The organism is Flavobacterium panici, assembly GCF_024499525.1.
GTDB lineage: Bacteria > Bacteroidota > Bacteroidia > Flavobacteriales > Flavobacteriaceae > Flavobacterium > Flavobacterium panici.
This window is the reverse complement of sequence record NZ_CP100437.1, coordinates 4,267,687-4,383,029: the sequence shown is the minus strand read 5'-3', so window position 1 is coordinate 4,383,029 and position 115,343 is coordinate 4,267,687. Positions and strand designations below refer to the sequence as shown.

The window sequence follows — 115,343 nt, the reverse complement described above, 5'->3', positions numbered from 1 at the left end:
ACATTATACACAATCTTGTCATTCGAGGAACGAGAAATCGCACTCGTAATTCTACAAAGATTGGCGATATGCATTGTCGAGTTTCTTGTGCGATTTCTCGTTCCTCGAAATGACAAACTACATGTTGAAACAATGCGATTGTCAGGCTGAGCGAAGTCGAAGCCCTCGCAAAGTGATTCTGCATGACGGGCTTCGACTTCGCTCAGCCTGACATCTATTATGAATATTTTTTTAAACAAAAACACATAAAAAAATGCCTCTTAAAATTTAAGAGGCATTTTTTATTATAAATACAATTCTAGAATTAAGAAATTCTAGAATTAAAAATCTCGTCTACAATTTCAGGATTTAATAATGTTGAAGTATCTCCAAAATTAGAATTATCACCTTCGGCTATTTTACGTAAAATTCTACGCATGATTTTTCCTGAACGTGTTTTTGGTAAACCAGAAACGAATTGAATTTTATCTAATTTAGCGATTGGTCCAATATGATCAGAAATATATTGGTTGATCTCTTTTGACAAATTCGTTCTATCTCTAACTTCTCCAGTTTCTTTCAGGATTACATAACCGTATAAAGCGTTTCCTTTAATATCATGTGGGAATCCAACAATAGCAGATTCTGCAACTGCTGGGTGTTCGTTGATGGCATCTTCGATTGGCGCTGTTCCTAAGTTATGTCCAGAAACAATTACAACATCATCTACTCTACCCGTAATTCTGTAGTAACCCACTTCGTCTCTTAAAGCTCCGTCTCCTGTAAAGTATTTTCCAGGGAAAGCAGAGAAATAAGTGTCTTTATAACGTTGGTGATCTCCCCAGATAGTTCTGGCGATTCCAGGCCAAGGAAATTTAATACATAAACTTCCAACTACTTGATTTCCTTCAATTTCATTACGTTTTTCATCCATTAATACTGGTTGAATTCCCGGCAATGGCAACGTTGCATAAGTTGGTTTTGTTGGTGTAACGAAAGCAATTGGCGAAATCATGATTCCTCCTGTTTCTGTTTGCCACCAAGTATCTACAACCGGACATCTCTTATCACCAACGTGGTCGTTGAACCAGTGCCAAGCTTCTTCGTTGATTGGTTCTCCAACAGATCCAATAACTTTTAGCGATTTTAGAGGATATTTTTGAATATAATCTAAGCTTTCTTTTGCTAATGAACGAATTGCTGTTGGCGCTGTATAAAATTGTGTGATTTTATGTTTTTCGATAATATCCCAAAAACGGCTAAAATCCGGATAAGAAGGAACTCCTTCAAAAATTACGGTTGTTCCACCATTTAGTAATGGTCCGTATAAAATGTATGAGTGTCCTGTAATCCATCCAATATCTGCCGTACACCAGAAGATATCGTTTTCTTCATGGCTGAATACGTTTTTGAATGTATAAGCCGTATAAACCATGTATCCGGCTGTTGTGTGCACCATTCCTTTTGGTTTCCCTGTTGATCCAGAAGTATACAGAATAAACAAAGGATCTTCGGCATCCATAATTTCAGCAACACTATTGTCAAGAGCGGCATCTAATAAAGGCTGTAACCAAATGTCACGTCCTTCTTTCATTGCCACTTCTGTTTTTGTTCTTTTTACCACTAAAACTTTAGAAACCGACGGACAAGTGTCTAAGGCTTCGTCAACAATAGATTTTAAATCGATTGTTTTGTTTCCTCTGTAACCTCCATCAGATGTGATTACCATTTTACATTCGCTGTCAATAATTCTGGCAGAAACTGCAGAAGCAGAAAATCCGGCAAAAACTACAGAGTGAATGGCTCCAATTCTGGCGCAGGCCAAAACAGAAACTGCAAGTTCAGGAATCATTGGTAAATAAATACAAACGCGGTCTCCTTTACGAACCCCTTGCTCACGCAAAACGTTCGCCATTTTTGAAACTCGTTCGTATAATTCGTTGTAAGTTATATGTAAAGCGCTTTCAGACGGATCATTCGGTTCAAAAATAATAGCCGTTTTTTCTCCTCTTTTGCTTAAATGTCTGTCGATACAGTTTTTGGTAATGTTAACCTTAGCGTCAGTAAACCATTTCACTTCGGCATCGGCCATATTAAAATCAACAACTTTTTCCCACTGTTGATACCAAGTAAAATTTTCTTCGGCAATTTTCCCCCAAAATTTTCTTGGCTCTCTTATTGACTTATTGTAATGTTTAAAATATTGTTCTAAATTTTCAATTTTATAATAACTCATAGTTTTGTGGAATTTTTTTTATAAATGTATTAAATCTGCTTCTATTCTTAAAATTATTTAATTCATAAATTTTATATAAAAAAAACATATAATAAATAAAATATACGTTTTTTTTAAAGTTATTCTAAAAAAAGACGATTTAAGAAAAAATCTAAATCGCAAAAAAGGTATGACAAAGAAATTATCATACCTTTTTATTTAACAAATTTCAATAACAATTAATTTTGTAATATCTGCATTACAAATGCTTTCCCTACTTTGAAAATAGCAGCAGCTTTATTAATTATAATAGAAATTTCAACAAGTATATTTTTTGATTAAAAAATATACCCCAATTTTAGGGATCCGCTTCACTTAACTTGCTTAAATAACAGAAGTTAAGTGAATGCAAAATGCATCTATATCTATTTTCTTAATAAGTGCTTACTAATTCAAAATATTAATTTAAAACATTGATACAGAGCAAATTCCACTACATTCGGAATGCGTGGAAATTCCCAATTTTATTATACAATTTTTTTCATTGCTGTCATTGATTCTCTCAACCATGCTCCTACTTCTTCGATAGGATGCTGACGAATTTCTTTATTTACAGCAATTAAAACATTATTATCTACTCCATTTGAAGTTGAAAATGGTTTTCCAATAATATTTGTTTCTACTTTTTTCATAAATTCAGTCAACAATGGCTTACAAGCGTGATCAAATAAATAACAGCCATATTCTGCAGTATCAGAAATTACACGGTTCATTTCAAACAATTTCTTTCTTGCGATTGTGTTTGCAATTAATGGTAATTCGTGTAATGACTCATAATAAGCAGATTCTTCAATGATTCCAGCCTCTGTCATAGTTTCAAAAGCTAATTCAACACCAGCTTTTACCATAGCAATCATTAAAACTCCATTATCAAAATATTCCTGCTCAGAAATTGGAGCATCTTGTGGCGCTGTTTTTTCGAAGTTAGTTTCTCCTGTTGCAGCTCTCCATTTCAATAAATTAACATCGTCATTAGCCCAGTCAATCATCATAGTTCTTGAGAATTCTCCAGAAATAATATCGTCCTGGTGTTTTTGGAATAACGGACGCATAATGTCTTTTAATTCTTCTGCTAATTCGTAAGCTTCAATTTTAGAAGGATTATTTAAACGATCCATCATATTTGTGATTCCACCATGTTTCAAAGCCTCAGTGATAGTTTCCCATCCGTATTGAATTAATTTTGAAGCATATGCTTTATCGATTCCTTTTTCAACCATTTTATCAAAACATAAAATAGATCCAGTTTGAAGCAATCCACAAAGAATTGTCTGCTCACCCATTAAATCTGATTTTACTTCGGCAACGAAAGATGATCTTAAAACTCCTGCTTTGTGTCCTCCAGTTGCTACAGCGTAAGCTTTTGCCTGATCTAAACCAAATCCGTTTGGATCATTTTCCGGGTGAACTGCAATAAGTGTTGGTACACCAAAACCTCTTTTATATTCTTCACGAACCTCTGATCCCGGACATTTAGGCGCACACATAATAACCGTGATATCTTCACGAATCTGCATTCCTTCTTCAACAATATTAAAACCGTGAGAATAAGCTAAAGTTGATCCTTGTTTCATTAATGGCATAATCGCAGTAACAACAGATGTATGCTGTTTATCCGGAGTAAGATTACAAACTAAATCAGCAGTTGGAATCAACTCTTCATAAGTACCTACTTTAAACCCATTTTCAGTTGCATTTTTATATGAAGCTCTCTTTTCAGCAATTGCATCTGCACGCAATGCGTAAGAAATATCTAAACCTGAATCTCTCATGTTTAAACCTTGATTCAAACCTTGTGCACCACATCCAACAATAACAACTTTTTTCCCTGCTAATGCTGAAATTCCGTCTGCAAATTCTGACTGCTCCATAAATTCGCAAACTCCAAGTTGCTCTAATTGTAATCTAAGTGGTAATGTGTTGAAATAATTTGCCATTTTGTTTTAAAATATTTAATGAAATGAAATTTAGTAATTAATTTATTTATAATTGGTTGTGATCGTGTAATATCACATATTAATTCTTTATTTGAAGGTTTCTAACAATGATGAAATCTCCATTTTTTCTTTTGAAACCGAAATTCTTCCCGAACGTACAAATTGCATAATTCCGTAAGGTTTGAATTTTTGGTATAAATCTTCAATTTCTGAACGTCTTCCTGATTTTGAAATCACAAAGAAATCTCTTGAAACTGTTACAATCGTCGATTGGCTGTCTTTGATAATATTTTGAATTTGTTTTTCATCAAACAACAAACTTGAAGCGATTTTAAAAAGTGCATTTTCTAGATAAATGGTTTCTTCATCTGTATGATAAAATGCTTTTATAACTTCAATTTGTTTTTCAATCTGTCCCACAATATTCTGAACCCATTTCTCCGTTGTATTTACTACAATGATAAATCTTGAAACATTCTCTATTTCTGATTCTGAAACATTTAGACTTAATATATTAATGTGACGCTTTAAGAATATTCCAGATATTCTATTTAATAAACCCACGTTATTTTCTGAGTATACCGATATGGTAAATGTTTTATCTTCCATTTTTTTGTTAGTTTATTTTGTTTCAGGTTTCAAGTTTCAAGTTCTGCTGAGAACGTGAAACCTGAAACTTAAAACTTGAAACCTTTTTTTAGCTTAATCTAATTTCTGATACACATGCTCCTGTTGGAATCATTGGGAAAACGTTGTTTTCCTTTTCGACCATGACTTCTAAGAAATAAGAATCTTTTGAAGCAAGCATTTCGGCAACTGCAGCATCTAAATCTTCACGATTGGTAACTTTCTTAGATTTAATATGATACCCTTCGGCAATTGCAGTGAAATTTGGATTAATCATTTTTGTTGATGCATATCTGTTGTCAAAGAATAATTCCTGCCATTGACGCACCATTCCTAAAAATTCATTGTTTAGAATTACAATTTTTACCGGAACCTGGGTCTGGAAAATTGTTCCTAATTCCTGAATCGTCATCTGGAATCCTCCATCACCAATAATAGCTACAACTTCACGATCTGGTCTTCCCATTTTAGCTCCAATTGCAGCCGGAAGCGCAAATCCCATTGTACCTAATCCGCCAGAAGTAATATTACTTTTAGTTGAATTGAATTTAGCATAACGACACGCAAACATTTGGTGCTGACCTACATCTGAAACGATAATCGCATCACCTTTTGAGTGTTTGTTGATCATTTCGATAGTTTCACCCATCGAAAGTCCCGGAGTTTCTGGGTTTAATTCGTCTTTAATAACTGTATCATATTCTATTTTAGCCAATTCTTTAAACTCATTATGCCATAAATCGTGAGATTTTGCATCCAGTAATGGTAATAAAGCAGCTAAAGATTCTTTTACATCACCTAAAACAGCAACTTCTGTTTTAACGTTTTTATCAACCTCTGCAGGATCAATTTCGAAGTGAATCACTTTTGCCTGTTTTGCGTAAGTAGCCAATTTACCTGTAACACGATCGTCAAAACGCATTCCGAAGGCAATTAAAACATCACATTCGTTCGTTAGTAAATTTGGCGCATAATTTCCGTGCATTCCAAGCATTCCTACATTTAAAGGATGATCTGTTGGCAAAGCCGAAAGTCCTAAAATAGTCCAAGCTGCCGGAATTCCTGATTTTTCAAGAACTGCTTTAAACTCGGCTTCAGCCTGACCTAAAATAATTCCCTGACCGAAAACTATAAAAGGCTTTTTAGCACTGTTGATTAAGGCTGCAGCTTCGGCAACTTTATCTAATTTTAATTTTGGAACCGGAACATAACTTCTGATTGCCGTACATTTTTCATAACTAAAATCTAACTCATCAAACTGAGCGTTTTTAGTAATATCAATTAATACAGGTCCTGGACGTCCAGAACGAGCAATATAAAATGCTTTTGCAATGATTTCAGGAATTTGAGAAGCCTCTGTTACCTGAAAATTCCATTTTGTAACCGGAGTAGAAATTCCAATAATATCTGTTTCCTGAAAAGCATCAGATCCTAATAAATGTCTTCCAACTTGTCCGGTAATACAAACCATTGGAGTTGAATCGATTTGAGCATCAGCAATTCCGGTAACTAAATTTGTTGCTCCCGGTCCAGAAGTAGCAATTGCCACCCCTACTTTTCCTGTCGCTCTTGCATAACCCTGAGCAGCATGCGTTGCACCTTGTTCGTGGCGTACTAAAACATGGTGTAACTGATCCTGAAATTTATATAATTCGTCGTAAACCGGCATGATTGCTCCTCCCGGATAACCATAAATTAAGTCTACTCCTTCTGCTAATAAACATCTAATAACGGCTTCGGCGCCTGATATCCTAATTGTTCCCATTTGGTATATTTTTTTCTCTCTTATTTCTATTTTTTTTTAAGAAATAGAGATTTACACTTTTATAGTTTATTCCAAAATCTTTTTCATTTTATTGAAATTGATTTTTGAAATTGTAATTGAATGCTAGTTATCGGTAACACATCCTGTTGATGCGCTTGAAACCGACCTTGCGTATTTAAGTAAAACTCCCCTGTCAACTTTTAGCGCTGGTTGAACCCAAGCCGCTTTACGAGCTGCATATTCTTCGTCAGATATCTTCAGGTCGATTGTATTTTTCACAGCGTCGATAGCGATTATATCTCCATCTTTTACTAGTGCAATACCACCACCATCATATGCTTCTGGTGTAACGTGTCCTACCACGAATCCGTGTGAACCTCCGGAGAATCTACCATCTGTAATAAGTGCACAGCTGCTTCCTAATCCAGCTCCAATAATAGCTGATGTTGGTTTTAGCATTTCAGGCATTCCCGGACCACCTTTTGGTCCACAACCCCTGATGACGACTACATTACCCGGTTTAATTTTTCCGGCCTGAAGACCTGGAATTACTTCAAATTCACCTTCAAAAACTACAGCCGGACCTTCAAAATATTCTCCTTCTTTACCGCTGATTTTTGCTACAGCACCTTCAGAAGCAAGGTTTCCGTATAAAACCTGAATATTTCCAGTTGGTTTTAACGCTTTTTGAATTTCGTGAATTACTTCTTGTCCGTCTTGTAAATCCGGAGTTGAAGCTAAATTTTCAGCAACTGTTTTTCCCGTTACGGTTAAACAATCTCCGTGAATCAATCCCACTTTTAACAGATATTTCATTACTCCCGGAATACCTCCTACTTCATGAATATCTTCCATCATATATTTACCACTTGGTTTCATGTCAGCAAGAACCGGAGTTCTGTCGTTAATAGCCTGAAAATCATCCAAAGTAATTGTGATACCAACAGAATGTGCCATAGCAATTAAATGCATAACAGCATTTGTAGAACCTCCTAAAACCGCTACAATTGTAATAGCATTTTCGAAAGCTTTACGAGTCATAATATCTCTTGGCTTAATATCTTTTTCTAATAAAATTTTAATTGCAGCTCCGGCAGCAAGACATTCGTCTCTTTTTTCCTGACTTAAAGCAGGATTAGAAGAACTGTATGGCATACTCATTCCTAATGCTTCAATTGCAGAAGACATTGTGTTTGCCGTATACATTCCGCCACAAGCACCAGCTCCAGGGCATGCATTTTGAATAACACCTTTAAAATCTTCCGGAGTAATTTCTCCTTTTACTTTTTTCCCTAAAGCTTCAAAAGCAGAAACAATATTTAAAGATTCTCCTTTCCATTTTCCAGAGTGAATAGATCCTCCGTAAACCATCATTGACGGACGGTTTAATCTTCCCATTGCGATTAATGCACCGGGCATATTTTTGTCACAGCCGGGAATTGCAATAATACTATCGTACCATTGTGCTCCTGCAACTGTTTCTATAGAATCTGCAATAACGTCACGTGATACTAATGAATAACGCATTCCTTCAGTACCGTTTGAAATTCCGTCACTTACACCAATGGTATTAAAAATAAGTCCGACCAGATCTGCATCCCAAACACCTTTTTTAACATCTTTTGCTAAATCATTCAGGTGCATGTTACACGTGTTACCATCGTAACCCATGCTCACAATCCCTACTTGTGCTTTTTTTAAATCTTCTTCAGTTAAACCAATACCGTATAACATCGCTTGCGCCGCTGGCTGTGTTTGATCTTGAGTGATGGTTTTGCTGTACTTATTTAATTCCATTATTGTATTATTTATTTTAATTTTTATTCAAAAAAAAACCTTCCAGTATTTGGAAGGTTTGTAATATAGTTTTTCAATTATATTTATACCATTCCCGATGCAGATGTGCGAAACACATTGACAACAACGACAGAAGTAATAATAATTGAGATTTGCATCTTTATTTTTTTAGTGTTACAAAAGTACGGAAACTTTAAGAACTAAAAAAATAAAATCTCAACATTTTCAATACTTCTTGTTACTTAATTCATAATTTTAATAAAAACTTTAAACTATTGTCGACTGTCCGATATGAACATTGTCATTTCTGAAATATAACAGGTCATCTTTGCTGAAAATAACATTTGAAACAAACTCCCCTACTTCATTTGTACCGAATTTTGAATCTGGTTTTAAATCAACTGTAACGACTTTATATTCAATTGCTTTTTCAATAGCTTTATAAATCACATTTGCTTCTGTAAACAATCCGAAATGTTCTAACAACATTGCTGCTGATAAAATCGAAGCAATTGGATTGGCAATATTTTTTCCTTTTGCCTGAGGATAAGATCCGTGGATTGGTTCGAAAAGCGCATTTTTTTCTCCTAAAGATGCCGAAGCTAATAAACCAATTGAACCTGTAATTACACTTGCTTCATCTGATAAAATATCTCCAAATAGATTTTCTGTCAAAATCACATCAAATTGTTTCGGATTTAAGATGATTTGCATTGCCGCGTTATCAACAAATAAAAAGTCTAAAAGAACATCAGGATAACTTTCGCCCACTTTTTGAACTACTTTTCTCCATAATCTTGAAGTTTCCAAAACATTTGCTTTGTCAACCATTGTCAGCTTTTTACGTCGGTTTTGTGCCGATTTAAAAGCTAAATGTGCAATTCTTGTAATTTCTTCTTCTGAATATTCACATAAATCTGAAGCGTGTGTTCCTTCTTCATTTAGTGTTTTAGCTCCAAAATAAGCGCCGCCTGTTAATTCTCTGAAAATTGTAAAATCTGCACCTTCAATAATTTCTCTTTTTAAAGGAGATGCGTCAACTAATGCTTTGTAAGGTTTTATTGGGCGAATGTTGGCAAACAAACCTAATTCTTTACGAAGTTTCAATAATCCCTGCTCCGGACGAACTTTTGCATTTGGATTATTATCGTATTTAGGATCTCCAATGGCACCAAATAAAACAGCATCAGTATTTAAACAAAGATTTAAAGTTTGTTCCGGCAGCGGGTTTCCAGTTTTGTCAATGGCGATAGCACCCATGAGCGCTTCTTCAAAAACAAATTCATGATTGTACACTTCGCCAATAGCGTATAATGCTTTTTTGGCCTGCGCAATAACCTCTGGTCCAATTCCGTCTCCTGGTAAAACTGCTATTTTCAAATTCATAACGTCTCGTTCTTTATGATTTAAATCTTTATTATTTTTTCTTTTTTCTTTACTCTTTCTTCTATTTTCTTTTTTGACTAGCTTCTGATTAAATCACCTTCAATTTTAGAAGCTTCAATAATTTGGTGAATATCTGCATCTACAACTTCTTTTTTGATATCTGCAAATTTCAGGAACTCAATATATACAATGTCTAATTGCACTTTAGTCAATTCGTAACCTACTTTTTTAGCACGGTAAGCTAATGCAGCTCTTCCGCTTCTTGCAGTCAAAATAATTGAAGATTCGTTTACACCAACATCAAGCGGATCCATGATTTCATAAGTCGCTCTGTTTTTAATCACACCATCCTGATGAATTCCAGAACTGTGTGCAAAAGCATTTGCTCCTACGATCGCTTTATTTGGCTGTACAATCATTCCCATACTTTCAGAAACCAAACGACTCATTTCGTTTAATTCTCTTGTATTAATGTTTGTATCTAAATTTAAGTAAGGATGTTGTTTGAAAATCATAACCACTTCTTCAAGTGCAGTATTTCCGGCTCTTTCTCCAATACCATTAATAGTACATTCAATTTGTCTAGCACCATTTATAGCTCCTGCAATTGAGTTTGCAGTTGCCATTCCTAAATCATTATGACAGTGACATGAAAGGATTACGTTTTCGATTCCTTTTACGTTTTCTTTTAAATATTTAATTTTTGCTCCGTATTCTTCTGGAAGACAATATCCTGTAGTATCAGGAATATTTAATACCGTTGCACCAGATTTAATTACTTCTTCGCAAACTTTTGCAAGGAAAGCATTATCTGTTCTACCAGCATCTTCTGCATAGAATTCAACATCTTCTACATATGTTTTTGCGTGAGCTACTGCAAATTTTGCTCTTGCAATAATATCTTCTGGGGTAGTTTGTAATTTATGGAGTATATGAGATTGTGAGGTTCCGATTCCGGTGTGGATTCTAGGTCTTTTAGCGTGCTTTAAAGCAGCTGCCGCAACATCAATGTCGTTTTTTACGGCTCTTGTCAATCCGCAGACGGTTGCATTTTCTACAATTTTACAAATCTCAGAGACCGATAAAAAATCGCCCGGACTTGACACAGGGAAACCGGCTTCGATAATATCAACTCCCATTTTGTCTAGTCGTTCTGCGATAACTAATTTTTGCTTAGTATCTAACTTACATCCTGGAACTTGTTCACCGTCGCGTAATGTGGTGTCAAAAATTTGAACTTTCTCTCTATTCATATTCATTTATTTAATGTAATTTCACATCTTGATAACAAATATATATTGTACAATCGCAGTACGAAATTCATTTTAATGAAATTATACTGTTCATAACACAATTTATAACGACTTAAATATTTAATAATCAATAAGTTATATTATTATTTTTTACAATGGCTAACCATCAAAAAGATTTCTTATTTGTTCTGATAAAATCACTTTCCAAATCTGAAAAAAGGCAGTTTAAAATTTTTGCAAGCCGATTAGAAACAAGTTCGAATACTAAATTCATTGAATTATTCAATATTTTAGATAAGTCTGAAACCTATGATGAAAAGCTGATTTTGAAGAGCGGAATCATCAAAAAAGTCCAGTTATCTAACTTAAAATCATACTTATACAAACAAATTTTAGTTAGTATTCGTTTGAATATTCCGAGCCAGAACATTCGTTATCAATTGCGTGAACAAATTGATTTTGCTGTGATTCTATATAATAAAGGTTTGTATAAACAGAGTTTAAAAATTCTGGACAAAACAAAACAGCAGGCTTTAGAAAATGACGAAAAATACATGGCGTATGAAATTGTTGAGTTCGAAAAACTGATAGAATCGCAATATATTACCCGAAGTATTCAGGGCCGCGCCGACGAACTTGTTATTCAGGCCAAAGAATTAAATTACCGAAATACGATTTCCAGTAAATTATCGAACTTATCGCTTCAATTATACGGAATAATGCTGAAAACCGGTTACGTAAAAAGCGATGAAGAGTATAAATATATTGACGATTATTTCAACAAACATATTGCTAAGCTTGACGAAACTAAATTTGGTTTCCGTGAAAAGTATTGGTTTTACAACGCTAATTTATGGCGCAGTTTCCTGGTTCAGGACTTTTTAGCAAGTTATAAGTTTGCTTATAAATGGGTTCAGCTTTTTTATGATAATCCGAATATGATTTACCTGAATCCGGTGTTTTTCTTAAAAGGAAATCACTATTTCTTGGAATCGCTTTATATGCTGAAATATACGTCTAATTTTAAAAGATATCTTTCACTTTTAGAAGAAACTATTCAGGATCCAAAATTTCCGGTAAACGATAACATTGCATCACTATCATTTCTATATGTTTACAACAATAAGTTGAATTTACACATTCTGGAAGGTACTTTTGCCGAAAGCGAATATTTGATTCCGGAGATTTTAGAAAAAATAAAACTGCACAGCGAACATCTTGATGAACATCACGAAATGTTGTTTTTCTATAAAATTGCTTCTATTTATTTTGGAAATGAAAAATACAATGAATGTATTCTTTATTTAGATAAAATCATCAACAACAAGAACTTAACCATGCGTGAGGATTTAATGTGCTTCGCAAGACTTTTGTCTTTAATTGCGCATTATGAATTAGGTAAGGATTATTATTTAGAAAATCACCTGAAAAGCACGTATAAGTTCTTATTGAAAATGAATGACTTACACGAAGTTCAAAAGGAAATCATCAAGTTTTTAAGAAACCTGAACAACTTCTACCCTGCGGATATTAAAAAGGAATTCAAAAAAATGCACGCTCGTTTTGTAGAGCTTGAAAAGAATACTTACGAAAAAAGAGCATTCCTGTATCTTGATATTATTTCATGGCTTGAAAGCAAAATTGAGAATCGAAAAATTGCGGATATTATTAAGGAAAAAGCGAAGCTTAACAGCCGTTGATTTTAAATTCCAATTTTTTAAAATTCCAAATTCCAAATAGTTTACGTTACGACCTTTGTCAAAGTTTTAAACTTTGACAAAGGTTTCTGCGCACAATTACGACGTACTATTTGTCATTTCGACCGAAGGGAGAAATCGCAATCGAAACTCTACAAAGATTGGCGAATTTCTTTGCGGAAATACTAGTGCGATTTCTCCCTTCGGTCGAAATGACAAAACTTTACGAAAAAATCCCAAACTCCAACAATTGGAATTTGGGATTTAAATTTTGGAATTTAAAAATTTACTCTATAATATTCGAAGTCGTAACATAAAAATCTTTATCAACTTCTACTTTTCTATCTTCATTAGTTGTTTTTTCAGACTGCCATTCTGTTGTTGGTTTTAACCAGGTTTCAACACCATTTATTTTAACTCTAACCGGCATATCAAATTTAGCCACACAATTTGTCCAGTGATATCCAAAAGTTCCATTTTTAAACATGTATTCAAAAACCGGAATTTGTGTTGTAGTTAAATATTGTGCAAAAACTCTGTTGAAGTTAATTCCAGATTGCTCATTGATATAATCCTGAATTTGTTTACCAGTAACTGTTTGGTGATAGAACGTTTTATTCATACCTCTTAAAATCGATTTCCATTTTGCATCATCATTAATTACCTGACGAATCATGTGCAGCATTGAAGCTCCTTTTGGATACATATCTCCAGAACCTTCATTATTAACATCATAATGTCCGATAATTGGCGTATCGTTTTTAATGTTTTTTCTACATCCAATAATGTATTCAGCTGCAGCGTCTTTTCCGTAATAATATTCAATGAAAAGGCTTTCAGAGTAATTTGTAAAACTCTCGTGAACCCACATATCAGCAATATCTTTGTACGTAATATTGTTGGCAAACCATTCGTGGCCAGATTCGTGAATAATGATAAAATCAAATTTTAATCCCCAGCCGGTTCCGCTTAAATCACGTCCTAAATAACCATTTTTATATTGGTTTCCGTATGTTACAGAACTTTGGTGTTCCATCCCTAAATACGGAACTTCTACTAATTTATAACTGTCTTCATACCAAGGATAAGGCCCAAACCAGTTTTCGAAAGCTTTCAGCATTTTTGGAGCATCTTTAAACTGCTCTTTTGCCAAAGTTAGATTATCTCTTAAAACATAATAATTACAATCTAAATCGCCTTTTTCTCCTTTATAAACTTCAGAGAAATTAACGTAATCACCAATATTAATGTTTACACCGTAATTATTAATTGGGTTTGAAACATACCAATTAAAAGTTTTTGTTCCGTCTTTTTCTTTTTTAACACTTTGTAATCTTCCGTTAGAAACATCCGTTAAATCACCCGGAACATTCACGCTGATTAACATATTTTCTACTTCATCATACATGTGATCTTTGTTTGGCCACCAAACGCTGGCACCTAAACCCTGACAAGATGTTGCAATAAAATCTTTTCCGTTTTTATCTTTTTTCCAGGAAAATCCACCATCCCACGGCGCTCTTACCGCTTCTTTTGGTTTTCCTTCAAAATAAACTACGATTTCTTTGGTATCGCCAACCTTTTGCTTTTCATTCAAAGTAATGAAAAACGCATTTCCATCTCTTTCAAATTTTAATTCTTTCTTGTCCTGCGTTACTTTCGTAATTTTCATAGGTTCCTGCAAATCAATCTGCATTCTGTTATTCTCTGTTAAAACAGTATAACGAACTGTGTTAGAACCCGAAATAGCTTTTTCTTTAGGATTAACTTTTACATCAAGATGATAGTATTTTAAATCCCACCACGCTCTTTCTTTTGTTATGCTTCCGCGTAAAGTATCCTGATGTGTAAAAACTGTTTCTCCTTTATTAAGAAGTCCCTGGGCATTGGCAGTAAAACCAATTAAAAAAGCAGTAAAAATGCTTCCGAAGTAATTTTTCATTAGTAAAATGGTATTATTTTGAAATCAATCTGCAACAAATGTAAACATTCGGATTAAGATTTCTAAAATTTTATGATTTCTTCCTCAAAAAACAAACCCAATAAATAAGAAATTTATTGGGTTTCAAATTTTAATTATTTCCGAAGTTTAATTGGTGATATTAAACTCTGTCACGTAAAAGTTTTTATCAACAACCAAAGTTGATTTATCGTCCTTTACATTTTCTGCTTTCCAGTCTGTTGTTGGTTTTAACCATGTTTCAACACCGTTTAAAGTAACTTTTAAAGGAAGATCAAAATTCTCTACACAATTGATCCAGTGATAAACCAATTTTTGATTTTTAATATAATATTCAAAAGTTGGAACCTGAGCCGTTCTTAAATACTGATCAAAAACCGGACTAAAATTGATTCCTGACTCTTTACTTATATAATCTTCAATTTGTTTTGTAGTAACTGTTTGATGGTAAAAAGTTTTATTCATTCCTCTCAAAATCGATTTGAATTTGGCATCATCATTTATAACCTGACGAATGGTGTGAATTATATTTGCTCCTTTTGGATACATGTCGCCAGATCCTTCAACATTTACATCATAATAACCAATAATTGGCTTTTTATTGGTAATCACTTTTCTAATTCCTCTTATATATTCATTTGCAGCGTCTTTTCCGTAATAATACTCAATAAAAAGCGATTCAGAATAAGTTGTAAAACTCTCATGAATCCACATATCTGCAATGTCTTTATACGTAATATTGTTTGCAAACCACTCATGTCCAGACTCATGAATAATAATATAATCAAATTTTAATCCCCAGCCTGTTCCGCTCATATCGTTTCCTTTGTAACCATTTTGAAAGTCATTTCCGTAAGTCACAGAACTTTGGTGTTCCATTCCTAAATACGGAACTTCGACTAATTTATAGCTGTCTTCGTAAAACGGATAAGGTCCAAACCAGCTTTCAAAAGCTTTTAGCATTTTTGGAGCATCCTGAAAGTGTTTTTTAGCAATTTCAAGATTATCTCTCAAAACATAATAATTACAGTCTAAATCGCCTTTTTCTCCTTTAAATTTCTCAGAAAAATTAACGTAGTCTGCAATATTGATATTGACACCGTAATTATTAATTGGGTTCGAAACATACCAATTAAAGGTTTTAGTTCCGTCTTTTTGTTTTTTTACGCTTTGTAATCTTCCATTTGAAACATCGATTAAATGTCCCGGAACATTCACGCTGATTAACATATTTTCAACTTCATCATACATATGATCTTTACACGGCCACCAAACGCTAGCGCCTAAACCCTGACAAGATGAAGCGATAAAATCTTTTCCATTTTTATCTTTCTGCCAAGTAATTCCTCCATCCCAAGGCGGTCTTACGGCTTCTTTAGGCACTCCACCAAAAGAAATTATAATTTCTTTAGTTTCGCCAATTTTTTGACTTTCAGTTAAAGTGATGAAAAATGCATTTCCGTCTCTTTCAAATTTTAATTCTTTTCCGTTCTGCATTACTTTCGTAATCTTCATTGGTTCCTGCAAATCGATCTGCATTCTGCTATTTTCCGTTAAAACAGTATAACGTACGGTATTTGAACCTGTTATTGTTTTATCTGCAGGATTTACTTTTATATCCAGATGATAATATTTCAAATCCCACCAGGCTCTTTCTTTTGTAATGCTTCCGCGTAAAGTATCCTGATGTGTAAAAACGGTTTCAGACTTATTCATAAGTCCTTGAGCATTGGCAGAAAAACCAATTAGAAAAGCTGCTATAACACTTCCAACGTATTTTTTCATTATAAATTAAGTTTTTGAATTAGTTATAATATTAGTATATTTTTTTAATTTATGTTACAGATTTGTATTCATAAACAGTATTGTTTTTTTATTTTAGCTAAAATTACCCGTTTTATGAAATTTAGCTCGTTTTTATACCTTTTGACATTCCTGTATTCAATACATAATTATTCCCAGACATTTCCTGTTCATAAAACAAACGATAAAATAACGATTGACGGAGATTTAACCGATTGGAAAACACCTTTTTTAGGTCCGTTTGTAATTCATAATTCCGGTGAAAAAGCTACTCAAAACACAATGGTTTCACTTTCGTGGAATGATGAAAACCTATATATCGCCTATCATTCCGTAGATTCTAAAATAGTTGGAAAGTCTCAAAAAAAAGATTCTAAAATCTATGAAGCTGATGATTTAGTAGAAGTTTTTATTGATCCGGATGGCGATGGAAAAAACTATCTTGAAATTGGTATAAATGCTTTTTCTTCCAATTATGATATGCTTATAAAGTGTATTTCTCCTGAATGCGGAGGCTGGAAAACGGCAATGAAATTTGATATTGAAGGATTGGAAGCTGTCAGCAAAATAACTCCTGAAGGATTTGATACCGAAATTAAAATCCCTTTTTCAAGCTTAGAAAAAATCGAAAATGGAAATTTCTCTAAACCAAAAATGGGTACAAAATGGAAAGCCAATACTTTTAGAATTGATTACGGTAATACAACCGAATATCTTGCTTTACAGGATTATAAAAGTTTAAAGTTTGGGTTTCATCACCCAGAAGAATTTGCAGTTTTTGAGTTTGTGGAGTAAGTATTGCGAGATGGCACGCGGATGATACGGATTCGCTATGCGAAAGCGCGGATATATACGGATTTTTTTCTCTTTTTGTTAACCGTAATTTTTGTCAGACTGAGCGAAGTCGAAGTCCCGTTTGCTGAATCACTTTGCGGGACTTCGACTTCGCTCAGTCTGACATTCTTCTATTAAAGAATATTAATTTATTTCTGACGTTTTTTCAAAACATCAACAACATCATTCAACTGAAAACCTTTTGCCTGCAATAAAATCAAATAATGAAAAAGTAAATCAGCGCTTTCGCTAAGGAATAAATCATCGTTATCATCTTTTGCTTCGATAACAACTTCTACAGCTTCTTCGCCTACTTTTTGGGCAATTTTATTGATTCCTTTTTCGAATAAAGAAGCTACATAACTTTTCTCAGAATCGGCATTTTCTCTGCGGATTTTGATTGTGTTTTCCAGTTGAGAAATGAAACCGTAATTTTCTTTGTTTTCTTCCTGCCAGCATGTATCTGCGCCCGTGTGACATGTTGGCCCGACAGGTTTTGCCTGAATTAAAAGCGTATCGCCGTCGCAGTCATTTTTAATACTTACCAGATTTAAAAAGTTACCACTCTCCTCGCCTTTTGTCCAAAGTCTTTGTTTGGATCGGCTGAAGAATGTTACTTTTTGTGTTTCTATTGTTTTTTGAAGCGATTCTTCGTTCATATAACCCAGCATCAAAACATTTTTTGTTTCAGAATCCTGAATTATCGCCGGAATTAATCCGTGTGCGCTTTTTATATCTATGTTCATTATTATTTTAGATTTTAGAGTTCAGATTTTAGATTAATTTCTAAACTCATAATTATTTGTTTTAATTTTTAACTGATTGAATTTCTTCAAATTTTTGTGTTAATATGTCCTTCAACTCATTAAAAGATATTTTTAGTCCATTAACTGAAATACTAACAGGAGAGCCTGATTGCTTTAAATTCATTTTTATCATATTCCTTTTAATCACATTAGTTTCTTTACTTATATAATCTTCAGGATTTTTAAGATAAATTTTAATGAATTTTTGATTTACAACTGTAATTTCTTTAATTGCATCAATGTCTTCCCATAAAATTCTCCCAAGCGATACTGCTGATGAATTATCTATAATTCCAATAGCATCAATAACAACGACTGGTTTTTTATCAAATAACTTTTTTGTACTGAAATAGATTCCAAACAATCCCATGAATAGACCTAAAATTGAAGCAACATTTTTTATTATAAAATTATTAACGACTGCATTACGAACAGTAGGCTGATATACTAATATCCAAAGGCTGACAATTAAAAATAAGATTGAAAAAAACAATAGTTTTATCAATTTACCCGTACTTCCAAAAACTTCTATACTTTCTTTATCTTCCATAAACAATTATTATCTATCTCTCTAAAGTCTAACTTCAATACCGTTATTTCTAAGCTCTTCTTTTAAAGCTTTTATTTCAATTTCTTTAAAGTGAAAAACACTCGCTGCCAAAGCGGCATCTGCTTTTCCTTCTTTAAATGAATCTACGAAATGCTGAATATTTCCAGCTCCGCCCGAAGCAATTATCGGAATATTGATTAAGGTTGATAATTTAGCTAAAGCTTCGTTTGCAAAACCATTTTTAGTTCCGTCGTTATCCATTGATGTGAATAATATTTCGCCCGCACCGCGTTCTGCAACTTCTACAGCCCAATCGAATAAATTTAGTTCTGTTGGTACTTTTCCGCCCACTAAATGTACAATCCATTGTCCGTCAATTTGTTTGGCATCGATTGCGACTACAACACATTGACTTCCGAATTTCTGAGCCAAATCATTAATTAACTGCGGATTTTTTACTGCCGATGAATTTATCGAAACTTTATCTGCTCCGTTATTCAGCAGAATTTCAACATCTTCAACAGACGAAATCCCACCGCCAACCGTAAACGGAATATTGATTTTTTCCGCTACACTTCGCACCATATTAACCAGCGTCTTGCGACGTTCTTCTGTTGCCGAAATATCGAGAAATACCAATTCATCTGCACCTTCTGCCGAGTAAATTTCTGCTAATTCTACAGGATCTCCCGCATCGCGCAAGTCAACAAAGTTAACGCCTTTTACAGTTCTTCCATTTTTTATATCTAAGCAGGGTATGATTCTTTTTGCTAACATTTTTTTGTTGTTTCACAGAGATTCACAAAGATTTTCAGAGCTACGCAAAATTTTGTGAATCTTTGCGTTTTGCTTTGCGCATCTTTGCGAAATAATCTTATTTATTTAAAATATAATTTTCAAGTTGCTTTAATGTAATTCTTCCTTCGTAAATCGCTTTTCCTATAATTGTTCCTTCGCACCCTAATTCAGCCAGTTTTGGTAATTCATCAAAAGTTGAAATTCCGCCCGAAGCAATTAGTTTTACACCTTTTGCTTCTTCTAAAATTTTACCGTACAAATCAAAACTTGGACCTTCAAGCATTCCGTCTTTTGCAATATCAGTACAAATAACATACTGAATTCCTTTAGTTTGATAATCCTGAATAAACGGAATCAAATCTTCATTTGAATCTTCTAACCAGCCCGAAACAGCGATTTTCTCCTCTTTTGCGTCAGCGCCTAAAATAATTTTATCCGAACCGTATTCTGAAATCCATTTTTCGAAAATTGCTCTGTTTTTTACAGCAATACTTCCGCCAGTAATTTGATTTGCACCGCTTTCAAAAGCAATTCTCAAATCATCATCCGATTTTAATCCACCGCCAAAATCAATTTTTAAACTGGTTTGTGACGCAATTTGTTCCAAAATCTTATAATTGACAATTTTGCTTGATTTTGCGCCGTCTAAATCTACTAAATGCAGATATTCAATTCCGTGTGCTTCAAATGATTTCGCTACTTCAAGCGGATTTTCGTTGTAAATTATTTTGGTATCATAATCACCTTTGGACAAACGAACACATTTTCCGTCAATGATATCTATGGCTGGTATTATTCTCATGTTTTGATATTTTAGATTTAAGAGTTTAGATTTTAGATTATTTTCTAAACTGACATTTTGATTGAAATTGATTTTTGATATTGCAATTTGGAATTTGGGATTTAAGAAATTGGAATTTTAAAATTTACATTTTTAAAAAGTTTTCCAAAATCTTTTCCCCAACAGCACCGCTTTTTTCGGGGTGAAACTGAGTTCCGTAAAAATTGTCTTTTTGTAAAGCCGATGCATATTCTAAATCGTAATTTGTTGTTGCAATGGCTTCTGTGCAGTTTGGTGCATAAAAACTATGAACCAAATACATAAATTCATTTTCCGGAATAGTTGCAAACAAATCCGATTTTAAGTTATAAATCTGATTCCAGCCCATTTGCGGCACTTTTACCTGATTTGAAAATTTCACAACATCAACATCAAAAATCCCTAAACCTTTTGTATTTCCTTCTTCAGATGAATTGCACATCAACTGCATTCCAAGGCAAATTCCCAAAACAGGCTGTTTCAAATTCGAAATCAAACTGTCTAAACCACTTTCGCGAAGCTTTGCCATTGCCGAACTTGCCTCGCCAACGCCAGGGAAAATCACTTTATCTGCCGCCTGAATTTCTTCTGGATTATTACTCAAAACAGCTTTAAAACCCAGTCTTTCAATAGCAAACATAATGCTCTGAATATTTCCTGCTCCGTAATTTATAATTACTATTTTCAATTTATTTTAGATTTAGATTTAGATTTTAGATTTCTCTTCAATCTTAAAATCATTTAACACTTTTTACTTTATAGATCCGTATAATGAGCTATCATTTTGTTTACCAATCCGTTTTCATTAAAAAACATGACTTCAATTGCCATTTTGTTCATAACTGATTTGTAATAAAGTGCAACAGAATCAACTCCTGAAGTTACTTCGATCAATTCAAAATGCAAGTCTGGAATTTTATGTAAAGCTTTCTCCCAATACGCTCTGACTTGCTCTTTTCCGTGCAGCGAACCGCTTTCGATTCCCGCAGCGAGTTTTATCATTGGTGTCGTAATTTCAATATCTTCAGAATAATGTTTCATGATATCGTCTAAATCATGAGAATTCCAGGATTCTATCCAGGCTTTTGCAAATTTATCAGCGTTCATATTTTTTTGGTTTGTTTTGTTTCAGGTTTCAGGTTTCAAGTTCTCTACTTAACGTGAAACCTCAAACTTGAAACTTGAAACAATTACACTTACAACATCCCCTTCGTTGAAGGCAAAATCATCTTTTCGGTATCTCTTTTTACGGCTACTTTTATGGCTTTTGCGAAAGCTTTAAAAATAGCTTCAATTTTATGATGCTCGTTTATGCCTTCTGCTTTAATGTTAAGATTCGCTTTTGCGCCGTCTGTAAATGATTTGAAAAAGTGGTAGAACATTTCTGTTGGCATTTTTCCGACCATTTCACGTTTAAATTCGGTTTCCCAGATCAGCCAGTTTCTTCCGCCGAAATCAATCGCAGCCTGTGCTAAACAATCGTCCATTGGTAAGCAGAATCCGTAACGCTCAATTCCTAGTTTATTTCCTAAGGCTTTTGCGAAAACTTCACCTAAAGCAATTGCCGTGTCTTCGATTGTATGGTGTTCATCAACTTCTAAATCGCCTTTTACAAGGATTTCCAAGTCCATTTGACCATGACGCGAAATTTGATCTAACATATGGTCAAAAAAAGCAATTCCGGTATCGATTTTACTTTTTCCAGTTCCGTCAAGGTTTAAGTTGATGTAAATATCTGTTTCGTTTGTTTTACGCGTAATTGATGCAGAACGCGCTTCTAGTTTCAAAAACTCATAAATCCTTTTCCAATCTGTTGTTTGCAGAATAATTGTATCGTTTAATTCCTCACGTTTTGATGAAATTTCATTACTTCCAATTCCATCTGTCATATTCATGAAAATTGCTTTTGCACCAAGATTTTTAGCCAATTCAACATCTGTCAAACGATCTCCTAAAACAAAAGAATTTTCTAAATCATATTCTGGATTATTTAAATATTTAGTCAATAATCCAGTTCTTGGTTTGCGTGTTGGTGCATTTTCTTCTGGAAAAGTTCTGTCAACAAAAATCTCATCAAATACAACGCCCTCGTTTTCAAAGGCTTTTAAGATGAAATTCTGCGTTGGCCAAAACGTATTTTCAGGAAAGCTATCCGTTCCTAATCCATCCTGATTGGTTACCATTGCTAGTTCGTAATCTAATTCATTGGCAATTTTAGCCAGATATTGAAAGGCTTTTGGATAAAATTCCAGTTTATCTAAACTGTCTAATTGGTAATTTTCAGGTTCTAAAACAATCGTTCCGTCACGATCGATAAAAAGTACTTTTTTCATGGTTTATATTTTTTTTTGCCACAGATTTCATAGATTAAATGGATTTTTCTTTTGCCACGAATTACACTAATTTTCACTAATTCAATTCGTGTTAATTCGTGCAATTCGTGGCGAAAATTTAAACACAAACAGAATAAAAAATAATCCGTTTAATCTGTGTAATCTGTGGCCTATATCTTTACTTCAATAACTTTAATTCTTTAATTACAGCAGCATTTTCTTCTTTTGTCCCAATTGTAAAACGAAGACAGTTTTCACATAAAGGCTGTGTTGTTCTGTTACGAATTACGATTCCTTTTTCAATTAATTGATTGTACCTTTTGTTTGCGTCATCCACTTTTGCCAGAATAAAATTGGCTTCTGTTGGATAAACTTTCTCTACAAAATCAATTTCAAGTAATACTTTAAGTAATTCTTCTCTTTGTTCAATAATTGAAGCTATTTCTTGTTTTATTTTTTCAGAATCTTTTAAACGTTCTTTTGCTCTTTGCTGTGTTAATTCGTTTACATTATATGGCGGTTTTATTTTATTTAAAACCGAAATAACTGCTTCTGATGCATAGCAGATTCCTAAACGAATTCCAGCCATACCATACGCTTTTGAAAGTGTTTGTGTAATGATCAAATTTGGATATTCGTCAATTTCGATTAACCAGCTTTCTTTGTCCGAAAAGTCAATATAAGCTTCGTCAATCACAACCAAACCATTAAAATTTTGAAGCAGTTTTACCACGCTTTCATCAGAAAAAGAATTTCCCGTTGGGTTATTTGGAGAACATAAAAAGATGATTTTTGTGTTTTCATCAACGGCTTCCAGAATCTTTTCAACTTGTGGCTGAAAATCATTTGTCAGCAGAATTTCTCTGTTTTCGATTGCGTTTATATTCGCCAAAACGCTGTACATTCCGTATGTTGGCGGAAGCGTGATGATATTGTCAATTTTTGGTTCGCAGAAAGCTCTGAAAATCAAATCCAGAACTTCGTCACTCCCGTTTCCTAATAAAATCTGACTTTGCTTTGTGTTATTGTTTTTAGCTAAAATTGCTTTAACCGAATTCTGCTGCGGATCCGGATAACGGTTTACACCATTTTGAAACGGATTTTCATTGGCATCCAAAAAAATCATTTCGGCGGTATCAAAATCTTCAAACTCATCTCTTGCAGACGAATAAGGTTTTAAAGATTTTACGTTTTCACGTGTAATTGTATTTATATCGAAAGTATTCATTTTCTAAGTTTTGCTCCTGCAAGGTTTTCAAAACCTTGTAGGTATTATTCATTAAGGTTATAAATCGAAAATTTATTTAAACCTACGAGGTTTTGGAAACCTCGCAGGACTTCAGACGAAGTGTTACTGCGTTTTTGTGCGCCTGTAATCCTTCGGCTTCAGCCATAATTTCAATTGCCTTTCCGATGTTTTGGATTCCTTTTTCAGATATTTTTTGAAATGTCATTGATTTCATAAAACTATCCAGATTTACACCACTGTAATTTTTAGCATAACCATTTGTTGGCAAAGTATGATTTGTTCCCGAAGCGTAATCTCCGGCACTTTCAGGAGTATAATTTCCAATAAAAACCGAACCTGCATTTACAATTCCGTTACAGTAGAAATCATCGTATTGTGAGCAGATAATAAAGTGTTCCGGACCATATTCGTTGATTAAATCTAATGCGATTTGATCATTTTCGACATAAATTAATTTCGAATTTTCGATTGCTTTTATGGCGATTGCTTTTCTTGGAAGTACTTCTATCTGTGATTGAATTTCTTTTTCAACTTGGTCAATTAATTTTCTTGAAGTCGAAACTAAAATTACCTGACTGTCTGTTCCGTGTTCTGCCTGCGACAATAAATCAGATGCTACAAAGGCTGGAACTGCAGTGTCATCGGCAACAATTAATAATTCTGATGGACCGGCCGGCATATCGATTGCAACTCCAAATTGTGTCGCCAATTGTTTTGCCACAGTTACAAACTGATTTCCGGGACCGAAAATTTTATAAACTTTTGGAATTGATTTTGTCCCAAAGGTCATTCCTGCAATTGCCTGGATTCCGCCTACTTTTAATATTTTAGTTACACCGCACAAATTGGCAGCATACAAAATCGCCGGATTTATTTTTCCTGTTTTATCTGGAGGCGAACACAACACAATTTCTTTGCAGCCTGCAATTTCAGCCGGAACTGCCAGCATTAAAACGGTTGAAAATAACGGTGCTGTTCCACCCGGAATATATAATCCTATTTTTTGAATTGGTCTTTTTTCCTGCCAGCAATTTACACCTTCAATAGTTTCAACTTCTATCCTTTCTGTTTTTTGAGCACTGTGAAACTTGTAGATATTGTCTTTTGCTAACTGAATTGCTTCTTTTAATTCATTTGGAATCAATGCAATTGCTTCATTTACTTCTGCAGCAGAAACTTCATAATTTTCTAAAGTGATTCCGTCAAAAATTGAAGTGTATTTTGCTACGGCTTCATCTCCTTTTTTCTGTACTTCTCTGAAGATTTCTTTTACCGTAACTTCAATATCATCAATCGTTTGGGTTGGTCTTTTTAATATTTCAGACCAGGTATCTGGTTTTGGATTGTCTATCTTATTCATGCTTGTATTTTTTTTAACCGCTAAACTTTGTGTTTTTTTTTACCGCAAAGTTCGCAAGGTTTTTTTTCTATTCTTTTGTTTTAGAAAACGCTAAGTTCGCAAAGCTGTTGTCGAGAATTGGAATTTGGAATTTAAAAATTGAAATTTTGTTTTTACAATACCATTTTCTCAATTGGGCAAACTAAAATTCCTTCGGCTCCAACTTCTTTTAATTGATCGATTACGTCCCAAAAAGTGTCTTTGTCAATTACAGAGTGAACACTGCTCCAGCCTTCCTGCGCTAATGGCAGAACGGTTAAACTTCTTAAAACCGGAAGGATTTTTCCAACTGCGTCGATTTTCTCGTTTGGAATGTTCATCAAGATGTATTTTGAATTTCTCGCTCTTAAAACTGATTGTATTCTGAATTTTAAGGTGTCGATGTGTTTTTGAATTTCTGGAGAAACTTTTGGTGAAACGGCTAAAACTGCTTCACTTTTCAGTATCACTTCAACTTCTTTTAAGTTATTTTTGAATAAAGTGCTTCCGCTTGAAACGATATCGACAATGGCATCGGCAAGTCCAATGTTTGGTGCGATTTCTACAGAACCTGAAATTTGGTGGATATCTACTGTTAACCCAAAAGAATTGAAATATTCGTTAACTGTATTTGGGTAAGAAGTTGCGACTCTTAAACCTGCTAAATCCTGAATTGAATTGTATTCGAAGGTTTTAGGAACGGCAACAGAAACTTTGCATTTTGAAAATCCTAATCGCTGTACGACTTCAATTTCTTTTCCTTTTTCTACTAAAAGGTTGTCGCCAACGATCGCTAAATCTACTACTCCGTCAATTAAATACTGCGGAATATCTGAATTTCTTAGGTATAAAACTTCAAGAGGAAAGTTTGAAGCTTCGGCTTTTAACTGATCGATTCCGTTGTTGATTGAAATACCGCAATCTTTTAGGATTTGAATGCTGTCTTCGTTTAAACGACCCGATTTTTGAATTGCAATTTTTAAAGTACTCATTTTTCTTTTTTTGTTAGATTAATAGTTTGAGTACAAAGAATTGGTATAAAAAAACCCGTTTGATGTACTCAAACGGGTTTTAAAATATGATGATTTACATGCATACCATTAACACATCGCTTGAGAGCAATAATGAAAATGATGATGATGTAATTGATTTGAAATCATTGTTTGGTTTGTTTTATAATTCTTTGATTCGGTTGCAAATATAATAGTTAATTTCATAAAAAAGCAATTTTTAATATAACTTAACGATAGTTTATTGTTAAAAAAAATCTGAAGTACTGTTTTTATTGAAAAATTTTAATTTACGAAAACGTTTTCCAAATCTTTATTAAAAGCCAAAATTACTGTTGTTCCTACTCCTATCTCGCTTTCAATTTTAAATTTAACATGAAGCAGTTCTGTAATTCTTTTTACTATAGAAAGCCCCAGACCAACTCCTTTAATTTCTGGATGTTCTGTATAATTGGACCTGAAAAATGGGTTAAAAATCATTTCTAAATCTTCTTTGGCAATACCAATTCCGTTATCAGAAATTTTACAAACTATTTTATTGTTTTCTTTAAATAGCAAAATCGAAATTTCTCCATCTGGATTTGTATATTTTACTGCATTAGAAATAATATTTCTAAGAATGGTAATGATTAAAAAATTATCAGACTGAATATAAAAATCTGTTCCGGCATCAAATTTTACATCTAGTTTTTTACTTTTTATTTTCTCTGAATTCAGCGTTAAAACATCTAAAATTATCGCATTTAAATAGACTTTTTCTGTATTAATCTGCTGCTTTTGATTATCGAACCTGGCCATTGTTAAAAGCTGATCTACGAGCATATTCAAATGATCAACTTCATTTATACAATAGTTTATTTTATCTTCGTATTCCTTATTGTTTCTGGGTTTACGTATAAGCACTTCAAGTGTTCCTTTAATAACGGTTAAAGGCGTTCTTAACTCGTGTGAAGCATCAGAAGTGAACTGTTTTTCACGTTCAATAGCATCTTCAATTCGGTTTAATAAATTGTTTATGGTTTTGGAAAGTGTATACAATTCATCTCGCGTTTTAGGCAGCGGAATCCGCGCTTTCAAATTATCTTTTGTAATAATTTTTGAAGTATTAATTATGGCATTTATAGGCTTAATACTTCTGCCTGCAAAAAATCTGGCCAGAAAAAACAACACTATTAAAATCGCTAAAAACGATAAAAACATGATATCAAATAAGTTGTTTAATACCAATTTTGAATCTGAGAGCGACATTGCTACAATAATATAGCCTATCGGTTTGTTCTGAACATTTAATTTAACCTGAATTTGCCGAATGGCATTATTCCCCATTTTGGTATCAAACAATTCATAATCTTCTACAGAATCATGAAATTCAAGTGCTTGTGTTTTTAAATTTGGTGCTTTTTCAATAATTTTTTTATTCAAATCTAAAAACTCCACAAAAACAGGATTTACATCAACAGTATTGTGTTCACGCTCTTCCCATTCTTCTTCATCAATAAGAATTACTTTGCCATTTTGTACTTTGATTTCTTCTAAATGGTTTTTAATTTCAACTTTGATATTTTCGTCTATGTGACTGTAAACGGTATGTTTTACGATAGAATATATAACCGAAAAAACCACTAAAATTAATAGACCCGTGGTTATGATATAGTTTAAGGCAATTCTGTTTTTAAAGGAAAGCTGGTTCATTTATAAGTCATTAGCGATATAACCTACGCTGCGGATGGTTTTAATATAGTCTTCTTCAATTTTTAAATTGAGTTTTTTACGAATAGCGTTCATAAAAACATCAATTACGCCGGTATCGTATTCAAAATTAATATCCCAAACGTCTTTTAAAATCTGATTTCGTGTGCAGACTTTGCCTTTATTTTGAATTAAATAGGTCAAAAGTTCAAATTCTCTTTGTGTTAAAGCGATTTCTTCATCATTTTTTAAAACGATATGTTTGGAAAGATCAATTTTAATCGTTCCTAATGAAAGGGTTTCGCTTCCGCCCCTATTTCTAAAATGAATTTTAACCCTTTCTACTAATTCTTCAAAACTAAAAGGCTTTTTGATATAATCATTTGCACCCGCTTTCAGACCTTCTATGGTTTCCTGAACGGTATCTTTTGCGGTTAAAAAAATTATGGGTGTTTTTTGGTCTTTAATTCTGATTGCTTTGCATAAATCTAAACCATTGATTTTAGGGATCATCCAATCGAGTAAAATTAAATCAAATTTATGGTTCTGAGTTAATTCAAATGCTTTTGATCCATCATTTGCGGTTGTAATTTTATATCCTTCTTCGCGCAGTCCTTGTTCTAAAAACTGAACAATTCCTAACTCATCTTCAACAATTAAAATGTGCATATCGTATTATTTTGATCCAGGATTAATATCTCTTTTACTCTTCAAAGATATAGCTTTTAAGACTTTTAACCTCTTAAAATCATAACAATAGGTTAAAATACATAATCTTAAGCAAAAATTAAGGATAGAATAAGTAAGGTAAAAGGGGAACTTCATCTGTTGTTAATTAATCGAAATTAATTTTGCAGAAAATAAAATACCATGAGTTCTTTCAAAAAATTATCTCCATTTTATAATCTGGCAATTTTCTATTTTTCTATAAGTTTTATCTTGAGAATTGTTTTGATTTTTCATCCAATAACGCAAAGTTCTTTTAAGTTTTTAGAAAGCTTGAAAATTTTTGGTTTAGGATTACTTTCAGATTTTTTTGTTTTCGTGATTGCCTCGGTTTTTCTTTGGCTGTATCTCATTTTTCTTTCAGAATCTAAATATAGTAAACCTTATGGGTATATTATTTTAGGCTTTTTAGCTGTATTACTTTTATATGCGGCTTCGGGAAAAAGCATTTTTGATGAATACGGAGGTGCTTTACCCAGAATTGTTTTGATTTTTATTGGATTAAAAACCATTTTATTTACACTTTTTCTTTTGCTGCCAAAATACAGAACGAAGCTAAGATTTTGGCTTTATTCGTTTGTCGTTTTTCTATATGTTTTACTAATCCTGCAAAACGGATTGAGTGAATATTTCTTTTGGAATGAATTTGGGGTAAAATACAATTTCATTGCAGTTAATTATCTCATTTACACTAATGAAGTTATTGGAAATATTATGCAGTCTTATCCTGTAATTCCTTTATTTTCGGCTTTATTTTTGGTTAGCGGGATTGTTACTTATTTTATAGTAAAAAGGTCTAAGAATTATATTAACGAAATTCCTTCTTTTACTGAAAAAGTAAAAATCTCCGGAGTTTACTGGCTTTTATTTGCGATTTCACTTGTTGCGATTCCAACTTTGGCGAAGACCGAAAATTCTAAAAATGTTTTTGTAAATGAATTGCAGTCTAATGGATTGTATAAGTTCTATCTGGCTTTTGAAAACAACAAATTAGATTATTTCAAATTTTACAAAACACTGCCTAATCAGGAAGCTTTTACAATTTTGAAGAAACAATTTCCGAATATTTCCGGAGAAAATACAATTCAAAAAATATCCAGCGATTCTTTAGAAAATCATAAAAATGTGGTTTTAATTACGATTGAAAGCCTAAGTGCTGATTTCATGAAAACGTACGGAAACCAAGAAAATATAACTCCGTTTTTAGACAGTTTATCTCAAAAAAGCCTACAGTTTACGAATTTATATGCTGCCGGAAACCGAACTGTACGCGGACTTGAGGCTGTTACTTTATGTCTGCCGCCAACTGCTGGAGAAAGTGTTGTAAAACGCGAAGACAATAAAAATAAATTTTCTACGGGTTCAGTATTTAAACAGAAAGGATACAACGTAAAATTTATGTATGGCGGAGATGCTTTTTTTGATAATATGCAGGATTTTTATTCTGGTAATGGTTATCAAATTGTAGATAAATCTAGTTTTTCTCCAGATGAAATCACGTTTTCAAATGTTTGGGGTGTTTGTGATGAGGATATGTACAACAAGGCTATTAAAGTGATGAATACTGAAGCGGGACAAAACAAGCCTTTCTTTAATCATATTATGACGGTGAGTAATCACAGACCTTTTACATATCCAAACAATAAAATTGATATTCCAGGTGATATTAAATCTCGTGACGGCGGTGTAAAATATACTGATTATGCGCTTAAAAAATTCTTTGATATGGCCCGAAAACAGCCTTGGTTTAACAATACTGTTTTTGTAATTGTTGCTGATCATTGTGCTTCGAGTGCCGGAAAAACAGAGCTTCCACTTGACAAATACAGAATTCCGGCTTTTATTTATACACCAAATGAAAAACCTGAAAAATGCAATAAATTAATGTCACAAATTGATCTTATGCCTACTCTTTTCGGTTTATTGCATTTTGATTATGATAGTAAATTTTTCGGACAGGATGTTTTAAAACCTTCGTATAAACCAAGGGCTTTTATTGCTACTTATCAGGATTTGGGTTTAATAAAGGATAATGTTTTAACTATTTTATCGCCTAAACAAGAGGTAAAACAATTTGCTTTAAAATTAGATTCAAAAGATAGTGTTTCATCTGAATTTCAGGTTGAATATGACGAAATGCCATTAAAAAAACACAATATGGATTTGGTTAATGAAACCATTTCTTATTATCAATCTGCTTCGTTTTTATTGAAGGAGAAGAAATATCAGAAGTAAAGTTTTAAATTTTCAATTCTGAAATTCCAAATTCCAAATGTGGTTAATGGCACGCAGATTTGGCAGATTTAAACAGATTTTTTTATATCCGTTCTTGATATACTGGACCTAGACGCACTGCTGTGCGTCTCTACATAATCGTTGTGTATAAAATATATTGACATGGATTGATTGACATGAATTGAATCGACATGGATTGATTGACATGGATTGATTGACATGAATTGATCGACATGAACTAATCGTAGAGACTAATCGTAGAGACGCACAGCAGTGCGTCTACGCAATCTAAATCTACAATCTGAATCAAAATTTTAAATTCCAATTTTTTAAATTCCAACTAAAAACAAAAAGCCTCAAATTCATTTAGAATTTGAGGCTTTTTGTTGAAACTTGAAACTTTAAACCTGAAACAAAAATTTAATCATTCTGATTCTTCAATCCGAATAAATCTCCTTTTTTGAACAATAATAAATCGTCTTTTAGAGCTTGATTGTTTCTTTGTGTTACTGCTGGTGAATCTAAATCGCTTAGATCTGGTTTTCCGGCATTTACCCACGCTGTATACCAAAAACTTGCTGTTGCAGTAATGGCTTTTTTCATTTGGCTTTCCACCATTCCGTTTAACTGATCGTTTAGTTTCTTTGCATATTCATCAGAGAAAATTGGAGTATTGTATTTGCTTTTCAATACTTTTCCATCAGCATCCATTTTAAAAACCTGATTTTCGGGAGTTGCAGTTCTTAATTTTTTATCGATATCTAATAATGGCTGCGCTAAACTGTGTGTATCGTTGATCATGTCCCAGATTGCTTTATGAACATCTGTATAATATTGAGCCTGAGGAACATTTAATTTATAATTTTTAGCAAATAATTCAGGAAGTCTGCTTTCCCAAAGAGAATGAATCCCTTTTTGGTCGCTCAATTGTCCGTCATGGTTTGCAGACGTGTGCAATGGCATATGCGCATCACCTATATAATGACCTAAATCTGCAGCAAGAAATAAAATTTCTGCTCTGTTTTTATCTTTAAAAGCTTTGGTTAATTTAGCCATCATATCTTCAATATACCAAGGTAAAATTCCATTATCGTTCAGGAATTTAGCATCATATTTTTTCTTTGCGGCTTCCATTGACTGCGGAATACTGTCAGCAGAACCAAAGTTTTCCATGTCGAAATAATGTCTTGGATTTTCGTCTTTATAATTTAAAGCATATTTACGAATATCCGGAACAGAAGCCTCCTGCGTAATAAAATCAATGTGGTTGTAAAAGAAAACCTGAAGTTGCTGTGGTAAAGCCATTACAGCTGCTTTATTAATTCTTTCATGGCCTACAATTCCCCATGATAAAGTAAAAAAACCAATAATTAATGCGAAGAATGCAATTAACTTTGGCCTCATTTTGAAGTTTTTCATTTTGTTTTTGTATTTGGAAGGCAAAGTTACCGTATTTAAAGATAAATTAAAAGATTACCCTTGAAGAATATGTTAATTTAACTTTTATAAGTTTTTGAACCATATAAATGATATAAGTTCATGTTAAAGATTTTTATTTGTAAGTTTGCTAGTGACTTTAGTTTTATAAATATGCGCCATATACATTTATTTTTTTTGCTTCTTATTAGTTCCGTTTGTTTCGCTCAAGAAGCTGACATAGAGCTAAAAAACGTTAACGATACTATCTTAAATACCAAGCGGGTTCTTAAAATGCAAGACCCGATTGACGGGGTAAAAACAATGCAAAAGCTGTTTCCAGGAAAATTATACAATCTTTCTGATCACAATACGTTTATAAGCTGGAAATGTAAAACTTGTAAACCTTTGCCTTTTACTGATGTGAATGGTGTTGAAGGCGATCAATTGTTTCCTTATTCTGAAGGTGTGGCAACAAGACTTCTTTCCAACATTGATTATGCTGATTCTAAAGGAAACCAATTCAAAATCTTGGCTTTTAATCATTCATATTATGATGCTGATGGTTTACAAACCGGACGTTTTTCTGGTGGTTTGTTAGGTTTAGCAAAATTTGCTAAAAATGGTAATGCTTGGGAAATGAGATCTTTTCAGCCTGCGGTTGCTGCTTTTGGTGCTTTTTCACAATCTCCAAAACCTAAACTTTTGCAAATTGGCGAAGATCAATATGCTTTTACTTTATTACATGTAAATGGCGGTGCTGGCGGACCTTTTGAAGGCTGGTTATACTTAGTTGCTGGTTTTGATGGTAAATATCAGCCAATATTGGAAGCTAATAGTTATCAGTTAACCAATGTTTCAAGTATAACCTGGTCTGGTTCTTATACAGTTGTAGATGATGGGACTAAAAAACATTTTAGAGATATCATTATAAAAACCAGCGGATCATTCAACAAAGCGGCAAAAGCTGAAGATGAGTTTGAAGTTACACCTCCGGATGAAATCGCTGCAATGGCAAAAACTAAAAAATCATTTAATTTTGAGATCGAAAGACGTTTTTCTTTTAAGGGAAAATCATATAAATTGATTGGTAATCCTGTTGTAAAGTTTTCTAATGTAAAATGATAATCTAACATTTTAACCACTAAGACATTAAGTTTATTAAGCTGTTGTCTTTAATTTTTTGTCAAGTTTCATTAAGCAATTCTTTATTGTTTTTGATCTTAATTTTAATTTAGAAAAACAATTGATACTAAACTTAAGCCTGCAATAAATATCCAAAGAAAAACTCCCTGAAGCAAAGGCTTTACTCCTACTGATTTTAAAGTGTTTACATTTAAAGTTGCTCCAATTAAAAACAGCGTAATGGTTAAACCAATTTTAGCCAGATTTACAATATGCGGTGCAATAATCGATACTTGCGGAACGTAAGAGTTGATAAGCATTGCCAAAACGAATAAACCAATAAAATAAGGAATCTTTATTTTTGAGTTTTTATTTTTGAAAATAACGGCTGTTAAAAGTGAAATTGGAATAATCCATAAAGCTCTGGCCAGTTTTACGGTTGTTGCGATTTGCAAGGCTTCTGCCCCATATTTATTGGCCGCGCCCACTACAGAACTTGTATCGTGAATGGCAATGGCACACCATAATCCGAAATCTTTTTGAGACAAATCAAGCTGATGTCCAATAAATGGAAAAGCAAACAACGCAATTGAATTTAGTATAAATATTACGCCTAAAGCAATTGAAGTCTGATTTTCATTTGATTTTATTACAGGAGATATTGCTGCGATGGCACTTCCTCCGCAAATTGCTGTTCCGCATGAAATTAAATGTGATGTTTTTTTCTCGGTTTTAAGCCATTTTCCTAATAGGAAACCAAATATTAAGGTGCTGAAAATTGAAAATATAGTCAATACAAATCCTTCTTTTCCTGCTGAAAATGCGCTTGATGCGTTCATTCCGAAGCCTAAACCTACTACTGAAAACTGCAATAAAAAAGTTATGGCTTTGCTGTTGAATTCTACAAATGGATTTCCGAACACATTCACTATGATAACGCCAAGTAATAAAGCAACTGGCGGGGAAATTATCGAAAATAAACATAACAAGATTACAAGAGCAAAAATTAACTGCTGCAAAAAATGATTTATTTCAAATAAATGTGATGCGGAATGTTGTTTCGTTTTCAAAATAGAGTAATTGATATTTACTCTGCAAAGTTCCGTCGATTAAATGGAAATCGCCAATCGTAAAATACAATCGGCTATAACTTCAAGTTATAATGATTAGCAATATTTTGAATAAACAACTCTGATAAAGGATCAGATTTTCCTAATAAGGTTATAATATAAAAATGTCTTTCGATTGCTAATTTCTCGATATCTAAGACAATTAATTCTTTGTTTTTCAATTCTTTGCTTACTGCATGAATAGACATAAAAGCAAAACAATCTGAGTTTAATAAATATGATTTTATGCTTTCTGTACTTCCTAACTGCATTTCGATTTGCAGGTCAGAGAATTTTAAACCAACGTTTTTTAGGGCAAATTCTATAACTTCAAGTGTTCCTGATCCGCGTTCGCGGGTTATAAATTTCATTGATTTTAAATCGTTTACTGAAATTTCATTTTGTTTTACAAATGGATTATTGCTGTTGCAGACTAAAACCAGTTCGTCTTTTAAAAACGGAATGTATTTTATGGATTGATTTTTTGATTGTCCTTCGACAATTCCAATTTCGATTTCTTTATTGATTAAAGCGTTTTCGATTTGTTCTGTATTTCCGTTTAACAAATTGACTTTTATGTCTTTTTGTTTTTGGTGGAAATGGGCCAAAACTGGAGAAATAATATATTGCGAAATTGTGGTACTTGCACCTAATCGCAGTAAACCTTGGCGTTCGCTGATAAAGGAACTCATTTCAAAATCGATTTCACGGTAAATTTCGAAGATTTCTTTGGTGTGTTTTAGCAGAATTTCTCCGGCTGGAGTTAAAGCGATTTTAGAACCGTTTCGTTCGAATAATTTGGTTTTGTAGGTTTCTTCGAGTTCCTGAATGTGTTTCGAAACTGCCGGCTGTGTAATATACAATTCGGTTGCCGCTTTAGTAAAATTAAGGCGGAGCGCAACGGTGTAGAAAACTTTTAGCCTGAAATCCATATATAATTTTTATGCAATTATTGCCAATCTATTGGGAACATTCCCGATTCATTTAACGACAGTACTAATTTATATTTATCTGTTTTTCTATCTCTTCTGTAAATATAAACTTTTTTTGAAAATGCTCTTTTTACTAAACTGTCTTCTTTTTGAACATCTATTTTATAAGAATTAAAGTTTGCAAAACCAAATTCAGTTACAGTATCACTAACAGTCACCATACCTTTTGCATTCTCGTTAATTTTAGTAATTACAAAATGATAATCTTTTCTGTTTTCACTTCTTACATTTATATAAATTAAAGAACAAATAACTAAAAAAAACATTCCAAAGAAAATTAAAATCTTTTTTGAGGACATCGCGAAATTGTTTTTTTAATAATTCTCTATTTATATTTAGTCCCTACGGGACAAATCAATTGGAGCGTCAATGTTTTTTTCTACCGACCTGAAACTCCTAACGGAGTTTATTACTATGTGTAACAAATTCATTTTTGCGTTTCTCTACCGATCTGAAACTCCTAACGGAGTTTTTTATGATGTTAATCCTTTTAATGGAATTTTATTTAACAAAAAAACAGCAAAAAAATTTAATGAAGTAAATCTCGTAGAGATTAAATATCGGTAGCAAAACCAACGTTTCAAGTACAATTTTGTCCCGTAGGGACTTTACATAGTAATGAATACAAAACTATAAAAGCCCATTATATTTTCTAACAAACCATTCCGTTGTCAACAAAGCAGCAATCAAAATCAATAACCAAACCCAATCAATTATTGGAGTTTTGGTGGAAATATTTTTCTCGATTGATTTGTATTCTTTGTTTTCTAAAAGTGTATTGATTAAATCTTGTTCTTGATTTTCGAAGAAAGCTTTTCCGTTGGTTTGTAAAGCCAATTGTTTCAGTTTTAAAACATCAGGATTTACGAATTGTTTTTCGATATCGAAATCTAAAATTTCAAAATGACTGGAATACGATGTGTTTGAGTTTAATTCTTTTACGGTGAAATTGTATTTTCCGGCTGTTAATCCTTCTAAGTTTACAGAGAACGAATTATTTCCTTTTAATAAATCATAGTTTTTAGCTTGTTTGGTTTCGGCATTTGTAACGGTAATTGTTAGTCTTGCTTTTTCATCAAACTCATAGTTTTTATTGAAGTATTGTGCGTTGATTACGATTTCTTCTCCAGAATTATAAAAGCTTTCGTGTGTTACGACCAATGATTTTTTTGAAGTTGATGTTGCCAAAAACTGAATTATCTTATCTACAAAAACATCGTACTTTTCAAATGACTGATTGTCGATATGACTTTGTAAACGCCATTTCCAGCTGTTTTCTCCTAAAAGAAAAGCGGTTCGTTTTCCTTGATTTTCGGCGAAAGCCAATAAAGGCGAATTGGTAGAAACGTTTCTAATTTTTGAAGAAAGTAAAACGGATACATTTCCGTTTGTTGAAATTGTTCCGAATGCGTTTTGCAATGGCGGGAAGTTTTCAAAACCAATATTATCTATCGCAAACAGATTAAACTGTGATTGAAATTCTGATAAATAATCTTCAACCTGTCCGCTCATTTTGAAGATTAAATTGTTTTGCTGCTGATTTAGAAAATTAAAATCGGTGCTGTTTCCGGTTATTATAAAGGTATTTCTTCCGGCTGCTTTATTGTTGTCAAAAATTGGTTTGAAAGCGTAAGTCGGCTGATATAAAACCAGAACAGAAGCTTCTTGTAATTGATTAACATCATTTGGTTTAACCAAGATTACTTTACGCTGCGCATTAACTTCTATTGAACGTTTTAAGGCCGCAATATCCGGGTGATTTATTGCCGAAACTATGGCAATTGTTGATTTTTGATCGATGATTTCGACAGCAAAATTCTTGATATTATTATAGCTGTTTTTCTCTTTTGCATTTGATGAAATGCTGGCTCTAAAAATCTGCAGTCCTACTTTATCTGCAGGTAAAAGCAAATTTAAAGTGGCTGTTTTTTTAGATGGCGAAAAAGAAACTTTCTCTTTTGCTACAACTGAATTTCCCTGCGAAATTGTAAAATCGGCAGTTGTGGTCTTGTCTCCGGCATATTGCAGGAATACTTCAACGGGAAATTTATTTTTGTGAAATGCGTATTTGTTTACGTTAAGCTGATTTATTTTTAAATCAAAAAACGTGGTTGTATCTCCTACAACCAAAGGATAAACTTTATTGGCAGGATCGAATCTGTAAACGTAGTCGTTTCCTGTAGTTTGATTTCCGTCGGTAATAATAACGGTTGGGAAAGTCAGATTTTTGTTGATGCTTTTTAAATTCCTGGCAACTTCATCTAAATTGGTTTGTTTTCCTTTGAAATCAAATTTGTCTGAAGTTTTAAATTCGTCGTCAAATTGATACGACTGAATTTCGAATTTTTCTTTTAAAGCTGGATTTGAAATTAGCTTTTGATATAATTCGACTGCTTTTTTATCTGATTTTAAAGCTGTTATTGAACTTGAATTATCAACAGCAATTGCTAAAGGTGTTTTAGTTATTTCGAGCGAACTTTTAGAAATTATCGGGTTTATCAATAAAACCAATAATCCAAAAATGGCCAGAAAACGTAAAAAAGCCAAAAACCAAATCAGATTTGATTTGTTTTTGGCTTTATAAAAGTATTGAAAGTACGACAAACCACCCGCTATTACTAAAGAAAGTAATAATAATAAAATCGTGTTTGTAGTCATATTTATTTAGTATTCAGTAATCAGTTTTTAGTGATCAGCATTAGAAATCGAATTATAACAAATGTGTTCTCTTTATTATTATCAGATTTATATTTACTGAATACTTAAAACTGAACACTGCAAACTATTAAGTAAGCATTCCTCCACAAACATTAAGAACTTGTCCTGTAACGTATGCACTCATATCTGAAGCAAGGAAAAGACATGCATTTGCAACATCGTCTGTAGTTCCGCCGCGTTTCAACGGAATACCGTCTCTCCATCCTTTTACTACATCTTCTGGTAATTTTGCAGTCATTTCAGTTTCGATAAAACCTGGAGCGATTGCATTGCAGCGAATATTACGAGAACCTAATTCTAAAGCTACTGATTTTGTAAAACCAATTGCTCCGGCTTTTGAAGCTGCATAGTTTGTCTGCCCAGCGTTTCCAGAAACTCCAACTACAGAACTAATATTGATAATAGAACCTGCACGTTGTTTTAAGAAAGTTTTTTGGATTGCTTTTGTCATATTGAAAACAGATTTCAAGTTAACATCAATAACCTGGTCAAAATCAGCTTCAGACATACGCATAAGTAAGTTATCTTTTGTGATTCCGGCGTTGTTAATTAAAATATCAACTGTTCCAAAATCTGCTAAAACAGCATCAACAAAAGCTTGTGCCTCATTAAAATCGGCTGCGTTAGATTGGTAACCTTTTGCTTTAACTCCTAAACTATTTAACTCAGCTTCAAGAGCTTCTGCAGATGCAGCAGATGAACTGTATGTAAATGCTACGTTTGCTCCGTGTTTAGCAAAAACTTCTGCAATTCCTTTACCAATTCCGCGGCTCGCGCCAGTAATGATTGCTACTTTTCCTTCTAGTAATTTCATATTAAGGTATTCGTTTTTATTTTTTGAATTACAAATATAGAGTATTTGGGCGTTTAATAAAATTTGTGATACAAAATTTGATTCAGAATTTTCTTTTTATCAGAAACAAAAAACAGCCCAATAAATTGAGCTGCTTTCTTCAAAATAAAATCAAAACTAAATTTTTTATATGTGATTTTGGTATGTAACAAAATACATAACTCCAAGAACTACAGCCATAAACAACATTCTATAAATAGATGCCTGAAATTCTTTTGTTCCTTCTATTCTGTCTTTTTCCTTTTGCTTTATAAAACTAACAATCGCAAAAGGTATAATTACTATTATCGAAATATATAGATAATATCTTGTATAATCTGGGTACAACCATGATACTGCCTGAAGTATTAAACCCCATAAAACGAAAATAATATTTATTGGTGTAAGGTATTTTTTCATTGTTTTTATAATTTAATTAGAAAAAAAACAGCTCAAAGAATTGAGCTGCTTTCTCCAAAATAAAAATTAAAACTAAAAATTACTATAATTGATATGTTGTTGTTCTAAAGTTATTCGTAGGACTTGTAACTGTATAAATGTTGTTTGTAAACTGGATTTTAAATGCTTCTTTTTTCAAGTAAAGTCCTGCTGCGTTGAAGAATTCATCATCAAGATTTTTTAAGAAAGCCGGAGCCGGAATATAAGCTGATCCGTTATCCCATGAATCGTGCGTTAGAATAATTCGTTTGTTTGTATCATCTGCACTTGTTGTAAAGTTGTGATAAACGCTTGGTCTTCCGCCTGCAAAACGATATTCGATATAGTTACCAAAAGCTGAATTGAAATAAATTTGAATTCTGGTTATTTTTTGGTTTGCCGGTAATGTAGCATTTGCAGCGTCAAATAACGTTTTAAAGTATGTTGATGTTGTTGGTGCTGTATAAAGGTTTGCAGTAATAAAACTGATAACCATTTGCGGCTTACCATCCAGGAAGTTTTTATAGTCATCTGTAATGATTAAAGGTTTACTAGAATATTTAATTTCAGCCTTCACTCCTCCAGTTCCAGTTGCTGTAAAGCTTCCGTCAGCATCATTATACACAAAATTTGATAATTTTTGTCCGCCTACTTCTACAGCCGGGCTTACTATAATTCCGGTTGGCGTGTATCCTACTCCCATGTTGTAGCTTATAGAATAACCAGTTTCAATAGAATTTGACTCTGCAAAACGAGTTACTTCGCTAAAAGAAAAATCGAATTTGTGCGTTGTTGTACCGTCTGTAGTTTCTAATAATCTAAAAAGTGGTCTATCGTCACTTCCAATAACGTTTTGCTCCATTACTAAATTCTGAGGCAATTTTGCCCAATCATCAGCAGTTGCTTTTACAAAACGAATTTCTGTGCCGTTTCTGTTTGCTTTAAAAATGATTTCTCCGTTTTCTTGCCCGTAGTATAAAAACTGAAAATCTCCTAAATATCCTTTTGCTCTTAATGCCGGAATTGGATAATTATCTGACTCAGATAAAAGGTGAATTCTGTTTTTTGTAGTAAATGTTAAACTTACTGTACTTCCAAGCTGAATAGCGTATTCACTTTTGTATACATTAGTATCTGCATCAAAATCAGAAGCCATTTCTACAGTTCCGTCTTGTGCAAACTTAAACAAGTGTGTGTATCCGCCTAAAACTGTATTATCTGTAAAATAAACCGCTTTCCAACCAAATTGTGATGAAAGTAATGCAGTATTAAGTTCAGATTTTTGATTGTTGATACGCGTTGTAGGCGTTTCGTCAAATAATTGGTCGGCATCTGTATTGTTATTACAGCTGCTTAAATGCAGTATCAAAATAGCTGCAAATAAATACTTATATATGTTTTTTATTTTCATGATACTTGTGTTAGTTGTTTATTACAGCAGTTGTGTTTTTCTCAGCTTCGTCTCTTAAAGCATAAAAATCCATGTTGAATGCTTCTTTGAAATATTTTACTACCAAGGCTTCTTTTGTTTTTAATGCCTGATATGCAAAAGGGCTTTCGATACCATCTAAAAATGCTTCGTATTCTGCTTTTGTAAAAATTAAAATCATTGAAGCTGTTTCTGCAAAGTCTTCATTAATATTTGATCTTGCATAAGATGTAATAAACCCGATTTCATTTGATTCCGGAATATCATAATTATACCAGTCTGCTGTATATCCTACAGGTGTTACTGCAGCCCAAGCTTTTTCGTCAAAAGGTTTGTTTTGATTCAAAATATGGATGTACTCATGCTGGATTGTATGTATAAATTCTGAAACGTTTGCACGATCTGACTGATCGATATAATCTGTTTCAAACAATGTAACACGCTGTCCTCCTTCGGCTAAACCTAAAGTTCTTGTTCCTACGCTGTTTAAGTTTACTCCTCCAACTAAAACAATTTCTCTTGGTGCAATTTTTTTAACGAAATCTGCGCCTCCAATTGTTGAGTAACTTTTTAACCAAATTTCTTCAACAATTTCAAGTGCCGGCTGCACTTTGTCAATTGTTGGCGGAAATAAATAACGGCTGTTATCTACTGTATTTTGGTTCCATTTGTATTGTACATTAATATTAAATGGGTTTAAGTATGTAGTTGTAATCCAGTTGTCTAAGGCCGTTTTTGTTGGCTGTGTAAAGTCTAACTGGCTTTCTCCCGGCTGATCATCGCTTCCGCATGAAATTAAAGCTGCCGAAACCAAGGCCATAACGATAATTTTATTGTATTTGAATAGTTTCATAAGTTTTTAATTTTAAAGATTATCTAGGATTTAATTCGACACCTGTATTTGATGCGTGCAAAGGAATTTGTATTGCTCTGCGGTTGTCATCTTTTACTAAAGTGTTTACCGGTTTGTTTGTTGTTTCGTGATTCACTACGATGTTAAAACGTTTTACATCAAACCATCTCATTCCTTCGTGTATAAAATCTCTACGTCTTGTTTCTGCAATTGCTTTTACGTATGATGTTTGTACTGGTGTCATTGTGTAAAATGGCGTGTACTCATCTGCAATTACCGGATATTTAGCTACCACTTTTGCTTCTGTAAGCTTATCTGTTGGTACATATCCTACAGTTCTTGTTGATAGAAAATATTCTAACTCGTCGTTTGCTGTTGCAATATCTCCTTTCATTACGTGAGCTTCGATTCTGTTTAAAAAGAACTCATCATTGCTTAATAAAACTTCTGCAACATATGGATCTCCAATTCCTGCTGTTACATTTGAATATTTGAAATATTCATAAAATTTAGGAAGGAATACTGTAATACTGCTGTTTGATGAATAAAAATTGTATAACCAAGGTTTATTAAATAAACTTGTTGCTGTACCAAAAATATCCGGATATCTTGCTCCTGAAAGGTAAAAACGGTTTGAATAATATGATCTGCTTACGATTGAATTTGCTGAAACGATTAATAAATTTGTTTCGGCATCACTGCTTGCATAAGCTAACCTTTGGTCAACTGCACTAAGTAAATCATAAGATGCAAAATCTCTTAATTTCCCAACTGGTTTTGAACCTAAATCACTTGTTAATTCAAGTACTCTGTCCCAGTCACCTTTTATTAAATAAAATCTGCTGGCAAAAGCTTTTGAAGCGCTTACGTTGAAATGGAATTTTGGTTGTTTGTAATCGTTTGTTACGATTTTTAAACCGTCTTCGATATCTTTTTCAATAAAGTCAAAAACTTCTTTTACTGTATTACGTTTGTATTTTGTAACTAATTCAGTTTCTGGTTTTGTAACGTAAGGAATTCCTAAATCTGATGCAGCAGTTGCAGGATTATAACGTTTTGACCAAAGTGAAACCAGCATGAAATGAGAATACGCTCTTGCGATTAATGCTTCTCCTTTTTGCGGGTTCAAACTTGCAGGGCTTCCTAAATCTTCAATTGCTTCTAATGCTTTGTTAGCGTGTGCAATTGCAGTGTAGCAGGCATCCCAATAGTAAGCCTGAGTATCTATATCTGTTGTTTCTGTTTGAATATCCCAGTTATAGCTTTGCTCATTTTTTCTTAATGTTTCAGGCATTCCGCTGTCAAAAACATTATCTGACATTGTTTCTGCAATATCAAAATAACTCATTTGCGGATAGGCTTGAACTAGTATTTCTGAGATTTTTGCAGGTGTGTCAATTTCTGTTCTGTTATCTGGTTTTTCCGAAAGGAAATCATCGCAGCTTGTAATACTACTCGTAAGTATTAAAAGGGATAATGCTATTTTTAAGTTTTTCATGTTTCTGACTATTATAATGAAAGGTTTAAAGTAAAGGTGTATTGAGATGTTACTGGTAAAGCAACTCCTCCAGAATTACGAAACTCAGGATCCTGACCGTTTAATCTTTTATCAGAGTAAAGTAACCAAGGATTAACTGCAGAACCTTTTAATGTAAAAGTGCTTAGTCCCAATTTTTTCTTGAAATCTTTAGGGAATTCCCAGCTTAATGAAATGTTTTTCAAACGAATGAAATCACCATCTGCAATACGAGCATCTGAATAATTATAAGTATTGTAAGCTCTTGCAAGTGTACGTTCTCCTCCGTAATTAGCATTTAAACGTCTGTCTGCAATAACCGGAATATTTGTAATATTCTCATCTCCAGGATTGATCCAACGGTTTGTGAAATCTTTTGTAAATACTGTTAAATCATCATAAGTACTATCATACACAGGGTTTAAACGAACTTTGTTTCCTCCTGATCCAACAAAAAACACATATAATGACCAGTTTTTATAAGTAAAAGTATTTGCTAAACCTATAGATTTGTTTGGCTCGATTGATCCTTCATATTTAAGATATTTCGTAACATTTAAATTATCCTGAAAGTTAGCATCTGTAATATTATTTTCTGCTCCGTCTTGTAAAATAAAGGTTGGAAGACCTTGATTATTTAAACCTGTAAATTGGTAAGAATACAATGAGTTTCTTGGGTGTCCAACTGTGTTTCCTCCGTTTGCATCAATTAAATCGAATGCAGTTGGTGTGTTTTCTAACTTTGTAATTTCCTGGTGGTAAACAGAAAAGTTAAGTGTTGTAGACCATTTAAAATCTTTGTTGTCAAAGTTTTTAGTTGTAATACCAACCTCTAAACCTTTAGTTTCCATATCAGCATTGTTTCCTTGTCTGATTCTTTGTCCTCCAATTCCCGAAGTAATTACGTAATCAACTAAGTCGAATGCTTTACGACGGTAAACATCTGTTGTTAACTGTACTCTGTTATTGAACATTCCAAGGTCAAGACCAATGTTTGTTTCAAATTGTTTTTCCCAAGTTAAATCGCTGTTTTGCAATTCGTCAATTCTAATTCCAGTTTCTCTGTCATCAAGGTTAAAACGATCTGTAACATAACTTTTGTAGATTGCCAATGAGTTTGTTGCTGGTCCTGCAGTAGCTGTTAAACCGTAAGAAGCTCTAAGTGCCAATGTATTTACTGATTCTACGTTTTTCATGAAGCTTTCTTCGGCAACGTTCCATTTTCCACTAAAAGTATACGTTGGTAACCATCTAGAAGAATCGCTGTTTCCTTGTCTGTTAGATCCGTCATAACGTCCTGTTACAGAAGCTGTATAACGACGATCGTATGTGTATCCAATTTTTCCGAAGAAACCAACTGTTCTTTCTTTTTCTTCATTAAATCCGTAGTAAGAATCTCCTCCGTTAATGATTTTTTCAATGATTCTTGGATCTGTAAAAGCTGTTAAACCTCTGTCGTATTGTAAACCTGCAGCTGTAAATTGATCGCTTGTTCTGTCAACAACTCTCATCTCTGTTCCAAATAAACCTTCTACTTCGTGTTTATCTGCAAAAACATTTCTATAGTTAACACTATTTCTTAAGTTATAAGATGTCATGTCGTTTGTAAATTTTCTTAAGAAACCTCCATTTGGTAAAACAGAAACTTTTGGCGCTGTTAAATCATTTGGATCCTGGTATAAGAAAATATTCTGATCTCTAACCAATGTGTTTACACCATCTTCTCCATCTGGAGTTCCAGCTTTGTAAGCACCAACTACGTTTGAGTTTTCTAAAATTTTATGTTCGCGGCTTGTGTTTGCGTAACGTGCTGAACCTGTTAAGTTATACGTTAAATGCGGCGTAATTTTATAATCAAGATCTAACTGGAAACGGATATCTTTTACTTCGATTTCCATGTAGTTGTTTTTCAACTCATTAATGATATTCATTTTAGCCCAGTTGTTTCTGTAGTATTCTAAGTTTCCATTTTCGTCATAAGGACGTAATGTTCTACTTGTGTTTAATACATAGTTAAACGGGTTGATATCGAAATCACGAGTTACTTTTCCAAAAACTACGTCTTTTTCACTTTCGTAACTTCCAGGAGCTCCCTGATCACGAATAGATGCTAATGTAGATAATGTAATATTCAATTTATCGTTTACATAAAATGTTCCTTTGATGTTACTTGAAATTTGTTTTACATCATCAGCAATTGTCCATCCCGGATCTGTATAATATCCTAAAGACGCGTAAAATGTGTTGTTTTTTCCACCACCAGAAAAACTTAATGAGTGGTTTTGTGTAATAGATGGTCTAAACAAAACGTTGAACCAGTCTGTATTTGCTAATTCATATTTTTTCAAGAAATTATTACGGCTTACAGGATCGTTATTTACTAAATATCCCCCAGTTTCTGGCACGTAAGTATTGATTGCTCTTCCTAAAATATTGTAAGCTCCACCGTATCTTCCGTTTACTGTTGAAGGTAAATCTAAATATCCTTTTTGTTCCATTTCTTTTAAAATACTCATAGATTCCTGAGAATTTAAAATATCGTACTGGCTGTAGTTTGGCACCGCTCTAACAGTTTGCTCTAAACCGTAAGTAATTTTTAACGGAGCATCTCTACGACCTTGTTTTGTTGTAACAACTACAACTCCATTTAATGATCTTGAACCATAGATAGAAGTTGCCGATGCATCTTTAAGAATCTCAATACTTTGAATATCGTTTGCATTTAAACCTGCTACAGATGAACTTAATAATGTTTCTGAGTTTCCAGATGCTAAATCTGCAAATGACATATTGATGATATCTTCCTGAACCACACCATCAATAACCCATAATGGTTTTGTATCTCCAAAGATTGAAGATGATCCACGAACTGTAATTTTTGGAGCTGTACCAAATGTTCCTGTAACGTTTTGTACGGTAACCCCTGCCGCTTTACCTTCAATCATTCTGCTTACATCAACAACACCATCAACCTTTAATTCGGCACCAGAAATTTTACTGATAGCTCCTGTAAAAGTTCTTTTAGATGTTTTTTCGTAACCTGTTGTTACTACAACTTCTTTTAAGTTTTGTCCTACTTCACTAAGTACTACGGTTGGTGTAGTATTTTCTATACCAATTTCTTTCGTGTCCATACCTACGTAAGAAATGATAAGTCCTGTTGAATTTGCAGGCATTTCGATAGAAAAATTACCATCAAAATCTGTTAATACTGCTATTTTAGTACCTTTTGCCATAACTGTAGCTCCCGGAAGCGGACTTCCTGACTGGTCTGTAACTTTACCTTTGATGATTGGACCTGCAGTTAATACTTCAAAAAGTGTATCATGATTATCAGCACTTGCAAATGGATCTGCGCTGGCAGTTTTTTGCAAAATAATCTGATTGCTTACTTCTGAAAATGTAATATTAAATGGAACCAGAACTCTGCTCAATATACTTGAAAGCGTTTCCTGATTGGCCTCTATACTTACTTTGTTACTTAACTGAGGAAGTCTTGAGTTATACGAAAACTTTACATGTGCAGACTTTTCAATTTTAGACAAAGCATTATCAAGAGTCAAATTTTCAACTGTAATTGTAACTTTGGTATCTAATTTCTTTTGCCCATTTACATTATTTGCCACTGCAAAGCTTGAAAACACAAGTGCTAAGACAAACTGAAATAGTGTTATTTTCATGATTCTATGGAGTAATCGTTGTTTAACAACTGGTTTTTTCATAATTTTGATTTGTTTTGATTAATACTGATTCGAGTGTATTTTAAGAAACGTATGAATAACTCTTTACAGAGAGAAATTCGATTTAATGAAGTGTCGATAATGTTACAGCATTTCGGCACTTTTTTTATGGTATTCACTTTTACATAGGCATTTAGTTATTTCTGGTTGAGTTTAGTTTTTGGTTGTTATTTTGGCGAAATAAATTACATTTTCATTAGGAAATGAAAGGCTTTACTTCGAAAAATTAATTATTAAAAACAATGGTATTTTTGGTGTAATTACAGTTACACTAAAAAAATTAATTACAACCGTCTGAGGTAATAATTATTTGGTTCCCATTCATTTCAAAACTGGTATTATTGCCTATGCTTTTACAGACAATTTTCAGCTTTTCCGTTAAAGGCTGATCACTTAATGATGTTGTTAAGTGGCAGTCGGTTAATTTATTTTTTGGATAATCGATATTTACTAAGTAAGCCTGCTCTATTGTTTCAAAAATCTGCGAAACCGGAATATCATTAAATTCAAAACTCAGCTGTTCTATATTTCCAACACTTTGAGTTAAAGCAGCATCCTGTGTAATATTGGTGATTTTATTAAACTTTAAGTCGCTTCGGAAAAATCGTAGTGCCTGATTAGGCAGTAATATAATTTCTTCTTCATCAGATTTAGAAACCAGTTCATTTGACTTTACCTTAACTTTACCGGTGCGAACAAGAATTTCTACATCTGGCTGGTCAGAATAAGCTTTAACTCTAAAACTAGTTCCAACAACCTTCGTAACAATTTCGTTTGCATAAACGAAGAATGGTTTGTGGGGATTTTTACTAATTTCAAAGAAACCTTCGCCGGATAAATACACCTTTCTTTCGTTTCCGGTAAAGATTTTAGGATAACTTAATTTACTGTTAGGCTGCAGTAATACAGAACTGCCGTCTGATAAGGTAATAATTTGAGGTTTGTCAGAATTATTAGTCTGCTCAACTAATCCTTCACTGTTTTCGTCAATAAGTTCTTTGTAAGTTACAACTGTGCTTTCGGTTTTAAAATAGCTGTTATAAAACCACACAGCCATAAAACCAAAAAATAATGTTGCTGCTACGCCAGACAGAAATCGTCTGCGGAAAAACTTAACTTTTAAATTCTCTAAAGTTTTTTGATTTTCTTTATCCCGAACTTTAATCCAGGTACTGTGCAGCGCTCTGTGAATATCAGAGCTTGAAAGATTATTTTCAGGAACTTTCATTGCCAAAAGCAGTAATCGTGCATCTTCAACTAATTTAGCACGCTGGCGGCTTTCTAAAGTCCACTCTTCCCAGCCATCTTCATCAATTTTGGATAAAACCCACGATTGGAATGATTCATCAGATAAAAAATCTTCTATTTCGGTATATTTATTACGTTTTTGCATCTAAAAAATAAGGTTACAAAAACATAGAGGACAGTTTTCTTATTATATACTCACCAAATTATGATTTTTTTTAAGTTTTTTTAACTTTTTTTAAAGAGTGCTTGAAAATAGTAGCGTGATTAAGGCAAAACTACCCTTCCATTCTTTGCGAAGAGTCAATAATCCGCGGTGTAACAAATTACTCGCCGACTGATAATTAACATCCAGCATTTCTGCAATTTGTTCTACAGATAATCCTTGGTGATAGCGTAAATAAAGGGCTTCTTTTTGTCTGGCAGGTAATTCGTTAAGTAATTTGTTTAGGTATGTTACTTTTTCTTTTGCAGCATAATCGTCGTCCAGAAGTTCGTTTTCTACAGAAAATTCTAAAAGAAAAGCAATCGCATCTGTACTTGCCGTTTTTCTAAAAATATGATCACGTTCATACAAACGTGCAATTCTTTTTCTAACGCTCGATAATAAATAAGCTTTTACCACTACAGATTCCTGAAGGGAATTGCGATAAACCCAAATATCTGTAAAAACATCCTGAATACAATCCTGTACTTTTTCGGCATACGGAGAAAGGGAATTTCCATAATTTACAAGATCACTATAGTATCTTTCAAATAATAATGAAAATGATTTTTCATCTCCATTTATTAAATTATTCCAAAGTGTATTATCATCAACAGCATTGATCGGCAGGATTCGGGTTCTCATATTGTGGGGGCTTATAATTCTGCAAAGGCAATGTTCCTTAATGCAGAGAATACATTATTTTAACATTATCATTTACTTTTGTTCGATAAATATATAAAAGCAAAAACTTAAAAACAATTATTTTACACAAAAGAGACAGTTTCCTAATATAGAAAACTGTCTCTTTTGGTTGATATAACTGGGTTCTTAAGGAAATGTTAAAATTATTATTCTCCCCAATAATAAATATATTTTTGAATGACTTTACTTACTTTACTAAAATTTAGTATTTAATAAATTTAGAACTTGAATTCCCTTTATTTGTTTTTACCTGTAAAATATAATTCCCTGCCTGTAGTCTTGAAACATCAATATTAGATGTTTTTTCTGCATTTGGAACCGTGATTATCAGCTGCCCTAAAATATCATAAATATTTAAAGTCTTAATTTCAATTGTATTATTTACAGAGATATTTAAAACATCTTTAACCGGATTTGGATATATATTAAAATAGTTCGAAAACTCGAAATCCTGAGTTCCTAATGTTTTAAAAGTTGAAATAGCTTTATTGGTTAAAATTGGAAAATTATAATCGAAATAAATATTAGCTTCATTTGTAAAAGAATCACCCACTTTTAAGGTTGGTAAGGTTTTAATTTTAAAAGCAATGTATCCATCATTATGAGCATCATCAAAAGGAAGGTTTATTTTTTCAAAGATGAATTCTACTTTATTTCCATTTGAAATTTTAGTGACACACGAGTGACTTGCTCCTGTTGGAACTAATGTAGAAATATCAAACTTAGACAAATCAATTAAATCCTTTACTACGATATTCTCAGCTGGATAAGTTCCCGTATTTTCAAAACGAATTAAATAATGAACATATTCGCCTATTAATTCCGGTTTTATAACGTCGCCTTCTAAACAGGTTTTATCATTAGGGTCGTACGAACCTACCACAGTCTGACGTAATGCAAAAGAGTTGTCAACTGGTTTTTCATCGCCTGAAACAGGAGAAATTAGAGCATTGAAACTTAAACGATCCCCAATATTAACTGCAGGAATTTCCATTGGAGAATTTACATTTAGAGTAATTAAGATTTCTCTGCTTTCAAAAGGCTGCAAATTTTCATAATTCCATACCAGCTTGTTTGTTGATTGGCTGGTAACAGCAGGAATAGAAGAAATAAGATCTAAAACAGCATCATTAAAATCCAGAGAAACTGATCCTGATTTTACTTGATTTCCTTTATTTTTAAAAACAATTTTATAAGCAGCCTTAAAACCGGGTCTAGCCGGAAGAGTTGAAAAAAAAGAAATCTCTAAATCTTGATGATCTCCATTTGGTATAATACAAAAATCTTGAGTAACTGGAGTTATTTCATCTGCAAGAGTAATGGTTACTGATGATGGAGAAACTTTAAAATACTCTGGATTTTCAATATTTGGAGTAATTGTATAGATCCCTTTTTCGACCATGAAAATGTAATTCCCTAAAACATCTGAAAAAACATTACTTTTTGCTTTTCCATCAGTTACACTAAAATTCAACCCAGAATAAACAAGATCGTTATCATCGCAGCCATTGTTGTTGCTGTCAAATTTTGTCTTTCCTTTAATTGTATAGTAACTCCCGCCCGGTTCGAATGAACAATAGGAATTTAGAGATATATTACTTAGGTTATAATATTTAAGATATTGCTCTAGTTGTGAATTTTGTATATCATCAGCACAAATATATTTTAAACTTGTACAGCCTTCTATATCAATACCCTCGTCTCTTCCATTTTTTGAATAAATCATTGTGAGCTGTTTATTATTTCTACACTCCATACTGCTGATCTTAACAAATTTAGAAATATCGATTATAGAAAAATTATTATCGGATAGTCTTATAAAATCGATATTACTAAAATCATCAACTATAACTTCTGTCAATTTATTATTTCCTAAACTACAATTCCTAATGTTTTTGGGAGTTGTTAAATTTATCTTTTCTAATTTATTGTTATCACCCCATAAATCAAGCAATTGTGAACACATTGAAAGATCCAGAGCAACTAATTCATTTGTTTGTGCCCAAATTTTAGTAAGTTTAGTACAATCTGTAAGGTTAATGAAATTTGTAATTTTATTATCATTACAAATTAATTCTTCCAATGCTGTAAGGCCTGTAACATCTAACTTTTTAAGATTATTATTTTGACATTGAATATGCTTTAGACTAGTAAGACCAGATAAATTTAAGTCGTCAAGTAAATTATAATCTACATGCAAATGATGTAGTTTATCAAGTCCGCTTAAGTTTATTGATGTAAGATTGCTTCTAGAACAAACTAATGTTTCTAATTTTTTTTGAGCACTAACATCAAGTGTTTTTATTGGATTAGTACTACAATCTAAATATGTAAGCTCTTTTAATTCACTGACATCTAAAGCTGATATTTGTGTACTCCAACAAATAAGGCTTTTTAAATTTTTAAAATATTCAATTCCGGAAATATCAACAATATATGAAGACGATAAATTTAATTCACTAACTTTTAACGCTTCTGAAATTTGAATTTCAGTATCGTCGTTTTCGTCAATTTTTATAAAATGTCCATTAGAATCTTTTGCGATATCATTATCTGTATTTGCGAGTAACAGTTTTGACCTAAAGCTTTGAGATTTAAAATCAATAACTTGTGCATTTAGTTTGAATAATAAAAAAAAGGCAAATAAAATAAAGTAATGTTTCTTCATAAGATGTTTTTTGATGCGGTAAATATAGCATTTTAAGTAACAAAGTAATTCTTGAAAAAATATTTTATTAAGAATTTATTAATAAAATTCAAATGTCTTCATAGGGTTAATTATATTTGCTTCGGCATCCCTATTTCTATAAAAATATAAATGAAAAAAATACTTTTTGTACTTCTAATTACGCTATTTTCCAATTTTGCTAAAGCTCAGTTAGTTGTTGACAATACATCCTTAACTCCACAGCAATTAGCTCAAAATGTATTACTTGGACAGGGAGTCAATATTTCAAACATTAAATTTAACGGATCTTCTTCTAACTCAATAAGTGATCAGATCGCAGTATTTGACAATGGAGCAGCAACCAACATTGGTATAAATAAAGGTTTAATTTTAAGTACGGGGAATGCAATTATTGCAAAAGGCCCAAACAATAGTGCATTAGCCACGCTGCCAACATCTAGTCCTGTTGAAGGCGATAGCGATTTATCTATTTTAACTAATAATGCACCAATCAAAAATGTAGCGGTTTTGGAATTTGATTTTATTCCTGTTGGAAACAAACTGACTTTTAATTTTGTTTTTGCTTCAGATGAATATCCTGAATTTGTAAATGATTTATATAATGACAATTTTGGATTTTTCATAAGTGGACCGGGAATTAGCGGTCCCTATTCTGGAAATGCAAAAAACATTGCCTTAATTCCAAATACGTCATTACCAGTTTCAATCAATAACTTAAATAATGGTACTTCTAATGCCGGACCATGCGAATATTGCCAATATTACATCAATAACGAAAATGGTGCTACTATACAATATGATGGTTTTACTAAGGTAATTGAAGCGAGTTCTGATGTTGAATGCGGACAGACCTATCATATAAAACTTGCAATTGCAAATGTTGCTGACAACAATTATGATTCGGCAGTATTTATTGAAGGAGCCAGTTTTAGTTCTTCAGGAATTAACTTAGGAGAAGATCTCCAAATTTGTTCCAGTACAAATTATACACTAAAAACAGGATTAGACCCTTCAGTTATTCATGAATGGACATTTAATGGAATCGTAATTCCATCTCAAACTGGTCCGGAAATTACAATAAATCAGTCTGGAACTTATGGTGTTAAAGCAACACCAATAGGAATTGGCTGTCCAGTTTCTGACGAAATAAAAATACAATTCAGCACTATTGCAAAACCTTATCTTTATTGCGGCACAAAAACATCAAACTCTATTACTTTCGACTGGTTAGCTTTAGGAACTGCTGAGTTTTCTGTTGCGTATAAAATTGGAAATAATCCTATTGTAAATATAGGTTATGTTGGAAAGATATATTCTTATACAGTTCAAAATGTACCGAATGGCGAAACGGTTACAATAACAGTTACTCCAATTGGTAATCCGGCAGAATGTTTTGGTTCAAATTCAATTTCCTGTATACTTGACAATTGTGTAACGACTCCAACATTAACTCTAAATCAAGGCAGTGCTTCACAACAGGTTTGCGAAAACACAGCTATTAGCGATGTTAGTTATACAATTGGCGGTGGAGCTACAAGTGCATCTATAACTTCAGGAAATCTGCCTACAGGTGTAACAACAAGTTTGGTAGGAAATATATTTACAATTAGTGGAATTCCAACTTCTTCCGGAACATATAATTATACCATAGCTACTTCAGGAGGATGTGGATCAAATGCAAACAGCAGTGGCTCTATAATTGTAAATAAAAAAACTATTCCCCTATTTACTCCTATCAACGCAATATGTGAAGGCGAATCGATTTCGCTTCCGTTACAATCGACTAATGGTATAAACGGAACATGGTCTCCTGCAATAAATAATTTAACGACTACTGAATATACGTTTACACCAAATTCTGGACAATGCGCTGTTGCAGCTAAATTAACAATACCTGTAAATCAAAAAATAAATCCAACATTCAATACTATTGCACCAATTTGCGAAGGTGAGACTATTATACTTCCAACGCAATCAATTAATGGCATAAACGGAACGTGGACACCTTTGCTAAATAACTTAACGACTACTGAATATACGTTTACGCCTAATTCTGGTCAATGTGCTAATACTGCTAAATTAACAGTAACTGTAAATCAAAAAACAATACCAACATTTAATTCAATTGCACCAATTTGTGAAGGTGAGGCTATTGTTCTTCCATCGCAATCAAACAACGGAATTACAGGTACATGGTTTCCAGCAATAAATAATCTCGCAACTACCGAATACACTTTTACACCAAATTCTGGTCAATGTGCCAATACTGCTAAATTAACAGTAACTGTAAATCAAAAAACAACACCAACATTTAATACTATTACATCAGTTTGCGAGGGTGAGACGATTATGCTTCCTCTGCAGTCAGCTAATGGCATAAACGGAACATGGACACCGTCACTAAATAATTTAGCAACTACAGAATATACTTTTACGCCTAGTTCTGGTCAATGTGCCAATACTGCAAAATTAACAATAACTGTAAATCAAAAAACAACACCAACATTTAATACCATTACGTCAATTTGTGAAGGTGAGACTATTGTTCTTCCAACGCAGTCAATTAATGGTATAAATGGAACATGGACTCCTGCACTAAATAATTTAGCAACTACAGAATACACTTTTACACCAAATTCTGGAGAATGTGCTGTTAGTTCTAAATTAACAATAACTGTAAATCAAAAAACAACACCAACATTTACTGCTATTTCACCAATTTGTGAAGGTGAGACTATTGTTCTTCCAACGCAGTCAATGAATGGTATAAATGGAACATGGACTCCTGCACTAAATAATTTAGCAACTACAGAATACACTTTTACACCAAATTCTGGAGAATGTGCTGTTAGTTCTAAATTAACAATAGCTGTAAATCAAAAAACAGTTCCACTATTCAGTATTATTTCACCAATTTGCGAGAGTGAAACAATCTCACTTCCATTGCAATCAAATAACAGAATTACTGGTACATGGTCACCAGCAATAGATAATCTAAGAACTACTGAATACACTTTTACACCAAATAATGGCCAATGCGAAGCATCAATAAAAGTCACGGTTGTAGTCTATCCTAAACCAGAACCTAAAATTGAAGATGGAAAAATTTGCATTGAAAACATCTCAAATAATGTTGTTCAGTCTTATCTCTTAAATACTCAATTAAATAGTTCAACATACAATTTTGAATGGTTTTTAGACGGTAACAAGATACTAAATCAAAGCAATAGCACATTAGAAGCAAAAGAAGCTGGCCATTATGCTGTAATTGCAATTGATAAAAACACCAACTGTATTTCGGATATTGTAGAAGCCGAAGTAACCAGCATTCATACTAACTCGGGAGAGATAACAATGAATCAATCTGAATCGTTTTCTGAAAATTCAACTATAACAATAAATGTAACAAACGCATCAGGAGTTTTTGAATATCAAATAGACAATTCGGGGTTTCAGTTTTCAAATCAATTTACTGATGTCAATCCTGGCAAACATACAATAAACGTAAGAAGCATTAATGGCTGTACCAATTTGGCTAAAGAAATTATCGTAATTGGATATCCAAAATTCTTCACTCCAAATGGTGACGGTCAAAACGATACTTGGAATATTATTGGTTTTGAAGGGATACAAAATGATCGAATTTTTATATTTGATCGTTATGGAAAATTAATAAAGCAGTTGAATTCTAAAAATTTAGGATGGGACGGAACTTATAACGGACATCAAATGCCCGCAACTGATTATTGGTTTAAAATACTATTTACAGAAAACAAAATTGAGAAAGAATTCAAATCTCATTTTAGTTTAAAAAGATAAAAAAGAGCCTGAAAATTTCAGGCTCTTTTTTCTATAATTTAATAAACTTTGTACTTGAGTTTCCTTTATCAGATTTTACTTTTAGGATATAATTCCCACTTCGTAATTTAGAAACATCAATATTCGAAACATTTTCAATGTTTGGAATCGCTACAACTAATTGCCCCAATACATCGTAAATCGAAATAGATTTAATTTCAATATTATTTTGCAAAGAAATATTTAAAACATCTTTTACCGGATTAGGATAAATATTGAAATATTTTGAAAACTCAAAATCCTGAGTTTCTAATGTTTTAAAAGTAGAAGTCGCTTTGTTCGTTAAAATCGGAAAATTATAATCAAAATAAATATTGGCTTCGTTTGTAAAAGAATCTCCAACTTTTAGAGTTGGTAAGGTTTTAATTTTAAAAGAAATATATCCGTCATTATGAGCATCATCAAAAGGCAGGTTTATTTTTTCGAAAATAAATTCTACTTTATTTCCTTCTGAAATTTTAGTTACAAAAGAATGACTTGAACTTGTTGGAACCAAAGTCGAAATATCAAATTTTGACAAATCAATCAAATCTTTTACAACAATGTTTTCAGCTGGATAAGTTCCCGTATTTTCAAAACGAATTAGATAGTGAACATATTCGCCTATCAATTCTGGTTTAATTACATCGCCTTCTAAACACGTTTTATCATTAGGATCATAAGATCCAACTACAATCTGGCGCATTGCAAAAGAATTATCAACTGGTTTTTCATCGCCAGTTACGGGAGTTATTAATGCATTAAAACTCAAACGGTCATTAATGTTTACAGCAGGAGTTTCCATTGGAGAATTTACATTCAGAGTCACAGTAATTTCTCTTACTTCAAAAGGTTTTAAATCCACATAATCCCAAACTAATTTGTTTGTATTTTGAGTTGTAAAATTTGGAACCGAAGAAACATAATCTAATAAAGCATCGTTAAAATCAAGTATAACTGAACCTGATAATTTTGTATTTCCTTTATTTTTATATATTATCTTATAAACTGCGTCAAAACCTGGCCTTGTCGGAATAGTTGACAAAATAGAAACTTCTGCATCATTGTGAACCCCAATTGATTTAATTTGAAAATCTTGAGTAAATGGGCTTACCTGATCAGGAAAAGTTACAGTTACAGATTCAGGTGAAATGATATAATAATTTGAATTTTCAAGCATTGGGGTAACTGTATGCGTCCCTTCACCTGCTGGTATACTAAAATCACCAGATTTGTATCCAACAAAATTACCTGTTTTTTCTCCATTACTGATTTTTAAATTTAAATAAGGAAAACTCTCATTCGATCCATTATTTAAATCCCACTTCGTTGTACCATTAATAGTGTAAAACACGCCTCCGGGAGTAAAAGAGCAATATGAATTTACACTACAATTTTTATATCCATATTGATTAATTTTTGCTTGTATAGCAGAAGATTCTCCCTCATCTACACACACATAAACAAGATTTGGATTATTAGCTATATAAATATTATCAGTATTTCCGTTTTTTAGAAATAAAGAATTCAAAAGATTATTATCTAAACCAATAGAAAAAACTTTTTCAGAATCTGAAATATCTAAAGTTGTTAATTTATTGTCACCTGCAGACAAAAAATCAAGATTTTTTAAACCCGACAAGTCTAAATCAGTCAGATTATTAAATTCACATCTTAAGCTTTCAAGTTTATCCAAACCTTTAACATTAAGGCTATTTAAATTATTATAAAAGCATTCTAAGGTTTTTAAATTTTTCAACTCTTCTAAATCTAAACTTTGCAATTCATTAAAATTACATTGAAATTCTTCAATATTTTTTAGCCCTTTTAAATCTAAAGTAGTTAATTGATTTTTAGAGAAATACAATCTTTTAAGATTACTCCATGCGGTTAAATCTAAATTTAAAAATTTATTACCGGAACAATAAAAAGATTCAATGTTTGTAAGTGCTGCAAAATCTAATTTTGTTAACTGATTATTCAGGCAGGCTAAATTTTTAATTTTACTTGATTCCGGAAGTTTTATGTTTGCCAATGCATTATCGCTGCATATAAGTGTTTCTAAATTTACTAAAGCTGAAACATCTAAATCTGTAAGAAGCGGATTATTGCTGCAATATAAAAAGATTAAATTTTTAAAGTATTCAAGCCCTTTTAAATTCGTTACTTCAGAAAATTTAACATGCAATTGTTTAATAGCTAAAGCTTCAGAAACCTGAATCTCTCCGTCACTATTTGCATCAATAATTAATGTATTATTGTATTCATCAGTAGCTAAATGATTAGTTAAGTTAGCAGAAAGTAAAATTGCCTTAAATTTTTCATCAGGAAAATTAATCGTTTGGCTTTTAGCGATAGTCAATATGTTTAATGCAAATAGCAAAAAGTATATTTTTTTCATATTTTATAACTTATAGTTTAATAAACTTTGCACTTGAAGTACCTTTAGCAGATTTTATTTTCACAAAATAATTTCCTGTTTTTAATTTTGAGACATCAACACTAGAAACATTTACAACATTTGGAACTGCAATAATTAACTGCCCTAGTACATCGTAAATTTCGATTGATCTAATCTCTATATTATTTTTTAAAGAAATATTTAATTGATCTTTTACTGGGGTTGGATAAATATTAAAATATTGAGAAAACTCAAAATCCTGAGTTCCTAAACTTTTAAAAGTAGAAGTCGCTTTATTAGTTACAATAGGAAAATTATAATCAAAATAAATATTCGCTTCGTTAGTAAAAGAATCTCCAACTTTTAGAGTTGGTAAAGTTTTAATTTTAAACGCAATATATCCGTCATTATGAGCGCCATCAAAAGGGAGATTTATTTTTTCGAAAATGAATTCTACCTTGTTTCCATCTGAAATTTTAGTTCTGTAAGAATGGCTTGAACTTGTTGGAACAAGTGTTGCCATATCAAATTTCGAAGAATCGATCAAATCCTTAACAACAATATTTTCTGCTGGGTATGTTCCTGTGTTTTCAAAACGAATTAAATAGTGAACATATTCACCAATTAATTCTGGTGTAATAACATCGCCTTCTAAACATGTTTTATCATTAGGGTCATAAGATCCAACCACAGTCTGGCGCATTGCAAAAGAATTGTCAACAGGTTTTTCATCGCCAGTTACCGGAGTTATTAAAGCGTTAAAACTCAATCTGTCATTAATATTTACCGCAGGAGTTTCCATTGGTGAATTTACGTTTAGAGTAACTATAATTTCTCTTACTTCTAAAGGTTTTAAATCAACATAATCCCAAACTAGTTTGTTTGCAGCTTGAGTTGTAAGATTTGGAATTGAAGAAATATAATCTAATACAGCATCATTAAAATCTAGGGTAACAGAACCCGAAACAGTTTTGTTTGCTTTGTTTTTGTAAACAATTTTATACGTTGCATCAAAACCCGGTCTTGCAGGAAGTATTGATAAAATACTGATTTCGACATCTTGGTGTATACCTTTTGGAGTAATGCAAAAATTTTGGGTTACTGGAGTTGATTCTGTTGGAAAAGTAACCGAAAAATATTCCGGTGAAACTGAATAATAATTTGAATTTTCTAAAACAGGTTTAATTACATGAGTTCCAGAACCTACCGGAATTGAATAATTACCTGACTCATCAGAAATAAAATTACCTTTATTAGATCCATCTGTTATTGTAAAATTTAAATTAGGAAATTTTATATCTAATTCATCACATCCATCATTATTAGAATCATACTTTTGATTCCCTTGTATAGTATAATAATCTCCTCCAGGATTAAATGAACAATACGAATTAACAATACAATTATATCCTAAGTTATTAACTCTATATTGAAAATCGCTTACTTCATTTTCATCAGCACATATGTATTTTAATGTGGGGTTAAAATTAAAAAAATGATAATAATTGGTAGTAGCGCCATTCTTTAAATAAAGGGTTATTATTTTATTAAAACTACAATTAAATTGATATAAATTTTTACAATCAGAAGCATCAATCGTTGTTAGTTGATTGTTTTCACAATTTAGTTCATATAAAGATTCGCAGTTGGTCAAATTTACAGATGATACATTCCCATAATTAAAAATTAGAGAAAAAAGTTTTTTATGTCCGGAAAGATCTATAGAAGTATACAAGTTTCCTCCACATTCTAAATACTTAATATTTTTATTTTCTGAAACATTTAAAGAGGTTAGAAAGTTTTCACCACATGAAAATGTTTCCAAATTTGGCAGAGCTGAAACATCCAACAAATCGAGTTTGTTTTTTTTAATTTTAAAAAATGTTAATTTATTTAGATTGGAAACATCAACAGACTTCAAATTATTCATACTACAATCTAAAGTTATTAAATTTTTTACTCCAGAAAAATCAAGTGTTTCAATTTGATTATCATTACATCTTAAATCTGTTAATTTATTTAAGTCAGGAATTATTAAAGTCGATATTTTGTTTTCACTACAATCAATATTTTCTAAATTAAATAACCCCGTTGTATTTAAACTAGGAATTAAATTTTGCAAACAGGTCAATACCTTAAGATTTGTGCAATCGGATACATCTAAGCTGGTAATTCTATTAGAATAGCAGTCTAACTTTTCTAAATTTATTAATCCGTTCAATTTAATACTTGTTAGTTTACTTCTTGAACAAATAATTTCCTTTAGATTATTTAAACCAGAAAGATCTAAGGATGTCAAATAAGAATCTGCACAATTGAGATAAGTTAAATTTTTAAAGTATTTAATTCCCGTTAAATCATATAATGGTAAATTGTTAGAACCAATAATATTCAAACCATATACTTTTAAAGCTTCATCAGTGTCGATCTCCGAATCGTTGTTTGTGTCAATTTTTATTGGATTATTATTAATATCTACTGCAATGTTATTTATTACATCAGCTTGTTGTAATTTATATTTAAAAAGTTCATCTGGTATATTAATAATTTGTGCATTCAAAGAAGATGAAAAAAGGCCTAAAGCCAGTAATAGCAAGTAGTTTTTCAACATATATTTAATTTAATTTTGTGCTATAAATATATAAAGTCAAAAAATCAAAACCTAGTACTAAATAAAAAAAGCCTTACTAAATATTAGCAAGGCTTTTAAAGTTTTATAGACTGAAAATCAGCTTAAAAAGCCACATTCCATCTTGGTAATCTTGCATTTTCATCTAAGAAATTTTGCAAAACTTGTCCTTCAACTGCAGTTGGAATTGCTTTTACATCTGCATTAAAAGTTTCGTACCAAACTACTTCAAGAACAGAAATATTCTCTAATTTCATTTGAGCCGGCCATGAATATTTTCTTCCTGTTTTAGCAAACTGATGTCCGTTTACGATTTTATCGTATAATCCGCCATTCTTGCTTTTAAGAGTTCCATCGTTTTGAACAGTTCCAGTAGAACCAACCATGATTAATTCTTTTGCATCTCCGTCAATTTCATAAACTACAAAAATTCCAGCGCTTCCTTCCGGAGCATTGCAAACTTCTTCTAAACTATCATTTACAGTAAAAGTAAAACTATTACTTGCTTTAAACTTTTCTAATTCTTTACTCATCATTTCTTTTTTAAGTTTCTAAGATACTGAGGTACTAAGATTTTAAGTCTTTTCTTTTTACGCCTCAGTCTTTAAAATGTAAAAAAGTCTCAACAAAATATTGAGACTTTTTTGGAATTTATTATTTTAATAATTGGAATTTATCCAAGTACTTCTTTTACTTTTTTACCAATTTCTGCTGGTGAATCAACAACGTAAATTCCGTTGTCTCTCATAATTTGTTTTTTAGCAGCAGCTGTATCATCAGAACCACCAACAATAGCACCTGCGTGACCCATTGTTCTACCAGCAGGAGCAGTTTCTCCAGCGATAAAACCAATAACTGGTTTACGGTTACCGTCAGCTTTTACCCATCTTGCAGCATCAGCTTCTAATTGACCACCAATTTCACCAATCATAATGATTGCTTCAGTTTCCGGATCGTTCATTAATAATTCAACAGCTTCTTTAGTTGTAGTTCCAATGATTGGATCTCCACCAATACCAATAGCTGTAGTAATTCCTAAACCTTGTTTTACAACCTGGTCAGCAGCTTCGTAAGTTAAAGTTCCAGATTTAGAAACGATACCAACTGTTCCTTTTTTGAAAACGAAACCTGGCATAATACCAACTTTAGCTTCTCCCGGAGTAATAACACCTGGACAGTTTGGCCCAATTAATCTAGAATTTCTTTCTTTAACATAATTATTTGCTTTAATCATATCTGCTACAGGAATTCCTTCTGTAATAGCAATAATTACTTTAATTCCGGCATCAGCAGCTTCCATAATTGCATCAGCAGCAAAAGCTGGCGGAACAAAAATGATAGAAGTGTCAGCTCCGGCTTGATCTACAGCATCTTTTACTGTATTAAAAACCGGACGGTCTAAATGGCTAGTTCCTCCTTTTCCCGGAGTAACACCACCAACAACATTAGTACCGTACTCAATCATTTGAGAAGCGTGGAAAGTACCTTCGCTTCCTGTAAATCCCTGAACAATTATTTTGGAATCTTTATTAACTAAAACACTCATGATATATATTTTATGTAGTTTTTAAAATTGTGTTGCAAAAATAAGGTTTTGTAATGTAATTTGCCTCTTTTATTGTCAAAAAAATATTAAGAAAATTGACTCATTTGATAACCTCTATAAAGCTTATCGTCTTTTATTTGCCAAATCGTTGCAAAATGCGCCAATAACATTTCCTCACGCGGATTCTCGATTGTTTTTACATAATGAGAATAACGTACTGAAACTAAGTCATCTTCGGCTAGAATGTGGCTGATTCTGACTTTAGAACGCACATAAGCTCGGCTGAGTTCATTTGTTAATTCAACTATAGCATTATAATCTAACTGAATAAAACCTTTTGTACTGTTCCATTCAATGATTACTTCTGGATGCAGATAAGTTTTTAAAATTTCACTATCAATTAAGGCATCCGACTTATAAAATTTTTGAACAAACTCTTTTATAGACATATTACTTCAATTTATTTAAAATTTCAGGAATCTTTTTGATATTGGCTAATTGTTTTAACTTTTCTCTTGATTCTTCAATTGGAGTTCCAAAATAGGACTTTCCTCCTTCAACCGATTTAGTAACTCCAGTTTGTCCCATAATAACAGCCTTCGCTCCTATTGTAATTCCGCTGGTTGTTCCAACTTGTCCCCAAATTGTAACTTCATCTTCAATAACAACACAGCCTGCAATACCAGTCTGTGATGCAATTAGACATTTCTTTCCGATAACAGAGTCATGTCCAACATGCACCTGATTGTCGATTTTTGTACCTTCTTTAATTGTAGTGTCTCCGGTAACTCCTTTGTCAATTGTACAAAGAGCGCCAATTCCAACATTGTCTTCAATTACTACTCTTCCGCCAGAAATTAACTGATCAAAGCCTTCCGGACGTTTTTTATAATAAAAAGCATCTGCTCCTAAAATAGTTCCGGCATGAATAATAACATTATCACCAATTACGGTATGATCGTAAATTGAAACGTTTGAGTGAATCAAACAATTCTTTCCAATTTTAACATGATTCCCAATAAAACTATTAGGCTGAATTACAGTACCTTCTCCAATACTAGCTGAAGATGAAATCGCAACATTTGCAAATTGAAATGGTTTAAAATGTCTGGTTAAAGTATTGAAATCTCTGAAAGGATCATCAGAAATTAAAAGAGCTTTACCTTCCGGGCATTCAACCTTTTTGTTTATTAAAACAATTGTTGCTGCAGATTGTAAAGCTTTGTCATAATATTTTGGGTGGTCAACAAAAACAATATCACCTGGTTCTACAACATGGATTTCGTTCATGCCTAAAACCTCAAAGTTTTTGTCACCAATAAATTCGCATTTAAGCAAATTTGCAATTTCTTCTAAAGAGTGAACTTTTGGAAATTTCATATTTTTATTTCGTTTTTAGTCTCAGTTTTCAGTCACAGTTTTCAATCAACAAACTGAAAAACTGTGACTGAAAACTGAAAACTTATAAAAACTACTCTTTTACACGCTCCATGTAAGAACCTGAAGCTGTATCGATTTTAATTTTATCACCTTCGTTGATGAACAACGGAACGTTTACAGAAGCTCCAGTTTCTACTGTAGCATTTTTCGTAGCGTTTGTAGCTGTATTTCCTTTTACTCCCGGCTCAGCGTAAGTAACTTCAAGAACTACAGATGCAGGCATATCTACAGATAAAGGTAAATCAGTTTCAGTATTAATCTGAACCATTACGTTTGTTCCTTCTTTTAATAAATCCGGAGCATCTAAGATATTTTTGTTCAAAGAAATTTGTTCAAATGTCTCTGCATTCATAAAGTGAAATTCATCACCTTCTGGATATAAAAACTGGAATGTATGTGTCTCAACTCTAATAACGTCAATTTTGTGTCCTGCAGAAAAAGTATTATCCAATACTTTACCCGAAGTTAAACTTTTTAATTTAGTTCTTACGAAAGCTGGACCTTTTCCTGGTTTAACGTGAAGAAATTCAATGATTTTATAGATATCGTGATTAAATTTAATACACAATCCGTTTCTAATATCTGATGTAGATGCCATTTGTTTTTTATTTTAGATTTTTGAATGTAGATTTTAGATTTAAAAACTGATCCACATTGTATTTTTATAATATGATTTAAATTTTATTTTACAGCTTAGAAATCTAAAATCAGAAATCTAAACTCTAAAATTAATAATTCCCTGAATAACCTTTCATAATTCCTCGTGATGAATTTCTGATAAAATCAAGAATTTCATCTCTCTCAGGAGTAGCTTCCATTTCAGCTTCAATAATACTTAAAGCTTGTGTTGTATTGTAATTCTTTTGATATAAAATTCTGTAAATTTCCTGAATTTCTCTAATTTTTTCAGTACTAAATCCTCTTCTTCTTAAACCAACAGAATTGATACCAACGTATGATAATGGTTCTTTAGCCGCTTTTGTATAAGGAGGAACATCTTTTCTTACCAAAGACCCGCCAGAAATCATAGCGTGATCGCCAATATGAATAAATTGGTGAATTGCTGCTAAACCACCAATTACAGCGTGATTCCCAACAACAACGTGTCCTGCTAATGCTACACCATTTACAATGATAGCGTTATTACCAATCTCACAATCGTGTGCAATGTGAGCATAAGCCATAACTAAACAATTGTTTCCAAGAATAGTTTGTCCAGAAGCTACTGTACCTCTATTTATAGTAACACATTCTCTAATCGTACAGTTATCTCCAATAATTGCAAGAGAATCTTCTCCTCCAAATTTTAAATCTTGCGGCACCGCAGAAATTACAGCTCCCGGAAAAATGTTGCAATTTTTACCAATACGAGCACCTTCCATGATGGTCACATTTGAACCAATCCAAGTACCGTCTCCAATAACAACATTATTGTGAATTGTTGTAAAAGGTTCAATTACAACATTTTTAGCGATTTTAGCGCCTGGATGAACATATGCTAATGGTTGATTCATCTATGTTTTATATTTTAATTAAAATAGTCTAATTTTTAGGGCAACAAACCTAAACAATAAATTTGATTAATTATTGTTTTCTTGCAATTTGTGCCATTAATTCTGCCTCAGTCACTAATTTTCCGTTAGCATAGGCATTTGCCTGCATATGGCAGATTCCTCTTCTGATAGGAGAAATCAACTCACATTTGAAAATTAAGGTATCACCCGGCAATACTTTGTGCTTGAATTTAACATTGTCAATTTTCATGAAATATGTTAAATAATTTTCAGGATCCGGAACAGTGCTTAAAACCAAAATTCCACCTGTTTGTGCCATTGCTTCAACAATTAAAACTCCCGGCATTACTGGAGCTTCAGGGAAATGTCCTACGAAGAAATTCTCGTTCATAGTAACATTCTTCAAACCAACCACATGACGATCAGACATTTCTATAATTCTGTCAATCAACAAAAATGGTGGTCTGTGAGGAAGCATAGCCATAATTTTGTGAATATCCATCAATGGCTCTTGGTTTAAATCATAAACAGGAACATGATTTCTCTGCTCTATTTTAATGATTTTTGCCAGTTTTTTAGCAAACTGAGTGTTTACAAAGTGACCTGGTTTATTTGCAATGATTTTTCCTTGAATACGAACTCCAATTAAAGATAAATCTCCAATAACATCAAGTAATTTGTGTCTTGCAGCTTCGTTTGGATAATGCAAAGTAAGGTTATCTAAAACTCCGTTTGGTTTAACAGAAATCTCTTCTTTACCAAAAGCTTTCTTTAAATTAGCCATTGTAGACTCAGAGATTTCTTTGTCTACATAAACAATAGCGTTATTTAAATCGCCGCCTTTAATTAAACCGTGCTCTAGTAAAGATTCTAGTTCATGTAAAAAACTAAAAGTTCTTGAGCTTGCAATTTCTTGTTTAAAATCTGATAAACTTTTAAGCGTAGCATTTTGAGTACCTAAAACTTTTGTACCAAAATCTACCATCGTAGTTACTTGATACTCATCGCTTGGCATAACAAGGATTTCGCTTCCTGTAGCTTCATCAGTAAATGAAATAACTTCTTTTACTACATAAACATTACGGCTTGCGTCTTGTTCTTCAATTCCTGCTTTTTCAATTGCTTCAACAAAATATTTTGATGAACCATCCATGATAGGAAGTTCAGAGGCATCCAATTCAATAATAATATTATCCAAATCGCAGCCAACTACAGCCGCTAAAACGTGTTCCGGAGTTTGTATTTTAACACCTAATTTTTCTAAATTAGTTCCTCTTTGCGTATTAACAACATAATTAGCGTCAGCCTCAATGACTGGCTGGCCTTGCAAATCTACTCTTACAAAAGTGAAACCATTATTAATTGGAGCTGGTTTAAAAGTCATTGTAACTTCTTTTCCAGTATGTAATCCAACGCCTTTTAGTGAAATTTCATTTTTGATGGTCTTCTGTTTAACCATTATTTCCATTTTTTGGGTTTATTATTTGTTTTTTTATTTCTTCAACTTCGGCAACTATTTTAGGAAGATTTTTGAAATGAACATACGATTTATTAAAATCAGTATATCCAAGCGATGGCGTTCCTTGCAGAATTTCATCATCTTTAATGTTTCTTGCCACTCCAGACTGTGCCTGAAGTCTCACATTATTTCCTATTGTTAAGTGGCCTGCGATACCAACCTGTCCGCCAATCATACAGTTTTCGCCAATTTTAGTAGAACCTGCAACACCGCTTTGCGCAGCAATTACAGTATTTTTACCAATTTCAACATTATGGGCGATTTGAATTTGATTGTCTAATTTAACTCCTTGTCTAATAATTGTAGAACCCAGAGTTGCTCTGTCAATTGTAGTATTGGCACCAATATCTACATTATCTTCGATAATTACATTACCTATTTGCGGCACTTTACTATAAACTCCTTCTTCATTTGGTACAAAACCAAAACCATCTGCACCTATAATAGTACCGGAATGTATCGTGCAATTATTACCAATTATAGTTTCTGAATAAATTTTTGCACCGGCAAAAATAAACACATTATCGCCAATAACAACATTATCGCCAATAAAACTGTTTGGGTAAATTTTCACATTATTCCCTAAAACTACATTTTGTCCAATATAACTAAAGCTTCCTAAATACAAGTTTTCGCCATATTTAGTTCCCTCAGACATAAAAGACTGTGGTTCGATTCCATTTTTATTCAATTTTACCTGATTGTAAAAATGCAATAGTTTAGAAAAAGAAGCATAAGCATCTTCAACCTTAATTAATGTAGTAGTGATTTCCTGTTCAGGTATAAAGCTGTCGTTAACAATGGTAACTGTAGCTTTTGTAGTATATATATAGTTGATATATTTCGGGTTAGCCAAAAAAGTAAGAGATCCTTCCTCTCCTTCTTCTATCTTAGAAAGTCGAGAAACTTCGGCATTGGGATTCCCAACAACTTCTCCTTCTAAAATTCCTGCTATTTGTTCTGCTGTAAATTTCATCGCGACAAAAATATAAAAAATAGATTTTAAATGTTAATTTTAGATAAGTTGTTTTGGAAAACAGATATAATATTTTGTCACCAATTTAGATAACGATTTAAGATTCAACTGATCAGAAGCTTCGACAACATCCTCAATTGTTTTATCTTTTTTCAAAATTCGTATTGGTTCGGCAGCTTTACTATAAGCCTGATTCTTAATTTTACCTCTAAAAATAAAATATCCGGCATCTAGTGCCGAAATATTATGTGCTTCTGCAAATTCTTCTTTTAAAGACTGGGATTCTTCCATCGGAATTTTGTCTGCACTAAGTTTAATCTTTAATAAATCTCTGTTAATGATCATTTTACTTAAAGTAGAAAGTATAAAATCAGGATTTCTCTGCCATGCTTTTAAAGCGCTGATGATATCAAAATCATCTAACTGTGAAAATAAATCCAGTTTTTCGGCATCAAAATCTTCAAGACTAATTTTGTTTTGCATAAAATACAAAAGCGGTTCACTACAAGGAAGTTTAACTCCTTTTAAAGTCAATTCTTTAGCTCTTTTCAGTACTTTCATTAAAATTAACTCGGCAACCAGACTTGTTTTATGCAAATAAGCCTGCCAGTACATTAATCTTCGCGAAAGCAGAAATTTCTCTACAGAATAAATACCTTTTTCCTCAATCACCAGAACATCGTCAACTACATTCATCATCTGAATTAAACGTTCTGAATTCACATTTCCTTCTGCAACTCCAGTATAAAAACTATCTCTTTTAAGATAATCCATTCTGTCCATATCTAATTGACTTGAAATCAACTGCAGCATGAATTTTCTATGATATTCACCTTTAAAAACCTGAATTGCAAGGCTTAATCTTCCGTCAAATTCATCATTAAGCCTGTTCATAAACAATAATGAAATAGCTTCGTGATTTACATCTTCAACAATACTTTTTTCCATAGCATGCGAAAACGGTCCATGCCCAATATCATGCAGTAAAATAGCAATTAATAAAGCACATTCTTCCTCATTTGAAATCGCAACACCTTTAAAACGAAGACTTTCAACAGCCTTTTGCATTAAATGCATACAGCCCAAAGCATGATGAAAACGAGTATGATTTGCTCCCGGATAAACTAAATACGATAATCCCATTTGCGATATACGTCGCAAACGCTGAAAATAAGGGTGTTGAATTAGGTCGTAGATGAGTTCGTTCGGTATAGTTATAAACCCGTAAATAGGGTCATTGAATATTTTTAATTTGTTAATTTGAGTCACTCTTTGGTTATTTTTTGGTCAACAAATATAAGTAATTAAGTATAAATTCATTTCAGTTTTTAACTTAAAAAACAGATATTTACTATAAGTATTTTCTTAAACATTAAAAAGGCGCAAAAAATAATTCTAAATAAATTTCAATTCGTCATCCTTAATTTTATACTATTTTTAATACTTTTTAAGTTCTATACTTTTAAATTGCATTAAAATTAAAACTGTTTATGGATAAGATAAAAATACTTTGGGTCGATGATGAGATCGATCTTTTAAAGCCACATATATTATTTCTCGAAAAAAAGAATTACGAAGTTACCACAAGCAACAACGGCCTTGATGCCATTGCTTTGTTTGAAGAAGAAAATTTCGACATTGTTTTCCTTGATGAAAATATGCCGGGAATGAGCGGACTTGAAACCCTTTCTGAAATGAAAGAGAAAAAATCTGCCATCCCGATGATTATGATTACCAAAAGTGAGGAAGAATATATAATGGAAGAAGCGATTGGTTCTAAAATCGCCGATTATTTGATAAAACCAGTAAATCCGAATCAGATTTTATTGAGTTTGAAGAAAAATCTGGACGATTCCAGATTAATTTCAGAAAAAACAACGCTCGATTATCAGAAAGAATTCCGAAAAATTTCAATGGAATTAGCGATGGTAAATTCGTATGAAGACTGGGTTGAATTGTATAAAAAGCTCCTTTTCTGGGAATTAAAATTAGAAAACATTAACGATCAGGCAATGGTCGAAATTCTTGAATCTCAAAAGGTTGAAGCCAATTCTCAATTCGGGAAATATATTGAAAGAAATTATGAAGACTGGTTTGCACCAAAAGCAGACAAACCAATTCAGTCGCATAATTTATTTAAAGAATTAGTAGTTCCGGAAATCAAAAAGAAAGACAAACCAATCTTGTTTGTTGTAATTGATAATCTTCGTTACGATCAATGGAAATCTTTTGAAACTGTAATTTCTAATTATTACAAATTAGAAAAAGAAGTTCCGTATTTCTCTATTCTTCCAACCGCTACACAATATGCCAGAAATGCTATTTTCTCAGGTTTAACGCCTTTAGACATGGAAAAGCAGTTTCCGCAATATTGGAAAAATGACGTTGAAGACGGAGGAAAAAACCTTTACGAAGCTGAATTTCTTTCGGCACAAATAAAGCGTTTAGGATTAAATATTAAGGAAGATTATTTTAAAATCACCAATTATGCCGGAGGTAAAAAACTGGCAGAAAACTTTAAAGCCCTAAAAGGAAACGACTTAGTAACGGTTGTTTACAATTTTGTGGATATGCTTTCGCATGCTAAAACAGAAATGGAAGTCGTAAAAGAATTAGCTTCTGATGATAAAGCGTATCGTTCTTTAACCTTAAGCTGGTTTAAGAATTCTCCTTTACTGGAAATTATCCAGCAGGCACAAGTTTTAGGTTTCAAATTGATTTTAACCACAGATCACGGAACAATTAATGTAAAAAATCCGTCGAAAGTTGTGGGAGATAAAAATACAAGTTTAAATTTGCGCTACAAAACAGGCCGCAGTTTAACATACGAACAAAAAGATGTTTACGTAGTTAAAGAACCCAAAACAATTGGTTTGCCTGCCATAAATATGAGTAGTTCGTTTATTTTTGCCAAAAATGATTTTTTCCTGGCTTACGTAAACAACTATAATCATTATGTGAGTTATTATAAAAACACATATCAACATGGCGGAATTTCGTTAGAAGAAATGATTATTCCGTTCTTGGTATTTAACCCTAAATAAAGTTTTCAGTCTCAGTTTTCAGTGAGAACTTGAAGCTGATTTAAAATAGATTTTGCCACAGATTAAAAAGATTAACACAGATTAAAAAAATCCTTAAAATCCTTTTAATCTGTGGCAAAAAAATAATTTCGCTTTCGCGGAAGATAATTGAAATGAATAAAAAAGTTTACAGTCGCAGTTAACAGTTTTCAGTCTGAGACTGTTAACTGCGACTGAGACTAAAATAAATAAACATAAAAATGACTATCGTTTTTTCATTAGATCAAATTCAGGAAGTTGCACAGCAAATTTTAGATTCAAACCCTAAAAAAATCATTCTTTTTAATGGAGAAATGGGCGTTGGAAAAACTACTTTAATCAAGCAGTTATGCAAAAGTTTAGGAGTTCAGGATGCAACCAGCAGCCCGACTTTTTCTTTGGTAAATGAATATTATACATCTAATAATCAAACCGTTTATCATTTTGATTTCTACCGATTAAATAAAGAAACCGAAGCGCTTGATATGGGTGTTGATGATTATTTATACTCAGGAAATTGGTGTTTTATCGAATGGTCTGAAAAAATTAGTAATCTGCTTCCGGAAGAATATTCTACAATTAATATTGAATTATTGGCAGACGGGAAAAGAGAATTGAAATTAGCTTAGAAAACTCTGCGAACCTCTGTGAATTCTTTGTGTCCCGAGGCTTCGGAATTGTAATAAAATTTAACACAAAGATCCTCAAAAAATAACTTAACATTAGACTTTACTATTAGCAGAATTTTTGCACTAATTTTAAAACTTTTTACGTAATTTGTACCCTTAATATTTTGCACAATCCATGTCAATTACCTTAACTCCATTTACAAAACAACAATTGCTTCCACAAGAAGAAAAACTTGAGGTTGGTCGTTTTAAAAGAGAACTTTTCATAGGAATTCCTAAGGAAACAAGCTATCAGGAACGTCGTATCTGTTTGACTCCTGATGCCGTAAATTCCCTTACTTATGAAGGTCATCGTGTTATGATTGAATCTGGAGCAGGAGAAAGTTCGAGTTATACCGATAAGGAATACTCAGATGCTGGTGCAGAAATTACAAAAGATACCAAAAGAGTTTTCGGTTGTCCGCTTCTATTAAAAGTAGAACCGCCAACATTAGCTGAAATTGAAATGATAAATCCTGAAACTACAATCATTTCGGCTATTCAGTTAAAAACCAAAAAGAAAGCTTATTTCGAAGCTTTGGCACAAAAAAAAATTACAGCTTTAGCTTTTGAATATATTAAAGATGAAGACGGTTCTTATCCTGCCGTAAAATCGCTAAGCGAAATTGCAGGAACTGCTTCAATCCTTATTGCTGCCGAATTAATGATTACAGATGAATTTGGAAAAGGGCTTTTATTCGGAAATATTACCGGCGTCCCTCCTACTGAAGTTGTAATTCTTGGAGCCGGAACGGTTGGTGAATTTGCAGCAAAAACAGCCATAGGATTAGGTGCAAACGTAAAAGTTTTTGATAATTCAATCACAAAATTACGTCGTTTACAAAATAATTTAAACCAGCGAATTTTCACTTCAACGATACAACAAAAAGGCTTATTAAAAGCTTTAAGACGTTGTGACGTTGCGATTGGAGCGATGAGAGGAAAAGAAAGATGTCCGATTGTAGTGAATGAAACTATGGTCGAACACATGAAAAAAGGCGCTGTAATTGTCGATGTGAGCATTGATACGGGAGGTTGTTTCGAAACCTCTGAAGTTACAACTCACGAAAAACCTACTTTCATAAAAAGTAATGTTTTACACTATTGTGTACCAAATATACCTTCACGTTATTCCAAAACTGCCTCATTATCAATTAGTAACATCCTAACACCTTACTTACATCAGATAGCCGAAGATGGTGGTTTAGAAAGTGCAATTCGATGCAATAAAGGACTTAAAAACGGAATTTATTTATATCATGGAATTTTAACAAATAAAGCTATTGGCGACTGGTTCGACCTGCCAGACAACGATATTAATTTACTTGTATTTTAAAGGAACTTTAATGTACCTTTGCCAAAATTTTATTTCATGAAGTTCGTACACCGTTTTGCATATTATTTGATTGGATTAATTATGGGATGCTTTTTTGTAGCCCTTGTATTTAGTGGTAAAGACACTCGCTGCAATTATTTTCCAAACGCCCGAGTTTTAAACAATCTAAGAACAAAACCTTTTAAATATTCCGATAAAGCAATTCAGACTTTAAACGAAAAATGGGTTGATACTGCCGATATTAAAAATACTTTAACTTACGGTGATGTTGATTTTGACCAAAGTAATGTTCCGTTTAACAAGGGAAAATTATATGTCATTGAAGGAAAAACAGTTAAAAATCAGGAGATTATTCTAAAAGTTACTAACTACGAAAACGAAGCTGTTTTAGAAGAAATTATTAAGAAAGCTGTCGAAAAATAGTCTATAAATCTATTAAATTTATTAAGTTTCTTGTCATTTCGAGGAACGAGAAATCGCACACGAAACCCGACAAAGATTAGTGATAATCTTGACGGAATTACTAGTGCGATTTCTCGTTCCTCGAAATGAAAAATTAAGCTTTTTACCACTCTATTTCCTTAAGTCCTTTTGATTTTAGAAAAGCATTTGTCTGGCTGAAATGTTTATTTCCAAACCAAAAACCTCTATTAGCACTTAAGGGAGATGGATGTCCTGATTTTAAAATATGATGTTTTGAAGCGTCGATCAATGTTGCTTTCTTTTGAGCAAAACCGCCCCAAAGTAAAAACACAACATTTTCTTTTTCGGCAGAAATTTGTTTAATAACAGCGTCAGTAAATTTTTCCCAGCCTTTTCCCTGATGACTTCCGGCTTCAGATTGTCTAACGGTTAGAGTAGCATTTAAAAGAAAAACACCCTGATCTGCCCAGCGCTCTAAATTTCCGGTTTTTGGAAGCGGCTTTCCTAAATCAGTTTCGATTTCTTTGAAAATATTATATAAAGATGGAGGAAACGGAATTCCGTCATTTACAGAAAAACACAAACCATTTGCCTGATTAGGTCCGTGATAAGGATCCTGACCAATGATAACCACTTTTACCTGATCGAAATGACAATGATCAAAAGCTGAAAAAATCTGGCTTCCTTTTGGATAACATACCTTAGTAGAATATTCTGATTTTACAAAATCGATTAATTCATTGAAATAAGGTTTTTCAAATTCTTCATTCAAAACCGGTTTCCAGGAAGAATGCATTTTTACGTCCATAATTTTTTTTATGCGAATTTCAGAAATTTTTAAGTTAAATCATACTTTAACAAACAATAAAATAACACAATAACTTTACAGTATTCAATGATACTATTTTTGTATTTTTGCCTGTACTTTCTTAAAGAAATTAAATGATTAGTATTACCGAAAAAACATTACAAGATTTACAATTTCCAACAGTGCTCGAAACTATTTCGGCTGGCTGTAATACAGATATTGGAAAAGAAAAAGCTTTACAAATAACACCATTCAGAGATAAAGAAACCTTAATGCAGTCTTTAATGCAGACTTCAGAATATGTTTCGTCTTTTGAAAATAACAACGCAATTCCAAATCATGGATTTGACGCTATAACGCACGAAATTAAGTTTTTAGCAATTGAAGACAGTTTTCTTGAAGTAGGCAGTTTTAGAAAAATTGCTAATCTTTCTGCGACAACAAATGTCTTATTAAACTTCCTGAAAAAATTTGACGATTATTATCCTAACTTAAATGCAAGAGCTTCTCGTGTAGAATTAACAAAAGACATCATAACTCATATTGATGCAATTGTTGATAAATACGGAGAAATTAAAGACAATGCTTCTCCCGCACTTTTGAGTATTCGTCAGAATATGAACTTGGTTCGAGGAAAAGTAAACCAAAGTTTTGGTGTAGCTTTAACGCAATACAATGGCTTAGGATATTTAGATGATATTAAAGAAAGTTTCGTTCAAAACCGACGTGTTTTGGCAGTTCTTGCCATGTACAGACGTAAGGTAAAAGGCTCTATTTTAGGAAGTTCTAAAACCGGAAGCATTGCTTACATTGAACCTGAAGCTACTTTAAAATATTCAAGAGAATTAGCAAATCTTGAATACGAAGAGAAAGAAGAAATTACGAGAATTTTGAAGAATTTATCGAATATCATTCGTCCGTATTTACCTTTACTAATTGAATATCAAGACTTTTTGAGTGATATTGATGTCGTTGCCGGAAAAGCAAAATATGCCAACCGAATCAATGGAATTTTGCCAACAATTACTGAGGAAAGAAGATTGTTTTTTAGAGAAGCGTATCACCCAATTTTGTATTTGAACAACAAGCAAAAAAATGAAGTTACACATCCGCAGACAATTGAATTAAAACAAGAAAACAGAATTATTGTAATTTCTGGTCCAAATGCCGGAGGAAAAACAATTTCCTTAAAAACAGTTGGTTTGTTACAATTGATGTTACAATCTGGAATATTAATTCCGGCTCATGAACGAAGCGAAACTTTCTTGTTTGACAGAATTTTGACAGATATTGGAGATAACCAATCTATTGAAAATCATTTAAGTACATATAGTTATCGTTTAAAAAACATGAATTATTTCTTGAAGAAATGCAACAAGAAAACCATGTTTTTAATTGATGAATTTGGTACAGGTTCTGATCCTGAATTGGGTGGAGCTTTAGCTGAAATTTTTCTGGAAGAATTTTATCACCGCGAAGCCTTCGGAATTATTACAACGCACTATTCAAATTTAAAAATTCTGGCTAACGAATTGCCTTTTGCTACAAATGCCAATATGATGTTTGACGAAAAGTCTTTAGAACCAATGTACAAATTGGCTTTAGGACAGGCAGGAAGTTCGTTTACATTTGAGGTTGCACAAAAAAATGGAATTCCGTTTGGATTAATTAATCGTGCGAAAAAGAAAATCGAAGTCGGAAAAGTTCGTTTTGATAAAACCATTGCAACACTTCAAAAGGAAAGATCGAAGCTCGAAAAAACTTCTTTAAACTTAAAAGAAGAAGAAACCCGCGCTCGTGAGGAAAGTAAAAAGATGGAAAACATCAATACAAGAATCCAGCAGAAATTAGAAAGCTATCAGGAATTATATGACAGCAACCAGAAGATCATATATATAGGACAAAAAATTGATGATATTGCTGAGAAATATTTCAATAACAAAAACAAAAAAGAACTTATTGGGGAATTTTTGAAAATTGTCGAAATAGAAAACTCAAAACGTAAAAAAGCAACTCCAAAAGAAGTTAAGGCAAAAGTTGAAAAACAAAAAGAAGTTATTGCTGAAGTTCAGGTAAAAGTTGAAGAAATTCGTAAAGAGAAAAAAGAGAAGAAACTCAAACCAGTTATAGAAAAACCAAAACCAATTTTAAAAGTTGGTGACAGAGTTAGAATGCTCGACGGAAGATCTGTTGGAAGTATTGATTCAATAGAAAAAAATAAAGCAACTGTCAATTACGGAATTTTTACTTCGAAAGTAAGTTTAGACGAATTAGAGTTTGTTGAAGCTGGAAAGAAATAAGTTTTTTTTTAGTTTTCAGTCATAGAGACAGTTTTAGTTTGAAAATGGGAGAAAAATTAAAATAAAGCGATTTAAGAAACGATCTTTAAAAAGATAATTACGAAGATGTAAATATTTTAAAAATCGATTAAAAATAATTTATGAAAGTCATTTTTGATTTGTAAAATTTATTGATTTCGATATATTTATAAATAAAATAAATAGAAATAAAAATCTTACAATTTAATTTTTATTTATAGTTTTGTCATTGCGAGGTACGAAGCAACCACACTAACATAAGCAAATATAAAGTTTATGTAATAATGAGATTGCTTCGTACCTCGCAATGACTTAACAATAAAAATTATGAAGCCAGGTTTTGTTTATATCATAACCAATAAATACCAAACCGTTGTCTACACTGGTGTAACATCAAATCTTCCACAAAGAATCTTAGAACATAAAAACAAAAAATATCCAAAATCATTCTCAGCAAAATATAATCTAAACATTCTGGTCTACTACGAGCAATTCCAATTGATTGAAGATGCAATAACGAGAGAAAAGCAAATCAAGGCCGGATCAAGAGAAGCAAAAAACAATTTGATTCGTTCAATAAATCCAAATTGGAAAGACTTGTTTGAAGAAATTGAAGATATAATGATTATGTAGAATACCAAAATGGAAATACATAGTGAGATTGCTTCGTTCCTCGCAAAGACACACACGCAAGGTCATTGCGAGGAACGAAGCAACCGCACAAATACGAGCAACCATAATATATAAAAATATAAGCAACTACAAAATATGAAAACCCAAAATGAGATTGCTTCGTTCCTCGCAATGACTGTTGCTGGTAAAAAAATAATCCTCTTCGATGGCGTTTGCAACTTATGCAACGGCGCAGTTCAGTTTATTATCAAACATGACAAAAAAAATGTTTTTCGTTTTGTGGCTTTGCAGTCAGATTTGGGAAAAGAAATTTGTAAGTATATTGGTGTTGATCAAACTAAAATTGACAGCATTATTTTGTATAATCCTGGAGTTGCTTATTATCATAAATCATCCGCAGTTATAGAAATTGCAAATGACTTGGGCGGATTTTACACTTTACTTTCTGTTTTTAAAATTTTACCTGAAAAACTTCGAAATTATATTTACAACTATATTGCTAAAAACCGTTACAAATGGTATGGCAAAAAAGAAAGCTGTATGATTCCTACTCCGGAATTGAAGGCTAAGTTTCTTTAAAAAATAAAAATTCCAAATCTAAAATTCCAAATTCCAATTTCACAATATTGTGATTTCGAGGAACGAGAAATCTTCGCAAGTAACTCCGTAACGAAAACCCAATCTTTGTCGAGCTTCTCGCGAAGATTTCTCCTTCGTCGAAATGACAAACAAAACGGAAAAACTTAATAAAAACAAAAATCCCAAATTTCAAATCTATTACAATTTGGAATTTGGGATTTTTTTATTGAAAATTTAGATTTTATTATCTAATCAATTTTCTATATTTCAAACGTTTAGGAGTTAAATCACCACCAAGACGTTTCTTTTTATTTTCTTCATAATCAGAGAAACTTCCTTCGAAGAAATAAACTTCAGAGTCACCTTCAAAAGCTAAGATGTGAGTACAAATTCTGTCTAAGAACCATCTGTCGTGAGAAATAATTACAGCACAACCTGCGAAATTCTCTAAACCTTCTTCAAGTGCACGAAGTGTATTTACATCTAAGTCATTCGTAGGCTCATCCAGTAAAAGTACGTTTCCTTCTTCTTTCAATGTCATAGCTAAGTGTAAACGGTTACGTTCTCCACCAGACAACATTGATACTTTTTTGTTTTGCTCGCCGCCGCCAAAATTGAAACGAGATAAGTAAGCTCTTGAATTTACTTGCTTCCCTCCCATCATAATCAATTCCTGACCATCAGCAAAGTTTTCCCAAATAGATTTATTCGGATCAATGTTAGAGTGTGACTGATCTACGTAAGCAATTTTTACAGTTTCTCCAACTGAAAATTCTCCGCTGTCAGTAGCTTGCTCTCCCATAATCATTTTGAAAATAGTAGATTTACCAGCACCGTTTGGTCCAATAATTCCAACAATACCTGCTTGTGGCAAAGTAAAATTCAAATTATCATATAATAATTTTTCACCAAAAGCTTTGGCAACATTTTTAGCTTCAATAACATTCGTACCTAAACGTGGACCATTCGGAATATAGATTTCCAAGTTTTCGTCCAATTGTTTTTGGTCTTCATTTAATAATTTATCGTAATTCTGTAAACGTGCTTTTTGTTTTGTCTGACGTCCTTTTGCTCCCTGACGAACCCATTCTAACTCACGCTCTAAAGTTTTTCTACGTTTTGAAGCTACTTTTTCTTCCTGAGCCATACGGTTTGATTTTTGGTCTAACCAAGAAGAATAATTTCCTTTCCATGGAATTCCTTCTCCTCTATCCAACTCTAAAATCCAACCTGCCACATTATCAAGGAAATATCTATCGTGCGTTACCGCAATTACAGTTCCTGAATATTGTGCTAAGTGCTGCTCTAACCAAAGTACAGATTCAGCATCAAGGTGGTTGGTAGGCTCATCCAGTAACAATACATCTGGCTGTTGTAATAACAAACGACATAAAGCTACACGACGACGCTCACCTCCGGAAAGGTTTTTAATAGGCGTATCACCTTCCGGCGTACGCAAAGCATCCATTGCAATTTCTAATTTGGTATCAATTTCCCAAGCACCAAGAGCATCAATTTTGTCTTGTAAAGCCGCTTGACGATCCATCAATTTATCCATTTTATCCGGATCTGAATAGTTTTCTTCAAGACCGAATAAATCATTAATTTGGTTGTACTCTTCCAAAACTGCCATAGTTTCAGCAGCTCCTTCACGAACAATTTCGATAACGGTTTTAGAATCATCAAGAATTGGCTCCTGCTCTAAATAACCTACAGTATAACCTGGTTGAAAAACCACATCTCCCTGATAATTTTTATCAACTCCTGCAATAATTTTTAAAAGAGAAGATTTTCCAGAACCGTTAAGACCCAAAATACCAATTTTAGCCCCGTAAAAGAAACTTAAATAAATGTTTTTAAGTACTGGTTTGTCTGCTCCCTGATAGGTTTTACTCAATTTTTGCATTGAGAAAATTACTTTCTTATCGTCTGACATTCTATTTATTTTTATTTTAATTAATTATTTTTTTTACTGTCCTTAAATTGCAATTGATTTTTGCAATTGATATTGAATCAAATTAAACTCTACCTTTTAAAGCGTTAAAAACCCAGGCATTAGCAAAAAAACCAACACCTGCCGCCGCAAATCCCCAGCCAGAAACATCGCTATATCTAAAAGCGCCAAGACCTATAAGCAACAATCCCATAAGTATCATTATAAAAGTAGCCCATCCTAAAACGGTATTTTTATTCATTCCCATAATTGTGTAATTATTATTTTTAAGTAGTAAAATTTTTAAAAAGGCAAATATCGTGAATTTTCATGGCTTAATTAAATATTTTATACAGCATTTCTTTTAACAAATCTGATTGTGGTAAAGCGTTGGCCCCTACTCCTTTACTTTTTACATCAATATCACGTAAAGCTCCAACAATCTGACTGACTTTTCGCATGGGATAATTTTTTACCGCCAAATCGTATTCTTTTAAAAAATATGGATTTACTCCAATTGCTGCTGCAACGTTCTTTGGATTTTTATCTTTAAGTCCGTGGTACTTTAAAAGCTGTACAAAAAATCCGAAAACTAAACCAGTTGTCATTACCAGCGGGTATTCCTTTGGATTATGAGCAAAATTTTCTGCAATCTTATAAGCTTTTAACTGATTGCGTTCGCCAATTGCTTTTCGAAGTTCGAATACATTATAGTCTTTACTAAAACCAATATTTTCCTCAATATGCTGTGGTGTAATCATTGTTCCTTGCGGTAAAATGATCTGCAGTTTTTCTAATTCGTTATTTATTTTACTTAAATCAGTTCCCAAAAACTCAACAAGCATGGCGTTTGCCTTTGGATCGATTGTATATTTTTTTCCAGCCAAAACACGCTTAATCCAATCTCCAACCTGATTTTCGTATAGTTTTTTACTTTCGTAAACAATTCCTTTTTGCGCTAAAAGTTTGGTTACTTTTTTACGTTTATCGAGCGTTTTATATTTGTAACAAAAAACCAAAACTGTTGATTGCATCGGATTATCAACATAAGATTCGATCTTATCAATTGTTCTGGATAAATCCTGCGCTTCTTTCACAATAACAACCTGACGATCAGCCATCATAGGATAACGTTTCGCTGTTGAAACAATATCTTCAATAGAAACATCTCTTCCGTATAAAACCGTTTGGTTAAATCCTTTTTCTTCTTCAGCCAGTACATTTTGCTCAATATATTCAGACAATTTATCTATATAATAAGGTTCTTCGCCCATTAAAAAATAAATAGGTTTTATATCTCCTGCCTTGATATCATTGACAATTTTTACAACTTCGTCCATTAAATTTAGTTTTCAGTATTCAGTATCAGTTTTCAGTTTAATTCGAAATAAAATAATTAACTAATTTTCAAATTGACTAATTTTCAAATTATATTTGCTTTATGTTAAAACTAAATTTCCCTACATATACTTTCCGATTCAAAAATAGCGAAAATAAAGTGTCTATTTTTGATGAAATCAGGAAAAAATTTATCATTCTTACTCCAGAAGAATGGGTTCGTCAGCATGTAGTTCATTATTTAATTAATGAAAAAAAATACCCGAAATCGCTAATCAATGTAGAGAAAGTTTTAACGGTCAACGGATTACGAAAAAGATATGATGTTGTGGTTTTTAATTCAGATGGTTCTATACATATATTAGTAGAGTGTAAAGCGCCTGAGGTTAAAATATCACAAGCAACTTTTGATCAAATTGCCCGTTATAACATGACCATGAAGGCACGGTTTTTGAATGTCACGAATGGGTTAAATCATTTTTACTGTCAGATGGATTTTGAAAATGAAAAATATCAGTTTTTGCAGAACTTACCAGATTACCATATTAATAAATAAAAAAAAACACTTTTGGATAAAATAGCAGTTGTCATTTTAAATTGGAACGGAGTTAAATTGTTAGAACAATTTTTACCTTCAGTTTTACAATATTCAGAAGAAGCTACTATTTATGTAGCTGATAATGCATCAACAGATAATTCTGTAAATTTTGTTAGAGAAAATTATCCTTCAATAAAAATTATTCAAAATACTGGTAATTACGGTTTTGCAAAAGGCTACAATGATGCACTTCAAAGTGTAAATGCCGAGATTTATGCTTTAGTTAATTCTGATATTGAAGTAACCGAAAATTGGTTAAAACCCATTATTGAAACTTTCGATAAAGAAAAAGAAACTGCTATTATTCAGCCAAAAATCCTGGATTTTAAAAACAAGGAATATTTCGAATATGCCGGAGCAGCGGGCGGATTTATTGATAAATATGGTTTTCCATTTTGCCGAGGCCGAATCTTTGATACTGTCGAAAAAGACAACGGTCAATATAATGACATCTGTAAACTTTTTTGGGCATCGGGCGCTTGTTTCTTTATTAGAAAAGAAGTCTATCATGTTTTAGGAGGTTTTGATGAAGCTTTTTTTGCGCATCAGGAAGAAATTGATTTATGCTGGCGTGCTGCAAATGAAGGACATACAATAAAATACAATTCAGAATCAGTTGTTTATCATGTTGGAGGAGCAACTTTACAACAGGGAAATCCTAAAAAAACGTATTTAAACTTTAGGAATTCATTGTTAATGCTTGTCAAAAATCTTCCTAAAAAAGGATTGTTCTTTGTGATTTTCTTTCGAATGGTTTTAGATGGAATTGCGGGTATCCGTTTTCTTACACAAGGAAAGTTTGGGCATACTTTTGCAATTTTAAAGGCGCATTTTTCATTTTATTGCCTATCTTTAAAATATCTAAACAAACGAAAAGATTTTCAAATACAGCAATACTATACCGTAAAAAGTATCGTTTTCCTTTATTATATAAAGAAATTAGAGGTTTTTAAAGAAATCTTTAACAGTAATCAAAATATTAAAAACTAAATTTGTAATCAACGTTTAATTAAATATAATACCTATGAGAAAAATAGTTATCGCACTATCAGTATTAATGGCCTTAACTTCGTGTGTATCTAAAAAGCAATATGCTGCTTTAGAGGCTAAGCAAAAAGAGACACAAGATTTATTAAACTCTTGCACAGTTAAATTAAATTCTTGTCTGGAAGAAAAAGCAGGATTAGCAGCAACAGCTGAAAGCTATAAACAACACAATCAAGATTTAATCAACAGCTCTAAAGATTTAACAGTTTTAACTACTAAAGGTGCAGAAAACTTAGAAAAATCGCTAGAAAGCTTAAAAGAGAAAGATTTAAAAATATCTAGACTTCAAGATGCTCTTACAAAAAAAGACAGTGTAACATTAGCATTAGTTACAAGTTTAAAAGGTGCAGTTGGAATCAACGATCCGGATATCGAAATCAATGTTGAAAAAGGAGTTGTATTTATCTCTATCGCTGATAAATTATTATTCAAAAGCGGAAGCTATGAAGTAAGTGATAAAGCAAAATCAGTTTTAGCTAAAGTTGCTAAAGTGGTAAATGACAAACCTGATTTTGAGTGTATGGTTGAAGGTCACACAGATGACGTTCCTTACAAAAGCAATGGAGTTTTGCTAGACAACTGGGATTTAAGTGTTAAACGTTCTACTTCTATCGTTCGTGTCTTGACAAATGACTTAAATGTTAACCCTGCAAAATTAATTGCTGCTGGTAGAAGTTCATACGTTCCATTAGTTGCAAACGATTCTCCAGAGAACAAAGCTCGTAACAGAAGAACTCGTATCGTTGTTATGCCTAAAATTGATCAATTCTACGATATGATCGAGAAAGAAATGAAAAAACAGGCAAAATAATTTTAAAGTAACATATACTTTATATACAGAAAAGGCTGGTCAATTGACCAGCCTTTTTTTTGTACCCTTAATTTTTTTTAACAACCAATTAAAATAAATTAAGACAACATTGCTTTTATTAACTAACTAAATTTTAACTATACTAAAGTTAGGTATAATTTTTTAAGTTTTATGCAATTTAAGTTTTTTTTTACAAAATATCAATATCGCCTTTTCCTTCCCTTACAATTACTGGCTCATGTTCCGATAAATCTATAATGGTTGACGGAATATTATCTCCATAACCACCGTCAATTACCATATCAACCAGATTCTGCCATTTTTCAAAAATTAATTCAGGATCTGTAGTATACTCAATTACATCATCTTCATCACGAATCGAAGTCGAAACAATTGGATTTCCTAACTGACGAACAATTTCTAAAACAATATTATTATCAGGAACACGAATACCAACAGTAGTTTTCTTTTTAAACTCTTTTGGCAGATTATTATTTCCCGGCAAAATAAAGGTATAAGGTCCAGGCAAAGCCCTTTTTAATATTTTAAAAGTCGATGTATCGATCTGGCGCACGTAATCTGAAAGATTACTTAAATCATGACAAATGAAAGAGAAGTTTGCTTTTTCTAATTTAACTCCTTTTATTTTCGCTACTTTTTCTAATGCCCTCGAATTGGTAATATCACAGCCTAAACCGTAAACAGTATCTGTTGGATAAATTACCAAACCACCATTTTGAAGCACTTTTACAACCTTTGCAATTGCAGCTTCACTAGGTTTATCTGGATATATTTTTATGAATTCTGCCATTTTTGTTTTTGTTTAAAGTTTTGTTTGTTTCAGGTTTCAGGTTTGTCAGGCTGAGCGAAGTCGAAGCCCACGTCCAATTAGAGCGCCCTTCGACTTCGCTCAGGGTGACAAATATTTTCAAAACTTGAAACTTTTATTTATTATCCTACAACATCTAATTTAGCAAATCTTAACAGAAGTTTTTTAATTCCTCCTACTTCAAATTTAATTTCGGCTTTTTTATCAGCTCCAACTCCTTCTAAATTAATCACTTCTCCTTTTCCGAAACGTTCGTGCATTACGACATTTCCAATTGTTAGTTTATTGTCAAACAAATTAGTATTAGAACTCTCCGGCGCATTTCCAGATACAGGTTTTAATTTACGAATGTTTAAATCCGGTTTCGGGTTATTATCTGTAATATGTTTTGGCGGCGTTCCTCCTACTGGTTTTGCTAATCGTAATTTTGATTTATCAATGTCACCAAAAATATCGCCATCGATTGGTGATTTATAACGATAATTACTTTCTGACGGAGTTAGAAATTCTAGAAACTGCCCGTCAATTTCTTCAATAAAACGAGAGGGCTCACTATCTGTCAATTTTCCCCAGCGGTAACGAGACTGAGCATAAGTCAAATATGCCTGATGTTCTGCACGCGTTAGCGCTACATAAAACAAACGACGCTCTTCTTCCAATTCACTTCTCGTACTCATACTCATCGCACTCGGAAACAAATCTTCTTCCATACCAACTACAAAAACATGAGGAAATTCTAATCCTTTTGCTAAGTGAATCGTCATCAGCGCCACACGATCTTCATCATTGGTATCTTTATCCAAATCTGTTGCCAAAGCCACATCTTCCATAAATTCAGAAAGTGCACCTCTAGCTCCGTCAATTTCTCTTTGTCCTTCTGTAAAGTCCTTAATACCGTTTAAAAGTTCTTCGATATTTTGGATTTTTGCCATTCCTTCAGGAGTAGCATCTTTCTTCAATTCCTGAACCAGACCGGTTTTCTTTGCAACGTGATCTGTAATATAAAAAGCATCCTGATTCTGATCAATAACCTGAAAACTCTGAATCATCGTTACAAAATCTTTCAATTTGTTTTTAGTTCCAGCGTTTAATTTAAGATCAATTTTATCGATGTTCACCATTACTTCCCAAATCGAACGTTTGTAGTGATTCGCTGCAATAGTAAGTTTTTCAACCGTTGTATCTCCAATTCCACGTGCAGGATAATTGATTACACGAATCAAAGCTTCTTCATCTTTCGGATTCAGAACCAAACGCAAATAACATAAAACATCTTTAATTTCCTTACGTTGGTAGAAAGATAATCCACCATAAATTCTATACGGAATATCACGTTTTCTCAACGCATCCTCCATTGCACGCGACTGAGCATTAGTACGATACAAAATTGCAAAAGCTCCATTATGCAATTGATTCTGCATTTTCTGTTCAAAAATCGTACTGGCTACAAAACGACCTTCTTCGGCATCTGTCAAACTTCGGTGGACTTTAATTCTTGGACCAAAATCATTTGCAGTCCAAACTACTTTATCCAGTTTAGTTTTGTTGTGCTCCATAACCGTATTTGCGGCTTCCACAATATTTCGGGTTGAACGGTAATTCTGCTCCAGACGATACATTACAACACCTTCATAATCCTTTTGGAAATTCAAAATATTATTGATATTCGCTCCACGGAAGGCATAAATACTCTGTGCATCATCTCCAACCACACAAATATTTTGAAATCTGTCTGATAAAGCCCTAACAATCAAATACTGAGAGTGGTTTGTATCCTGGTACTCATCAACCAAAATATAACGGAAACGATCCTGATATTTTGCCAAAACCTCTGGAAAACGAGTCAATAACTCATTGGTTTTCAAAAGCAAATCATCAAAATCCATTGCTCCGGCCTTAAAACAACGTTCTACATACTGCTGATAAATTTCTCCTAATCTCGGTCTTTTTGCCATTGCATCAGCTTCGACTAATTCCGGATTATTGAAATAGGCTTTTACTGTAATTAAGCTGTTTTTATAACTAGATATACGGCCTAAAATCTGTTTTGGTTTATAGATATCACGGTCCAGCTGCATTTCTTTTATAATTGAAGAAATAAGTCTGGCCGAATCCTGAGAATCGTAAATTGTAAAATTTGATGGATAACCTAAATGATCTGATTCTGAACGAAGAATACGGGCAAATATCGAGTGAAAGGTTCCCATCCAAAGGTTTTTTGCCTCAGATGCTCCCACAATATCCGAAATCCTGTGCTTCATTTCACGGGCTGCTTTATTGGTAAAAGTCAGCGACAAAATGTTAAAAGCATCAACACCCTGAGCCATCAAATAAGCAATTCTAATTGTTAAAACACGGGTTTTCCCCGAACCTGCACCAGCAATAATAATCATTGGCCCGTCTTTTTGTAAAACAGGCGCTCTCTGTGCTTCGTTGAGCTGGTCAATATATTTCTGCATGTAATTTTTCTCCTTTATGCAAAAATAAGAATTATAGTTTTAATAAGCTACTAAGATATTGAGGTTCTAAGTTGCTAAGTTTTTTATTTTTTGGAAGCCAAAGAATAGGCATTTTATTAAACATGGTTTCCCGCTTTCGGCTATATCTCTTCGTTTCACTACGAGGATACCGTCTCTATCGGGGCTAGGTTTAAACAATTGGTTTTCTTTAAATATTTTGAAAAACTAGATATTATAAATCATTCGTAATTTTTCTTTAAAATCTGAATAGGAAATAAGTCTACCAGCTTTTATATCATCCTCACTTTTTTGAAGTTCTTGAATAATCGTGTTATCTGGAAAATCTTTAAAAGAATCTTCCAAATTTTCTATAATTTCATCCATTATTATATCTTTTTAGTTTTAATTATTTCCCAAATTCAATTATTATGCTACATATTATTATGCTGCATAAATTTAAATAGCCGTTGGTTTTAATCAACGGTTTTTTGAAATTAGAAAACAAGGCTTTAGCCAAACTTTATTTATTTTGGCTAAAGCCTTGTTCGTGTTATAAACTTAACCGTTGGTTAAAACCAACGGCTATTAAACATTAGCATCTTAGCAGCTTTATTTATAAAATACATCGTAAGCAAATCGAATCAAAGTTCCCACAACAACAATCAAAAAGAAAATTCTAATAAAACCATTTCCTTTATTAATTGCGAGTTTTGCACCAAGCCAGCCGCCAAGTCCGTTACTTACTGCCATCGGAATTGCGATTGACCAGATGATTTTCCCTTTTATCATAAACAAACAGATCGAACCAAAATTCGTTGCCAGATTTACCATTTTAGCATTCGCGGAAGCGTGCAAAAAATCAAAACCTAAAAGCGCAATAAAAGCAACCACAAAAAAACTTCCTGTTCCGGGTCCAATAAATCCGTCGTAAAAGCCAACAATTATACTAATGACAACTGCATAAATTATTTGTGTTGCTGCCGAATGATCTTTGGCAACATGCTGTCCGAAGTTTTTCTTTGCGTACGTATATATAAACAACAGTGACAAAACGACAAGCAAAAGTGGTTTCATAAAATCATTGCTTACCAAGGTCAAAATAGTAGAACCCAAAAATGCTGACGGAACTGCTAAACACATCATAATCAAAAGCAATTTCCATTGAATAACTACTTTTTTCAGATATTGAAAAGCTGCAAAAGCTGTTCCGCTAAAAGCTGGAATTTTTAAAGTTCCTATAACTGTTGAAACAGGTAGATTTGGCAATAAAATTAATCCCATTGGTGTTTGGATAAGTCCGCCGCCGCCCACAATTGCATCTATAAATCCTGCCGCAAAAGCTGCCAGACAAAGAAAAAGTATTATGTATGAATCCATTAAAAGTGTATTAAAAAACAAGTAGCAAAAGTAAGTTTTACAATTTGTTTATTCGTGTAAATTTAAAGTGGATTTCTCGTCAAAAAGTATATTTTTGCTAAAAAAATTTACCCAAATGGATTTTACAAGAATTATAGAATTAGCAAGTTATACTTTACCTGCAATTGTTACCGGATTTGTAGCCTACAGTTTTTTTGAACTGCATATTAAAAACAATGATAAAAAGCGTGCTTTTTTGTTGAACAGACAAGCGCATAAAGAATCGCTTCCGATACGTCTACAAGCTTACGAACGTATGACATTATTTTTAGAGCGTATCAATTTGACCAAATTATTAATCAGAATCACTCCTATTTCTCACGATAAACATGATTATGAAAATTTTGTAATCGACCAAATCGAACAAGAATTTGAGCACAATTTAACGCAGCAAATTTATATGTCTGATGAATGCTGGACAATAATTACGACTGCAAAAAACTCAACTATCCAAATGATTCGTAAAGCTGCTATGAGCGACCGTGTTGACAGTGCAGATAAACTTCGTGAAGTTATTTTAAATGAATTATTAGAAAAACAATCTCCAAGCAATGCTGCTTTAGGTTACATTAAAAACGAGGTTGCTGAACTTTGGTAAGATAATAATTTTAGATTGCAGATTTTAGAGTTCAGGTTAAAAGCATTTCCAATCTAAAATCAGCAATCTGCAATCTAAAATCACCTATTATCACTCATAACCTCAGACTTATTCTGAGCATATTCATAACCTTGTTTCCACCATTCTTTCATTATTTCCTTATTGAAAATTAGTGCATTATCGGTTAATTTAGTCGGAGTGTAATATAAATTAAGTTTTACATCTTTAGTGTTTGCCATAAGTTTTCCTATAGCAATATCGTGTTTTTCAACTTGATCTAAAGCAATTCGGAACAAATCAATCATTAACGAAAATGGATTTTTACCAATAACCATTTTGCTTGTATTGACTTCTGTTTCCAAAATAATAACATCAATTTCTGTAGCGCCGCGGTTAATAGCTTCACGAATTGGAACCAAACTTGAAAATCCGCCATCGCCATATTCGTAGTTGTTTTTTGAAACCAAACTCATAAACGGAACATAATTACTGGAGATCCAAGACCAATCGCAAAACTCTTCATAACTGCAATCTTTTACTGATTTGTATTCTGATTCATTTTTAGTGAAATTGGTGACCGTAATAATTACGTCATTATTCATCTTTTTAAGATTATTGAAATCAGAAAGAGAAAAATTATTTCTAATGTATTTCTTTAAACCTTTGCTTTCGCCAAAAGTTCTCTTTCCCTTAAAAAACTGACGAAGTACATTAAAGTGATTAATCGTCACGATATCTACTCCTTCTTTTACTTTTACTACAAATGGACAAATATTAAAAATACTGGACATTGTAACATTGGTATAAACGGAATGTATTTTTTTGATATGACCGAGAGCTAAATGTGGAATAAGTAAACTTCCTGTAGATGTTCCTATAAATAAATCGTATTCATGATGTTTTTCTTCAATTAAATACTGTGCAACTCCTCCGGCGAAGGCTCCTTTACTTCCACCACCAGAAATAACTAATGCTCTCATAAAATATATAGTAGGTTTTGTTTTTGGTTAGAAAATAGAAGAAAGAAAATAGAATATAGACTCACCTAAAAATCTATTTTCTTTCTTCTATTCTCTATTTTCTATTCTTTTAATAAACGATTCAATTGAAACTGTTCATCGGGGTTCAAATTAGGTAAAATTCTATTAAATGAAGCACGCATTTCTGAATTTTTTAATAAAATCCTGATTGAGTCTCTTCCGAATTTTGAAAACTGCCACATATGGTGCGTTGTAGCGTTAACTAAATTGGTTAAAACTTCATCGTTAATAAACTTAAACGCAATCAATTTTTCTAGCGCATTCTGGCGTGTTGTTGCTTCATATTTTGTTGTAGAAAAAGAAATTAATTCATTTATCAATTCTTCAGGATTACTGCTGTAATCCTGAGTCGATAATGCAAGCGACAGCCACAATGTACGAAGATTATAATCGTTAAAACCAATCCAGTTTTTCGATTTATCAAGATATTCTTTTCTATGATTCGGGAAGTTATTCCATAAATAGAATAATGCGGCTTCTTGTGTTTGATACGATTTATCCTCTAAAAGTGTTTCATATTCTGTTCTAAAATCTTCCGGGATTTTTGATAAAGTTTCTGCTAAAGTCTGGCGCAGCTGCACATTATTTTGATGTAAAGCTTTCAGTAATAACTCTTTTTTATCTTCATATTTTTCAGTTTGTAATTGAGAAATAATTGCTTCTTTTACTGAATGATGAATATCTGAATCCATAGTTTTAGTGAAGAAATCAAGCTTTTCTTTTAAAGGTGCTTTCTTTAGTTTATCCACTTCTAAGCGCACTTTAATTGCATTGTTTTTGCTTAATAAAGCATTGGCAGTCGGCGTATCAAAAGCTGTAGATTCCAGCCAGGTTTTTTGAAACTGAACCAAATCAAAATCCGAAACTTTTTTAATTTCGTCGAAGAAATTCTCTGTGTTTACATTCTTGAATGCATATTTATTCAAATAGTTTTTTATGGCTTTTTTAAAGGCTTTGTCTCCAATAGATTCATGTAAAACGAAAAGTGCCCATGCGCCTTTTTCATAAAAAGTGAGCGAACTGGCTTTTCCATTTAAAACCGGAATAGTATCTGTTCTTGACGCAAATTTTATCTGCTGTGCCGTATCATATAATTTGGCATAAAAGTAATCATCTCCAAAAATATTTCTTTCTGCCAATAATGCATAATACGTTGCAAAACCTTCCTGAAGCCAGTGATGTGTGCTGCTTTCGGCAGTAATTAAATCTCCAAACCAATGATGTGCCAGTTCATGTGCATCAACATTAGTATAATTTCGATCTGTAAAACCAATATTATCCACTACATAACGAGTTGTAAAAAGTGTCGTTGTTGTATTTTCCATTCCGCCATACAAAAAATCGCGAACCGGAATCTGCCTGAAAACTTTCCACGGATATTTTATGCCAATTTCTTTTTCCAGGAAATCAAAAATTCGTTTTGAATAACGGTATGTTGGCTCAAAACGTGAAGCATCTTTGTTTTCAATATAATATTCTAACGGAATTTTAGATTTAGATGTAAATTGCTTTTTGTCATATTTTCCAATAGAAAGCACTAATAAATAAGAACTCATTGGGTTTTCCATTTGGTATTGCCAATGTACCAAATTATCTTTCTCCGTTTTGCTTTTTAAAACTCCGTTTGAAACAACCTGATACTCTTTTTTATAGGTAATTCCTAGACTGAAAATTACTTTTTCATTTACATCATCAAAACTCGGAAACCAATTGCTGGTGTATCTGCCCTGCCCCTGCGTCCAGATTTGAATATCATCATTTTCTATATCTACAAAATATAAGGCTTGTTTTGGTTTTACGTTGTAACTGAAAGTCAGATGATTATTTCCTTTCTGGAAGTTATTGATGATTTGTAATTCTTTGTTTGTATTAATAAAAATTACATCTTTTCCATCAATTTGAACATTTGTAAACTGCATGTTTTTGGCATCAATTTTTATCGTATCAATCGGCTGTAAAACCTCAAAATCGTAATCTACTTGTCCGTAAATTATTTTTTGGGAATCAACGATATTCAATTGTCCTGAAACCGATTTAAAATCAACATATTTGGTTTGCTGTGCAAAAATGAAAGTGGTTATAAAAAAGAAAATGTATTTCATTGCAATTATGAATTTATAGAATCCGTCTCCCAAGATATTGGATTATTTTTAATATAATCATAAATTGTTTCAAATGTTTTGTAATTTCTAACAATATGATCGTGATAGTTTTGCTGCCAAATTGTTTCAAAACCATTGATTTGTTTTGTCGTAACCGATTTAAAAATAGCAACAAAAGATGAAATGGAATTGGGTTTACGAGATAAATTTGATTCGTTCGCAAATTTTGACAACGATTGGTTTGATGAATTTGATAACGATTGGTTCTGTAGAGACGCACAGCAGTGCGTCTCCGCAAAGATTGTCGACAAAGATTGCGTTTCATTCGTTGTGGATATGCCGGACGTAGACGCACTGCTGTGCGTCTCTACAATATGCGATATGTTAATTTGCGATGCTCTAATCTGCATGTTTAAATTTGATTCATTTAGTGATTTCGACAAAGATTGGTTCTGTAGAGACGCACAGCAGTGCGTCTCCGCAAAGATTGTCGACAAAGATTGTGTTTCATTCGTTGTGGATGTGCCGGACGTAGACGCACTGCTGTGCGTCTCTACAATATGCGATGTTGTAATTTGCGATGTTTTAATATCCTGCGTATTTCCTTGAATTTCAATCAACAAATGAATATGATTTGGCATCACAACCCAATTATGGAAAAACCAATTTTTACGAATCTTTATCGATTTCAAAAGCTCATTCTCCACAATCTTTCCATTTTCATTTAAAATCATTTTTCCATCTTCAACAGATCCAAAAATGCATTTTCTATCTTTTGTAACCATCGTAATGAAATAAACTCCTTCACTTGAATAATCCCAATCCTTCAATCGGTTGGAATCAATTTTTAATTTGTCCTTATATAGTGTCATAAATTGGCGTGTAAAAACCCAAAGTTACAAAGGTTCAACAACAAATCGAATGAAATTTGTAAGTTTACCACACAAAAATAACCAAACGTGTCTATACCTAAAAAAGCCTTATTTAACTGGAGCAGCGGAAAAGATTCTGCATTAACATTATACAAGATTCTTCAAAATCCTGAATTTAAAATCGAATGTTTATTAACGAGCGTGAATCAGCAATATCAGCGAATTTCAATGCATGGCGTTCGTGTTGAATTGTTACAGGCACAGGCAGAAAGCATTGGAATTCCATTAAAAATTATGCAGGTTCCGGAAATGCCAACAATGGAAGTTTATGAAACCGTAATGACAGAAACCTTGACGGAATTAAAAAACGAAGGAATTACGCATTCAGTTTTTGGAGATATTTTTTTGGAAGATTTACGAAAATATCGTGAAGAACAATTGTCGAGAATAGGCTTTGAAGGTGTTTTCCCTATTTGGAAAATCCCAACTCACGATTTAATTCAGGAATTTATTTCTCTTGGATTTAAAACGATTGTGGTTTGCGTAAACGAAAGATATTTAGATAAAAATTTTGTCGGCCGAATTATCGATCAGGATTTTATAAATGATTTACCTGAAAACGTTGATGTCTGCGGAGAAAATGGAGAATTTCATACTTTTACTTTTGACGGGCCAATTTTCTCTAAACCTATTGATTTTGAAGTTGGTGAAATTGTTTATCGAAAATATGAAAAACCAAAAAGTCAGGATTCATCCAATAAAGCCTGTGACACAAGTGCAACAGATGCTTTTGATTTTGGATTTTGGTATTGTGATCTTATTTAATTGTTTCAATATAAAAACAAATTTATATGCCTTTGCAAGAAAGTTACGAAGTAAAAAAAGTGCTTCAGTTTCTAAATGAAATTAACATCAATGTAATTGAAAAAGAATTAGGTACAACTTTTTTACCCGGCTTAGATTTAGGGCCAAATTGCATTTATATTGATTATAATAATTTACTATATCCCGGAGATATTTTACATGAAGCCGGACATCTGGCCGTTACAACTTCTGTAGAAAGAAAATTAATAGGTACAGACGAAATCTCATCTGAATGGCCTACTCATGGAGAAGAAATCGCAGCTATTCTATGGTCATTTGCCGCAGCCAAATATTTGAATTTACCTTTAGAATTTATATTTCATCCAAATGGATATAAAAATGATTCTGATTGGTTAATTTCAAATTTCAGCAATGAAAATTACATCGGTTTACCTCTTTTGGAATGGATGGGTTTATGTCTGGGAAATGAACTTGCTGCTAAAGAAGGAAAAGCTGCTTTTCCAGCAATGCTAAAATGGATGCGGGATTAATTCTGTTCCTCATACATTGCTAACAAATTCGTAACCGTATTCAAGTTACGCATTGTGCCAATTACATTTAGTTTTTTCTCTATGTATTTCAATTCCAATCTTGTCTTTCCGGCGCCAACAGCATATTTAATATAAATCCTGTTTTCGTCAATAGTTGCTTCGTCTGGTTTAAACTGACTGATTTTTAAATCATGTATGCTTTCTTTTTTCAAAGCAATCGCAACAAAAACAATATAAAGTTTTTTGATATCAATATCTTTTTCTTTCAAATAAAGATTGTTTGCAAAACACAATTCTAAATCCTTTTTTGCAATTACAATGGCAGGAACTTCATGTCCGAAAACCTTAAAAATTTCCTGTTTTATCATAAAACCCACTTTTGCAGCATCTTCTTCACTATCAACAAAAACATTTCCGGATTGCAAATAGGTACGAACATTTTGAAAACCAATATTTTCCAGCATTGTTTTCAAAGCATCCATTTTGATCATATTGTGACCAGAGACATTGATTCCGCGAAGAAGTGCTAAGTGTGTTGCCATTTTTAAAAATTTAGTCAAAGATAAATATTCATTGTATCAAAACTAGTCTTCATCTTCACCAATTTCTATATCGAATTTGATTAAAAAATCATTGAGTTGTTTTTTATACTTTGCTTTTGCTTCATCAACGATTTCATCAGCCTCTTCGTTAGTTTCTATAGGTTCTAAATTAAATTCCTTTTTAACCCATTGCTGGAACTCTTCTTTATTTTCATTTTCTTCGTAATATTCCTCATCTTTATAGAAATAAGCATTGTCAAAATCGACTGAAACTTCGGTATCTAAAGTTAAAAGATGAATCAATTTTCGGGTATTTTCAGCTACAACATGAATTCCGCCTTCGTCGCCAAAAACTACTATTGGGCAATTATTTAAATCTTTATCAATAAGCCAGTACGCATACGAACTTCCTGAACCGTTTGCGCCTGCAAATTCAATAAAACTATTGTAGAATTCTTCTTCTTCAGACCATGTTTTTATTCCGGTTTTATCATCATAAATTAACAAACCAAAACATTCTGAATAGGTTTCAGATCCATACTTTTGATCAAATTCATATAATTTTACTAAATCTTCGGGTAAAGCATAATTGCCAAACTGAAAAGAGAATTCTTCTAATGAAAAACTGTTATTATATTCCTGATATTCAGTTTCTTCATCGTCGTCTTCATCTTCTTCTTCAGAAGGTTCTGCTGTCAAAACTTCAAAAGCTTCTAATGCAGCACATTTTACAGTAAACATTTCTATTCCAGGTGCAGTTTCATTATTGGCCCATTGATATTTCGTGTCTCCTTCTTCATCAAGATATTCCAGAACGAGCGTGATTTCTTCATCATCATGGCACCATAAAGCACGCATTTTAATATTAAAACCATTTCCAATTTCTTCAGAAAGCTGGCTGTATTTCTTTCCTTCATAAGTAAACGGAATAAAGGAATATTCGTTTGTACCGCTCTTTTTACTTATTCTGCCTATGTGTTTTACATATTCTAATTGAGATAAAACTTCCACCATATTTATAAACTGACTACGAAAATCAGTATACATATACTTTTCTTTTTTATCGTAATCAAGAATAGAAAGTCCTTCTTTAAAAACGTCTTCGTGGTAATTGTTTCCTAGTATTTCAGTTCCATTTGAAATCTCGATAAAAGAATCATCGACAATATCAGATAATTTATGTGTGGATGGAAAGTAGTTTTCAATTGTAATTATATTGCCTTCACCATCACTTAGATTGCTGCAAATCATTATATCCGGTCTGTTTACGCTCACAATTGCCTGAATATCTGTAAAACGTTCAAAATGCATCAGCATATCGTCGCTGTAAATTAACCATGCTGCAACATCGCCTTTTACAAAAAGTTCACCATGATTGTATTCACCAATAATGGTATCGCATTTTAAGCCTCCGCCTAAATAATGAACATTTCCAAACAAAGTGATATTGACCGTTTTAGTTTCTCCCAAAACAATCAAAGCGGGCGAATTATCGGTATCAAAAGAACTTATCAATTTTGTGACATTCAGATTTCCTTTAAAAATAAATCCCAGAATAAAAATATCCTGATGTTCTTCTGTAGTAAAATCCATTTCAAAGGATTCCATTTCTACATCATCTTCTGCTAATAAAAATATTGGATTTTCTTCATAATCAGGAAAACGCCAGGTATCTTCAAAAACATTGTAGATTTTCTGGTTGTTAAAATCCGTAAGATCTCCAATAATAGTGTGGGCTTCGTTTCTATTAATAACTTTAAACGTAACACCTGCAAACACAATAGTTTCAAAAGGAACTTTTTCTTCTTTACTCATTTTCTTAGTGGCTTATATTTAAAACAAATCTAATAATTATCTTTATTTATTAAAACAAAACTTACTATAAGCGAAAAAAACTCTGTTAAGTTTCTAACAGAGTTTTTATATTTTAAATTTCGTGAAATCTACAACTATTTTGTTTTTTCGTATACCAATGTCGGACCATCGCAATTTTGCCATGTACTTATTAGTTCTTGTGCTTCATTAATAAATAATTCTTCGCTTAAATTTCCGGTACAGCTTTCTATAATATCGCTTGTGCTGGTATAAGTTAATATAAAATGCTTCTGATTTTGAATTTCTGTTATCGAAAAAGTTCCTGATGCCGTTGTTGTAACTCCATCTTTTGTTCTGGTTTTTATAAACGTATTATCTTTTTTAAAATCATAATATTCCAGATATTGCGGCTTGCCAATAATATAAATAGCTTCAACAAAAGAACCTGTAGATCTGGTAAGTTTCCATTTTCCGTAATAAGTAAAAGAAGATCTGGAATCGGCATTATCACTTGAACAGGAAACAATACTTAACATTAATATAAAAATAGAGGCAAATTTTTTCATTTTGATTTTATTTTTAAAGTTTAACTATATAAATAGATGACAATATTGTTAAAAGGTTGCTTATCTGCGTAATAAAATTTTTCAAAACTAATGTACTTTCAAATTTGCCAATTAAAATTTATCTTCGCTTTTCAAATTAAATCCCAAAATAGAAATTCCAAATTCCAATACCGAAATCTAAAATCAACAATCTAAAGTCTAAAATCTAAAATCCCTTCATGTCTAACAATCTTCTTGATACTCCTATCGAATACTTAAAAGGTGTTGGCCCAAGTCGCGGTCAATTGCTTCGTAAGGAATTGGGAATTCATAAATATGGAGATTTAGTCAATTTTTATCCCAATCGATATATTGACAGGACGCGTTATTATAAGATTAACGAACTGCAAAATACTGGAAGTGAGGTTCAGATTGTTGGAAAAATTATCAACATAAAAACGGTTGAATTTGCTAAAAACAAAAAGCGCTTAGTTGCCAGTTTTGTTGATGAAACTGGAATGATTGAACTGAACTGGTTTCAGGGTCATAAATGGATTCGCGAAAGTTTAAAACTAAACGAACAGCTTGTTATTTTTGGAAAATGTTCTTTGTACGGAAGCCAATTTAGTATGGCACATCCGGAAATTGAATTGTTGAGCGAACACGAAAAAAGTCTTCGTTCTGCCATGCAGCCGGTTTATCCATCGACTGAAACGCTGACAAACCGCGGAATTTCAAACCGAACGATCAATAAAATGATGGAACAATTGTTTATTGAAACTCAGGCTTTGTTTACCGAAACTTTCCCGGCTTATTTACTTGAAGAATTAAAGCTGATTCCGAAAAGAGCGGCTTTATTTAATATACATTTTCCCAAAAGTGCAGATGCTTTGGCGAAAGCCCAATTTAGACTAAAGTTTGAAGAATTGTTTTTTATTCAATTACAATTAATCACTAAAAACTTAATCAGAAAACATAAAATAAAAGGGCATCCGTTTACAAAAGTGGGAGAACTTTTTAATGATTTCTACCAAAATCATCTTCCGTTTGATCTGACAAATGCCCAAAAAAGAGTGATTAAAGAAATTCGCTCAGATATGGGAAGCAACGCTCAAATGAACCGATTGCTTCAGGGAGATGTTGGATCTGGAAAAACGATTGTGGCTTTTATGAGCATGCTTTTGGCAATTGATAATGGCTTTCAGGCATGTTTAATGGCGCCGACAGAAATTCTGGCAAATCAGCATTTTATTGGATTGTCTGAATTTGCTAATACACTAAACATCAATATCAAAATATTAACGGGTTCGACTAAAACTTCTGAAAGAAAAATTATTCATGAAGAATTAGAAAACGGAAATCTGCAGATTTTAATTGGAACTCACGCTTTGTTAGAAGATAAAGTAAAGTTTCAAAGTTTAGGTTTGGCTGTTATTGATGAGCAGCACCGTTTTGGTGTAGAACAACGATCAAAATTGTGGAAGAAAAATGATATTCCCCCGCACGTTTTGGTTATGACGGCAACTCCAATTCCGAGAACTTTAGCGATGAGTTTATACGGAGATTTAGATATTTCCGTAATTGATGAATTACCGCCTGGAAGAAAACCTATTGAAACGGCACATCGTTTTGATAGTAATCGTTTAAAAGTCTGGAAATTTCTGCGTGATGAAATTGCAAAAGGAAGGCAAATTTATATTGTATATCCGTTAATTCAGGAATCTGAAAAAATGGATTATAAGGATTTAATGGACGGTTACGAAAGTATTTCAAGAGATTTTCCACTGCCGCAATATTCAATTTCGATTCTGCACGGAAAAATGAAACCTGCGGATAAAGATGCAGAAATGAAACGTTTTTCTGAAGGAAAAACCAATATTATGGTCGCAACAACTGTAATTGAAGTTGGTGTAAATGTGCCAAATGCCAGCGTTATGATTATCGAAAGTGCCGAACGTTTTGGTTTATCGCAATTACATCAATTACGCGGACGTGTGGGCCGTGGCGCGGAACAGAGTTATTGCATCTTAATGACCAGCCACAAATTAAGTGCCGACAGTAAAACCAGAATGGAAACGATGGTACAAACAAACGACGGTTTCGAAATAGCCGAAGTCGACCTTAAACTTCGCGGTCCGGGAGATTTAATGGGAACGCAGCAAAGTGGTGTTTTAAATTTACAAATTGCTGATATTGTTCGCGATCGTGACATTTTATCTTTGGCACGAAACTACGCCTTAAAAGTTTTAAAAGAAGATGCTCCGCTCCAAAAACCGGAACATGCTATTTTAAAAATGGTTTTTATAGAATTGACTAAGAAGAAAAATATTTGGAATTATATTTCGTAAGGTTCAAAGGTTCAGAGATGCAAAGTTTCAAAGGTTTTAACTTGACGAATGTCATCCTGAGCGAAGTCGAAGGCTTATGAAATACAAGCATACTGAGCACCTTTGAACCTTTGTCACTTTGCACCTTTGTACCTCAAAAAAATACACTCCACTGCATCAATAAGTTTTACATATTCAGGTGATTAGATTTGTTGGGGAGCAAACTTTTGATTTGAATATTACTTTGACGCAATGAAGTATATTTACTAAACTATTTCTTGGGCGGCGTTTTATCAAATAAACCGCTAAATAAGCCTTTGCTTACTTTATTTTTATCATCTTTTCCTGTGGCTATTAAATGGTCGATATATTCCATATAAGTCTTTTTTCGCTCTTCTAAAAAGCCAACCAAATATTCTTCAGAAGCAATTAGTCCACTTGTTTCTTCAATCTGTAAAAGCTTTTTGTAAAGCGGTTCAATAAATTTCGTAATAATAGGTTCAGGAACTGATTTTCTGGTTCCAAAATAACCTACAATATCTCCATCAGCATCGGCAATAATTTTAAAATCGGTTACAACCCAGTAATAACGACCGGTTTTTGCCATATTTTTTATAATAACATGAATATTTTCACTTGATTTAATGCTGTCCCACAAGAATTTAAAAATAACTTTTGGCATATCAGGATGCCTCACAATATTGTGAGGCTGTCCTACAAGTTCAAATTCATCATATCCTGAGACATCTATAAAATCTTCATTGGCATAAAGAATCGTTCCGTTTTTATCTGTTTTACTAAGTAATACTTTATTTTTATTCCAGTCGACTTCTCTGTCAGAAGGCGTTGGACGGTTAAATCTCGTATCCATAAATTTGCTGCTAATAATTAATAAATGGTTGATTGTGCGTGTAAAAATGTTGGTGCGGGGAAGTTGGTTTTTATAGTTTTTAATTTCTGGTATTAGTCGATTTTACATGAATATCATTTACTAAATCATCAATTTTTTTGGCACTTTCACGCATCATATCCAAATACGTCAAAAGCTTATCATTATCAGTATGTCCTTTTGAAACATCAATTAATTTTAAAACAGAATTTACAGGAAGTTTTAAATCCAGGGTTGTTCTGTGAATAAAATCGTTGTATTCTTTTGTAGCCGATAATGAACTGTATTTAGCAGAAGCCAGTTTCATGTTTTCTAATTCGTATTCATCAGAAATTTTAGAGATGTGATTATGGCTGTGTTCTTTAAAATAATAAGCCCAATAACCATTCATAAAAAATACAACGGCAGCCAAAACAGTATGAATAATAAGCGTTTCTAAATCAAAATTTACCTGAGAGAAATAAACCTGAAGTCCGTTAGCATCATTATAAACGAAGTTTTGCAAATAAGCCAAACCAGCGTGATGAAGCACAACCAAAAGCGTTAAGGGAATCTGCAGTTTCCAGTTTTGATAAATAATTAAAATAGTACTCGCAATGAAAACCGTAAAATGCATTTCGAATAAACCATGCATTTGGTAAATATATTGTGCCATAAATACTGCCAGTATAACTGACAGAACATATTGATAAAATTTAGAATTCTTTAGAAAAAACTTCGCCGAATAATAGGCCAAAAGGTTCAGCGTTCCAACTCCTACTCCAATTTCGAATGTATCATACTTAAAGGATAATCCGATTCCGAGAAGAAAATAAACGGCTAGAACATAATTAATAATGATATCTGATTTTTGAGTCATAGTCGACATAAAACTGTGCAGATAATCTTGCTCATTTAAACTGGCTTTTGTTTTCATAGGTTTAAAAATTTTAGTTAGTGATAGATTTTATTTAGTGCAATTTGGTAATGAACATCCGTAAGCTCTAAGAGCCAAAGCATTAAATGAGGGCGAAATATTTTGTTTTAACAGCGATTCGATCGCCATTTGGGCGTAATTACTTTCAGCATCTGTGCAATATCTTGTTTTGTTATAATTACCTCGATAATATAAATTATGATCAGCATCTAAAAGAACAGCCTGCGGCGTCGAAATTACACCGCATTTTTGAGCGATGCCTTCATCAAAATAAACCGGAATTGCTGCTCCAAATTTTTGCTGAATTTCTTCGATAGAAAAAGTTTTCTTTTTGTTTAAGACTACAATTTTAAAATTGACTTTATCGCCATATTTCTTTATCAAATCACTCACATGCGGCACATTAAAGCGTGAGCACGGACAATCCGGATTAAAAAAGTGAAAAAAAACAGGTTTGTTATCAAATGCACAGCATTGCGACAAATCAACTTTGGCGCCCATTGCAATAGCATGATAATTCTTCGGAATTGGCGTTGGCAGACTATATTTAAATTCATTCTGCCAAAAAAGATAGCCAATTGAAAATGATAATAGTGTAAACCATAAAGCTAAGAGTAATTTTTTCTTCATATATTATTTTTTTAGTAATTAAGAATAAAAAATATAAACACTTGTTAATATAATTATTGAATAATTTCTGTAAAAACCTCAAAAAACAACACCTAACTCAATATTTTAACAATTAATCTTACAGTATATTATAAGCATCATTGATAAAATCGACATTTTGTTTAACATAGTAATGTTACAAATAAATTCGATAAAGTGCAAAGAAAATCGGACAAAAACGAAAAAAAATTATGAAACCTAAGTAATCATTGATAATATAAGAAGATAAAAATCAAAAAAGATTAAATTTAACTTTCCAAAATAAAAACATATCTATTTGACTACAAGACAAATAAACCAAAACTCACTTCAACTGTTAAGAATTATTTAAAAAAGTAACATTTACATTTAAACCTTTTTTTAAAAACGATGTCTAAAAGCAAACTTTTGCAATTACAGCTCATGAAAACGATTTGAAATTATTGTGATCCAAGTGTTAAATAAAAGCTAACGCCTTTTGGTTTCAGCACAAAAAGTTAAATTTGCTAGTTGCATAAAAACATACAACAAAAAAACATTCACCTAAATTTTATGAAATTAAAACACCTAATCTACGCCTTGATAATCATCGTTTTAGGAGGATTTATTACCTATCGAATAATATCCAACAAAGGAAAAAATGACGAATCAAAAAAATCTGGCGATAAAGATAAGCCAACAACTGTAACCGGACTTGTTATTAAAACTTCGACTTTTGATAATAATTTATCTTTATCTGGTTCAATCGAAGCAAACGAACAAATTGAAATTCACAGTGAAGTTTCGGGAATTGTAGAGGGTATTTATTTTAATGAAGGAACTTACGTGAATAAAGGTCAGGTACTTTTTAAAGTAAACGACATTGAATTAAAAGCGCAATTAAGACAAGCGGTAACCAGAGAAGGTTTAGCTGCAGAAAACGAAAGAAGGGCAAAACTTTTACTTCAAAAAGAAGCCATTAGCCAGGAAGAAGCAGATGTTGCAAGAGCAGATTATGCTTCGGCACAGGCACAAAGTCAATTAATTAGAGCTCAAATATCTAAAACTTCTGTAAAAGCACCATTTTCAGGAAAAGTAGGTTTACGTTCTATTTCACCGGGAACTTATATTACACCAACAATTGTGGTAGCAAAATTGGTCAATACAGGAAAATTAAAAATTACATTCTCAATTCCGGAGAAATATGCAGCGCAGGTAAAATCCGGTTCAATAATCGATTTTAATGTTTCCGGATCTGATAAAACCTATACAGCAAAAATTTATGCAATCGAGCCAGAAATTGCAGTTGCAACACGTACATTACAAATTCGCGCTATTGCAGATAATACCGACGGAAAACTTTTCCCAGGAACTTTTGCCGATGTAAAATTACCATTAAATATTATTAAAGATGCTATAGTTGTACCTTCTCAGGCTATCATACCTGTTCAGGACGGTAAAAAAGTGTTTATTGCAGATATGGGCAAAGCCAAAGAAGTTATGGTTGATGCCACAACAAGAACTGATGCTTCTATTTTGATTTTATCAGGATTAAAAGCCGGAGATACTTTAATAACAAGCGGTGTTATGTCATTAAAAAACGAAGCACCAATAAAAGTTAAAGTAAAATAGTCATAAAGCCGAAAGTCATAAAGTCCAAAGTCGTAAGACTTGAATATAGATTTAAAGAGCAGTAAGATTTAGCATAAATCTGAAATCTAAAATCAACAATCTAAAATCAAACATGAGTTTATCAACTACAAGTATAAGAAGACCTGTTTTAACCATTGTACTGAATCTATTAATTATATTATTCGGTTTTATTGGTTATACATTTTTGGGTGTTCGTGAATTTCCTTCCATCGATCCTGCTCAGGTTTCTATTAGAACCAATTATACAGGAGCCAATTCTGATATTATAGAATCACAAATTACGGAGCCTCTTGAAAAAGCAGTAAATGCAATTGACGGAATTCGAAACATAACATCATCCAGTAATCAGGGAAGCAGTAACATTACCATCGAATTTAATCTGGATAAAAATCTGGAAGAAGCCGCAAATGATGTTCGTGACAAAGTTTCGCAGGCTGTTCGAAGTTTACCTCAGGATATTGATGCGCCGCCGGTGGTTTCTAAAGCCGATGCAGATAGTGAATCTATTATTTCGATGACGGTTCAGAGCGATACCCGAAGTTCTTTAGAACTAAGCGATTATGCCGAAAATGTAATTTCACAGCGCTTAGAAACTATTCCCGGAGTAAGCGGGGTTCAAATTTGGGGACAAAAACGTTATGCGATGCGTTTATGGATTGATCCGATAAAATTAAATGCTTACAACTGTACTGTTGCTGATGTTCGGGATGCCTTAAATGCGCAAAACGTAGAATTACCTTCTGGAAAATTAACTGGAAACAATACCGAATTGACCGTAAAAACCATTGGAAACCTTTCGAAACCAGAAGAATTTAATAACATTATCATTAGAACAGACGGAGAAAAAATTGTTCGTTTGAGCGATGTGGGCGGTGCCGAACTAGGACCTGAAAATATCGAAACTTCTTTAACATCTTCGGGACTTCCAATGATTGGTTTAGCCATTGTACCAATGCCAGGAGCCAATTATCTTGATATTTCGAAAGAATTCTATAAAAAATATGATGCTTTAAAAAAGGATCTTCCAAAGGATATAAAACTAAATATTGCACTTGACAATACGCTGTTCGTAAAAAAATCGGTACTTGAAGTTGCCGAAACTTTAGGAATTTCGATCATTCTGGTAATCATTATTATTTATCTTTTCTTTAGAGACTGGGCCATTGCGTTCAGGCCTTTAATTGATATTCCCGTTTCGTTAATTGCTACTTTCTTTATCATGTGGCTTTTCGGGTTTTCCATCAATGTATTGACTTTATTAGCCATTGTTTTGGCAACAGGATTAGTTGTAGATGACGGAATTGTAGTAACTGAAAATATCTTTAAAAAGGTCGAAGAAGGAATGTCGCCAATTGAAGCAGCTATTAAAGGTTCTAATGAAATTTTCTATGCTGTAATCTCTATTTCAGTAACACTTGCGGCGGTATTTTTGCCTGTAATTTTCCTAGAAGGTTTCGTAGGCCGACTCTTTAGGGAATTTGGGGTCGTTATTGGTGCGGCTGTATTAATTTCTGCCTTTGTATCCTTGACTTTAACGCCAATGTTAAATGCTTATTTAATGAAAGGCGGAGAACAGAAAAAATCAAAATTCTATATTAAAACAGAACCATTTTTCGAAAAAATGAATAGCGGTTATGCGGAGTCTTTAACCAAATTCATGGATAAAAAATGGATCTCCTTCCCTATCCTTATTGCTTGTTTTGGATTGATTTATTTGTTTTTTACTATACTCCCAAAAGAAACTGCTCCTTATGATGACAGAAGTTCGGTAACCATGAGAATGACCACTCCAGAAGGCTCTTCTTATGAATATACCAACCGTTTTATGCAGGAAATATCAAAATTGGTTGATGATTCTATTCCGGAGAAAAAAGTCAGCTTGGTAATTACCGCAGGAGGTTCCGGAGGTTCTGCAACAAATTCCGGTTTTATCAGGCTTTCGCTGAAAGAACCAGACGAAAGAAACAAGTCTCAAAAAGATATTGCTGATCAATTATCAAAATGGACAAAAAAATATCCAGATGCTAAAACATCGGTAATTCAGCAGCCTACAATTGCCGTGAACCGACGTGGAGGTCTTCCGATTCAGTACATTATTCAGGCTCCAACTTTTGAAAAACTAAGAGAAAAAATCCCTGTTTTTATGAATGAAGTAGGTAAAAGCGATGTTTTCTCGACAACAGATGTCAATTTAAAATTTAATAAACCTGAAATCAACGTAAGTATCGATCGTGAAAAAGCAGAGAGTTTAGGAATTTCTATTATTGATATTGCACAAACTTTACAGCTTTCGTTAAGCGGACAGCGTTTTGGATATTTCATTAAAAACGGAAAACAATATCAGGTTATTGGCCAGTTTGATCAAAAAGACAGATCAAAACCGCTGGATTTAACTTCGATGTTTGTAAAGAACAAAAGCGGACAATTAATTCAAATGGACAATGTTGTAAATGTTGTCGAGCAGAGTAATCCGCCGCAATTGTACCACAACAATCGCTATATGTCTGCAACCGTTTCTGCAGGTTTAGCACCGGGAAAAAGTATCAGCGACGGTATTGAGGAAATGGACAGAATTAAAGCCAAAGTTTTAAACGAAAGTTTTACAACAGATTTAAGTGGAGAATCGCGAGATTTTGTCGAAAGTAGTTCGAATACATCTTTTGCATTTGGATTAGCTTTATTATTGATTTTCTTAATTCTTGCGGCACAATTCGAGAGTTTTATCGATCCGCTTATTATCATATTAACAGTACCAATGGCGGTTGCCGGTACCTTATTTTCACTTTGGTTATTCAATCAGACCTGGAACATTTTCAGCCAGATTGGAACCGTAATGCTTATTGGTCTGGTTACGAAAAATGGTATTTTGATAGTCGAATTTGCCAATCAGTTACGAGAGCAGGGCAAACCAAAAATGGAAGCCATTCTTGAAGCATCAGAGGCACGTTTACGTCCAATTTTAATGACGAGTTTAGCGATTGCATTAGGAGCATTACCAATTGCAATGTCACTTGGAGCAGCTTCTACTAGTAGAATTGGTATGGGAGTTGTAATTGTAGGAGGAACTATTTTCTCTTTGGCGCTGACTCTTTTTGTGATTCCTGCAATTTATTTTATGTGGTCTAAAGCCAGAAAACATTATCCTGAATTTGATCGTATCGATGAATACGAAAAAGAAAGTAAATAATATTAGCCATGAATTCACGAATAAAATTTGTGAATTCGCGGCAAAAGAAAAATAATATGAATATTAAGAATATATACTGCACTTTAATAGTTCTGTTCTTTTGCATTTTTAAAACAAATGCACAGGAAGTTTTGACTATTGAAGAAGCAATGAAAATCGCTTTAGAGAATAATTTTGAGATTAAAATTGCCAAAAATAATTCGACAATAAGCGAAACAAATGTTACTGTAGGAAACGCCGGAATATTGCCAACAGCTACAGCTAATATTGTTGACAACAATAGTGTTACCAACTCAACTCAGGTACGTCAGGACGGAACATCAACTACATTAAACAATGCAAAAAACAACAGTTTAACGTATGGAGTTAGTTTAGGCTGGACAGTTTTTGACGGCATGAGAATGTTTGCGAGATACGATCAGTTAAAAGAACTTCAAAAATTAGGCGATTCTGAATTAAAAAGAACTATTCTCGTAAAAATTGGTCAGGTAAATGCTGCTTATTATGATTTGGTTCAGCAACAGCATCAATTAGCGGCTTTAGATACTACAATTGTAATTTCTAAACAAAGAGTAGAATTAGCACAAAATCGTTTCACCATTGGTAAAGCTTCAAAATTAGAAGTTTTAAATGCGCAGGTTGATTTAAATACAGATCAGGTTACTTTATTAAGACAAAAAGAATCCTATGCGAATGCTAAAATATTATTGAACCAATATTTAGCGCGTGATCCTAAAATTAATTTCAAAGTAACTGATGTTGTTACTGTTGATGAAAAACTGGTTTTGGCCGATTTAATGAATTTGGCACAAAAACAAAATCCGGCTCTGGAATCGCAAATTATCAATAAACGTATTGCCGAATTACAGCTGAAACAAGTAAAAGCAAGCAGATATCCAACTGTAAATTTAACTTCTGGTTATAATTTTGCCGAAAGTCAGTCGAGTTTAGGATTTACAAGTGAAAACTCTTCAAGAGGTTTTACCTATGGTTTTAATGCTTCGATGAATATTTTTGACGGATTTAATCAGCATCGAAATGAAAAAGTAGCCAAGCTTCAAATCGAAAATTCTCAAATTGCAATCGATCAGCAAAATATGATTTTAAACACGCAATTAAGCACTGCTTTTCAAACGTATTTAACCAATTTAGAACTTATTGATTTAGAAGAAAATAACGAAGCAATCGCCAGACAAAATTTAGAAATTACTTTAGATAAATTCAGAATTGGAACTATCACAACCATTGATTTCAGAACGGCTCAGCTCAATTATGTAAACGCAAAAGTTCGTTACAGCAATGCACAATACGAAGCAAAATTATCTGAAATTGCCTTAAAAGAATTAGCAGGAAATATTAATTTTTAATTTTTCAACTAATAATTAAGAGAACCAGAACCACTTACCTATAAAATACAAAGCATTAGTTTGAACTCATCTTCATCTGCTAATCTCCTAAATCTGCGGAAAAAAAAATCAGCTCGCAGATACAGCAGATTCAGCAGATTTTTTTTCAAATTACAACAAATTAGGTGATTTTTTTAGTTTAAATTTGTTTCAAAACAAAATTTAGATGATCTCTTATAATACCAAAGAATGGTTTACGTTCATATTCCATTTTCATAAATCAGATACCGTTAGAAAACTATTTCCAATCATGCTTGCGATTGGTGCTTATGCCGCAGCCGTTGGATATCTGGAAGTTGAATATTTTAAAGTTGGCAAAAATGATTATATCCACAACATTCCTATTATGCACGGAATGCTTGGTTTTGTCATTTCGTTATTGCTGGTTTTTAGAACAAATACCGCTTATGACCGCTGGTGGGAAGGACGTAAACTTTGGGGAGGTTTGGTAAACAGCAGCCGTAATCTGGCTATTAAATTGTCTGCAATTTTAAAAGACGAAAACGACAGGAGTTTCTTTAGAAAATTTATCCCGTTGTATGCTGATATTCTGCACAAACATTTAAAAGATGCTGATACCAGTAAACAGCTTTTTGAAGATGTTGATTTAGAAATTGACCATCATAAACACAAGCCCAATCAGCTTAAAAGAATCATGTATCATAAAATCAATGATTTGTATGATGCAAAGAAAATCACAGGCGATCAATTAATCATTTTAAATGACGAATTGCAGTCGTTTACAGATATCTGCGGTGCGTGCGAGCGCATCAAAAATACGCCTATTCCCTACTCTTACAGCGCTTTTATCAAGAAATTTATCTTCTTTTATACCATGACGCTTCCGTTTGGGTATTCTATTAGTTTGGGATATTTTGTAGCGCCGGTTGTCGTTTTTATATTTTATGTTTTGGCGAGTTTGGAGCTTATTGCCGAGGAAATCGAAGATCCGTTTGGAGATGATGAAAATGATCTTCCAACAAAAAAGATTTCTGAAAACATCAAAAAACATATTGAAGAATTGATTTAAAGAAGCTAAAAATCAAAAGAATAACGTACAATTTTGAGTTTACCAAACGTTTTAAGGCAGAAAAACCAAATAAATTCTTTCTTACTACAATTCTCAATCCTTATATTTGTATCCTGATAAAAGAATAAAACTAACATGAAAATATCTTATAACTGGTTAAAACAATTCATTAAAACGGATTGGACATCTGAGCAAACTTCTGAATTATTGACAGATCTGGGTCTTGAAGTTGAAGTTGTTGAGAAATACCAGTCTATTAAAGGCGGGTTAGAAGGCGTTGTTGTAGGTCATGTACTTACTTGCGAAAAACATCCTGATGCAGACCGATTAAAAGTTACTACAGTAAATATTGGTTTAGAAGCTCCTGTACAAATTGTATGCGGTGCTGCAAATGTGGCTGCGGGACAAAAAGTTCCTGTTGCAACTATTGGAACCGTTTTATATGATAAAGATGGCGTTGAATTTACTATTAAAAAAGGTAAAATTCGCGGACAGGAAAGCCACGGAATGATTTGTGCCGAAGATGAATTAGGTCTTGGGAATGGTCACGACGGAATTATGGTTCTGGATGAAAATCTGGTTCCGGGGACTAAAGCTTCTGAAGTTTTTCAAATTGCAGATGATGAAGTTTTCGAAATTGGTTTAACACCAAACCGTGCCGATGCAATGAGCCACTATGGAACAGCGCGCGATTTAAGAGCCGGAATGCTTCAAAGAGGCGTAAATGTTGAATTGATTACACCATCTGTAAGCAATTTTAGAGTGGATATGCGTACACTTAAAATCGATGTTAATGTTGAAGAACCAGCTTTAGCACCAAGATATTGTGGTGTAACAATTTCTGGAATTACCGTTCATGAATCTCCAAAATGGCTTCAGGATCGTTTAAAAGCGATTGGTTTAACGCCAAAAAATAATATTGTCGATGTTACTAATTATGTTTTACATGAGTTAGGACAGCCGCTTCATGCTTTTGATGCTGCAAAAATTACCGGAAAAGTAATTGTAAAAACATTGCCTGAAGGAACAAAATTTACCACTCTTGATGATGTTGAAAGAACATTGCATGCTGAGGATTTAATGATTTGTGATGAAAAAGGCCCGCTTTGTATTGCAGGTGTTTTTGGAGGAAAAAAATCGGGCGTTACAGACGGAACAACTTCTATTTTCTTAGAAAGTGCTTATTTTGATGCTGTAAGCGTTCGTAAAACAGCAAAAAGACATCAATTGAATACCGATGCTTCTTTTAGATTTGAAAGAGGAATTGACCCAACTATTACAGAATATGCTTTAAAACGTGCGGCTATCTTAATTCAGGAAGTTGCAGGTGGAAAAATCACATCTGATGTTGTAGAAGTTTATCCTAAAAAAGTAGAAGATTTTTCAGTTTTATTGAATTTCAGCCACGTTTCTAAAATCATCGGGCAGGAAATTCCAAAAGATACCATCAAAAAAATCCTGGTTTCTTTAGATATTAAAGTAAACAGCGTTTCTGATACTGGTTTAGGTTTAACTATTCCTGCGTATCGTGTAGACGTACAAAGAGAAATTGATGTTATCGAAGAAATTCTAAGAGTTTACGGTTACAACAATATTGAGTTTTCAAAAAAATTCAATGCAACGGTAGCTAATTCTCCAAGAACAGAAGATTATAAAGTACAAAATGTTATCGCTTCTCAATTAAACTCTCAAGGTTTTCACGAAATGATGGCAAACTCTTTAACAACAGCCGCGTATGCTAAATTATCGACTGTTTTAAAAGAAGAACATAATGTTACGATGTTAAATCCTTTAAGCAGTGATTTATCAACAATGCGTCAGTCGTTGTTGTTTTCTGCCCTTGAAGCGATTTCATACAATATCAACAGAAGAAATTCTGATTTAAAATTATTTGAATTCGGAAAATCTTATCACAAATACCTAAACGGTTACGAAGAGCACAAACATTTAACTTTATCTATTTCTGGAAACAGAAATAAAGAAAGCTGGACAACGCCGCAAAAAGGAACTGATTTCTTCTTATTGAAAGGGTATGCAAAAGGTATTTTGGCTCGTTTGGGAATTGAAAAAATTTCGAATGCTCCGGTTCAGTCTGATGTTTTCTCAGAAGGAACTTCTATTTGCTACAACAATAATACATTGGTTGAAATGGGAGTCGTGAAGAAATCGATTTTAAAACATTTCGGAATCAAACAAGATGTTTATTATGCTGATTTCAACTGGGATTTGATTTTAAAAATCATTACAGGAAAAATTAAGTATACGGAGATTCCTAAATATCCTGAAGTTCGCAGGGATTTAGCTTTATTAATCGATGAAAAAACGACTTACGAAAGCATTTTTAACCTGGCGAAACAAACGGAGAAAGTGCTTTTAAAAGACATTAATTTATTTGATGTATATCAGGGAGATAAACTTCCGGAAGGTAAAAAATCGTATGCTTTAAGTTTTACAATCCAGGATAATACAAAAACGCTTACTGACGCTCAGATTGATAAAATCATGTCTAAATTACAACAGACTTTTGAAACTGAACTTGGCGCAAGCTTGAGATAAAGTCTTAAAGTTATTAAATAACAAACCCGACAGGTATTATACTTGTCGGGTTTATTTTTTTGTTTCAAGTTTTTTTGTTTCAAGTTTCAGGTTTCAGATGGCTGCCTGAGTATTGTTTTACCATAAAATTCGCAAAGAATTTCACAAAGTGTCTGAATGTTTTTGTTGACCCACATCTTCAAAACATTTCTTTCTTTACGCAATCCTTTGCGGACTTTGAGGTAAATTAACAAGCTGCCGAACCTGAAACCTTAAACACCAAAAAACAAAAACACTAACTAATAAAATATTTATTTCAAATTTGATCCTAAAATCTTAATTGTTAATTATGTATTTTTAGTTATAAGTTTTCATTGTGTCTTTTTCTGCTAAAAGAATTTTCTTTTACTGTTGTTTATGTGCTTTTAGCATCCGTTCTTATTCCTAAAAATTGACATCGTAAAATTATTTAATTACAAAATAGTATTAAGCCGTATTTTAACCCGTTTTTTTAGATAATTTTACCTGTAAAAAAAGGGTGTTTTTCCCCTTGCGTTGTTTTTAGGCATCAAATAATTTTGTCGTCTACAATTAAAAAACAGTAAACTAAACCAGTAACCAATTAAATTAAAAAAACAATGAAAAATCCTCCCGCAAAACCGAATCAGTTAATATCGAAAGAATTTGCAAAACAATTAAATGTTAACTACAATGCTAAAAAAGCGGCTTCCTTAACTGGTAAACGCGCTAAGAAAGAAGATGCAAATGCTGTTTGGTATTCATTAGAAGCTTTAGAAAGTTATATACACTATATTAAAACCCATGGCGCACAAGACGGATATAACGTAGATGGAATACGTTTTTATTTTGGTGTATATCCAGATGATGAACAACACGGCGAAAAAGCCGGATTAACAACCCTATTCTTGGTTCCAACAGGAAAAAAAGTTGAAGATAATGCCGCAAAAGTTCAAAGCTTTGCCATGGTGCAAGAATCAGCTCCAGCTGATATTCAAAGTCTTGACCCTATGAATTACGGTAATATCGGCAGACCGCCAAGCTTAATCTATTAATAAAAAATATGTTTGAATTTTTAAGATCGTATATCATTTATTTAGCTTTATTATCAGGAGGCATCGGATTAATTTCAATGCATAAATTACCTGGTAATAAAGCTAAATTTTTAGTAATTTTAATCTTTTTTTCTGCACTAATAGAATTAGTGGGATATTATTTTACCTATTTGACAGGCTTATTAAATTATTATGTCTATAATTTCTATATGTTTGTCAGCTTTTCTGCCTATATACTACTGCTCCGAAGTCTTTTGTCGAAGATAAATTACAGAATGACGGCAGTTTACTTTTTAATTCTGTTTATTGTTTCCTTCTTTTTAAATATTATTTATTTTAAAGAAGATACAAATCGTTCCTTTACATACAGTTTTGCCATAGGTGTAATGTTAGTATTAATATTATCCTGCTTATATTTGGTGGAGATTTTTAATTCAGACAAAATTTTAAATTTCAAACGATCTGTTTTTTTCTGGTACATTTTAGGAATATTGGTTTTCCACGTTCCTTTTACGCCTTTTATGTTAGCCATCAATTGGTTTCTTATCAAACAAGACGAATCGGTATTTAGTTTAGTATTGTTCATCTTAAATTTTTTAGCACATAGTTGTTATATTATAGGTTTTTTATGGAGCGAAAAGAAATACAACTATTAGTAATTTCATTAGGTATTGTTTTTTTTACTTTACTGGCCGTTGTACTTGTACTTTTCTTTTATTTTTTAAAGAAGAAGAACAGCTATCTGGTCGAAAAAATGGAATCTGAGATGTATTTCCAATCGGAATTGGTAAAAACCCGCATCGAAATTAAGGATCAGACACTTTCTGAAATCAGTAAAGAACTTCATGATAATATTGGCCAGATTATATCCGTTGGAATCATGCAGCTTAATATGTCTATAAGCAGTAAAAGTATTCAGGTAGAAGAATTAAAAGATCTTAAAAATGTACTTGCAAAAGCACTTGACGAACTCAGGATTTTATCGCGCATTATTAGTAAAGATAATTTACTGCAAAGCAACTTTATAGAAGCTATAAAACAGGATTTAATACGTATAAAAAAACTTAGAAAAATTCAGTACCGATATAATTTAACTGGAGAAATTCCCAATATAAGTGAAGAACACGATTTATTCATTTACCGAATTTTTCAGGAAGCTTTACACAATAGTTTAAAACATTCCCACAGCGATTTATACGAGGTAAATATTGTAACAACTGAAGACCTTTTTCAATTAAAATTAAAGGATTTCGGAATTGGCTATGATCCTCTTAAAGCAAATTCCGGACAAGGATTAACTAACATGAAACTTCGGGCTAAACTTATTGGAGCTCAATTAATCATGGAATCAGATTCATCAGGAACAACCGTAACTTTAGAATACCCTTTAACCACAACCAATGAAACCGAATACTAAAAGTAAAATTATTATTGTCGACGATCATCAGCTTTTTTCCCAATCATTAGAACTTTTAATTAAAAGTTTTGGAGATTACGATGTTATCGAGCGATTTGAAAACGGAAAGTTGTTTATTTCCTATCTTCAGGAAAATCCGGATACTAATATCGATTTGGTATTATTAGATGTTAATATGCCTGTTTTAGACGGTTTAAGCACCATGAAATGGGTTAAGGAAAACAGGCCTGATTTAAAAGTAATTGCACTTTCTGTAAACGACGATGAAGAAATCATTATAAAAATGATTACAAACGGTGCAAAAGGTTATTTATTGAAAGATACTTCACCAGAGATTTTTAAGGAAGCTATTGAATGTGTTATCGAAAAAGGTTATTATTTTACCGAATCAGTTTCAGCAATGCTCGTTAACAAAGTCAACAGCGATAATAAAAAAATCAGTTTAAAGGAAAAAGAACTGGTTTTTATAAAACATGCCTGCACAGAGATGACTTATAAAGAAATCGCCTCAGAAATGTGTTTAAGCCCTAAAACCATTGACGGTTACAGGGAATCTTTATTTGATAAGTTAGAGATAAAAACGAGAATAGGTTTAGTTTTGTACGCTGTTAAACATAAAATTGTTTTTGTTTAAACTTTTTGGGCGTAGTTATTTTAACACGTAGAAACATAGATTTAGCACTCAGAAAAAAGGCGTTTCACTCATTTTAAACACACAGAGACAGCTATGTTTTAGAAACATGTTTCTTTTTATATTCTTTTAATGCATTTAAAGCCTATGTTTCTATGTGTTAAATGATTTTTTATTAATTATATAACCAACGAGTTTGTTTAATTAATAAGACAGCGCGGCAAAAACTGGAAACTCTTTGATTTTTTCTCTTCCGTTAAGGAAAGTCAGTTCCATTAAAAAATTACATTGTACAATTTCACCGCCTAACTTTTCAACCAGTTCGCAGACTGCTTTTGCAGTTCCGCCAGTTGCCAGCACGTCATCATGAATTAATACGCGGTCTCCTTTTTGAATAGCGTCGGTATGCATTTCCAGGCTGTCCGTTCCATATTCTAATGCGTATGAAGCCGAAATAGTTTCATAAGGCAGCTTTTTAGGTTTCCTTACCGGAATAAATCCTGCATTTAGTTCTTGCGCCAATAACATTCCGAAGAAAAAACCACGACTTTCTGCCCCTACTACCTTATCAATTTTTTGTCCGTTAAGAGAATTTACCAAAATAGATAAGCATTCCTGCCTTGCTTCAACGTCATTTAAGAGCGGAGTGATATCTTTAAATAAAATTCCTTCTTTAGGAAAGTCCTGAATATCACGTATATAATTTTCAATCTTCATTTTTTTTAAATTTTCTTTATTTTTTTG

Annotated in this window: 92 protein-coding genes; 27 read left to right on the top strand and 65 right to left on the bottom strand. The window is 32.7% G+C overall.

Going from position 1 to position 115,343, the window contains the following annotated elements; genetic code table 11:
• Nucleotides 1-304: 304 nt before the first annotated feature.
• The 7 genes from acs to NLJ00_RS18405 form a co-directional block, all read right to left on the bottom strand.
• Nucleotides 305-2,215 carry an acetate--CoA ligase gene (acs, locus tag NLJ00_RS18435; RefSeq protein WP_180860064.1) on the bottom strand — a complete coding sequence of 637 codons (1,911 nt, stop codon included), beginning with the start codon at nt 2,213-2,215 and terminating at the stop codon, nt 305-307.
• Between the two features lie 506 nt (nt 2,216-2,721).
• Nucleotides 2,722-4,191 carry a ketol-acid reductoisomerase gene (ilvC, locus tag NLJ00_RS18430; RefSeq protein WP_256634904.1) on the bottom strand — a complete coding sequence of 490 codons (1,470 nt, stop codon included), beginning with the start codon at nt 4,189-4,191 and terminating at the stop codon, nt 2,722-2,724.
• 87 nt (nt 4,192-4,278) lie between these two features.
• The gene (ilvN, locus tag NLJ00_RS18425) at nt 4,279-4,800 is read right to left on the bottom strand and encodes an acetolactate synthase small subunit (protein WP_053474515.1); all 522 of its coding nucleotides are present in this window, start codon (nt 4,798-4,800) and stop codon (nt 4,279-4,281) included.
• A gap of 88 nt (nt 4,801-4,888) precedes the next feature.
• Nucleotides 4,889-6,583 (bottom strand): biosynthetic-type acetolactate synthase large subunit, encoded by a 1,695-nt coding sequence (gene ilvB / locus NLJ00_RS18420; RefSeq protein WP_256634903.1) that lies wholly within the window; start codon nt 6,581-6,583, stop codon nt 4,889-4,891.
• 123 nt (nt 6,584-6,706) lie between these two features.
• Complete coding sequence (gene ilvD / locus NLJ00_RS18415) at nt 6,707-8,380, bottom strand: dihydroxy-acid dehydratase (protein ID WP_053474513.1); 1,674 nt, start codon at nt 8,378-8,380, stop codon at nt 6,707-6,709.
• A gap of 267 nt (nt 8,381-8,647) precedes the next feature.
• Nucleotides 8,648-9,766: a 3-isopropylmalate dehydrogenase gene (gene leuB / locus NLJ00_RS18410; protein ID WP_053474512.1), complete on the bottom strand. Its 1,119-nt coding sequence runs from the start codon at nt 9,764-9,766 to the stop codon at nt 8,648-8,650.
• A gap of 77 nt (nt 9,767-9,843) precedes the next feature.
• Nucleotides 9,844-11,019 (bottom strand): 2-isopropylmalate synthase, encoded by a 1,176-nt coding sequence (locus NLJ00_RS18405; protein ID WP_256634902.1) that lies wholly within the window; start codon nt 11,017-11,019, stop codon nt 9,844-9,846.
• 155 nt (nt 11,020-11,174) lie between these two features.
• On the opposite strand from NLJ00_RS18405, the gene NLJ00_RS18400 reads away from it, so the two are divergent.
• A complete protein-coding gene (locus NLJ00_RS18400) occupies nt 11,175-12,719 on the top strand; it encodes a hypothetical protein (protein ID WP_053474510.1) in 1,545 nt (514 codons plus the stop codon).
• Nucleotides 12,720-13,002: 283 nt separating this feature from the next.
• Here the strand turns inward: NLJ00_RS18400 and NLJ00_RS18395 are convergent, their stop codons facing one another.
• Nucleotides 13,003-14,658 (bottom strand): M1 family metallopeptidase, encoded by a 1,656-nt coding sequence (locus NLJ00_RS18395; RefSeq protein WP_256634901.1) that lies wholly within the window; start codon nt 14,656-14,658, stop codon nt 13,003-13,005.
• Between the two features lie 147 nt (nt 14,659-14,805).
• Nucleotides 14,806-16,461, bottom strand: a complete 1,656-nt coding sequence (locus NLJ00_RS18390) for a M1 family metallopeptidase (RefSeq protein WP_256634900.1) — start codon at nt 16,459-16,461, stop codon at nt 14,806-14,808.
• Nucleotides 16,462-16,575: 114 nt separating this feature from the next.
• Here NLJ00_RS18390 and NLJ00_RS18385 point away from each other — a divergent pair, with 114 nt between their 5' ends.
• Nucleotides 16,576-17,274 (top strand): carbohydrate-binding family 9-like protein, encoded by a 699-nt coding sequence (locus NLJ00_RS18385; protein ID WP_256634899.1) that lies wholly within the window; start codon nt 16,576-16,578, stop codon nt 17,272-17,274.
• Between the two features lie 188 nt (nt 17,275-17,462).
• Here NLJ00_RS18385 and hisIE read toward each other — a convergent pair whose 3' ends face one another.
• From hisIE to NLJ00_RS18325, 12 genes are all read right to left on the bottom strand, one after another.
• Nucleotides 17,463-18,062, bottom strand: coding sequence for a bifunctional phosphoribosyl-AMP cyclohydrolase/phosphoribosyl-ATP diphosphatase HisIE (gene hisIE / locus NLJ00_RS18380; RefSeq protein WP_332022907.1), 600 nt, complete (start codon nt 18,060-18,062; stop codon nt 17,463-17,465).
• A gap of 58 nt (nt 18,063-18,120) precedes the next feature.
• On the bottom strand, nt 18,121-18,669 hold the full coding sequence (locus NLJ00_RS18375; protein WP_256634897.1) for an STM3941 family protein: 549 nt from the start codon (nt 18,667-18,669) through the stop codon (nt 18,121-18,123).
• A 21-nt stretch (nt 18,670-18,690) separates the two neighbouring features.
• Nucleotides 18,691-19,446, bottom strand: coding sequence for an imidazole glycerol phosphate synthase subunit HisF (gene hisF, locus NLJ00_RS18370; protein ID WP_256634896.1), 756 nt, complete (start codon nt 19,444-19,446; stop codon nt 18,691-18,693).
• Between the two features lie 97 nt (nt 19,447-19,543).
• On the bottom strand, nt 19,544-20,269 hold the full coding sequence (gene hisA / locus NLJ00_RS18365) for a 1-(5-phosphoribosyl)-5-[(5-phosphoribosylamino)methylideneamino]imidazole-4-carboxamide isomerase (protein ID WP_053471455.1): 726 nt from the start codon (nt 20,267-20,269) through the stop codon (nt 19,544-19,546).
• Nucleotides 20,270-20,393: 124 nt separating this feature from the next.
• Nucleotides 20,394-20,975, bottom strand: a complete 582-nt coding sequence (gene hisH, locus NLJ00_RS18360; protein ID WP_256634895.1) for an imidazole glycerol phosphate synthase subunit HisH — start codon at nt 20,973-20,975, stop codon at nt 20,394-20,396.
• 68 nt (nt 20,976-21,043) lie between these two features.
• Complete coding sequence (locus NLJ00_RS18355; protein ID WP_256634894.1) at nt 21,044-21,394, bottom strand: nuclear transport factor 2 family protein; 351 nt, start codon at nt 21,392-21,394, stop codon at nt 21,044-21,046.
• An 89-nt stretch (nt 21,395-21,483) separates the two neighbouring features.
• Nucleotides 21,484-22,620, bottom strand: coding sequence for a bifunctional histidinol-phosphatase/imidazoleglycerol-phosphate dehydratase HisB (gene hisB / locus NLJ00_RS18350; protein WP_256634893.1), 1,137 nt, complete (start codon nt 22,618-22,620; stop codon nt 21,484-21,486).
• A 178-nt stretch (nt 22,621-22,798) separates the two neighbouring features.
• Nucleotides 22,799-23,848: a histidinol-phosphate transaminase gene (hisC, locus tag NLJ00_RS18345; RefSeq protein ID WP_256634892.1), complete on the bottom strand. Its 1,050-nt coding sequence runs from the start codon at nt 23,846-23,848 to the stop codon at nt 22,799-22,801.
• Between the two features lie 82 nt (nt 23,849-23,930).
• Nucleotides 23,931-25,229 (bottom strand): histidinol dehydrogenase, encoded by a 1,299-nt coding sequence (gene hisD / locus NLJ00_RS18340; protein WP_256634891.1) that lies wholly within the window; start codon nt 25,227-25,229, stop codon nt 23,931-23,933.
• A gap of 152 nt (nt 25,230-25,381) precedes the next feature.
• On the bottom strand, nt 25,382-26,239 hold the full coding sequence (gene hisG, locus NLJ00_RS18335; RefSeq protein ID WP_073481274.1) for an ATP phosphoribosyltransferase: 858 nt from the start codon (nt 26,237-26,239) through the stop codon (nt 25,382-25,384).
• Between the two features lie 303 nt (nt 26,240-26,542).
• A complete protein-coding gene (locus tag NLJ00_RS18330) occupies nt 26,543-27,949 on the bottom strand; it encodes a sensor histidine kinase (protein ID WP_256634890.1) in 1,407 nt (468 codons plus the stop codon).
• Complete coding sequence (locus tag NLJ00_RS18325; protein ID WP_256634889.1) at nt 27,950-28,615, bottom strand: response regulator transcription factor; 666 nt, start codon at nt 28,613-28,615, stop codon at nt 27,950-27,952.
• A 201-nt stretch (nt 28,616-28,816) separates the two neighbouring features.
• Here NLJ00_RS18325 and NLJ00_RS18320 point away from each other — a divergent pair, with 201 nt between their 5' ends.
• Nucleotides 28,817-30,907, top strand: coding sequence for an LTA synthase family protein (locus tag NLJ00_RS18320; protein WP_256634888.1), 2,091 nt, complete (start codon nt 28,817-28,819; stop codon nt 30,905-30,907).
• Nucleotides 30,908-31,327: 420 nt separating this feature from the next.
• On the opposite strand, the gene NLJ00_RS18315 is transcribed toward NLJ00_RS18320, so the two are convergent.
• The gene (locus NLJ00_RS18315; protein WP_256634887.1) at nt 31,328-32,326 is read right to left on the bottom strand and encodes a zinc dependent phospholipase C family protein; all 999 of its coding nucleotides are present in this window, start codon (nt 32,324-32,326) and stop codon (nt 31,328-31,330) included.
• Between the two features lie 291 nt (nt 32,327-32,617).
• Here NLJ00_RS18315 and NLJ00_RS18310 point away from each other — a divergent pair, with 291 nt between their 5' ends.
• Nucleotides 32,618-33,448 carry a hypothetical protein gene (locus tag NLJ00_RS18310; protein ID WP_256634886.1) on the top strand — a complete coding sequence of 277 codons (831 nt, stop codon included), beginning with the start codon at nt 32,618-32,620 and terminating at the stop codon, nt 33,446-33,448.
• Nucleotides 33,449-33,552: 104 nt separating this feature from the next.
• Here the strand turns inward: NLJ00_RS18310 and NLJ00_RS18305 are convergent, their stop codons facing one another.
• The 13 genes from NLJ00_RS18305 to NLJ00_RS18245 form a co-directional block, all read right to left on the bottom strand.
• Nucleotides 33,553-34,518 (bottom strand): YeiH family protein, encoded by a 966-nt coding sequence (locus NLJ00_RS18305; RefSeq protein WP_180860129.1) that lies wholly within the window; start codon nt 34,516-34,518, stop codon nt 33,553-33,555.
• A gap of 74 nt (nt 34,519-34,592) precedes the next feature.
• On the bottom strand, nt 34,593-35,489 hold the full coding sequence (locus tag NLJ00_RS18300) for a LysR family transcriptional regulator (protein WP_180860132.1): 897 nt from the start codon (nt 35,487-35,489) through the stop codon (nt 34,593-34,595).
• A 17-nt stretch (nt 35,490-35,506) separates the two neighbouring features.
• The gene (locus NLJ00_RS18295; protein WP_256634885.1) at nt 35,507-35,815 is read right to left on the bottom strand and encodes a hypothetical protein; all 309 of its coding nucleotides are present in this window, start codon (nt 35,813-35,815) and stop codon (nt 35,507-35,509) included.
• 364 nt (nt 35,816-36,179) lie between these two features.
• Nucleotides 36,180-38,207, bottom strand: coding sequence for a hypothetical protein (locus tag NLJ00_RS18290; protein ID WP_256634884.1), 2,028 nt, complete (start codon nt 38,205-38,207; stop codon nt 36,180-36,182).
• Between the two features lie 127 nt (nt 38,208-38,334).
• Entirely contained in the window at nt 38,335-39,081 is a 747-nt protein-coding gene (gene fabG, locus NLJ00_RS18285) for a 3-oxoacyl-[acyl-carrier-protein] reductase (RefSeq protein WP_256634883.1), read from the bottom strand.
• Between the two features lie 165 nt (nt 39,082-39,246).
• Nucleotides 39,247-39,519, bottom strand: a complete 273-nt coding sequence (locus NLJ00_RS18280; RefSeq protein ID WP_256634882.1) for a hypothetical protein — start codon at nt 39,517-39,519, stop codon at nt 39,247-39,249.
• A gap of 82 nt (nt 39,520-39,601) precedes the next feature.
• Complete coding sequence (locus NLJ00_RS18275; RefSeq protein WP_256634881.1) at nt 39,602-40,948, bottom strand: DUF4302 domain-containing protein; 1,347 nt, start codon at nt 40,946-40,948, stop codon at nt 39,602-39,604.
• 10 nt (nt 40,949-40,958) lie between these two features.
• On the bottom strand, nt 40,959-41,819 hold the full coding sequence (locus tag NLJ00_RS18270) for a substrate import-associated zinc metallohydrolase lipoprotein (RefSeq protein ID WP_053471437.1): 861 nt from the start codon (nt 41,817-41,819) through the stop codon (nt 40,959-40,961).
• A gap of 19 nt (nt 41,820-41,838) precedes the next feature.
• Nucleotides 41,839-43,317: a RagB/SusD family nutrient uptake outer membrane protein gene (locus tag NLJ00_RS18265; protein ID WP_256634880.1), complete on the bottom strand. Its 1,479-nt coding sequence runs from the start codon at nt 43,315-43,317 to the stop codon at nt 41,839-41,841.
• A gap of 11 nt (nt 43,318-43,328) precedes the next feature.
• Nucleotides 43,329-47,057, bottom strand: a complete 3,729-nt coding sequence (locus NLJ00_RS18260) for a SusC/RagA family TonB-linked outer membrane protein (protein ID WP_256634879.1) — start codon at nt 47,055-47,057, stop codon at nt 43,329-43,331.
• A gap of 298 nt (nt 47,058-47,355) precedes the next feature.
• A complete protein-coding gene (locus tag NLJ00_RS18255; protein ID WP_256634878.1) occupies nt 47,356-48,468 on the bottom strand; it encodes a FecR family protein in 1,113 nt (370 codons plus the stop codon).
• 90 nt (nt 48,469-48,558) lie between these two features.
• Entirely contained in the window at nt 48,559-49,170 is a 612-nt protein-coding gene (locus NLJ00_RS18250; RefSeq protein WP_053471433.1) for an RNA polymerase sigma factor, read from the bottom strand.
• 262 nt (nt 49,171-49,432) lie between these two features.
• Entirely contained in the window at nt 49,433-51,898 is a 2,466-nt protein-coding gene (locus NLJ00_RS18245; protein ID WP_256634877.1) for a DUF7619 domain-containing protein, read from the bottom strand.
• Between the two features lie 150 nt (nt 51,899-52,048).
• Between NLJ00_RS18245 and NLJ00_RS18240 the strand changes: the two genes are divergently transcribed.
• On the top strand, nt 52,049-55,738 hold the full coding sequence (locus tag NLJ00_RS18240) for a T9SS type B sorting domain-containing protein (protein ID WP_256634876.1): 3,690 nt from the start codon (nt 52,049-52,051) through the stop codon (nt 55,736-55,738).
• Nucleotides 55,739-55,769: 31 nt separating this feature from the next.
• Here the strand turns inward: NLJ00_RS18240 and NLJ00_RS18235 are convergent, their stop codons facing one another.
• The 11 genes from NLJ00_RS18235 to NLJ00_RS18185 form a co-directional block, all read right to left on the bottom strand.
• The gene (locus NLJ00_RS18235; protein ID WP_256634875.1) at nt 55,770-58,157 is read right to left on the bottom strand and encodes a T9SS type A sorting domain-containing protein; all 2,388 of its coding nucleotides are present in this window, start codon (nt 58,155-58,157) and stop codon (nt 55,770-55,772) included.
• Between the two features lie 10 nt (nt 58,158-58,167).
• Nucleotides 58,168-60,768 (bottom strand): DUF7619 domain-containing protein, encoded by a 2,601-nt coding sequence (locus tag NLJ00_RS18230; RefSeq protein WP_256634874.1) that lies wholly within the window; start codon nt 60,766-60,768, stop codon nt 58,168-58,170.
• A 122-nt stretch (nt 60,769-60,890) separates the two neighbouring features.
• A complete protein-coding gene (locus tag NLJ00_RS18225) occupies nt 60,891-61,319 on the bottom strand; it encodes a hypothetical protein (RefSeq protein WP_319800434.1) in 429 nt (142 codons plus the stop codon).
• A gap of 140 nt (nt 61,320-61,459) precedes the next feature.
• Nucleotides 61,460-62,332 carry a succinate--CoA ligase subunit alpha gene (sucD, locus tag NLJ00_RS18220; protein WP_053471430.1) on the bottom strand — a complete coding sequence of 291 codons (873 nt, stop codon included), beginning with the start codon at nt 62,330-62,332 and terminating at the stop codon, nt 61,460-61,462.
• 86 nt (nt 62,333-62,418) lie between these two features.
• Nucleotides 62,419-62,781 carry a nuclear transport factor 2 family protein gene (locus NLJ00_RS18215; protein ID WP_053471429.1) on the bottom strand — a complete coding sequence of 121 codons (363 nt, stop codon included), beginning with the start codon at nt 62,779-62,781 and terminating at the stop codon, nt 62,419-62,421.
• Between the two features lies 1 nt (nt 62,782).
• On the bottom strand, nt 62,783-63,712 hold the full coding sequence (locus NLJ00_RS18210; RefSeq protein WP_053471428.1) for a UDP-3-O-(3-hydroxymyristoyl)glucosamine N-acyltransferase: 930 nt from the start codon (nt 63,710-63,712) through the stop codon (nt 62,783-62,785).
• A 91-nt stretch (nt 63,713-63,803) separates the two neighbouring features.
• The gene (efp, locus tag NLJ00_RS18205) at nt 63,804-64,370 is read right to left on the bottom strand and encodes an elongation factor P (protein ID WP_053471427.1); all 567 of its coding nucleotides are present in this window, start codon (nt 64,368-64,370) and stop codon (nt 63,804-63,806) included.
• Nucleotides 64,371-64,500: 130 nt separating this feature from the next.
• Complete coding sequence (gene lpxA, locus NLJ00_RS18200) at nt 64,501-65,286, bottom strand: acyl-ACP--UDP-N-acetylglucosamine O-acyltransferase (RefSeq protein ID WP_029270176.1); 786 nt, start codon at nt 65,284-65,286, stop codon at nt 64,501-64,503.
• Between the two features lie 70 nt (nt 65,287-65,356).
• A complete protein-coding gene (locus NLJ00_RS18195; RefSeq protein WP_053471479.1) occupies nt 65,357-66,745 on the bottom strand; it encodes a bifunctional UDP-3-O-[3-hydroxymyristoyl] N-acetylglucosamine deacetylase/3-hydroxyacyl-ACP dehydratase in 1,389 nt (462 codons plus the stop codon).
• The gene (gene lpxD / locus NLJ00_RS18190) at nt 66,738-67,781 is read right to left on the bottom strand and encodes a UDP-3-O-(3-hydroxymyristoyl)glucosamine N-acyltransferase (RefSeq protein ID WP_073481315.1); all 1,044 of its coding nucleotides are present in this window, start codon (nt 67,779-67,781) and stop codon (nt 66,738-66,740) included. The genes NLJ00_RS18195 and lpxD overlap by 8 nt, the downstream gene beginning before the upstream one ends.
• Nucleotides 67,782-67,820: 39 nt before the next feature.
• A complete protein-coding gene (locus NLJ00_RS18185; protein ID WP_256634872.1) occupies nt 67,821-69,050 on the bottom strand; it encodes an HD domain-containing protein in 1,230 nt (409 codons plus the stop codon).
• A 221-nt stretch (nt 69,051-69,271) separates the two neighbouring features.
• Between NLJ00_RS18185 and porX the strand changes: the two genes are divergently transcribed.
• The 4 genes from porX (at nt 69,272) to NLJ00_RS18165 (ending at nt 73,270) form a co-directional block, all read left to right on the top strand.
• Nucleotides 69,272-70,825, top strand: a complete 1,554-nt coding sequence (gene porX, locus NLJ00_RS18180; protein ID WP_053471424.1) for a T9SS response regulator signal transducer PorX — start codon at nt 69,272-69,274, stop codon at nt 70,823-70,825.
• A 239-nt stretch (nt 70,826-71,064) separates the two neighbouring features.
• A complete protein-coding gene (tsaE, locus tag NLJ00_RS18175) occupies nt 71,065-71,472 on the top strand; it encodes a tRNA (adenosine(37)-N6)-threonylcarbamoyltransferase complex ATPase subunit type 1 TsaE (protein WP_256634871.1) in 408 nt (135 codons plus the stop codon).
• Nucleotides 71,473-71,647: 175 nt separating this feature from the next.
• On the top strand, nt 71,648-72,847 hold the full coding sequence (locus NLJ00_RS18170) for an alanine dehydrogenase (RefSeq protein WP_053471421.1): 1,200 nt from the start codon (nt 71,648-71,650) through the stop codon (nt 72,845-72,847).
• 36 nt (nt 72,848-72,883) lie between these two features.
• Nucleotides 72,884-73,270 carry a DUF4258 domain-containing protein gene (locus NLJ00_RS18165; protein WP_053471420.1) on the top strand — a complete coding sequence of 129 codons (387 nt, stop codon included), beginning with the start codon at nt 72,884-72,886 and terminating at the stop codon, nt 73,268-73,270.
• A gap of 142 nt (nt 73,271-73,412) precedes the next feature.
• On the opposite strand, the gene NLJ00_RS18160 is transcribed toward NLJ00_RS18165, so the two are convergent.
• Complete coding sequence (locus tag NLJ00_RS18160; protein ID WP_256634870.1) at nt 73,413-74,078, bottom strand: uracil-DNA glycosylase; 666 nt, start codon at nt 74,076-74,078, stop codon at nt 73,413-73,415.
• 134 nt (nt 74,079-74,212) lie between these two features.
• Here NLJ00_RS18160 and NLJ00_RS18155 point away from each other — a divergent pair, with 134 nt between their 5' ends.
• The 3 genes from NLJ00_RS18155 (at nt 74,213) to NLJ00_RS18145 (ending at nt 77,608) form a co-directional block, all read left to right on the top strand.
• Nucleotides 74,213-76,378 carry an endonuclease MutS2 gene (locus NLJ00_RS18155; RefSeq protein WP_256634869.1) on the top strand — a complete coding sequence of 722 codons (2,166 nt, stop codon included), beginning with the start codon at nt 74,213-74,215 and terminating at the stop codon, nt 76,376-76,378.
• 345 nt (nt 76,379-76,723) lie between these two features.
• Complete coding sequence (locus tag NLJ00_RS18150) at nt 76,724-77,029, top strand: GIY-YIG nuclease family protein (RefSeq protein WP_256634868.1); 306 nt, start codon at nt 76,724-76,726, stop codon at nt 77,027-77,029.
• Between the two features lie 135 nt (nt 77,030-77,164).
• A complete protein-coding gene (locus NLJ00_RS18145; protein WP_256634867.1) occupies nt 77,165-77,608 on the top strand; it encodes a thiol-disulfide oxidoreductase DCC family protein in 444 nt (147 codons plus the stop codon).
• A gap of 244 nt (nt 77,609-77,852) precedes the next feature.
• On the opposite strand, the gene ettA is transcribed toward NLJ00_RS18145, so the two are convergent.
• The 3 genes from ettA to holA form a co-directional block, all read right to left on the bottom strand.
• Nucleotides 77,853-79,544 (bottom strand): energy-dependent translational throttle protein EttA, encoded by a 1,692-nt coding sequence (gene ettA / locus NLJ00_RS18140; protein WP_111291005.1) that lies wholly within the window; start codon nt 79,542-79,544, stop codon nt 77,853-77,855.
• Between the two features lie 82 nt (nt 79,545-79,626).
• The gene (locus tag NLJ00_RS18135; protein ID WP_053471415.1) at nt 79,627-79,809 is read right to left on the bottom strand and encodes a CAL67264 family membrane protein; all 183 of its coding nucleotides are present in this window, start codon (nt 79,807-79,809) and stop codon (nt 79,627-79,629) included.
• Nucleotides 79,810-79,876: 67 nt separating this feature from the next.
• Entirely contained in the window at nt 79,877-80,881 is a 1,005-nt protein-coding gene (gene holA / locus NLJ00_RS18130; RefSeq protein WP_256634866.1) for a DNA polymerase III subunit delta, read from the bottom strand.
• Between the two features lie 101 nt (nt 80,882-80,982).
• Here holA and NLJ00_RS18125 point away from each other — a divergent pair, with 101 nt between their 5' ends.
• From NLJ00_RS18125 to NLJ00_RS18115, 3 genes are read left to right on the top strand one after another with little or no spacing between them, the layout of a single operon-like run.
• Nucleotides 80,983-81,435, top strand: coding sequence for a type I restriction enzyme HsdR N-terminal domain-containing protein (locus NLJ00_RS18125; protein WP_256634865.1), 453 nt, complete (start codon nt 80,983-80,985; stop codon nt 81,433-81,435).
• A 12-nt stretch (nt 81,436-81,447) separates the two neighbouring features.
• Entirely contained in the window at nt 81,448-82,467 is a 1,020-nt protein-coding gene (locus tag NLJ00_RS18120; protein ID WP_256634864.1) for a glycosyltransferase family 2 protein, read from the top strand.
• 34 nt (nt 82,468-82,501) lie between these two features.
• Complete coding sequence (locus NLJ00_RS18115) at nt 82,502-83,335, top strand: OmpA/MotB family protein (RefSeq protein WP_053471411.1); 834 nt, start codon at nt 82,502-82,504, stop codon at nt 83,333-83,335.
• Nucleotides 83,336-83,525: 190 nt separating this feature from the next.
• On the opposite strand, the gene NLJ00_RS18110 is transcribed toward NLJ00_RS18115, so the two are convergent.
• From NLJ00_RS18110 to NLJ00_RS18095, 4 genes are all read right to left on the bottom strand, one after another.
• Nucleotides 83,526-84,146, bottom strand: a complete 621-nt coding sequence (locus NLJ00_RS18110) for an L-threonylcarbamoyladenylate synthase (protein ID WP_073481338.1) — start codon at nt 84,144-84,146, stop codon at nt 83,526-83,528.
• 140 nt (nt 84,147-84,286) lie between these two features.
• Nucleotides 84,287-86,623 carry an ATP-dependent helicase gene (locus NLJ00_RS18105; RefSeq protein ID WP_256634863.1) on the bottom strand — a complete coding sequence of 779 codons (2,337 nt, stop codon included), beginning with the start codon at nt 86,621-86,623 and terminating at the stop codon, nt 84,287-84,289.
• A gap of 225 nt (nt 86,624-86,848) precedes the next feature.
• Entirely contained in the window at nt 86,849-87,007 is a 159-nt protein-coding gene (locus NLJ00_RS18100; RefSeq protein ID WP_159439045.1) for a hypothetical protein, read from the bottom strand.
• 225 nt (nt 87,008-87,232) lie between these two features.
• Nucleotides 87,233-88,000 carry a sulfite exporter TauE/SafE family protein gene (locus NLJ00_RS18095; RefSeq protein ID WP_073481342.1) on the bottom strand — a complete coding sequence of 256 codons (768 nt, stop codon included), beginning with the start codon at nt 87,998-88,000 and terminating at the stop codon, nt 87,233-87,235.
• A 115-nt stretch (nt 88,001-88,115) separates the two neighbouring features.
• Here NLJ00_RS18095 and NLJ00_RS18090 point away from each other — a divergent pair, with 115 nt between their 5' ends.
• On the top strand, nt 88,116-88,637 hold the full coding sequence (locus NLJ00_RS18090; protein ID WP_053471407.1) for a DUF7935 family protein: 522 nt from the start codon (nt 88,116-88,118) through the stop codon (nt 88,635-88,637).
• A gap of 80 nt (nt 88,638-88,717) precedes the next feature.
• On the opposite strand, the gene NLJ00_RS18085 is transcribed toward NLJ00_RS18090, so the two are convergent.
• From NLJ00_RS18085 to NLJ00_RS18075, 3 genes are all read right to left on the bottom strand, one after another.
• Complete coding sequence (locus tag NLJ00_RS18085; protein ID WP_053471406.1) at nt 88,718-89,617, bottom strand: patatin-like phospholipase family protein; 900 nt, start codon at nt 89,615-89,617, stop codon at nt 88,718-88,720.
• Between the two features lie 101 nt (nt 89,618-89,718).
• Nucleotides 89,719-91,779: a M1 family metallopeptidase gene (locus NLJ00_RS18080; RefSeq protein ID WP_256634862.1), complete on the bottom strand. Its 2,061-nt coding sequence runs from the start codon at nt 91,777-91,779 to the stop codon at nt 89,719-89,721.
• Nucleotides 91,780-91,784: 5 nt separating this feature from the next.
• Nucleotides 91,785-92,651 carry a transposase gene (locus NLJ00_RS18075; RefSeq protein WP_256634861.1) on the bottom strand — a complete coding sequence of 289 codons (867 nt, stop codon included), beginning with the start codon at nt 92,649-92,651 and terminating at the stop codon, nt 91,785-91,787.
• 93 nt (nt 92,652-92,744) lie between these two features.
• Here NLJ00_RS18075 and NLJ00_RS18070 point away from each other — a divergent pair, with 93 nt between their 5' ends.
• Complete coding sequence (locus NLJ00_RS18070) at nt 92,745-93,476, top strand: Dph6-related ATP pyrophosphatase (protein ID WP_256637481.1); 732 nt, start codon at nt 92,745-92,747, stop codon at nt 93,474-93,476.
• Between the two features lie 26 nt (nt 93,477-93,502).
• Nucleotides 93,503-94,006: a hypothetical protein gene (locus tag NLJ00_RS18065; RefSeq protein WP_256634860.1), complete on the top strand. Its 504-nt coding sequence runs from the start codon at nt 93,503-93,505 to the stop codon at nt 94,004-94,006.
• On the opposite strand, the gene NLJ00_RS18060 is transcribed toward NLJ00_RS18065, so the two are convergent.
• The 3 genes from NLJ00_RS18060 to NLJ00_RS18050 form a co-directional block, all read right to left on the bottom strand.
• On the bottom strand, nt 94,003-94,548 hold the full coding sequence (locus NLJ00_RS18060) for a DUF1697 domain-containing protein (protein ID WP_053471478.1): 546 nt from the start codon (nt 94,546-94,548) through the stop codon (nt 94,003-94,005). The two genes, NLJ00_RS18065 and NLJ00_RS18060, sit on opposite strands and share 4 nt — an antisense overlap.
• 42 nt (nt 94,549-94,590) lie before the next feature.
• On the bottom strand, nt 94,591-96,363 hold the full coding sequence (locus NLJ00_RS18055; protein WP_256634859.1) for a hypothetical protein: 1,773 nt from the start codon (nt 96,361-96,363) through the stop codon (nt 94,591-94,593).
• Nucleotides 96,364-96,497: 134 nt separating this feature from the next.
• A complete protein-coding gene (locus tag NLJ00_RS18050) occupies nt 96,498-96,929 on the bottom strand; it encodes a hypothetical protein (RefSeq protein ID WP_256634858.1) in 432 nt (143 codons plus the stop codon).
• 218 nt (nt 96,930-97,147) lie between these two features.
• Here NLJ00_RS18050 and recG point away from each other — a divergent pair, with 218 nt between their 5' ends.
• The gene (gene recG, locus NLJ00_RS18045) at nt 97,148-99,256 is read left to right on the top strand and encodes an ATP-dependent DNA helicase RecG (protein WP_256634857.1); all 2,109 of its coding nucleotides are present in this window, start codon (nt 97,148-97,150) and stop codon (nt 99,254-99,256) included.
• Between the two features lie 250 nt (nt 99,257-99,506).
• On the opposite strand, the gene NLJ00_RS18040 is transcribed toward recG, so the two are convergent.
• The 3 genes from NLJ00_RS18040 to NLJ00_RS18030 all read right to left on the bottom strand — a co-directional run bounded on the left by NLJ00_RS18040 (nt 99,507) and on the right by NLJ00_RS18030 (nt 101,670).
• Nucleotides 99,507-100,106 carry a PAS domain-containing protein gene (locus NLJ00_RS18040; RefSeq protein ID WP_256634856.1) on the bottom strand — a complete coding sequence of 200 codons (600 nt, stop codon included), beginning with the start codon at nt 100,104-100,106 and terminating at the stop codon, nt 99,507-99,509.
• A gap of 79 nt (nt 100,107-100,185) precedes the next feature.
• On the bottom strand, nt 100,186-101,040 hold the full coding sequence (locus NLJ00_RS18035) for a hypothetical protein (RefSeq protein WP_053471397.1): 855 nt from the start codon (nt 101,038-101,040) through the stop codon (nt 100,186-100,188).
• Nucleotides 101,041-101,070: 30 nt separating this feature from the next.
• A complete protein-coding gene (locus NLJ00_RS18030) occupies nt 101,071-101,670 on the bottom strand; it encodes a TlpA family protein disulfide reductase (RefSeq protein WP_256634855.1) in 600 nt (199 codons plus the stop codon).
• A gap of 570 nt (nt 101,671-102,240) precedes the next feature.
• Between NLJ00_RS18030 and NLJ00_RS18025 the strand changes: the two genes are divergently transcribed.
• The 6 genes from NLJ00_RS18025 to NLJ00_RS18000 all read left to right on the top strand — a co-directional run bounded on the left by NLJ00_RS18025 (nt 102,241) and on the right by NLJ00_RS18000 (nt 112,551).
• Nucleotides 102,241-103,299 carry an efflux RND transporter periplasmic adaptor subunit gene (locus NLJ00_RS18025; protein WP_256634854.1) on the top strand — a complete coding sequence of 353 codons (1,059 nt, stop codon included), beginning with the start codon at nt 102,241-102,243 and terminating at the stop codon, nt 103,297-103,299.
• A 112-nt stretch (nt 103,300-103,411) separates the two neighbouring features.
• Nucleotides 103,412-106,507, top strand: a complete 3,096-nt coding sequence (locus tag NLJ00_RS18020) for an efflux RND transporter permease subunit (RefSeq protein ID WP_256634853.1) — start codon at nt 103,412-103,414, stop codon at nt 106,505-106,507.
• Between the two features lie 56 nt (nt 106,508-106,563).
• Nucleotides 106,564-107,874 (top strand): TolC family protein, encoded by a 1,311-nt coding sequence (locus NLJ00_RS18015; RefSeq protein WP_053471394.1) that lies wholly within the window; start codon nt 106,564-106,566, stop codon nt 107,872-107,874.
• A gap of 205 nt (nt 107,875-108,079) precedes the next feature.
• Nucleotides 108,080-108,943: a bestrophin family protein gene (locus tag NLJ00_RS18010; protein WP_053471393.1), complete on the top strand. Its 864-nt coding sequence runs from the start codon at nt 108,080-108,082 to the stop codon at nt 108,941-108,943.
• A 135-nt stretch (nt 108,944-109,078) separates the two neighbouring features.
• Nucleotides 109,079-111,499 carry a phenylalanine--tRNA ligase subunit beta gene (pheT, locus tag NLJ00_RS18005; RefSeq protein WP_256634852.1) on the top strand — a complete coding sequence of 807 codons (2,421 nt, stop codon included), beginning with the start codon at nt 109,079-109,081 and terminating at the stop codon, nt 111,497-111,499.
• A gap of 617 nt (nt 111,500-112,116) precedes the next feature.
• The gene (locus NLJ00_RS18000) at nt 112,117-112,551 is read left to right on the top strand and encodes a hypothetical protein (RefSeq protein ID WP_256634851.1); all 435 of its coding nucleotides are present in this window, start codon (nt 112,117-112,119) and stop codon (nt 112,549-112,551) included.
• A gap of 331 nt (nt 112,552-112,882) precedes the next feature.
• Here NLJ00_RS18000 and NLJ00_RS17995 read toward each other — a convergent pair whose 3' ends face one another.
• Nucleotides 112,883-113,137: a hypothetical protein gene (locus NLJ00_RS17995; RefSeq protein ID WP_159439046.1), complete on the bottom strand. Its 255-nt coding sequence runs from the start codon at nt 113,135-113,137 to the stop codon at nt 112,883-112,885.
• A 42-nt stretch (nt 113,138-113,179) separates the two neighbouring features.
• Between NLJ00_RS17995 and NLJ00_RS17990 the strand changes: the two genes are divergently transcribed.
• Together NLJ00_RS17990 and NLJ00_RS17985 are read left to right on the top strand one after the other, a co-directional pair.
• A complete protein-coding gene (locus NLJ00_RS17990; protein ID WP_053471389.1) occupies nt 113,180-113,968 on the top strand; it encodes a sensor histidine kinase in 789 nt (262 codons plus the stop codon).
• Nucleotides 113,952-114,602 (top strand): response regulator transcription factor, encoded by a 651-nt coding sequence (locus tag NLJ00_RS17985; RefSeq protein ID WP_053471388.1) that lies wholly within the window; start codon nt 113,952-113,954, stop codon nt 114,600-114,602. The genes NLJ00_RS17990 and NLJ00_RS17985 overlap by 17 nt, the downstream gene beginning before the upstream one ends.
• Before the next feature lie 201 nt (nt 114,603-114,803).
• Here the strand turns inward: NLJ00_RS17985 and NLJ00_RS17980 are convergent, their stop codons facing one another.
• The gene (locus tag NLJ00_RS17980; protein ID WP_256634850.1) at nt 114,804-115,316 is read right to left on the bottom strand and encodes an adenine phosphoribosyltransferase; all 513 of its coding nucleotides are present in this window, start codon (nt 115,314-115,316) and stop codon (nt 114,804-114,806) included.
• Nucleotides 115,317-115,343: the final 27 nt, after the last annotated feature.

Bases quoted from the DNA above. Each gene is read 5' to 3' on its own strand.
- acs (WP_180860064.1), bottom strand. From the start codon at position 2,215: ATGAGTTATTATAAAATTGAAAATTTAGAACAATATTTTAAACATTAC.
- ilvC (WP_256634904.1), bottom strand. From the start codon at position 4,191: ATGGCAAATTATTTCAACACATTACCACTTAGATTACAATTAGAGCAA.
- ilvN (WP_053474515.1), bottom strand. From the start codon at position 4,800: ATGGAAGATAAAACATTTACCATATCGGTATACTCAGAAAATAACGTG.
- ilvB (WP_256634903.1), bottom strand. From the start codon at position 6,583: ATGGGAACAATTAGGATATCAGGCGCCGAAGCCGTTATTAGATGTTTA.
- ilvD (WP_053474513.1), bottom strand. From the start codon at position 8,380: ATGGAATTAAATAAGTACAGCAAAACCATCACTCAAGATCAAACACAG.
- leuB (WP_053474512.1), bottom strand. From the start codon at position 9,766: ATGAATTTGAAAATAGCAGTTTTACCAGGAGACGGAATTGGACCAGAG.
- NLJ00_RS18405 (WP_256634902.1), bottom strand. From the start codon at position 11,019: ATGAATAGAGAGAAAGTTCAAATTTTTGACACCACATTACGCGACGGT.
- NLJ00_RS18400 (WP_053474510.1), top strand. From the start codon at position 11,175: ATGGCTAACCATCAAAAAGATTTCTTATTTGTTCTGATAAAATCACTT.
- NLJ00_RS18395 (WP_256634901.1), bottom strand. From the start codon at position 14,658: ATGAAAAATTACTTCGGAAGCATTTTTACTGCTTTTTTAATTGGTTTT.
- NLJ00_RS18390 (WP_256634900.1), bottom strand. From the start codon at position 16,461: ATGAAAAAATACGTTGGAAGTGTTATAGCAGCTTTTCTAATTGGTTTT.
- NLJ00_RS18385 (WP_256634899.1), top strand. From the start codon at position 16,576: ATGAAATTTAGCTCGTTTTTATACCTTTTGACATTCCTGTATTCAATA.
- NLJ00_RS18375 (WP_256634897.1), bottom strand. From the start codon at position 18,669: ATGGAAGATAAAGAAAGTATAGAAGTTTTTGGAAGTACGGGTAAATTG.
- hisF (WP_256634896.1), bottom strand. From the start codon at position 19,446: ATGTTAGCAAAAAGAATCATACCCTGCTTAGATATAAAAAATGGAAGA.
- hisA (WP_053471455.1), bottom strand. From the start codon at position 20,269: ATGAGAATAATACCAGCCATAGATATCATTGACGGAAAATGTGTTCGT.
- NLJ00_RS18355 (WP_256634894.1), bottom strand. From the start codon at position 21,394: ATGAACGCTGATAAATTTGCAAAAGCCTGGATAGAATCCTGGAATTCT.
- hisB (WP_256634893.1), bottom strand. From the start codon at position 22,620: ATGAAAAAAGTACTTTTTATCGATCGTGACGGAACGATTGTTTTAGAA.
- hisC (WP_256634892.1), bottom strand. From the start codon at position 23,848: ATGAATACTTTCGATATAAATACAATTACACGTGAAAACGTAAAATCT.
- hisD (WP_256634891.1), bottom strand. From the start codon at position 25,229: ATGAATAAGATAGACAATCCAAAACCAGATACCTGGTCTGAAATATTA.
- hisG (WP_073481274.1), bottom strand. From the start codon at position 26,239: ATGAGTACTTTAAAAATTGCAATTCAAAAATCGGGTCGTTTAAACGAA.
- NLJ00_RS18330 (WP_256634890.1), bottom strand. From the start codon at position 27,949: ATGAACCAGCTTTCCTTTAAAAACAGAATTGCCTTAAACTATATCATA.
- NLJ00_RS18325 (WP_256634889.1), bottom strand. From the start codon at position 28,615: ATGCACATTTTAATTGTTGAAGATGAGTTAGGAATTGTTCAGTTTTTA.
- NLJ00_RS18320 (WP_256634888.1), top strand. From the start codon at position 28,817: ATGAGTTCTTTCAAAAAATTATCTCCATTTTATAATCTGGCAATTTTC.
- NLJ00_RS18315 (WP_256634887.1), bottom strand. From the start codon at position 32,326: ATGAAAAACTTCAAAATGAGGCCAAAGTTAATTGCATTCTTCGCATTA.
- NLJ00_RS18310 (WP_256634886.1), top strand. From the start codon at position 32,618: ATGCAAGACCCGATTGACGGGGTAAAAACAATGCAAAAGCTGTTTCCA.
- NLJ00_RS18300 (WP_180860132.1), bottom strand. From the start codon at position 35,489: ATGGATTTCAGGCTAAAAGTTTTCTACACCGTTGCGCTCCGCCTTAAT.
- NLJ00_RS18295 (WP_256634885.1), bottom strand. From the start codon at position 35,815: ATGTTTTTTTTAGTTATTTGTTCTTTAATTTATATAAATGTAAGAAGT.
- NLJ00_RS18290 (WP_256634884.1), bottom strand. From the start codon at position 38,207: ATGACTACAAACACGATTTTATTATTATTACTTTCTTTAGTAATAGCG.
- fabG (WP_256634883.1), bottom strand. From the start codon at position 39,081: ATGAAATTACTAGAAGGAAAAGTAGCAATCATTACTGGCGCGAGCCGC.
- NLJ00_RS18280 (WP_256634882.1), bottom strand. From the start codon at position 39,519: ATGAAAAAATACCTTACACCAATAAATATTATTTTCGTTTTATGGGGT.
- NLJ00_RS18275 (WP_256634881.1), bottom strand. From the start codon at position 40,948: ATGAAAATAAAAAACATATATAAGTATTTATTTGCAGCTATTTTGATA.
- NLJ00_RS18270 (WP_053471437.1), bottom strand. From the start codon at position 41,819: ATGAAACTATTCAAATACAATAAAATTATCGTTATGGCCTTGGTTTCG.
- NLJ00_RS18265 (WP_256634880.1), bottom strand. From the start codon at position 43,317: ATGAAAAACTTAAAAATAGCATTATCCCTTTTAATACTTACGAGTAGT.
- NLJ00_RS18260 (WP_256634879.1), bottom strand. From the start codon at position 47,057: ATGAAAAAACCAGTTGTTAAACAACGATTACTCCATAGAATCATGAAA.
- NLJ00_RS18255 (WP_256634878.1), bottom strand. From the start codon at position 48,468: ATGCAAAAACGTAATAAATATACCGAAATAGAAGATTTTTTATCTGAT.
- NLJ00_RS18250 (WP_053471433.1), bottom strand. From the start codon at position 49,170: ATGAGAACCCGAATCCTGCCGATCAATGCTGTTGATGATAATACACTT.
- NLJ00_RS18245 (WP_256634877.1), bottom strand. From the start codon at position 51,898: ATGAAGAAACATTACTTTATTTTATTTGCCTTTTTTTTATTATTCAAA.
- NLJ00_RS18240 (WP_256634876.1), top strand. From the start codon at position 52,049: ATGAAAAAAATACTTTTTGTACTTCTAATTACGCTATTTTCCAATTTT.
- NLJ00_RS18235 (WP_256634875.1), bottom strand. From the start codon at position 58,157: ATGAAAAAAATATACTTTTTGCTATTTGCATTAAACATATTGACTATC.
- NLJ00_RS18230 (WP_256634874.1), bottom strand. From the start codon at position 60,768: ATGTTGAAAAACTACTTGCTATTACTGGCTTTAGGCCTTTTTTCATCT.
- NLJ00_RS18225 (WP_319800434.1), bottom strand. From the start codon at position 61,319: ATGAGTAAAGAATTAGAAAAGTTTAAAGCAAGTAATAGTTTTACTTTT.
- sucD (WP_053471430.1), bottom strand. From the start codon at position 62,332: ATGAGTGTTTTAGTTAATAAAGATTCCAAAATAATTGTTCAGGGATTT.
- NLJ00_RS18215 (WP_053471429.1), bottom strand. From the start codon at position 62,781: ATGTCTATAAAAGAGTTTGTTCAAAAATTTTATAAGTCGGATGCCTTA.
- NLJ00_RS18210 (WP_053471428.1), bottom strand. From the start codon at position 63,712: ATGAAATTTCCAAAAGTTCACTCTTTAGAAGAAATTGCAAATTTGCTT.
- efp (WP_053471427.1), bottom strand. From the start codon at position 64,370: ATGGCATCTACATCAGATATTAGAAACGGATTGTGTATTAAATTTAAT.
- lpxA (WP_029270176.1), bottom strand. From the start codon at position 65,286: ATGAATCAACCATTAGCATATGTTCATCCAGGCGCTAAAATCGCTAAA.
- NLJ00_RS18195 (WP_053471479.1), bottom strand. From the start codon at position 66,745: ATGGTTAAACAGAAGACCATCAAAAATGAAATTTCACTAAAAGGCGTT.
- lpxD (WP_073481315.1), bottom strand. From the start codon at position 67,781: ATGAAATTTACAGCAGAACAAATAGCAGGAATTTTAGAAGGAGAAGTT.
- porX (WP_053471424.1), top strand. From the start codon at position 69,272: ATGGATAAGATAAAAATACTTTGGGTCGATGATGAGATCGATCTTTTA.
- tsaE (WP_256634871.1), top strand. From the start codon at position 71,065: ATGACTATCGTTTTTTCATTAGATCAAATTCAGGAAGTTGCACAGCAA.
- NLJ00_RS18170 (WP_053471421.1), top strand. From the start codon at position 71,648: ATGTCAATTACCTTAACTCCATTTACAAAACAACAATTGCTTCCACAA.
- NLJ00_RS18165 (WP_053471420.1), top strand. From the start codon at position 72,884: ATGAAGTTCGTACACCGTTTTGCATATTATTTGATTGGATTAATTATG.
- NLJ00_RS18160 (WP_256634870.1), bottom strand. From the start codon at position 74,078: ATGGACGTAAAAATGCATTCTTCCTGGAAACCGGTTTTGAATGAAGAA.
- NLJ00_RS18155 (WP_256634869.1), top strand. From the start codon at position 74,213: ATGATTAGTATTACCGAAAAAACATTACAAGATTTACAATTTCCAACA.
- NLJ00_RS18150 (WP_256634868.1), top strand. From the start codon at position 76,724: ATGAAGCCAGGTTTTGTTTATATCATAACCAATAAATACCAAACCGTT.
- NLJ00_RS18145 (WP_256634867.1), top strand. From the start codon at position 77,165: ATGAAAACCCAAAATGAGATTGCTTCGTTCCTCGCAATGACTGTTGCT.
- ettA (WP_111291005.1), bottom strand. From the start codon at position 79,544: ATGTCAGACGATAAGAAAGTAATTTTCTCAATGCAAAAATTGAGTAAA.
- NLJ00_RS18135 (WP_053471415.1), bottom strand. From the start codon at position 79,809: ATGGGAATGAATAAAAATACCGTTTTAGGATGGGCTACTTTTATAATG.
- holA (WP_256634866.1), bottom strand. From the start codon at position 80,881: ATGGACGAAGTTGTAAAAATTGTCAATGATATCAAGGCAGGAGATATA.
- NLJ00_RS18125 (WP_256634865.1), top strand. From the start codon at position 80,983: ATGTTAAAACTAAATTTCCCTACATATACTTTCCGATTCAAAAATAGC.
- NLJ00_RS18115 (WP_053471411.1), top strand. From the start codon at position 82,502: ATGAGAAAAATAGTTATCGCACTATCAGTATTAATGGCCTTAACTTCG.
- NLJ00_RS18110 (WP_073481338.1), bottom strand. From the start codon at position 84,146: ATGGCAGAATTCATAAAAATATATCCAGATAAACCTAGTGAAGCTGCA.
- NLJ00_RS18105 (WP_256634863.1), bottom strand. From the start codon at position 86,623: ATGCAGAAATATATTGACCAGCTCAACGAAGCACAGAGAGCGCCTGTT.
- NLJ00_RS18100 (WP_159439045.1), bottom strand. From the start codon at position 87,007: ATGGATGAAATTATAGAAAATTTGGAAGATTCTTTTAAAGATTTTCCA.
- NLJ00_RS18095 (WP_073481342.1), bottom strand. From the start codon at position 88,000: ATGGATTCATACATAATACTTTTTCTTTGTCTGGCAGCTTTTGCGGCA.
- NLJ00_RS18090 (WP_053471407.1), top strand. From the start codon at position 88,116: ATGGATTTTACAAGAATTATAGAATTAGCAAGTTATACTTTACCTGCA.
- NLJ00_RS18085 (WP_053471406.1), bottom strand. From the start codon at position 89,617: ATGAGAGCATTAGTTATTTCTGGTGGTGGAAGTAAAGGAGCCTTCGCC.
- NLJ00_RS18080 (WP_256634862.1), bottom strand. From the start codon at position 91,779: ATGAAATACATTTTCTTTTTTATAACCACTTTCATTTTTGCACAGCAA.
- NLJ00_RS18075 (WP_256634861.1), bottom strand. From the start codon at position 92,651: ATGACACTATATAAGGACAAATTAAAAATTGATTCCAACCGATTGAAG.
- NLJ00_RS18065 (WP_256634860.1), top strand. From the start codon at position 93,503: ATGCCTTTGCAAGAAAGTTACGAAGTAAAAAAAGTGCTTCAGTTTCTA.
- NLJ00_RS18060 (WP_053471478.1), bottom strand. From the start codon at position 94,548: ATGGCAACACACTTAGCACTTCTTCGCGGAATCAATGTCTCTGGTCAC.
- NLJ00_RS18055 (WP_256634859.1), bottom strand. From the start codon at position 96,363: ATGAGTAAAGAAGAAAAAGTTCCTTTTGAAACTATTGTGTTTGCAGGT.
- NLJ00_RS18050 (WP_256634858.1), bottom strand. From the start codon at position 96,929: ATGAAAAAATTTGCCTCTATTTTTATATTAATGTTAAGTATTGTTTCC.
- recG (WP_256634857.1), top strand. From the start codon at position 97,148: ATGTCTAACAATCTTCTTGATACTCCTATCGAATACTTAAAAGGTGTT.
- NLJ00_RS18040 (WP_256634856.1), bottom strand. From the start codon at position 100,106: ATGGATACGAGATTTAACCGTCCAACGCCTTCTGACAGAGAAGTCGAC.
- NLJ00_RS18035 (WP_053471397.1), bottom strand. From the start codon at position 101,040: ATGAAAACAAAAGCCAGTTTAAATGAGCAAGATTATCTGCACAGTTTT.
- NLJ00_RS18030 (WP_256634855.1), bottom strand. From the start codon at position 101,670: ATGAAGAAAAAATTACTCTTAGCTTTATGGTTTACACTATTATCATTT.
- NLJ00_RS18025 (WP_256634854.1), top strand. From the start codon at position 102,241: ATGAAATTAAAACACCTAATCTACGCCTTGATAATCATCGTTTTAGGA.
- NLJ00_RS18020 (WP_256634853.1), top strand. From the start codon at position 103,412: ATGAGTTTATCAACTACAAGTATAAGAAGACCTGTTTTAACCATTGTA.
- NLJ00_RS18015 (WP_053471394.1), top strand. From the start codon at position 106,564: ATGAATATTAAGAATATATACTGCACTTTAATAGTTCTGTTCTTTTGC.
- NLJ00_RS18010 (WP_053471393.1), top strand. From the start codon at position 108,080: ATGATCTCTTATAATACCAAAGAATGGTTTACGTTCATATTCCATTTT.
- pheT (WP_256634852.1), top strand. From the start codon at position 109,079: ATGAAAATATCTTATAACTGGTTAAAACAATTCATTAAAACGGATTGG.
- NLJ00_RS18000 (WP_256634851.1), top strand. From the start codon at position 112,117: ATGAAAAATCCTCCCGCAAAACCGAATCAGTTAATATCGAAAGAATTT.
- NLJ00_RS17995 (WP_159439046.1), bottom strand. From the start codon at position 113,137: ATGAACAATACTAAACTAAATACCGATTCGTCTTGTTTGATAAGAAAC.
- NLJ00_RS17990 (WP_053471389.1), top strand. From the start codon at position 113,180: ATGGAGCGAAAAGAAATACAACTATTAGTAATTTCATTAGGTATTGTT.
- NLJ00_RS17985 (WP_053471388.1), top strand. From the start codon at position 113,952: ATGAAACCGAATACTAAAAGTAAAATTATTATTGTCGACGATCATCAG.
- NLJ00_RS17980 (WP_256634850.1), bottom strand. From the start codon at position 115,316: ATGAAGATTGAAAATTATATACGTGATATTCAGGACTTTCCTAAAGAA.